Genomic DNA, 112,931 nt, shown 5'->3' on the forward strand with positions numbered 1-112,931 from the left:
AATCGCGCCTCGAGGCGCTGGGCTACCGGTGACGGGCGTGCTTCGTGACGCGATCTACGCCGTTCGAAAGGCGCAACTGCGATTCGAGCGCCGCCGCCTCGATTACGGCCGGGAAACGCGAGACCGGGCCGACCGGCTGGCGGCGGTGCTTCCGGCGTCGGCCGCCGAACTGCGGGCGTACGAACGCGAGTACGACGACCTCGAGTGGTTCCACGAACGCTATGCCGATCGCGTCGACGCGATTCACGAGGCCGGCGTCGCGACCGACACGACCCACTGGCGCGACGGGGTGACGCTGTACGTCGTCTGTCGCGCCCTCGAGGTCGAAACCGCCGTCGAGACCGGCATTCTGTTCGGCTCGTTCGACGCGCACATCCTCGCTGCGATGGCCGAGAACGGTGGCGGCACGCTCCACTCGCTGGATCTGCCCGGTGGTCCGCCGGGGCCGTTCGAATACGGTCACCTGATCCCGGATCGCTGTCGCGACCGGTGGGAACTCCATCTGGGTGACGCACGCGAGGTCCTGCCGGAACTGCTCGCGACCGTCGGCCCCGTCGACCTGTTCCTCCACGACTCGGATCACCGACTCCCACATATGCGATTCGAGTACGAGACGGCGCTGCCACGGATCTCGCCCGGCGGGGTTCTGGCGAGTCACGATGTGCGACTCTCCGAATTGTTCGACCAGTTCACGGCGGAACACGGCCTCCCCGCCCGCACCGTCTGTGATACGGGCATCGCCGGCGTTCCGCCGTGGGAAAGCCCGGACTGAGCACGGGAGAGCAGCACTTCACATCGGGATCTACCCACGGGCGGGATACCCGGCACCAGGCGGTGGGAAAATCGCCGCGCCGAACCCGTCCCACCGGACACCGATCGCGTGCACTGCTCGAGGAAACGGGTGAGGCGAAAGACGGCACGATTTCGGAAGTTTCCTATATATTAACATAGGTATTTGACATAGTAGTTCTTAATATACGCAATACTAACGCCACAATGCACCACCTGTGAGCCGTGCACTCTGACAGCAGTTTCCCTCATTTCTCGAAGTACAGGGGCCTGAAACGGACTTCGAAACCGTTCCCACGGAAAGAGGAGAAGAATATCACCTGAACAACCGATATTACTGGTTAAAAGAATCCATATATACATAAATGGGCGCATATTTAGGTCGAAATAGTTGAAATCCTTCGAAATAGATGCTATTGAAAACGTGAGCCGACTCCATAATATTGCCACTTATACCCAAAACTACTGCTGATGAATGTAGTACAGAATTTTATCAATTCCGTGGGGTGGTGTATATACAACGCTCTCGTCGTTGTCGGCAGCAGTCAACTCCCCACCGCTGGGGTGGTGGGCTTGGCAGTGGACTCCTGTTCTGTCGACACTGGCACGTCGGACGCCGCGTCAGTAGCGGTCACGATCAGCGCGAATCGAACTCGATGACGGTCTTGATCCGATCCGGAGCCGCCGAGAACGCGTCGTCGACCGCAGCCGGTTCGAAGGTGTCCGTAATCAGCTCGTCACCGAACCAGTCGGGGAGCGCTGAGAGCGTCTCACAGGCGGCTTCGAAGTGTTCGATGTGGGAGTTGACGCTGCCGACGAGCGCTCTGTTCCCCAGCACGAGTTTGCGGTGGAGCCGACCGCCCGCAACGTCGAACTCGTCGTCTCCCGGGAGCCCGAGCAACACGCCAACGCCGTTTTGATCGAGCGCATCGATCGTCTCGAAGGCGTGTCTCGCGTATCCGGTTGCCTCGTAGATGAGGTCCATGGGCTCGTACACCGCCGGAACGTCGGCCACGGGAGTCTCACGCGAGTCCACGTAGGTCGCACCCAATCGTTCGATGAGGTCGATCGTCGGATCGGGTCGGTCGCGTCGGCCAAGACAGTACGTCCGATCGAACTCCGATTGCAATCTTGACAGCGTTAACAGGCCGAGCGGCCCGTTCCCCAGCACGAGTGCCGCGTCGCGCTGCCACTCGAACGCCGAGCGCGATGCGTAGGCGTGCTCGAGTGCCTTTTCGGTATTGCTCATCGGTTCGATCAGGACCCCGGTCGTTGCGAACGCGTCGGGAACCGGAACCAGGAACCCCGCCGGACTCGTGAAGTACTCGGCCATGTACCCGTGCGCGCCGTCGATCCCCCGCTCGAGGCACTCGTCGGGCGGTGCCATATCGGGCTCCCCGCGCCGGAAGTACTCGGTCGCGTCGCCCGGGGGACGGCGAACGGTTGGGACGACGAGTTGCCCCGCCTCGAGATCGGTCCCGTTCGGGTCTTCGACGACGCCGACGGCTTCGTGACCGAGGACCTGGTGGTCGCTCCCGGCGGGGAACCCGCCGTGTGTCCCCTCGACGACCTCGAAATCGGTTCCGTCGATCCCGACCCTGAGCGTTCGGACCAGTGCGTCGCCGGGGTCGGGATCGGGTCGTGGTTTGTCTATCAGACGCGGCCGGGAATCGCCGCGTTCGACGGCGATCGCTTTCATGAGTCGACCCGTGCGATCACTTCGATTTCGACGCCGATATCGATCGGCAACTCCGAAACCTCGACGGCGCTCCGGGCGGGGTAGGGTTCGGTTACGTACTGTTCGTACACCGCGTTGACGGCCTCGTAGTCGTCCATGTCGGTGACGAACACCGTCGACTTGACGATGTTCTCGAGGGAGCTGTGTCCGGCCTCGAGAACGGTCTCGAGGTTCTCCATGACGGCGTGCGTCTGTGACTCGATGTCGTTGGCGACGATCTCCCCCGACTCGGGATCGACCGGCCCCTGTCCGGAGACGTACAGCCGGTCACCGTCGCGGATCGCCTGGGAAAACGGGCCGATACTTGCGGGTGCGTCGTCGGTTGCAATTTCGTTCATCGTCCACTCCGATAACGTCTGACGGCCATTATATGCGTTTCGGTCACGAGGAACACGGTTACTGGGTCGCGGTCAGGGACGACCGGATGCGAGCGATCACGTGGTCCAGTTCGGCCTCCGTGAGACACATCGGGTTGATCGTGACGACGTCTTCGTCGAGGCGGTCCGCCCCGACGAACACTCGCGGCGATTCCGTCCGAAGCGTTCGAACGAGTTGCGTCGCGGAGCACGCCGCCGCGGTAGTATCGACGTGGACCACGACTTCCGGGGCGACCGAAACGTCGTCGTCGTCGAGCGTCAAGTCGATCCCTTCGACGGACTCGAGCGCGGCCGTAACGCGCTCCGCCTCACGCCGCCATCGGCCCCGCGCGGCGTCGTGATCGGCTTCGAGGAACGACTCGAGGGCGACGAGAAGACCGACGAGTTCCTCCTTGCCGACTTTCAGCGGCCGGCCGATCCCCTGTCGTGGGACGCCGTCGAGACGCTCGCCGTCGACGAGCGATGTCGGCGGTTGCCAGACCTCCTCGGCAGCGTGCATGTCGAGCTGTTGGAGCGCGATCGATTCGATGAGATCGCTCCGGCCGGCGACGATACCGGTCGTCTGTGGGCCGCGAATCGCCTTCCCACCGCTGAAGACCACGAGGTCCGCTCCCTCCTCGATGAACCGCGAGAGGTTCTCCGTCGGCGGCAGTTCCGCGGCTGCGTCGACGATAACCGGAACGTCGTGTGCGGACGCGATTTCCGTGACCGTCGAGAGGGCGGGTTCGGTGTACGGTTTCTGGACGTAGCCGATCGCCGCCGTCCGCTCGGAGATGGCGGCTTCGATCTCCCAGGGCTCGACCGCGGTCGACCCGGTCCCGAGGACGCGGTCGTTCGTGCCGACGTCGACGATCGTCGCCCCAGCCGTCCGGAACGCGTGATCGTAGCCGGTTCTGTGCGTCCGTGGCATGATGATCTCGTCCGGAATGCCGTCGGTGTCCGGTAACTGGTCCATCCTTCCGGGATCGTCACCCGCCAGGGCCGCAGCCGCGGCGAGAAGCAGTCCAGCATCCGCACCGCACGTAACGTAGCCGGCCTCCGCACCCGTCGCGTCGGCGATCACCTCGCTCGCTTTCGCCTGGAGATCGGAGAGCCTGACGAACTCGGTCGCCGCTCGTCCCATCGCCTCGACGGCTTCCGGCCGGATCCGGCTGCCACCGATCCGTGTTTTCGTTCCGGCGGCGTTGACTACACGTGGCACTCCTAACTCGTCGTATACGGTCTGATCACTCATCTATCGCGTTCGATTAGTTCAATTACTTCATATAAGTAATTTACGTTGAACGTTCGTTTCGGTCGTTTCGGACACGGAAACGACTATATAGAGCCGAGACGAACCGATACCTATGCGGACTGATACCACGATCGACGCCACCGTTCGGTCGATAACGATCCTCGAGATCGTTGCCGACTCGCCGGAGCCGATCGGTGTGACGGCTATCGCCGATCGGACGGAGCTCACCAAGAGCACCGTCTCCAAGCACCTGTCGACGCTACACGAACTCGGGTACGTCGACCGCTCGGACGGGCGCTATCTGCCGTCCGTTCAGTTCCTCGACTACGGGGTTCGCGCCGGCTCCCTGACGGCGTTGCGCCACGCAGCCGCCGATCCGGTCGACGAACTCGCCGAGATGACGAACGAGGTGGCCGGGCTCGCTATCGAGCACGACGGACGGGTCGTCGACGTCTATCTCTCCACGACCCACGCCGAGCCCGGGTTCCCGGCGTACAACACGCGATTCCGTCACTGTAGCGCCGCCGGAAAGGCGATCCTCGCCGAGCAGTCGGCTGACGAGTTCGAGGCGCTGCTCGAGGATCGGCGGCCGGCGCGGACCGAGTACACGATTACGGGCGACGCCGAGTTACGCGCCGAACTGGAGCGGATTCGCGATCGCGGGGTCGCGTTCGATCGACAGGAACAGTTCTCGCGCGTAAACAGCGTTGCCGTCGGTCTCTCGACCGACTCGCTGACCGGCGCGATCTTCGTCTCGGGCTGGGCCGACGAACTCTCGGGCAAGCGATTCGAGGAAAACGTCCCCGGGATTCTCTTCAGTGCGAGTCGATTACTGCGGTCGAACCTCGCCGCCGAGACGACCGCCGAGCAGTAGCGGCGGTCAACCTCGGTTTAACCCGAGTCCGACCGAGCGGAATTATTATGGCGCTCCCATTCGTCAGTCGACACGTCCATGGAGCTATTAGCCATCGTTGCGCATCCGGACGATGCCGACATCTTCTGTGGTGGGACGCTCGCGAAACACGCCGACCGGGGCGACACGGTTACCATCGCCCACCTGACCAGCGGCGAGTACGGCGGACTCGAGTCGGCGACCGATATCGCCTCCGTCCGCGAGGAAGAAGCGCGGCGGTCGGGCGAGACGCTCGGTGTCGCCGCGGTCGAGTTCCTCGGGTTCGAAGACGGTCGCATCGAATACACCCTCGAGAACCGACTCTCGATCGTCGAGACGATTCGAACGTTCGCGCCGGATGTCATCCTCACGCACTATCGGGACGACATGCACCCGGATCACCGAGTCACGTCGCGACTCGTCACCGACGCCTACTACATGGCGTCGTTGCCCCTCGTCGAGACGCCGTCCGATCCCTGTGATCCGGAGAACGTCTACTACTTCGGGAAACCGACGTCCGAATTCGAGCCGTCGGTCTACGTCGACATCACCGGCTACGAGGACGTCAAGGCCGATGCGATCAGACAACACGAGTCACAGGTAGAGTTCCTCCAGTCCCACGGCGGTATCGATGCGGAGTTCGACAACCTCGTGGACGGCGTAGCCGCCGAAAACACCGTTCTGGGGAAACAAACCGGCGTCGACAGCGCCGAGGGATTCCGTCCGTTCCACGAAACCACGCGCGCCTATCTCGAGTGAGCGGCGACTCGAGTGACCGACGGCGGACCGGATCCGTGCTCGATCCGTTGCGCTGTGCGAAACGAGTGCTGCTGACCGTCGGGACGAGTCTCACACGGCGGCGGCTCACCGTGTTGATTACATTCATATGTGTGTAAACAGAGGCGGGCGCTACTGAGGTGAGCAACCCAACGGTTCCGGCGCAGTCACCGTTTGTTTCCGACAGCGAAACGAAACCGGTCGGTTCGGGTCACCACTCGGTGATGCTCCCGTCGGCCTGCCGCCACACCTGATTGTGCCAGTGTAAGTTCTGCTGGGACCGCTCACGGACGGCGTCCTCGTCGATCTCGATACCCAACCCGGGGCCGTCGAGCAGATCGAGATAGCCGTCGGTGAACTCGAAGACGGAGGCATCGTCGAGGTAGTCGTCGGCCGCGCTCTTCGGGGCAGGATAGATGTCGAATCCGTGGTCCTGAAATAAAAGGTTCGGAACGGTCGCGCTCACTTGCAACGAGGCCGCGAGCGCGATCGGTCCGAGCGGACAGTTCGGGGCCACCGCCACGTCGTGTGCCTCGGCCATGTTCGCGATCCGGACCATCTCGGAGATGCCGCCGGCATGGGAGACGTCCGGTTGCACGACATCGATCCCTCCCCGTTCGAACAGCGGCTTGAAATCCCACCGCGAGTAGAGCCGCTCGCCCGTCGCCAGCGGAACCGTGGTCTGGGATGCGAGCGTGGGTAACCACTCGAGGTTTTCCGGCAACACCGGTTCCTCGATGAACGTGACGCCGAACGGTTCGAGTTTCGGCGCGATACGTTTCGCGAGCGACTTGGAGATTCGCCCCCGGAAATCGACGACGATATCGACGCCGTGACCGACGGTCTCACGAACGTGTTCGACACGCGAAACGACCTCGTCCACCGCGGCCGGTGGCTCGAGGTGTCGCATCTGGTTCGCCGCGTCCATCTTCAACGCGGTGTAGCCGACGTCGCACAGCTGCTCGGCTTCGGCACCGATTTCCTCGACTCGATCGCCGCCGATCCACTGATAGACCCGAATTTTATCGCGTGACCGCCCGCCCAGGAGTTCGTATACCGGGGCTCCGAACGCTCGCCCCTTGAGGTCCCACAGCGCCTGATCGATGCCCGCGATGGCGCTCATCAACACGGGCCCACCGCGGTAGAAACTGCCCCGATACATCGCTTGCCAGTGGTCCTCGATCCGGTGTGGGTCCGTTCCGAGGAGGTAGCTGTCCATGATCTCGTCGACGGCGGTTCGGACGGTCTTCGCTCGCCCTTCCACGATCGGTTCGCCCCACCCGATCGACCCGTCCGCCGTCTCGAGTTTCAGGAAGAGCCATCGGGGCGGCACGTGGAACAGTTCGTAGTCGACCAGTTTCATACGTTCCGTTCGGAACGGTCAGTAATAAACGTTCGACTCGTCCGCCGACCGTGACGGGCATCGAATCGGATGAAGGCGCGCCGACTGGTCGCCGTCGAGAGGCGGGGGACCTGCGCGGCGTTTCGCACGACGAGATGACGCTCCGTCCGGCGATCGGACCGTGATCGATCGTTTCGGCACCGCGTGCGGTCGGTACGAGGTTCCATTACAATCACTGACAACAGTAAGCTATATATACAATTGGCATGAATATTAGTTCGGGTACGAATGAGATGAACGACCGCTCCCGACGCAAGCTACTGCTGTCTGCTGGCGCAACGACGACACTCGGGCTCGCGGGGTGTCTGGACGGGCTAACCGGCTCCGGCGGTGCCGGAGATGCGGTCCGGGCACGGTATATCGGCCAGGAACCCCAGTCGGACTGGCTCGAGGAGCAGTCCGATGCCTTCGAAGCGGAGACCGGAATCGAAGTCGAACACGAGTTCCTGACGTGGGCCGACGTGCCGGATTCACAGGTGACCGATATTCAGTCCGGCGTCGGGCCGGACGTCGACCACATCGCGTCGACGTTCCTGCCACAACAGGCAAACGCCGGCGGCTGGGTCGATCTCTCGGAGTTGGACGCGTCGCTTCCCGATCAGAACGCGTTTTTCGATCAGGTCACCGACATCATGGACTATCAGGGGCAGATTCACGGCATCCCGTGGTTCTGGGGACCGCGTGGCTATCTCGAGTACGACCCGCTCATCGAGCAAGCGGGGATCGACGGCCAGCCCGACGACTGGGACGCCCTCGTCGACCAGGGGCAGGCGTTCCGCGAGGAGTTTCCGGACAAACACCTCTATGCGATGATGGGCGTCAGTTGGGAACTCCCGCGCGCGTTCATCACGTTCCTCTGGCAAAACGGCGGTCGGGTAGCGGACGAGGACACGAACGAGATCCTGTTCGATTCGGACGCCGGCGTCGAGGCGTTGAACTTCTGGAAGGATCTCATCCTCGAGGAAGACGTCATGCCGAGCCAGATCGCCGAGTGGGGAGTCGACGAGTTCGACGGGGCGTTGATCAACGAGGACGTCGGTGCGATCATGCAGGATTTGAGTCCCGTCGATCAGTTCGTCGAACAGGCTGGGGCGGATCGGAGCGACTTTACGATCGGCCGACTCCCGGCCGGGCCGTCCGGCGACCGGTCGACGTTCTTCGGCATGGAGGGGCTCGGTATCCGGCCGTGGTCGGACAAACAGGAGGAGGCCGCCGAGTGGATCTCGTGGCTCTCACGGCCGGACGCCAACGCGACGTTCGCCGATCGGATCGGACTCTTGCCGACGGTCGAGGAGGCGTTCAACCACGCCGCGTTCGACGACGAACTCAGTCAGACGCTCCACGACGACGTGCTCCCCGACGCGCGGCATTATCCGATGATCCCCGGACTGAGCGAAGTCGAGGTCGAACTCAGCGGCACGATCGGAACGTGGCTCGAGGAGGTCGTCACGGGCGAGTGGGAGGACGGACGCTCCGCGGAACTCCTCGACGAGGCTGCCGGCGTCGCACAGGATCTCGTCGACCAGGCACAACAGGGTTGATTGCCCAAGGTCGGGAGAAGGAATGATCACGATTCACGAACGTAAGACACTATGGCAAGCGCTTTCACCCGGTTACACGAGCGAGTGACCGACGGGGGGCTCGGACAGTATCTCCCGTTGTACGGTCGACTCGACGAGAAGCACCAATACGCGTACAAACTCCTGTTTCCCGCGCTGGCGATGATGTTCGTCGTCCACTTCATCCCCGTCGTATGGGGAGCGACGATCAGCGTCATGGGAGTCAACTCGAACTACATCGCCGATTGGACGAGTGCACCGTTCGTCGGCCTCGAGCACTACGCCTTCGTGATGGACCCCACGACGACCATCGGGAGTCGGTACTGGTACTCGATCTCGCGGACCGTGCTCTGGTCGGTCGGCGTGCTCGTCGGGACCTACGTGTTGGGGCTGACGGCGGCGCTCCTCCTCAATCAGGAGTTCAAGGGGTCGTTTTTCGTTCGGACGCTATTGTTGCTGCCGTGGATCGCACCGGCGATCGTGACGTTGAACGTCTGGCGAATGATGTTCCTCTCGGAATCCGGCATCATTAATCACGCACTCATGTCCATCGGACTCATCGACGAGCCCATGTTCTGGTTACTCGGCGATCAGGCGCTGTGGTCGATGACCATCGCACACGTCTGGCTGCAGTTCCCCTGGGTGATGATCATGCTCTATGCCGGCCTCCAGTCCATACCCCAGCAACTCTACGAGGCCGCTGCGATCGACGGGGCCGGCCGCTGGGGGAAGTTTCGGTACGTCACGTTGCCACAGCTCAAACCCGTCTCCGGGGTGGTCGTCCTGCTCATGTTGCTCTGGACGATGATCGACTTTACAACGCCGTACGTGATGTTCGGCGGGAGTCCACCGTCGTCGGTCGAGGTGACGATGGTGTACATCTATAACTTCTCGTTCAGGGCGTTCGCGTTCGGCCGCGGGGCCGCGATGAGCGTTGGACTGTTCGTCGTCGCGATGGTGCTCGCGACGATCTACTACCGGCGATTCATTCGGAGCGATTTCGAGGAGGAAACCCAATGACACCCGACGAGTGGGCGCTCTCCGAAGCGACCAAGGACCGACTGTTCGCACTCGCCTCCAAGGGGCTCTTACTGACGATCCTGATCTGGGCGCTGTTCCCCATCTACTGGATGGTGTTCAACAGCTTCCGGACCCGGTTCGAGATCGTCGGTGGCGATCCGAGCTTCACCGAGACGTCGTTTCACTACCAGAACTACATCGACATGTGGTCCCGCGTCGATCTGATCGAGTACTTCATGAACAGCCTCATCATCGCGAGCGTGACGACTGCCATCGCGCTCTGTATCGCCTGTCTCGGCGGGTACGCGTTCTCGCGATACCGGTTCCCGGGCCGGCGGTACGTCGGCGCATCGCTCATCGGGACGCAGCTGATCCCCGGAATCTTGATCCTGTTGCCGATGTTCATGCTGTTCCGGACGTTCCACGACACCGTCGGAGTCCAGCTTATCAACACCTATCAGGGGATCATCTTCGTCTACACCACGTTCGCCGTCCCGTTCGCGATCTGGATGCTCCGAGGCTTCTTCGATACGATCCCCGCGTCGCTCGAGGAAGCGGCTCGCGTCGACGGCTGCACCCGGTTCCAGGCGTTGGTCCGGATCGTCTTACCCCTTGCAGCGCCGGGTATCGCCGCGACGGGGATGTTCGTGTTCCTGGTCGCGTTCAACGAGGTGTTGTTCGCGTCGGTCATGGCGAGGGGCGACGTGACGCCGCTCTCGATCGGGATCCAGCAGTTCATGGAACGCGACCAGAACTACTGGGGCGAGATGATGGCCGCATCGACGGTCGCGACGGTCCCGATTCTGCTGCTGTTCGTGCTGTTCCAGAAGCCGATCGTGAAGGGGCTGACGGAAGGCGGCGTGAAACAGTAGGCGGCCCCAGCATAGTCCACGTTCGGGAGGACCGACGGCCCGCCCACGCCGTCGCCGGCCCCGATCCCCGTCAGTCCGCGAATTCGGGGACGGTGACCGGCAGCCGACCGGTCGCCGTCGCCTCGCCGCGCAGGACTGCGCCGAGCGCGGTGCGCGTCGCCCGCGTGTAATCGTACGTCGAGACCGCGGTCGAGACGTCGGGAACCACCGACAGGTCGTAGGGGTTGCGAACGACGACCGCCACGAACCGGCGTCTGCGGTCGTCGAGCGTCCGGATCACGGCCGCCCACGAGTCGTTGGCCATCGCGCCGTCGACAGTGGCGATTACCTGTGTCCCAGCGTCGAACGACGGCAGCTCGAGCCGGTCAGCGATCTCGTGGCAGGTGACATCGAATCCGGCGGCCCCGAGCGAGTCGGCGAGCAGCGTCGGCTCGAAGTCGTCGTCCTCCGCCGGCGATGTCCGGCCGCCCGACGACCCGACCAGATGCAGCGGCCGCTCGGTCGTCAACGGGAGCGTGTCGTTTCGGTCCCGGACGAGCGTGATCCCGCGGGCGGCGATCGCACGGCCGACCTCGCGGGACCGGTCGGCCGTCTCCGCCCAGCGGCCGGCTGACGGCGGACTCGAGGCACTCAGCCGGCGGCGTTTGAAACGGAGAACCCGCTCGACGGCTGCGTCGATCGTCGCCTCGTCGAGCCGACCCGATTCGACGGCGTCGATCACGGCGTCGATCGCGTCCGCCTGCGTTTCGGGCGTGTGACAGACGAGCAGCAGATCACAGCCCGCCTCGAGCGCCCGGACGCAGCCCTCCGGCGTTCCGACCGTCTCCGCGATGGCACGCATTTCCATCCCGTCGGTCACGACGAGTCCGTCGAAGCCGAGTTCGTCGCGGAGCAGTCGACGCTGAACGGCAGGCGACACCGTCGCCGGGGTCGATGGGGAGTCCGTGATCGCCGGGAACGACACGTGCGTCGTCATGATCGCGTCGATACCGGCATCGATCGCGCGCCGGAACGGCGCGAACTCCACGGCCTCGAGTCGCTCGCGGTCGTGCTCGACGACCGGCAGTTCGTGATGGGAGTCGGTACTCGTGTCGCCGTGCCCCGGGAAGTGTTTCCCGCAGGCGACGACCCCGTTGGATTGCATCCCCATCGCCAGTTCGGTCCCGAGGTCGCCCACCAGGTCGGGGCCCTCGCCGAACGAGCGGACGCCGATCACCGGATTCCGCGGGTTGTTGTTGACGTCGAGTACCGGAGCCAGGTTGACGTTGATACCGAGGGCCGCCAGTTCGGCGGCGACGGCTTCGCCGCCGGCACGCGCGAGGTCGGGGTCGGCGCTTGCACCGAGACACATCTGACTCGGCAGCGTCGTCCCCCAGCCGAGGCGAGCGACTACGCCACCTTCCTGGTCGGCCATCACGAACGGCGGGACCCCAGTCTCCTCGAGTACCAGTCCCCGTAGGCGGTCGGTTAGCGTCGCGACCTGGGCGGGGGTCTCGATATTCCGACTGAAGTAGACGACGTTGCCACACTGTCGGTCGGTGATCAACGTTCGAAGGTCGTCGGTCGGCTCCGTCCCGTCGAACCCGACGACGAACAGTTGGCCGACTTTCGTCGCGAGATCCATCTCGCGTCCGTCTGCTGTCAGCATCGTGAGTCTGTTGATCGTTCTCGTATGTAGTTCTACTGTCGCGATCGGCGTTGGTTCTAGCGGTTCGCGAGTAGAACTATCGACTGCAGGTAAGTATATATGCCTCGCCGATAGCATTCGTAACGAATGGGCCGGATTGACATAGATGGTCTGACCAAGGAGTACCGTACGCCGAACGGACCGATCCAAGCCGTCGAGTCGCTCGATCTCCAACTCGAGGACGGCGAGTTCGTCGTCTTCGTGGGGCCGTCCGGCTGTGGCAAGTCGACGACGCTCCGCTGTATCGCCGGCCTCGAGACCGTCACGAGCGGCTCGATACGGTTCGACGGGACCGCCGTGACGGACGAAAAACCCAAAGACAGGGATATCGCGATGGTGTTCCAGAACTACGCGCTCTACCCGCATATGACCGCCCGGGAGAACATCGCGTTCGGGCTGAAGATGTCGACGGATCTCTCGGCCGCCGAGATCGACGACCAGGTCGAAACCGCCGCTGAAATGATGGATATCGTCGACCTCCTCGACGACAAACCCGGCGAACTCTCCGGCGGACAACAACAGCGGGTCGCGCTCGGGCGGGCGATCGTCCGCGATCCGGAACTCTTCTTGATGGACGAACCGCTCTCGAACCTCGACGCGAAACTGCGTGCACAGATGCGGACGGAACTCCAGCAACTGCAAACCGAGTTGGGCGTGACGACGGTGTACGTCACGCACGACCAGACGGAGGCGATGACGATGGGCGACCGGATCGTCATCCTCAACGACGGCCGGTTACAACAGGTCGGCACGCCGCTCGAGTGCTATCACCGGCCGGCGAACCAGTTCGTCGCGGGATTCATCGGCTCCCCGCCGATGAATTTCCTCGACGTCGACGCCGATCTCGAGGACGGGACGCTCGACCATCCGGACTTTACCCTGCCGCTGTCGGACTCGCTGGTCGACGAACTCGACAGTACCGACCTCGTGCTCGGTATCAGACCGGAGCACGTGTCGCTTACCGACTCCCCAGGGACCCACCCGGAACCGAACCGGCTGATCGAGACGGACGTGACCGTCACCGAACCGATGGGGGACGTCACGAACGTCTATCTGGACGTCGGTGGCGAGACGATGACGGTTACCGTCGACGGCCACGTCGGCGTCGATCCCGGCGGCCACCTCCACATGCACGTGCCAGCGTCGAAGATGCACCTCTTCGACGCGGCGTCCGGGCGGTCGATCAAGCACAGCGACGAACCGATCGACTCGAGTTCGCTCGCTGAAGCCGACAGCCACGTCGAGACGGCGTAATCGTCGCCGCTACGAGCGGGGTGACGTGTGGCCCCGAGCCGTGCCGACCGACCCGAACGCGACCGTGCGAGTCGTCCGCCGATCCGGGTTCCACCCCTCCGATGGACTTTTACTACAGTAAGTAAATAATGGGTTTGTTGAATGAGAACAGAAACCATGGTAGCTCACGGGGAGTAACGGTCGAAATGATACGGCGCGTGCGCCGATGGTCGACCGACGGCGGTCACCGGTACGATAATCGCCCCTTCGATTCGACCGGTCGTAGCCCCGATAGTGGGACCTGTAATCAATCCGCTCCTGTAAAATATATAGGACTATAAAGTGTGAATTGATAAATATTATCTCCAGTATTAAGATATTATTTTATATGCTGAGTAAAGAATACTAGTCGGGTCGCGATCCGTCGCGACCGACTGCAACGTTCGACGACCACATCGAGATCCAAACCAATGAAACGATCACGACGAACCGTACTCAAGAACGCGACGAAACTGTCCGCGCTGCTGGCGAGCATCGGTGCGAGCACGGCAGCGGCGGCACAAGACCATCCCGAATGGGACCCCGAGACCGTCTACACGAGCGGCGATCGGGTCGTTTACGACGGCTACGTCTGGGAGGCCCAGTGGTGGACCCGCGGCGACGAACCCGGGGCCGACGAGTGGGGTCCGTGGGACCAGATCGAAGAAAACGACGGGGACAACGGCGACGGCGGCGAGAGCGGACCGACCGCGCGGTTCTCCGTCAGCACGCAGTTCCCCGATCCCGGCGCCGAAGTCACGTTCGACGCCAGCGATTCGGAGGGGGAAATCGAGTCCTACGAGTGGGCCTTTGGCGACGGTACGACCGCGTCAGGCGAAACCGTTACCCGTGCGTTCGAAACGGGACAGTACGACGTGACGCTGACGGTCGAGACCGCCGACGGCCGGACCGACACGCATTCGATCACGATCACCGCCGGCCGTCCGTCCTCGGACGAGAACCGTGTCATCGCGTACTACCGGCAGTGGGCCCAGTACGACCGGGACTACGTCCCGGGCGACATCCCCTTCGACAAGGTTACTCACGTCCAGTACGCGTTCGCCCGGCCCGAAACGGACGGCTCCATCAACCTCGTGGGCGACAGCTACGGGCAACAGATGTTCTATGCCGAGAAGGACTGGCAAGGGCCGGACCGCGGCAAGACGTTCGCGGGATACGCCGCCGAACGGGAGGACACCAAGTTCGTCCTCTCGATCGGCGGCTGGGGCGATTCGGAGAACTTCTCCGACGCTGCGCTCACCCAGGAGAACCGAGAGCGCTTCGCCAGCAATTGCGTCGATCTCGTGGAGAAAGCGAACCTCGACGGGATCGACATCGATTGGGAGTTCCCCGGCGGTGGCGGCTGTACCGCGGCCGATCCCGTCTGCGACGTCGACAACGCCGTCCGCGAGGGCGACCAGGAACGCTTTACGCTCCTGTGTCGGGAAGTCCGCGAGCAACTCGACGCGGCCGCGGAAGCCGACCCCGACCGCGACGAGCCCTACGAACTCTCCGCCGCCGTCAGCCCCAACCCCGAAATCGTCGAGGGGAAGACCGCGGGCAACGACGGACTCGAGCACGACAAACTCTCCGACATCCTCGATTTCGCCCAGGTGATGACTTTCGATTATCGGGGTATCTGGAGCGAGACGACCGGTCATCACGCGCCGCTGAAGGCGAACCCCGACGACCCGTACGCCGACTCCGACGTCTGGAACGCCCAGTTCGCCCTCGAGTACTGGGCCGACCAGGGCTGGGACCCCGGCCAGCTCAACATGGCGGTCCCGTTCTACGGGCGGAGCTGGACCGACGTCCAGCCGCCCGAGGGTGACTTCGGGACCGGGACGGACGACGGTCTCTTCCAGAAGTACGAGGGCGACGGTCGAGACGCCAGCGGCGAGGGATCGTACCCGAGTTGGGACCCGTCGATGGGGACCAGCTACGCGGGCGTGTGGGAGTGGTTCGACCTCGGCTCCGACGGCCGGGGCGGGAGCAACCCCGTCGATCTCGAGAGCGGGGCCTGGGAGACGTACTTCGACGAGGACGCAGTCACCGCGTGGAGCTGGAACCCCGAGGAACGGCTGATGATCTCCCACGAGACCGAGCAGTCGATGGAAGCGAAGATGGACTGGCTCAGGGACTCACCCTACGGCGGGACGATGCTATGGGCCATTAGCGGCGACACCTACGAGGGCGATCTCATCACGACGCTCTGGACCACGCTCAACGGCTAACCGACGGTCACGGGGCGCACCCGCGACGGTCGGGGAGCCGCTCGAGCAGCAGCAGCACCGACGATCGAACGACACGCATACCACAACCGATGAAACGATCACGACGAAACGTACTGAGCACAGCATCGAAAATATCCGCCCTGCTGGCCGGTCTCGGAGCGAGTTCGGTGGCAACGGCCCAGGAGTATCCGGAGTGGGACCCGGACACCGCCTACACGGGCGGTGACCGCGTCGTCCACGACGGCTCCGTCTGGGAGGCAAACTGGTGGACCCGCGGTGACGAGCCGGGCGAAGGCGGCGAATGGGGGCCGTGGGACGAGGTCGACTCGTCCGAGCCCGAGCCGCCGGCCCTGTCCGCACGCATCGCCGCGAGCGCGTCCCGCATCGAGATCGGCGAGACCGTCGAGTTCGACGGGAGCGAGTCGACGGGTGCGATCGACTCCTACGCGTGGGCGTTCGGGGACGGGACCGAAGCCACCGGCGAGGTCGTCACGCACACGTACGACGAGACGGGCGACTACACCGTCGAGCTGACCGTCACCGACGCCGACGGCGAAACCGATACCGCCCGTCTGGACGTCACCGTCCAGGAGCAGATCGAGGGGCCGGACGACGAGTTCAAAGTCGTCGGCTACTACCCGGGCTGGAAGGCAAACGCCGAGCAGGACTACTACCCGAGCGACATCCCCTTCGACAAGGTGACCGACGTGCTGTACGCGTTCATCGCGGTCGACGAGAACGGGAACGTCTTCCCGCCGGAAAACGACGAGACGGAGTTCGACGTGCCACGCCAGACACACGAGGAAAACCTCGAGCAGTTCGCCGACCTGACGGACGAGGCCGACTGTCGGTTCCACCTCTCGATCGGGGGCTGGACGCTCTCGGAGAACTTCCACATCGTTGCGGCCGATCCCGACCTGCGGACGACCTTCGCCGAGAACTGCGTCGAGTTGATGCGGCAGTACAACTTCGACGGGATCGACATCGACTGGGAACATCCCGGCCCGCAGCAGGGACAGTGTCAGTGTGGTAACGACGACGACTACGAGAACCACGTCCTGTTGCTCGAGGAACTGCGCGACCACCTCGATCAGGCGGGGACGGAGGACGGCCAGCACTACTACCTGTCGGTCGCCAACGGCGGCTCCGACTGGAACGCCGGCGGGCTTCGCCACGATCGGATCGGCGAGGTCTGTGACTCGGTGTACGTCATGGCCTACGACTTCACCGGCAAGTGGATGGACACGATCGGGCTGAACGCGCCGCTGTACGGACCCGATACGCATCCGACGAACGACCGCGATGTCTACCCCGACGGCGAACAGTATTGGGCGGAGTACTCCGTCGACAAGCTGTGGGCCGGCGATCACGGCGAGGAGGGCTACTGGCCCAACCAGTGGCAGTATCCGCCCGCCGACCCCGCCGAGTACGGCGAACTCGTGCTCGGGATGCCGTTCTACGGCCGCGGCTTCACCGTCGGCGAGTGGCAGTCGCCCGAACTCGGCTCGCGGTACTCGGGACTGCCCGAGGGAACCTGGCACCACCTCCTCGAGGACGGTGCGGACCCGACCGGCTCGTTCGACTTCGGCGACATCGAGGAGAACATGCGCGACGAGGCGGGCTGGGAAGTCACCCGTCACGACATGGGTGAGGTCCCCGCGCTCGTCAACGAGGACGAGGGGATCTTCATCAGTTACGACGACGAGCAGGCCATCGAGGCGAAAGTCGAGTTCGCCAAGGAACGCGGCATGGGTGGCGTGATGTTCTGGGAACTTTCCCAGGACTGGAACGAGACGCTCCTGAAGACCATCCTCCGGACGATCTAACCGACGACAATGAAACGATCACGACGAAACGTACTGCGTACTGCATCGACACTGTCCGCCATCGTCGCGGGCGTCGGGGTCGGCACCGCTGCGGCCGCACAGGAGTACCCCGAGTGGGAGCCCGACGCGGTGTACACGAGCGGCGACCGCGTCGTCCACGACGGTACCGTCTGGGAAGCCCAGTGGTGGACGCGCGGCAACGAACCGGGCGAGGGCGGCGAGTGGGGACCGTGGGACGAGATCGAACCGTACGATCCCGGCCCGACCGCGTCGATCGCCGTCAGCGACGCCAGCCCCGATCCGGGGACAGACGTTCAGTTCGACGGCACCGACTCGGACGGCGAGATCGCCGCCTACGCCTGGGATTTCGGCGACGGAACGACCGCCGAGGGCGGCGTCGTAACACATGCCTACGACGACGACGGCGAGTACGAGGTGACGCTGACCGTCGAGACCGCCGACGGCGACTCGGATTCGACCGCAACAACGATCCACGTCGGTGGCCGGGACGGGATCACCGTCGACGGCGCGTTCGCGCCGTACCAGGGCACCTGGGGTGATCTCGTCGACGGCACGCTCGCAGCCGATACCGATCGCGTCGTCGTCTCGTTCCTCGGCGATGCGACCGCCGACGGCGACATCAATCCCGGATGGCTGACGGGCTGCAATCAGGGCTCGTGCGATCAACAGCCCCTCTCGACGTACGAATCCGAAATTCGGACGTTACAGGACGAGGGGATCGAGGTGTGGCTCTCGATCGGCGGCTGGGAAGGCCGCACCGTCGCCCGCGATGCGGACTCCGCGACGGAGCTGAAAGACGCCTACGCGGAACTCCTCGACACGTTCGGGAGCACGCACATCGACATCGACGACGAGAACGCCCACCGGCGCGACCAGCCCATCTACGAACTGCGCAACGAGGCCCTCGCGCTGTTACAGGACGAGCGCCCCGAGGTCACGGTCGGCTACACCGTGCCGGCGGACGAGAACGGGATCGCGAACTCGAGCCACGCACAGGCGAGAACGTGGGTCCGCGACGCCGTCGAGAAGGGTGTCGACCTCGCGTACGTCAACATCATGACGATGGTGATGGGGCCGACGACGTACGACAAGATCGTGTCGGCGTGTGAGGGAACCGTCGCGTTCCTCGACGAGACGTATCCCGACAAGTCGACGGCGGAGTGCTGGGCGATGCTTGGGAACACCCCGGACGTCAGCGAGGAGTCGATCACGCCCGACGTCGCCCGTGACATCGTCGATTTCGCGGCGGACCGCGGAATGGGACTGGTGTCCTACTGGGCGCTGTACAACGACCCCGACGGAACGTTCTCGGAGATCTACAGTGACTTCGAGAGCGGATCGACCGACCGCCCCACCTAACCGATTCACACACCGATCGCACAGCAGCCGGCGGTCGGGCGTGCAGTGACGGGTCGCGGTTCCCGTCGTCCGACTCGAGTCGCGACCGGCGGCCAACGTGGCCGTCAGCGTCGCGACCGAACAGCCGAGAGACCGGAGCGCTGTCCTCAAGCGGTCGCCGTTCGTTGACCGGGACCGTCGCTCACAATTTCTTCAAATTATGTAAATTAGTACTAGTATTTCAAGCATTAATAAAATATAAGTACAGCAGGTAAATATATCCAGTTGCAGAATGGCAAATAACAACGACCGGAACAGTCCCGGCAGACGGGACGTCCTTCGGAGTCTCGGAGCGATCGGCGGTATCACAGCGCTCGGCGGCCTGACGGCCGCACAGCCCGGACGCGATCCGGGACCGAAACCGAACGAGTTGCTGGTCAGTACGGCACCGACGACGAGTACGGTCTCCGTACAGCGCACCGTCGCGAATCGACTCCCCGCAGACGCAAGCGTCGTCCACCGAAACGAGACGCTCGGCTACTTCGCCGTCGAGGTGCCCGAGGAGGCAAGCGCCCAGTCGGGATCGACCGTCGCTCGAAGCCTCGAGCGAACCGACGGCGTGGCGTTCGTCGAGGAGAACGGGACCTACTATGCGTTCGACGAGGTGGACACGGACCAGCGTACCCCCGACGATCCCGACTTCTCCCAGCAGTACGCCCCCCAGCAGGTGAACGCACCGGAGGCGTGGGAAACGACGCTCGGCTCGGACGACGTGACGATCGCCGTCGTCGACACGGGGGCCGATTACACCCATCCCGATCTTCGGGACCGGTACGGCTCGAATCCGGGGACCGACCCCGCCGGCGACACCGACGATCCGGCCGCACGAGGGGCGAAACACGGGACCCACGTCTCCGGCATCGCGTCGGCGACCACGGACAACGGCGACGGGGTCGCCGGGATCTCGAACTCGCACCTCTATTCGGTGCGTGTCCTCGGCGACGGCGGCGGCTCCTGGAGCGACATCGCCGACGGCATTCAGTGGGCCGTAGACAACGGTGCCGATATCATCAACCTGAGCCTCGGCGCGCCACAGCAAAGTGGCGTGGTCGAAAGCGCGATCAACTACGCGTACAACAACGGGACGTTGCCGATCGCTGCAGCGGGGAACGGCGGTCCGTGTCGGGATTGCGTTTCCTACCCGGCGGCGTACTCCAACTGCGTCGCGGTGTCCGCACTCGACTCCTCGGAGAACCTCGCGCGCTTCAGCAACACCGGACCGGAAATCGACGTGGCTGGGCCGGGCGTGGACGTCCTCTCGGCGGTTCCAAACGGCGGCTACGAGCGGCTGTCCGGCACGTCGATGGCGTCGCCCGCCGTTGCGGGCGTCGCCGCGCTCGGACTGGCAGCCAACCCCGACTGGGGGCCGAGCGAACTGCGCTCCGCGCTCGAGGAGTCGGCCGTCGACGTCGGACTGCCCGCCACCGACCAGGGTGCCGGCCGGGTCGACGCCGCGGCGCTCGTCGACGGGGGCGGCGACCCACCGGAGGACGTCACGGCCGTCGCCGACGCGTCGCCGACGACCGTCGAACCCGACGCGACCGTCACGTTCGACGGGGGCGACTCGTCCGGACCGATCGACTCCTACGAGTGGACGTTCGGCGACGGCACCGAGGCCACCGGCCAGTCGGTGACTCACAGCTACGACGCCGAGGGAGAGTACACTGCGACGTTGACCGTGACCGGCGACGGAGCGAGCGACAGCGACTCGGTTACCGTCACCGTCGAGGAAGACGGCTCCGGCGAGCAACCGGGCGACTGCGGCGACTACCCGACCTACGACAACGCGACGGTCTACGAGACCGGCGACCGCGTCGCCTACGACGGGGCCGTCTGGGAGGCCACGATAGACGTGATGACGGTCCCGCCGAGCCGCGATAGCTGGCGGTGGGAACACGTCACGGACTGCTGACCGCGTTCGCCCATCCCGCTCGAGGAGCCCGCCTCGAGCGGACTACGCGATATTCGTCCCGTTCGACAGATAACACCCGACGATTCCGAGATCAATGAAACGAACACGCAGAACAGTCATCCGCAATGCATCGTTAGTCACTGCTGCACTCGCAGGCGTCCCCGCCGTTTCGGCCGCCGACGCCCCACCCGAGTGGGACCCCGAAACCGTCTACACGAGCGGCGATCGCGTCGTCTACGACGGGGCCGTCTGGGAAGCCCAGTGGTGGACCCGCGGCGACGAGCCCGGAGCCAGCGAGTGGGGGCCGTGGGAGCAGACCGACGCCGACCCCGATCCGGAGCCACCCGAACAACCGACGGCGGCGTTCACCGCCGCGCCGGACGCCCCCGCGCCGGGCGACGCCGTGACGTTCGACGCGAGCGGTTCCACGGGCGCGCTCGAGACGTACGCGTGGGCGTTCGGCGACGGCACCGAGGCTACCGGGAAGGTCGTCTCACACGCCTACGACAATCCGGGCGACTACGAGGTCGAACTGACCGTCACCGACGCCGACGGCGAGACGGACACCGCGACCGACGCGATCGCCGTCGAGGAGCGAGACACCGAGCCCGGCGAGGTGACGGCGGAGACGACCCTCGCCGAGTTCTACCCGAACTACGCCGAGCGCTACGTTCCCGACCTGTTCGACCTCTGGCTGCCGGACGACGCGGCCGACTACGGGGCGGACACCGACGCGATCCGCGCCAACGCCGCCGACGGTACCCTCGAGTTCGGATCGCTGGGCACGCAGGCGCTCCCCTGGGTGCAGCAGTTCGACGAGAACGGACTGCCCCGTCACGCCAGTTCGCAGTTGCTCCCCTGGCTGTTGGTCCTGCCCGAGGAACCGGACCCGCCGACGTTCCAGGGCAGCGGCCGCGGCGTCGCCTGGGACCAGACGGCCGGCCCGACCGCAGCCAGCAACGATCCGGCACCGTTCGTCCAGCCGCAGTGGCCCACGGACGCCGTCGGCGAGGCGGACGACGAGGTCGCCGAGCGCGACGCCGTCCACAACCAGCCGATGCACCGCGACGACTGGGATTCGCACTTCTCCCTTCCCGACGAGATCCTGTACAACCACGACAACCAGCTGCTCGACACCATCAAGAACGACGTCCACCCCCTGACGGGCGCGTCGCTCGGCGGCGACAGCTTCACCGCGAACGCGCCGATGTCGGTCACCGCGGAGGTCCACTCCGACGGCTGGAGCGGACACCAGGTGCTCCTGTTCAAAAACACCGGACGGGTCCCGTACCATCTCGACGGCGCGGTCATCTGGTGGGTCGGCCCGTCGAAGTACGGCAAGACGATGTCCGCGGGCCACTACAACAACGAACAGCGCCCGGAGCCCGGCGTCGGGCACCCACAGCGTGACATCATCGAGGTCGTGCTCGACGACGAGCACATGCCCGACCGCTACGAGGGCATGGACGTCGACCTCTCGGCGTTCGCCATCCGGCTGGCGTTCCACGATTCGCCGTACATGTTCCGGACCGCCTACCCCGGCCAGTACTGGTCGCTCGAGATCCGTACCGGCGATAACCTGAACGGCCGCCATCAAAGCGATGCGGAACGACAGCGCCTCGTGGACACGATGGTCGACACGTGTCACGTCGAACTCAGACACGATCTCGATATCGAGCGCAACACCGACCTCGTCGAAGAGATCGAACTCACGAACCGGGTCGCGAACTGAGCGCCGGCCGATTCGGCGCTCGCGAGCGACCGTGCCATCACACCGTCACCCGGCGACGCCGTCCGATCGACACGCGACGGCGACCGGGATACCAGCATTCTTTTAGGAAGTGATTGTATAGTGATTTGTCGACAGTTTGGGTTCCTTTGTAGTGGTCTATAGTCGAAATACTATTCGGCGTTCCCTCTTCGCGTTCCTCGAGCCGTATCCTCCGGTCCCCCTCTCGAGGCGGAGGCGTCACAGCTCGCTCGAGGTGGGCGACTGACTCGTTCTACCCGTTCGAACTGGCATTTCAGGAGTTTTGGCGGCGGTATGATCGGACCGCTCGAGAATGTTCCACACGATCCGCCGGCGGTCGGCATGGGTGTTCACCGTCGATGGCTGGACCGGAGCGGTGGCGACCCAACAGAGAATATTGGCGTAATATTGCAATAGCTTCGCGGTGTGTAAATGAAGTATATAGCACCTATCGCAGTTCGTGACGGGGTACTGGGCTCTCGAGTCGGGCGGGCGCAGTCACCGAGTCCGGATCACGGCTGGCTCCGGGGCGCGCGGACGCAGGGTCGTGGCGAGAGCCGACGGCAGGCACCCGCCTCCCCCTGGCCTCGAGTCACGGATGCTCAGTCGGTGGGTGCCGCTCACGCGGTGGGCTCGCGGCCGAGGTCGCAGAGGGTGGCGAGGCGTTCGGCGCGCTGGATGAGCAGCGCGCGGCCGGTGTCGGTGAGGCGGTAGGCGGGGACGTGGCCGGCGAAGCCATCGCGCGAGGTGATGAAGCCGCGGTCGGCGAGGATGCGCAGGCTCGGTTTGACGCGGGCGCGGCTGACCGTCGGATACCGTCGCTCGAGGGTGCGGGCGATGCCCGAGGCGTAGCAGGGGTAGCCGTTGCGTGCGCGGCGGGCGACGGCCTCGAGACAGTCACGCTGGAAGCCGCTGAGTTCGACCCACGCGCGCCGGCCGTCGGGGGTGTCGTCCGGGAGTGATGCAACTGCTCGAGCGGGACGTTCATGGTCCCGCGAATCGTTGTCTGACATGGCTTGCTGAGGTGCGGAAGCCACGCGGGCCGGTGTTCAGGCACCGGGTCCGCGTTTTCGATGCTGACCAAACGGACAGTCGAATCTCCGTGAGGCTCGCATCACAACGGACTACTTTGTCTACCAACATAAATATACTCACTAAACGTTGAGAGAGAACTCAATAAAAATTGTGCCGATTCTGGCGCATCGACAGGCGTATTCCTTCGTTTTTAGACTGCACGAGCATGCGCCGACCCGGCGACTGGATGCAGATGCCCACCGACGAGCGAATTCTCGAGGCGCTGCAATCGTCGGGGATGATTCTCTCGCCGGCCGTGATCGCGAAGAACATCGATCGCAGTCGAGAAGAAGTCACTCGCCGGCTCACTGTGCTTGTTGAGTACGGGTTCGTCACTCGAGTGGAGCGGGGCTATTACGAGATTGATGAGGCTGGAGAGCAGTATCTTGCTGGCGAGTTGGATGCACGCGATCTCGAGCCAAACGAGAACTGATCACTGAATGCGCCCGCTGGTATCGTGGATGACGAAGTCTATCCCGCGATTCTCGAGGTTTTCGAGGAAGCGGGAATCGCGATCCCGCCAGCGGTTGCAGAATACAATTTGGTGGGCGTCTCAAAATCCACAGTAAAAAGACGCCTCCCGGTGTTAGTGGACCACGGCTTACTGGAGAAAGTTGACGAAGACCGAGGCTATTACCGAATTACGGATCGGGGTCGTGCCTACCACAATGGGGAATTAGAGAGCGACGATCTCGAATCATCATAACAGACTCGCACCTGCGACACTCGAAATCTGACTTTCCGGCTTCCTAAACAGTCTACTTCAGATCCCAACCTGCAGGATGTGCTGGATATCCAAGATGAGTGTTTGGGAAACTGATTGATTGATGCATACTGTTTATACAAGATCTATTCGTCCCTGCAGTGAGTATCCAAGTACAGAACATAGATCAGTATATACACCGTTCTATTTCGTGACAATAATAGTTCTAGAAGGAGTATTCGCGCCCAAGCGTGTCGATTCGAGAACGACCAAGTTGGATATCGCGTGAAGATTTCCGTATCCTCGAAGCGTTAGGCGATCCCGAGATTCTCGTAGTGCAGTCGCCTGCGATAATCGCTTACAATCTGGACATGACCCGCCCCCACGTCTCAAATCGTCTTTCTGTGTTCACGGAGCATGGTCTCGTCGAAAAGATAGAGAATGGACGATACCAGATGTCAGACCTCGGTTACGCGTATCTCGAGGGTGAGCTCGACGCTACGGACTTAGAACTGAACGAAGACTAATCAGCGCTGATCCGGTGACTGGACGCGGAATGCGACGGCCACGGGTGGACTGGATGACACGAGCCGACGCCACGATCCTCGAGTTCCTTCTCAACGAGGGAAACCGACCGCTCATCGCGAATCCGTCCACTGTCGAGGCCAACATCGATTACAAAATCTCACATGTGCGGCGCAGACTGCGGGCATTACAGGATGGCGGATTGGTAGAGTATTCTGACAAAGACCGCGGTCTGTATCGGATCAGTGAGCAGGGTCAGGCATATCTCGAGGGCCAAACTTGAGGCTGAAGACTTGGAACGGACTGACGACTAATCATGCGTTGATCCGGCAACTGGCTGTAACTGCCTACCGAGGACCGATACCCAATAAATTGCAATCTGTGCATAGTATTTTAATCATCAAGGCACTATAATGAAATAGGATAATTAATGATATTATTAGTGCAGTACTCTTATATGTGGCTGTTAAGAAATATTGATGAGATAAAATGTCCGGCAAAACGCCATTACAGAAAGACATAATATCAATACTTGAAAATGATCTCACAAGAGACGCTGCGGAGATAGCAGAGGAAGCCGAGTGCAGTACGTCCTATGTTCGAAAAGTAAAAAATGATTATCTGCCAGAGATATACGGAGAAAATGATATTAAGGAATATAATATAGGGTTGTCGTTTTCGGCACCCCATTCGATCCAGGTGAAGGAAGGCGTAATTGAGGAACTAAATATGGCTGACTCAGAAATAGCTGAAATCACAATAGAAACTTTTGACCAAACTCAGGAGGATATCGCGTGTTGTATCAATGATTTCAATCAGATTGATGTAGATACAGAGGTGAAATCACTCACCTATGCTCTTGAACGCTTAGGCGAAGACCTTCCTAACCCAATTTCTGGATTTCTTGATGACTTTTCAACCCCAGATAAAGAATATTTAGATATCTATAATTCGGAACGTTTTGGGGAATTCTTGGAGAGAATAAAAACCTGGGTCAAGGGACAGATAGCAAGTTCAGATATTTTGATTGGTGCTCAGATATTAGCATCTGAATTCAATTCACCTCGTTCTACAGATAACGTCATTTCTACACCCGAACTCATTGCATCTAAGAAACAACTACAAAGACTATTATCCGGTGATGAGAAACCACGATTGATTGATCTAAGAAATTATCAATCAACCGTGCATGAGCCGGATGAAGTTTTCTTCACTCATACAACAAGAGATGATGTTGAAGAGATTACCTCAGAAATTGATGATTTGGCATATCTCGACCCATCAGTATCATTTAGGTTTGGTGACAATAAATCTGTGGTGGGTCCTGAGGTTCTGGAATCATACAGTGGCAACATAATAGAGGTCAATTCTGATTCTATAACATTCGTTGAAACCTGTTTGGACATCTGTTTTGTAGAAGAAAACGAAAAAATCGATATTAATCGAATAGAAGAGATTGCTGAAGGGTTACAGATATCTATTCCTGATTCTGATGAAACATACACAATAGAAAAAAGAGGACCTATAACGAATGACAGTGTAACTATAATTGAGTTGTTGGTTAATTCTGTTCACATTACTTTATCCGTTGGACCCGGGTATCTAGCATGGAGTCGTCCGGATATCGAGTTTGTGAACGATATTGTAGAAAGACTGAATGATGTTATTTCTGATCATCTATCTTTTAATAATGACAATCTAACAAATATTGACACGTCCCATCCTGGGGAAGAAATTAATACCCTCATATTCGATACAAATGCAATATATCATGAAATTGTTGACAAAGAACCATCTAGTATATTGAAGTCTATTTTTCCGTTAAAAAGTAACACCTTCCATAATTCAAAAACGATAATACCATGGTCTACAAGATATGAAATAAATAAGCATAAAGATGTTGGTGGACCCCCACCAGCCGTTCAAGAAAAGGGGATCGATAACCTCCGAATTCTAAAGGTTCTTGATGAGTATGGATTTCTATCTTTGGAAGTGGAAGAAGTTCCAAACAATCTCTCTGGTTCAATTACAGAATCACATGTTGCAGATATGAGTCTATTGCAATGCGCGGAACGTGAGTCAGATGCTGCACTCATAACAGGTGACCAGAGGCTACGTGAGTTAGCATCATTATCTAACACCCGTGTAATGAACATCTATGATTTGGCCCAAGTTGATGACCGGAAGGAACTTGATGAAGAATTAGATGAGAACGTTGTTTCGGAAATCGGCGATAGTCTTACTGACAGGGATGAGATATTATCTGAAGTAGAGTCAATTCCGGAAAATCGACCCACGGAAATTCGTGGGGCCGTTGAATCCATTGAAGATCCGGAAAGCTATTTAAATAGATGGTTAGACGAAGAAGAAATAATGAGATACTACGATAAGGATTCAGAGGCGATAAAATACAATGTCGCCACTACTACAGATGCAGTTCTTTCCCCAACAGCGGCTACGAAGTTGACAGAATATATCAAAGATACTGATAGTGGAAAATATATAACAAATGAGGGTATTGAAAAATTAAGCAACGTCATTAAGATCCCAGATAGGTCATATCCAAAGGTCACCTTTCATGTGCCAATCTCTAACGTTATAGCTCCACAGTCAACATCATTAGGTGGAATTAGTACAGATGCCCGAAACTTCTATAAAATAAGCCAACTCATAAATGCCAACTATTCAACTGATGAGTTACAAGAAGCTACTACAAGAGGAGAATACGTTCATGATTCCGTACTACTAGCTAGGGAACGATCATATCCGATACTGTGCACTGAGAACGAAGATTTCCTGCTAAAAATAGCGGGCCTTCTAGGTGTGCAGGTTGTGGAATTCTAATAGAGGAAGCAAACGTCTATAATTCTATCTTTTGTGTTTCATCACCGATAGTTATTATTAGCTTGGCATTCTCTACTTCTGACGGATCTGGTCCGGTTTTTGTATCGGATCGGTCGAGGTCAGGGTTTTCGTTCATGCTTCTAAGTGATGACCGCGATACAAATAATACCCTCGGTATTAGAGATTTCTTGTTATTCTTTTTGTCCAACTTTCCCACTATCTGGATCACATCTATCCGAGAGAAAGAACAATATGGTATAGATGAGTGAAATGTTCGGTCTAAACACTCAATCGGTAAGTAAGATGGTGTAGATCGCCTCACTTTCACTAGCAGTTCTGTGCCATACACGCTACACACTGTTCGTTATCGCTGTTCAAAGCGTAAGATTAAATTATTTATTGAAACACTATATGTCAGTAATTTCTTCCATGAATAGATCCGCAGCCCCCGATAGCCCCGATAACGCATCAGCAGCCAGCACCGCCGCCCCGCCGGTCCACGTCGGCCGGTCGCCCGGCCAGTACTCCTCGTCCGCGAACTGATACCCCGTCCAGAACACCCCCTCGTCGTCGGTCCACTGGAAACACCACTCGTAAATCTCGCGCGCCCGCTCCGTCTCGCCGACCGCCGCCAGCGACAGCACCAGTTCGCACGACTCCGCGACGGTCACCCACGGCTCGTCCGCCACGCACCGACAGCCCAGGCCACCCTCGAGAAACCGATCCAGCCCCGCCTCGAGCCGCTGGCGCGCCGCATCGCCGGTCACCACGCCACAGAGGACGGGATAAAACCAGTCCATCGCGTACCGGGACTTGCTCTCCCACGTCCGATCGAAGCGGTCCGGCCGCGACCGGATCGCCTCGCCGAGTCGGGTGCGGGCCTCGAGCCAGCGCTCGCGCGCGTCGGGATAGCCGAGGACGCCCGCGATCGCCGCGCCACAGGCCAGACTCTTGTACAGCGAGGCACAGCCGGCGACCAGCGCGTCCTCGTAGGCCTCGCCGTCCGGGCCGACGGTCCAGTAAATCTCGCCGGTCGCCGCCTGCTGGCGGCAGGCGAAGGCGAGGGCGTCGCGGACGGTCGGCCAAAGCGCCGCGAGAAAGTCCCGATCACCGGTACAGCGATAGTGGTGCCACGCGCCGACGGCGACGTACGCGCTGCGGTGGGTCTCCTTGCGCGGCTCGTCGCCGGCGTGGGCCCCCTCGTCCGCGTCGGCCTCGCCGTAGGTCGCCCACAGCGCCCCGTCGTCGTGCTGGGCGTCGGCCACCCAGCGATACGCGCGACGGGCCGCCTCGGAGCGCCCGGCGACGGACAACCCCATCGCGCTCTCGACGTGATCCCAGGGGTCGGCCGGCCCGTCGGGATACCAGGGGATGAGCCCGTCCGCGCGCTGGACGCGCTCGATGTAGTCGACCGCGGGCTCGAGCCCCCACTCGGACAGCGTCCGCCCCGACGACACGTTGCTCACGCTCCCGCCTCCAACTCGAAGTAGTAGACGACGCTCTTGCCAACGATGGGGTCGAGCGCGCGCTCGAGCAGCCGCACGGGCCGGGGCGATTCCAGCACGTCCCACTCCAAAAAGCGCTCGTATGCCCGCAGGGGCAACGGCGGAGCACCCCGCTCGTCGCGGTCCCACCAGAGACACTTCAGCCACCAGTAGGGCGCGTGCAAGGCGTGGGCGAAGTGGCCGTCGATCCGCCGGAAGCCGCGGCGCTCGACGGCGGCCCGCAACGCCTCGCGATCGAAGATCCGGACGTGTCCTCCCTCGACCTCGTGGTACTCGTCGGACAGCGCCCAGCAAACCCGCTCCGGGCCCGCCCGCGGCACGCTCACCGCGAGGGTCCCGCCCGGCGCACAGACCCGACGGAGTTCGTCCAGCGCCGCCTCGTAGTCGGGGATGTGCTCGAGCACCTCGGTACAGCAGACGACGTCGAACGCGCCGTCCTCGAACGGGAGTCTGAGCGCGTCCCCCGACAGGAACGTCACCGGCACGTCCGTCTCGTCGGCGATGTACGTCTCGTAGTCCTCGCGGGCCGCCGTCAGGGACGCCCGCTCGAGGTCCAGCCCGACGACTTCCGCGACGTTCTCGAGGGCGGCGGCGTGGACGTGTCGACCCTCGCCGCAGCCGACGTCGAGAACGCGTTTGCCCGGCGTCAGCGGCAGCCGGTCGAAATCGATCGTCTCCATGTCAGGACCCCTGTGATTGCGTTTCGATGGCGTCGCGATACGTCCGGACCGTCTCGTGGGCGGCCCGCTCCCAGTCGAATTCCGAGACGATGCGCGCTCGCCCCCGCTCGCCGAGTCGCCGCCGGCGATCGCCGTCCGTGAGCAGACCCTGGATCGCGTCGGCCATCGCGTCGGCGTCGCCCGGATCGACGAGGACGCCGGCGTCGCCGACCACCTCGGGAAGCCCCCCGCCGGTGGTCGCGACGACCGGGACGCCACAGGCCAGTGCCTCGCCCGCCGGCAGCCCGAACCCCTCGTAGATCGAGGGGACGACCGCGATATCTGCGGTTCCGTAGAGCTCGACCATCCGCTCGTAACTGATCTCGCTGTGGGTCTCGATCGCGTCCGCGATCCCCAGGTCCGAGACCAGCCGGTCGCAGTCGCCGCCCTCGTCGAACTCGCCGACGACGACGAGTTCGGCGTCGATCTCCTCGCGGACGGCCGCGAACGCCTCGAGCAGGTACCGGGCGCCCTTCAGCGGCACGTCGGCGCTGACGGTCGTCATCACGCGCGGGCGATCGCGGCTGCGATCGACGGGTTCGAACAGGTCGGTATCGATGCCGTTGTGGACGACGCGGATCGACTCCGGATCGGCCCCGAAGTCGGTGACGGTGCGATGCTTGGCGGATTCGGAAACGGTCAGTACGTGTGGCAGGTCCTGGACGACCTCGCGTTGCATCCGGAGGAATCGATACCAGCGCCGGATCAACAGCCGCTCCCCCCAGCTGTCGGCCGCCTCGAGCGCGGCGTCGCGGTCGACGGTGATCGGGTGGTGGACGGTCGCCACGACGGGGTGGCCCCGTTCGCGGAGGGTAGACAGCCCGTGACAGAGCGACTGGTTGTCGTGGACGATGTCGTATCCGGGCTGGTGGGTCTCGAAGTAGTCGATCACGCGGCGTCCGAACGCGTACGGGTCCGGAAAGCCGCCGGTGAGCGCACTCAGCCACTCGTACAGGGCCAGCGGATCGCGCAGATAGGACGGCTCGAACTGGCCTACCCGGTCGAGTTCGTCGACGATGTTCTCGCCGGGCAGCTTCACCAGCCCGACGTCGTCGTCGAGGTCGGGGTACGGTTTCCCCGAGATGACATCGACGGAGTGGCCGAGGTCGGTCAGCGCCCGACTCAGGTACTTGACGTAGACGCCCTGGCCGCCCGAATACGGGTTCGATCGATAGCTCAACAGACAGATCTCGAGCGGCCCGTCGGCGAGCCGCCCCCCACCAGGCGACGGCTCCGACTCCGTCGTCGCTCCCGCGGCAGTCGATCCCGCCGACGCCGACGACGCGATCGTACTCCCCCGGAGCAGCCGTCTCAGCGTACCCATGACCATCGCAGTCTATCCTGCATGTGTGGGCACTCCCTCATAAACCTCCCGTTCGTGTACTGTTTTCGGACAGTGTGCAGTCGCGAAAGGCGGCCGCGCTCGAGGGCGGCGGACGGCTCGAAACCGACGGGTCCGTGTCCGAACGGCCCGGTTCGATCGGCGTCGTCTCCGACGGAAGCGGTACTCGCGACGAGGCGTTCGGGGACGTGCCACGCGGATTACTGGTTCGGTCGCCGCCCTACCGCACGTCCCGACGCATCGCGATCTCGAACCACGGGCAGAGTCGCAGTTGGCGGTACCACTCCGGATTCGAGTGGAGTCGCTCGTAGGGGACCCACAGCAGGCCGGCGACCTCCTCCTCGTTGGGATCGAGGCTGCGGTCGGTCAGCGTTAGCTGCAGGACGGCACAGACCTCGTGTTCGACGCCCGCGTTCTCGAAGTAGCGCTTGTACTCGAACCGGTCGGTCAGTTCCAGGTCGTCGTACTGATCGGGGGTGATCCCCAGCTCCTCCTCGAGTCGCTGGCGGGTCGCCTCCTTCTGGCTCTGGCCCTCGACGGGGTGGGAGGCGACGGTGCCGTCCCAGTAGGTGCCCCACAGGCGCTTGTCCGGCGCGCGCTGGGCGAGCAGGACGTTCCCCTCGCCGTCGAAGACGAGCGAGGTGAACGCTCGGTGCCGAATGCCATCGCCCGTGTGGGCGTCGAGTCGGTTGACCAGTTCGAGTTCGGTGTCGTCGGCGTCGACGGCGATGACGTCTTGCCCCGCGTTCTCGTGTTCGAGGTCCTCCTCCGGCGTGCTCATACCAGCACAATTACCGTGACTCTTGAAACCAGTATCGTCTCGTCGCGGCCGTTTCGAATCGATAGGGAGGGTGAGCTACTGATTCGCGGGCGTTCCGATGGGCCATCGCTCCTCGTCATCGGGATCGGGCCGGTAATCGTCGCCGACGGGGAGCGTGAGCGCGCCAGGGTCCGTCTCGAGTCGGATGGCCTCGGTCTCGAGGATCTCGCCGTCGAGGCTGTACTCGATCGAGTCCGCGCGACTGTCGATCGCCAGCGAGGGCGTGCGCCGGCGGACGATGTGGGTGCTGTCCTGTCCGAACAGCCTTTCGAGGGCCGCACCCCCGATCAGATCGGTCGTCGCGGCGTCCTCGACGATCGTGACCTCGAGCAGGCCGTCCTCGACGTTCGCCTGTGCCGTTCGCGCGCCGGTGAACCGTCGGCAGTTCCCGATGAGGACGAACAGGGCCTCGCCCTCCCAGGCCTGGGCCGTCTCGCCGTTCGGACCCGCGGCCGTCTCCACCCGCAGGGGAAGCGAGTCGAACTCGCCGACCGTCTCGATGGTGTTTTTCACGTACGCGAGCACGCCGAGGGCCGCCTTGCTCTCCGCGGTCGTTTCGCTGCTCGCCTCGGCGGTGATCCCGCCGACACAGGAGTTGACGAAGCGCCGCTCGTTCGCCGTCGCGACGTCGATCGCTCGCCGCCGGCCGTCCTCGATCACGGTAAACGCGTGCTCGAGGCCTCGGATGCCGACGTTGGTCGCGAAGTTGTTGCCCGTTCCAGCGGGGACGACGGCGACGGTCGTCGTCTCGAGGGCGTCCGCGGCGGCGACGCCGTTGACGACGGCGTTGAGCGTGCCGTCACCGCCGGCTGCGGCGACGAGGGTGGCCTCGGGTGCGGCTTCGCGGGCGAACCGCTTCGCGTCGCCGCCCTGCTCGGTCCGTCGAATCTCGAACCCGTGGTCGGCCGCGAGTTCGACGACGTCGTCGACGTGGTCGCCGCTCCCGCTGACGGGGTTGAGAACGAGCACGCGGTCGCTCGGCTCGCCGGGTGTCATACTGCCGTCCATGCCGGCCGCACGCAAAAGGGTCTGCCCGGCGTTTGCTCTCCCATGTACGCGATCGATCTCCACGCACACACGCGGTTCTTCCACGGTCGGCGATCGCTCGGCGATCGGTACGACCCGGTCGGCGTCCGCTTGCTGACCGAGGTGGCCCGGCGGCGCGGCCTCGACGGCGTCGCGACGACCAACCACGACTACTACACGGCGTTCGACCCCTCGCCCGCCGTCGCGACGCTGCCGGGCATCGAGATCACGACCGACCGCGGTCACGTCCTCGTCGTCGGCCCCGATCCGCCGGCGGCGACGAAACCCGGCTCGCTCTCCCCTGCGGAGGCGGTCGCGCTGGCACACGACCGGGACTGCGCCGCGATCGTCGCCCACCCGTTCCGAAACAGCACGGTGCGGGAACTCGAGGAGGTCCCCTTCGACGCGATCGAAGTCAACGGCAAACACCCGCGTTCGCAGCCGCTGGTCGAGCAGTTGGCCGACGAACGGGACCTCCCGCTGGTCGGCGGCAGCGACGCGCACTACCCCTTCGAGGTGGGGCGGGCGTACACGGTCGTCGAGGCCGACCGGCTCACGCCCGCGTCCGTCGTCGACGCGATCCGCGACGGCCGAGTGAGCGCGACCGTGTCGCGGACCGGGTTCGATAGCCTGCTCCGGCGGGCGTACCGCACGATCCACGATCGCAAGGGAGTGATCGACGCGATCGACCGGTCGACGCCCGGCGTGGGAACCCCGCCTGGCGAGGAAGAGACCGCCGACCGGTAGGGTAGGAGGAACTGCCGTCGCAGCCGACCGTCCAGCCGTCGGAGATGGGCCGCGAGAGCAGTTCGATGACGGTCACTCGGACGGAACGTGCGACTACACCACCGACACCGTGGCGAGGCGGACTATCGGTGTCGGTCGTTAGCCGAGTTCCTCGTCCAGAATCAGCCGCGTTTTCGTACTCACGACTTCCTCCTGATCGCGGGCCTTGGTGATGAGATCGTTGACGCCGCGCGTGTCCGCGGCGTCGACCACGAGCACGACGTCTTGCTCGCCGGAGACCATCCAGACGAAGTCGACCTCGTCCCACTCGGCCATCCGCTCGGAGACCCCTTTGGTGTCGACGTCGACCGCGACGCTGATCTCGAGCATCGCCTGGACGTTGCCGGTCCGGGTCGAAATCGTGAAGCGTTCGATCACGTCGTCGTCCATCATGCGCTCGACGCGGTTGCGGACGGTGCCCTCGCTCGTGCCGACCTCGTCGGCGATTTCGGTGTACGGCGTGCGACTGTCCCGCCGGAGTATATCGAGGATCTGTCGGTCCAGGTCGTCCATGGAGATGCGTACCTACGTGTGACCTGCACTTACCGATTACGAAAATCGTAACTGAGCTTCGAAGACAACACTTATGATGGTCCATCCGATACGTAGATCGTAATGACGGAAGCCTACGTCGCACTGGAAGGCGGCCACGTACTCGAGGGGCGTGGTCGTGCCGACGGGACGGCCCGCGGCGAAATCGTGTTCACGACAGCGTACACCGGCTACGAGGAGAGCCTGACCGATCCCTCCTACGAGGAACAGATTCTCACGTTCTCCTACCCGCTGATCGGCAACTACGGCGTCCGCGAGGAACGGTTCGAGGACGACCGCATCCACCCGCGTGCCGCGATCGCCAAGGAGTTCACCGACGAGGTCGTCGACTGGTTCGAACGCGAGGGTATCCCGGCGGTCGACCACCTCGACACCCGCGATGTCGTCACGGACATCCGCGATGGCGGCGCGATGAAGTGCGGGATCGCCGTCGGCGACGACGTCACCGAGGAGGACGCCCTCGAGCAACTCGAGGCCTGCACGGCCATGAGCGACCACACCGACATCGGCGCGCAGGTCAGTGTCGACGAGCCGGTCGTCCATGGCGCGGACAACGACGGCGAGACGGTGGCCCTGGTCGACTGCGGCGCGAAGGGTTCGATCGTCGACTCGCTGCTCGCACGCGATGCGACCGTCCACGTGTTCCCCTACGACGCGGCCGTCGAGACCGTCGAGACCGTCGACCCCGACCTCCTCTTCATCTCGAACGGCCCCGGCGATCCGGTCAATTTCGAGGGGGCGATCACCCTCGTCGAGGCGTTCGTCGAGGACACGCCCGTCGCCGGCATCTGCCTCGGGCAGCAGATCGTCGCCGAGGCCCTCGGCGGCTCGACCGAGAAGATGACCTTCGGCCACCGCGGCGTCAACCAGCCCGTCCTCGACCTCGAGTCCGGGCAGGTCGTCATGACGACCCAGAATCACGGCTACACCGTCGCCGACCCGGGCGAACACCTCGAGATCACCCAGATCAACGTCAACGACGACACGCCCGAGGGAATCGACGGCATCGAGTACGACGTGCTCACCCGCCAATACCACCCCGAGGCCAACCCCGGCCCGGAGGACACCCTCGACTTCTTCGACGACGTGCTCGCCATGGCTTCCGGCCGAGCGGACACGCGAGCGGTTCCGGCCGACGACTAACCGTCGGACACCGCCGTTTTCGTCTCTTTCGCTGAGAGTTGATCGACGCCGATAGCACCGCTTCTCTCGAGCCGAGATCGTCAAACGCTCGTTCCATCGCTGTGAGCGGCTGGGACACACGCAACCTGCCGTCCGCTCGAGTCGGTTATTGACCCGACGGGACCGATCGAGCCGGTGGATCGTCCCTCGAATTCGCAGTCCGCAGTCGCTCAGATGTCCCCGGTAATGATATCGGCGACGCGCTCGCGGTCGAACAGCGTCGCGTCCGCGAACGCGTCGGGATAGATGTCCTTCGCGGCGCGTTCGGTATGGTAGAAGTTAATGATCGGCCCCTGATCGAGGTAGCCGGCATTGTAGACGGCATCATTCCGGACGGCCTGCACCTCACTGGCGACCGGATCGTCCCGCAACGGATCGACGACCGCTTCTCGGAACTCCGATTCGGACGCGCCTCCGTGGTTGCGTACCAGCAGAACCTCGGGATCGATGTCGAGGAGCGTCTCCAGATCGAGCGTCCCCCTATCGGTGTAGCTGTAGTGGCCCACGTCGGTCGCGGCGAGGGCATCCGTTAGTCCGAGGTCCCGCCACTGTTTGGTGCTGATCCCACCGTCATCGAACCGGAAGGGGAAGAACTCGGTGCCCGAACCGCTGGCCGGGTAGACGAGCATGGCGTTCGGTCGCTCCTCGGTCGGCGGCAGCCGCTCATCGATCGTCGTGAGCATTTCCTCGTGGAGCGTAACGTACGCTTCGTAGCGCTCCCGTGCCTGAAAGACCTCGGCCATCAGTTCGAGGGCGCCGTAGAGATCGTAGTAGCGGTAATCGTGCCACTCGTCACTGTGTCGGCGAATGAAGTTGCCGAAGAAGGGGCCGATCTCGTCTCTTACTCTGTCGACATCGGACTGTTCCCAGCCGTACCAGTGTGTCAATATGTGTGGGTCGATGAAATGGGCGTCGGCGTTCATCTCGTAGAACAGTTCCGTGTCGACGCCGCCTTCGGTCAGTTCCACGACGTCATCCTCCTCGAACTCGATGCCGGGAAGTTCCTCGTACGCGTCAGTCCCAAATCGATCGTGGTTCTGAATCCCGAGCGTCTGGCCCCCACCAAGGGCAAACCCCATATCCGCGTAACTCGGCAGCAGCGCGGTCCACTTCTCGGGTGGGCCTTCGAATTCGACCTCGCCCATCGGTGCTATCGAGACCGTGTACGTCTCGCCGCTCGAGGTGTCCGTTCCGCCGCCGCTGATACATCCTGCAAGGAACATCCCGCCGGTGGCAACCCCTGAGCTGATGAATTCACGTCGCGTCGTTTCGCTCGGTCTCATCGCCCCAAATTTTTAGGCTGGCCTAAAAAACATGCTGATTGCTCGGTCGTCGAACCGACCGGCGTCGAACCCTGCGTCGCTGCTGTCGGCGTCGCCAGTCAGCTACGCTCCGTCGGTGACGATTTCGGCAACCTCTCCGCGATCAAACAGCTGTTCGTCCTCGGGAATCTCGGGATAGGACTCGCCGATCTCGTAGCCGGGCCACTCGCCGAACCGCTCGGGATAGAGCTGTTTGGCCGTCATCTCGAGCTGGAAGAGGTTCATGATCGGCCCCTGGTATCGCATGCCGCTGGCGAGGACCCGCTCGTTCTTCACCGCGGTCAGTTCGCTGCCTGCGGCGTCGGTTTCCAGCCGCTGCCGGACGTCCTCGATGGCGTACCGCGGCGTGATTCCCCAGAGGTGGAGGATGACGTCCGGGTCGGCCTCGAGCATGGTTTCGTAGCTGACCTCGCCCCAGTCGCCCGGCCACTCGACGTCGGCGAGCGCGTCACGGGCACCGAGCGGTCGCGTGTCGGCCTGCCAGAAGCCGGGTGTATTGAGGTGGTAGGCGTAGAACACGCCGTCTCCCAGCGTGACCCTGGCGACGGTCGGTCGATCGCTCTCGGGGGGCAGGTTCGACTCGATGCGGGCCCGCGTCTCCGCGTAGAGGTCGGCGAGCGCCTCGTACCGGTCCCGTTCCCGAAAGACGGCCGCGACCGTCTCGAACAGTTCCCAGAGGGTGTAGTACTCGTAGCTGTCGGCGTAGGCCGGTGCCGGGTCGCTGTGGACGCCGCTGTGGAAGCTCCCGATCCACGGCCCGATCGTCTCGGCGATATCCGCAATGTCCGAAGCGGTCCAGTCGTCGTCGGTCGTGACCACGTACGAGGGGTCGAGGAAGTGGACGTCGCTGTCGAGGGCGTACAACTGCTCCTCGCTGAGGCCGTTCTCGAGGGGGTTCTGGAGGCCCGCCCACTCGAAGGAGACGCCCTCGAGTCGCTCGTAAAAGGCGTCCATCGTCGGACCCGACATGTCGGGGGCGAACAGCGTGGTCACCGCGTCGCCGTGACCGAGCGCGACCGCCATGTCCGCGTACTGGGGGAAGGCGACGAAGGCGTCCTCGGGGACGCCGTCGAACTCGACCTCGCCCATCGGTGCCATCGAGACGGTATACGAGCCGATTTCGGTCTCCGAACTGTCGCTGCCACTGAGACAGCCCGCGAGCGCTGCGCTCCCGGCTGCGATCCCCGTTGCGACGAACGAGCGGCGATTCCGACCGGATTGCCGTGTCGGTTCCATGCGTTTTAGGCCAGCCTAATAATCCAAAAGCGGTTCGGTTCGAGGCCGGCCGAAACGCCCGCCCGGTAACGCGGACTCAGGGATATACCGGTCGGGAGCGTGCGATGCGGTTCGCGGTATTGCTCGTCCTGCCGCCTCACTTGGCGAACTCGTAAGTTACCGTTGCGCTGGCGCTGACGGTGACGGGGTCCGCGTTGATCTCCGTCGGCGGCGCTGCGCTGTCCGCCGAGTCTTCGGCGGACATATTATCGTATCGAACAGTATCGACCCGCACGTCACCGGTCGTAACGGACGTCGTTCCCGCGAGTTCGACTTCGCGGTTGTCCGCGATATGGCTCGCCTCCTCGTCGGCGTTTGCCAACGCGGCGTCGATCGCGTCCTTTCGGAGTTCGGACTTGGACTCTTCCTGGAGCGTGAAGTTCACTCGACCGATATTGTTGGCGCCGGCCTCGACCGACGCGTCGATGACTTCGCCGACACGGCTGGTATCGGTGAGCGTCACCTCGAACGAGTGAGCCCCCTCGAACCCGTCGGTCTCGCCGTCACGGGTGTGGTTGGGATGGACCCGGTACCGGCCCTCTTCGATGTTTTCCTCGGGAACGCCGAGGTCGTCGAACGCGGTGCGAAGCTGCTCGGCACCGCTCGAGAGTTCGCTGGTCACTTCGTCGGCGGTGTCGCCGGAGGCTTCGACGCCGATGTCGATGATCGCCTTATCCGGTTCCGCCTCGACTTCGCCGCTGGCGCTGACCGTGATTTTGCCGTCGTCGCCGTCCCCATCCGCTGCCGACCCGGAGTCCGTCGAATCGGTCTCGGTACTACTGAGCGGGCTTCCCATACAGCCCGCGACCGTCGCTGCGACTCCGACGCTCGATGCCGTCAGGAACTGTCTTCGATCCATAGGTGACCGATACGAAAGGGGATGAAAAAAACCCACCCCAAGCTCAAACGGGTCTTTGACCCTCGAGTGCTCGAGCGGCGAAGCCGGTCGGAAAAACCGGTAGTGTTCGTCGTTGCGCATGCTCGACCCGATGGCCGGCCCCCTCGAATCGACCGCCGAACCGTCGGTGCCGTATTCGACCGGTAAGAGCGGCGAGCGAGCGGGCCGGTCCGCGCGGCGACGGCGAACCGTTCCGTCCCCCTGACTCTCTTCGGTTCGGAACTCAAGGAATATCCAAGTGGCTCGAGGACGTACCGCACAGTGATGGAGCTCTGGGGCTGGCTCATCGGCTACGTCGTATTATTCGCCCTCTTACACCTGTTACTGTACTACCTGTACGTCCGCCGCGACGACGGGGACGGCGAGCGCACGCCATCGCTCGCCGATCCGAACCGCGCGAGCATGCGATCCTCGGCCGGTCCGGATCGGTTCCCTCGCGCGTCCGACGATATCGGCGACGCCGACCAGGCTGACGAGGACCGCGAACCCGATTTCGACGGGGAGACGATCCGCTGTCCCCACTGCGGCGCGCGAAACGAGGCCGATCAGACGTTTACCTACTGCTGGAACTGCATTTCCGGACTGCGGCAGTGACCTCGCTCGAGCGGCCGGCGATCGGGGTCTATCCGGTTTTGAGTGAGCCGACGTGATGAACCCTCCCGTTCCGTCCTCGTTCATGTCATAGCGAATTTCTCCATAGATGATCGGTATGTGGCCGCGAGCTGGCTAATTCTGACAGTAATGAATGGTTAGGCTTTTGGTCTTCAAATAGCGAGTGGAGGGTGACGAATAGGTATGAACGGATACGCTTCCTCCCTCTCGCAGTCCCGCTCTCCATCCCTGTATCGCGCCACGCACGACCCGAACGGGTCGGCGACGCTCAGTACGACCGTCGTCCACGCGCTGGCCGACTGTCTGGGCGTCGATGCGACCGACAGCCGTCTCTCGCTGTACGATGCTGTCGATCCGGACGCTCTGAACCAGCTCTTCCGACCGCGCCACGACGGTACGTCGCGAACCGGCGGCGTGCTCACCGTCGTCGTCGAGGGCCACCACGTCACGATCAGGGGCACGGGCGAGATCCTGATCGAACCGCCCGCGCGGCGCTAACTACCGCTCGGGGTCCGCTATCGCGAGAACGCGTTCGTCACCGGCCGGAACGCGCCGGCCGGATGCCGACAGCGCCGTCGCGAGTCGCTCGAGGTGATCGACGCCGACGACGGCGACGACGTCGCCCGGCTCCGATCGGAGCTCCGCGAGCCGCTCGATCATGCAGTGTTCGCGCGTGTCGTCCCGGTAGGCTAACGCGGAGCCGTCGGTCTCGACGCTGCCGAGCAGCGCCTGCACGCCGGCGACGTGGGAGCGTTCGTGGGCGGCCTGTCGCTCCGGCGAGTCGTCCGGCTCGCAGTCGTACTCGACCCGGTCGCCGGGGACGATGGTCATCGATGTCGCATGGGTCAACGTCGCGGCAACTCGACAAGTCAGCGCCTCGCGGGTCGCGCCGCCGACGCTCGAGAGGACGCGCCGGACCGTCGCGGGAGAGACGCGGTCGGCGATCAGTCGGCCCACGAGTCGCCGGAGGAAAGAGAGGTTCGGCGCGTCGATGCCGACCGGATCGGCGTGGGGCGCGGCGCTGATCGCCGCGCTCATCTCGCCGCCGAACCGCGGCGGTGCCGACTCCTCGGCGTTGCGATCGCGAGCGTACGCGCGATACAGCGGCACCGCGATAGGCGGCAATTCCAGCGCGACCGTCTCCGGTTCGACGCGCTCGAGGACACGTTCGACGCGTCCGATACTCGCGGGATGGTCGTGAACGACGCCGATGAGAAGCAGGTCACCGGCAGTGCCCGAGAGGCGGCGACAGAACTGGGCGGTGATCCGCGGGTCGTCGAACGATTCGGGAACGGACGGGGACTCGTCCATTGCTCGAGTGGTAATACGTGACTACCCGGATAACACTTCCGTTGTGTTGACTCGGGTCCGAGTTAGACTTTAGACGGGCGGTCGACATGCGATTGAGAACCGTTACACTCGGGCAAACCGCTCGTTGTTCCCCGTCGGAGGCGGTTCTGTCGTCGCCGAGCGAAGCGACGGGGACCATCGGAAACCGACACATCGTCATCATATATAAAAGCACCGTCCCGGCGTGCGAATGGGAACGATTGACGGACGAACTCGAACGGTGGAAACTGTGGCGACGGTCGTTCGCTACGGTTGTTTTCGCCCCCGAACGGGATCTCGTCTCCGTCCTCCGCCTCGACAAGATTAGAAAGCTTTATGTAGAATCACAATCAATCATCCGCTCGACTATGAGTCAGCGAATGCAGCAGGGGCAGCCGATGATCGTAATGAGCGAGGACTCCCAGCGCGTCAAGGACAAGGACGCGCAGGATTACAACATCAGCGCCGCCCGTGCGGTCGCTGAAGCCGTCCAGTCCACGCTCGGTCCGAAGGGGATGGACAAGATGCTCGTCGACTCCATGGGATCGGTGACGATCACCAACGACGGCGTCACCATCCTCAAGGAGATGGACATCGACAACCCGACGGCCGAGATGATCATCGAGGTCGCCGAAACCCAGGAGGACGAGGCTGGCGACGGCACCACGACGGCCGTCGCGATCGCCGGCGAACTCCTCAAAAACGCCGAGGACCTCCTCGAGCAGGACATCCACCCGACGGCGATCATCAAGGGCTTCCACCTCGCCAGCGAGCAGGCTCGCGAGGAGATCGACGACATCGCGACCGATATCGACACGAGCGACGAGGAACTCCTCCGAAAGACCGCCGAGACCTCGATGACCGGCAAGGGGACCGAGGTCAACAAGGAGCACCTCGCCCAGCTGATCGTCGAGGCCATCCGTCAGGTCACCGTCGAGGACGAGAACGGCGACAACGTCGTCGACCTCGAGTTCCTCAACATCGAGACCCAGACCGGCCGGAGCGCCGGCGAATCCGACCTGCTCGAGGGCGGCATCGTGGACAAGGATCCCGTCCACGACAACATGCCCCGCTCGGCGGACGATGCCGACATCCTGCTGCTCGACGAGGCCATCGAGGTCGAGGAGACCGACGTCGACACCGAGGTCTCTGTCACCGACCCCGATCAGCTCCAGAAGTTCCTCGACCGCGAGGAGAAACAGCTCCGCGAGAAGGTCGACACGATCGCCGACCTCGGCGCTGACGTCGTCTTCTGCCAGAAGGGCATCGACGACCTCGCCCAGCACTACCTCGCCAAGGAGGGCATCCTCGCCGTCCGCCGCGCCAAGAAGTCCGACCTCGAGTTCCTCCAGGAAGTCGTCGGCGCGTCGATCGTCTCCGACCTCGAGAGCGCAACCGAGGAGGACCTCGGCTTCGGCGACGTCACCCGCGACGAGGAGGACGAACTGTTCTACGTCGAGGGCGAGGACGCCCACGGCGTCACCCTCCTGCTCCGTGGCTCGACCGACCACGTCGTCGACGAACTCGAGCGCGGCGTCAACGACGCGCTCGACGTCGTCGCACAGACCGTCTCCGACGGCCGCGTCCTCGCGGGCGGCGGTGCGATCGAAGTCGAACTCGCCGGTCGCCTCCGCGACTACGCCGACTCCGTCTCCGGTCGCGAGCAGCTGGCCGTCGAAGCCTTCGCCGACTCGCTCGAGCTCGTCCCGCGCGTCCTCGCCGGAAACGCGGGGCTGGACTCCATCGACACGCTGGTCGACCTGCGTGCGGCCCACGACGACGGCGACATCACGGCCGGCCTGAACGTCTTCTCGGGCGATGTCGAGGACACCTTCGAGGCCGGCGTCGTCGAACCGGCCCACGCCAAGGAACAGGCCGTCACCTCCGCCGCCGAAGCGGCCAACCTCGTGCTCAAAATCGACGACATCATCTCCGCCGGTGACCTGTCGACCGACAAGGGCGACGACGAGGAAGGCGGCCCCGGCGGTGCGCCCGGCGGCATGGGCGGCATGGGCGGTGGCATGGGCGGCATGATGTGAACCTAAATTTTGCTCTGCGGGCCAGCTTTGCTGGCCCTCGGCAAAATTTAGTATAAAAGCACTCCTCGCTCCCTACCGTCGCTCGTCGGCCCGAGCGCTACGCGCTCGGTGAACGGCGTCGCTCGGGTTCTTCGAACCGCTCGCTCGCCGACATTTAACTCGAGTGACCGGGTAGCGTTTTTCAGCCTGAACCCAGAGACGCCACTACTCGAGGGCACGTTCCGCAAAAAGGCTCGTCCGATTACTCCTCGTCCTCGACCTCGAGTTCGAACTGCTCGTTCTCGCTCACGGCGTTGAGAACGACGCTCGTGTTCGAGGCTTTGATATCGGGGTCGGTCAACAGCTGTTTGATCTGGTCGTTCATGCCGTCGGTGTCTTCGAACTTGCCGATGGCGATGACGTCGTAGTCGCCGGTGACCTCATAGACGCTTGTCATCTGCTGGTGATCGCGCAGCGTGTCGGTAACGTCGGGCAGCGCGTTGCCCTCGACCTGGAGTTGGATCACGGCGGTGACGTCGTAGCCGACGGCATCGTAGTCGACTTTCGGCGTGTAGCCCTCGATCACGCCCTCGTCCTCGAGATCGGAGAGGTGGTTCGAGACGGTCGTCACGGAAACGTCGAGTTCCTCGGCGAGACTCCGCAGACTCGCACGGCCGTCGCCCAGAAGTGCATTCACTAGTTTCGCGTCGAGATTTTCGTACGTCATCACATCTAGCCTCGCACTGTGCCCTTTAGAAATTTACGAATATGCAGTTTGCAGGGGAAGAGAGAAGATTTGCACGGAACAGTAGGGTTTTAGTAGCAGAGTTACGAGAATAGAGCGACGAGAAAAATGACAAGCGGCAACCTTACTGACACCGAACAGGCGGTATTAGACGAGATCGAGGAGCAGGATGTCGATTTCCTCCGGCTGCAGTTTACCGATATTCTGGGAACGGTCAAGAACGTCTCCGTGCCGGCCAGACAGGCCGAGAAGGCCTTCACTGAGGGAATCTATTTCGACGGGTCGTCGATCGAAGGCTTCGTTCGCATTCAGGAGTCGGACATGCGCCTCAAGCCCGACCCCGACACCTTCGCCGTGCTCCCGTGGCGCCAGAAGGAGGAAAGCGCTGCCGCCCGGATGATCTGTGACGTCTACGACACCTCGACCGGCGAACCCTTCGAGGGCGATCCGCGCCGCGTCCTCAAGAACGCGCTCGATCGCGCCGAAGAGATGGGATACAAGGTCAACGCCGCCCCGGAGCCGGAGTTCTTCCTGTTCGAAGAGGACGAGGACGGCCGCGCCACGACTAAGACGAACGACGCCGGCGGCTACTTCGACCTCGCGCCGAAAGACCTCGCGAGCGACGTTCGCCGGGACATCATTTACGGACTCGAGGAGATGGGCTTCGAGGTCGAGGCCAGTCACCACGAGGTCGCCGAGGGCCAACACGAGATCAACTTCACCTACGACGACGCGCTCGCGACGGCCGACAACGTCGGCACCTTCCGCACGGTCGTCCGCGCTATCGCCGCCCAACACGACCTGCACGCGACGTTCATGCCCAAGCCGATCCCGCGTATCAACGGCTCGGGAATGCACACCCACCTCTCGCTGTTTACCGAGGACGGCGAGAACGCCTTCCACGACGAGGACGACGAGTTCAACCTGAGCGAGGAGGCCCACGCCTTCACCGCCGGCATCCTCGAGCACGCGCCGGCGATCACGGCGATCGCGAACCCGACGGTCAACAGCTACAAGCGGCTGGTGCCCGGCTACGAGGCACCCGTCTACGTCGCCTGGTCCGATCGCAACCGCTCGGCACTGATCCGCAAGCCCGCGGCGCGCACGCCGGCGGCGTCGCGCGTCGAGTTGCGCTCGCCGGACCCGTCGTGTAACCCCTACCTCGCCCTGGCGGTCATGATCCACGCCGGACTCGAGGGGATCGAGAACGACCTCGAGTGTCCGGACCCGGTCCGGGAGAACATCTACGAGTTCGACGAGCAAAAGCGCGAGGAGTACGGCATCGACACGCTGCCGTCGAACCTCGGCGAGGCCGTCGCAGCCCTCGAGTCGGACGAGGTCATCTACGATGCGCTGGGCGACCACGTCGCGCCGAAGTTCGTCGAAGCCAAACAACAGGAATTCCAGGACTACCTCGTCGACGTCTCCCAGTGGGAACTCGACCGCTACCTCGAAACCTTCTGAGACGGCCGTACTCTCGGTCTTGAGTCTCTTATTTTCCGGTTCAGTCAGCGGCCGACAGGTCGTGCTCGAGACCCTCGAGTGCGAACGGTGCCGACTCGAGCGAGTCGTTCCGGTCCCATACAGGTGCGAGACTGATGGGTCACCATTGTGTCGACCGGACCACAACCAGGGCACATTCAGGGTCGTGGTTTAGTGGTCCCGGCGTCGAGGATCCGCTTATGACAGACACGCCGGATATCAACGCAGTCGAAACGGAGGACAACTACACCCACGTTCGATTCCGCGATCCCGATCGGTACGACGAGATCCGGACCCCGGAGTGGGCGACGCAGCCGGCGGAGTCGGTCTCCGAGGGCAGCGAGGTTCGCACCGGCAAGATCGAAGGGGAAGACGACTGGGAAGTCACCAGCGTTCTGATCGAGAAACACGTCGGCGAGGACAAAGCGAAAGCGCAGGCCCGCGAGATCGTCGACAAGATCGAGTCCTGAGTGTCGTCGACGTTGCCTTCGACGTGTACCGAATTAATGCGGTCTCGTGACACTTCGGTGGCCTGTGGCAGCTCGCTCGAGCGATGAGCAAACGAGACGGACGCGGCGCTGCGATCCGACTTAGGCTTTGGCCTGCTCGATCCAGTCCTCGGCCCGGGACTCCGGGATATCGGCGGCCTCGGCGACGGCTTCGGGACCGGCACGCGTGAGGTCGTCGATCGTCGCGATACCGGCCGCCGAGAGCTTGTCGCGGGTCTCGGCGTCGATTCCCTCGACGGACTCGAGGGTGTGCTCCGGGTCGGTTTCGATCGCCGTGTGTGGCTCATCGGTCCCCTGTATCGGGATCTCCCGAGTGACCGCCTCGGCCTGTTCCGCGAGTTGCTGCTGGAACTGCTCGATCCCTTCGGCCTGCCGTTCGAGGAGCACCTCGACGTCGCCGGTCTGGCGCTCCAGTTGCTCCTCGAGTCGGTCCTGTAGCTCCTGGGTCCGCTCGAGTTGGTCGCGGAGGTGGCCGGCGAACTCGTCGACGGTTTCGACCGTCCGGTCCTCGACGGTCTCCGTCATCTCGAGGAGTTGGTCGGTCTGGTCGTCGAGCGCATCGACGAACTCCGCGGAGCGTTCGTCGGCGGAGTCGACGCCCTGCTCGAGTTCGCGCTCGAGCGCGTCGTACACCGCGGCGTGAGTCCGTTTCAGCTGCTCGAAGCTCTCGTCGACCGACCGGTGGGCCTCGGTGGCGTCGTCGGCCGGGAGCGTCGTCGCCATCGCGCTGAGAGAGCCGTGGGTCGCCGCCTGCGCGATCTCGAGGTAGTGGCGCTGGAGGGATTCCTGCCACTTGAGTCCGGTAAGGACCATGGTATCGACGGTTCGCTGGGTAGCCATGCCTTGCTCGAGCAACTGCTGACTCTGTTCGACCGCGGTCCGCTGTGCGTCGAACATCGTTCGAATGGGGGAGTCCGATCGGGCCATCTGTTCGGCTACTGGTCCGACTCGATACGGCATAAGCGACGGGCTTGCAAGCCACTGAAACCCATTAGATGGTACATAATGGATTCAAGAGTGGCAGATCGCGGCGGTTCGATCCGGGTTCCTCCCGCTCGAGCGTGACTGTCACGGTCATCGTGATCCGGTATTATGCCCGCAGCGGTGGTGTGTCAGGCTATGGTCGACAGCAGACGCTACGAGTTCGAAGGGGATCAACCGACGGTCGACGACGCGGCGCGAGTGAGCCGGGAGGCGACCCTCGTCGGCGACGTGGCGGTCGAGGCCGACGCGAGCGTCTGGCCCGGCGTCGTCTGCCGTGGTGACATCGGCCCAGTCCGTATCGGTCGGGAGACACACGTCGGGGACAACGCGACGATTCACGCGTCACGACTCGGCGACGAAGTGATGGTCGGCCACGGGGCCGTGCTCAACGAAACGACCGTCGAAGAACGGTCGCTGGTCGGGTTCAACGCGACGATCAACACCGACGTGACGATCGGCAGCGGAAGCATCGTCGCCGCTGGGACCGTCGTCCCCGACGACTACGCCATCCCGCCGGAGTCGTTCGTCCGCGGCGTTCCCGCTCGAGTCACGCCACTCGAGGAAACGGGGATCGACGCGGGAGCGATCCTCGAGGAGTTCTCCGCCGGCGAATACACGAACCTGGCACAGCGCCACGAGGAGTTGTTCGAGTGAAGGCGGGTCGGCCCTCGGGAGACGATCGCCGACCGGTCGGGAGGGCGAGAGCGGAACCGACGGCGCAGTTACGCCGCGGGTCTCGCCGTCGAATACCCGTGCGTTCCGGGACGGCGGCTTACGAATTCGACCCGAACTCGAAGATTTCCCGGTAGAGCGTTTCGGCGAGTCGGTCGATGTTCGCCGCCGCCTCGCCGGCGGCCATCGTATCGCTGATTCCCTGCCACTCGACGGACAACCGGGTGATCGGAACCAGTGCGACGCCGCCGACGACGATCTCACCGTCGGGCGTGTGGACGCGCCACTCGGTCCGCATGCCGTTCGACGATCGGGTGACGGCCTCGATCTCCCCACCGGCCGCGCTCCACCAGGCGACGAGGTCGTCGGTGAGCTGCCGGAGCTTCCGTTCGCCGAGCAGGTGACAGGCGACGCCGCCACCCGTCAGCAGCGCGAACGCCGCGACCGCCATCGGCAGGCCGCCGTAGGGGACGTTTATCGAGGCGGCGAGCCCGGCCGTCACCACGACCATCCCGAGTACGCGCGCGTCGATCGCGTTCGGCACCGTGCCGTTCCAGACTGCCGCCGTGTCCCGGGACGGCTGCTCGAATTGCATATCGACTCCACCTCGCGGTGACGATCGGGTAGCCGTTGGCCTGTCCCACTGGCGGCTTTATACACTCTCCGGCGGTGCTCGACTCGAGTACTGCGTCGGCACCGTGGCGCTCACACACCTCGGCGCGGAACTCGCGCCGCTTCTCGAGGCGCGCAGTCGGTTCTGTGTCGGTGTTCGCGAACAGGAATCCAGCCAACGAGCACCGAGTTCGATCGCACCGACTCGTGTGTTACTGAACCGTGTCTCGCCGAATCAGCAGCGTTATCCGGACCTCACGCCGTAAATGCGCCCGCCACCAGAAGCGGGAACACGAGCGTCGCTTCCGCTTCGACCTGCGTATAATTCGTCCGCTTTTCTTTGATTTTTCCCCACGAGACGGCCTCGTTCGGCGGCGCACCCGACAGCGAGCCATCTCCCTCCATTCCGGTTGAAATATAGACGACGTAGTCGGCCCCGCCACGGAAGAGATTCGTCATGATCGCGTGATGCTTTGGGACTCCACCACCAACGGCGATGAGGCCGGTCGTCTCCGCCAACAGACCGTCTTCGATCAGGGAATCGTAGTCGTCGAGGATCTCGATTCCGACGTCGGAATCGTACCCCTGACGGTAGTAGTAGAGGAAGTTCCCGACTTCGGCGTCGGTCAACGCCGGACAGTACACCGGCACGTCGTTGTCCGCCGCTTGCTTCAACACCGAATCCTCGTCGTCGAGCGTTTCCCCTAATTCGCGCGCGAACGCTGTCGGCGTCCGGACTTTCTGCTCCGCGAAGAAGTCGTCGAAGAAATCGTACAGATACTCCTCGAGCCACACGTATCGATCGGAGGGGACGAAGATGTTCCCGAGTCGGTTGATCCCACGCTCCCGAAGGGCCGCTTCGTCCGCGTCCCACTCGCCCATCTTGAACGGTTTCGCCGTCTTGATGACGTCCTCAGTGAGCGAGCCGGACGTCGTGATGAGAACGTCTACGTACCCTTCCCGCACGAGATACGCGACGGTCTCGCGGAGCCCGGACGAGATGATGTTCGAGGTACACGTGAGATAGACCGTGGCGTCTGCCTCCTGCATGCGTTCGGCGATATCGATGGCCTCCGCGAGCTGTGTCGCCTGGAAGCCCGTCGTGGCGTAGGACTCGAGCAGTTCCCCGAAGTCGAACTCCCCTCGAAAGTCGTAGCCGCGAACGTCCGGGGTACTCAGTTCCTCGTCGCTCCCAGGAACGACGTGATCGTACGAATCGTCGTTGTCCATATCGCTGGATAACACGACGAAGGGTTTGAACAACTCGGAATCGATCGTGCGACCCTCGATCCGCCCCGGACCGTGACCGGCAGCGGCTACTATGGCTCAACGATTCGGTTTCGTCCGGCGGCGATCCCACTCGTCGGTCTCGAAACGGACGAGCCCCGTCGTGGTTGGGCCAAACAGGGCTCGCCACTCACTCATATCCAACCGATGCCCAAGTAGCTTGTGTGATGATCTGAGTGAACACAATTCGGCTGAGCGAGCGTTTCAAGCGCCCGCTCGTGACAGGAAAGTAAGACACGAATGCTTTTCCATCCGCATACCCTACTCTGCGTGTTCGGATATCCGAATTCGTGGTTGGGCCATGACAGAGGATACTACTACCAGAGAGGCGATTAGCCTGTTACAGGACCTCGGGCTACAGGAGTACGAAGCACGCTGCTTTATGGCGTTGAACAAACTTCCGAGCGGGACTGCAAAGGAGATACACGAAATCTCCGACGTTCCGCGAACCAGGGTGTACGACGCCATTCGCGTCCTCGAGTCCCAGGGGCTGGTCGAAGTCCAGCACACGAGCCCCCAGGTGTATCGCGCCGTCAGCATCGACGAGGCGACACAGACGCTTCGGCAGAAGTACGACAACCGGATCGAGACGCTCGAGACGCATCTCAGGAACACGGACGTCCGGGAAGCCGACGAGGACGAGCAGGTCCAGGAGGTCTGGTCGCTCACCGGTCACGAGGCGATCGAGTCGCGGACGATCGAACTCATCGACGAAGCCGAATCCGAGATCGCACTCATCGTCGTCGACGAGGATATCCTGTCCGAGCCGCTGTTCGACGGCTTGCAGGCGGCGGCGGACCGGGACATCTCGCTCGTTTTGGGTGGCCGGACGGACGCGGTCACGGAGACGCTCGGGGACCGACTCTCCACGACGCACGTGTTCGAGACCGGCCTCGACTGGCTCACTGGGATCGAACGCGACGACGAAGTCGCGATCAGCCGAATCCTACTCGTCGACCGCGAAACGCTGCTGGTCGGCTCCTACTACCCCAACACCGCCGGTAGCGACGCGAACGAGCAGGCGGTCTTCGCTCGCGGCCTCGAAAACGGGATCGTGGTGTTGCTTCGCCGGTTGGTGACGGCGGGGTTACCACAGATCAAGGACCCGGGGGCCTGACGCGACCGCTCGGACGCCGCGTGGCGTGACCGACCGCGCGGCCGATTACTGATACGTCGGCAACCGGTCCGATCGATCGGACCCCTCGACGAACGGCAGCCCCGTCCGCGTCGCAGCCACCTCCGTGCCGTCGACTCGAACCGTCACCTCGTCGCTTGCGAGATCGTAGTCGACGATCGCGAGCGCGATGACGTCGCCGAGCAGCGGGCTCTCGCCGGCGCGGGTTACGTTGCCAACCGACGCGTCGCCGTCGAAGACGGCCGCGCCGGACTCGGGCACGGCCTCGCCGTCGAGGGTGAGCCCGACGAGTCGTCGGCTGGGCTGGCCGCGGTTCTCGACGCGGGAGACCACTTCCTGACCGACGTAACAGCCTTTCTCGAAGTCCAGTGCGTTCCGGAGGCCGAGCACGTTCGGGAGCGTTCCCTCGAGTTCGGTGTGAAAGAGCGGCGATCCGGCCTCGAGCGCGAGACTGTCGACGGTCCGATAGCCGAAGGGTGCGGCGTTCAACCCCTGGTTGAGCAGCGTGTCGTGGACGGCCGCAGCGTCGGCGGCGGCACAGATCACTTCGTAGCTCTCCTCGCCGGTGAGCGCGTCGGTGCGGATGACGGAGACGCCCACGTCGCCCATCGTCCCGCGGACGAACGAGTACCGCTCGTCCGGTGAGCCGGCTCCGTTGAGGACGCTGGCGATCTTCTCGGTGGCCTGCGGGCCGTGAATGCCGAAGACCGCGTAGTCGTCGGTCGCGACGCGGATCTCCACGTCCTGAATGAACACCTTGTCCGACCACTCCTCGGCGAGGGGGGCGGCGGTTTCGGGCTGGGTGAAAAGCAGGAGTCGCTCGCCCGCGTTGTAGATGTAGAGTTCCACGTCGATCCCGCCCTGGGGATCGAGGACGAGCGCGTAACAACCCTGTCCGTCCGTCGCGGGGACCCGGTTCGAGACGACGTTATCGACGTACTCGACGCGGTCGTCGCCCTCCACGACGATCACGCCGTAGGCCTGCTCGAGCAGGCCGACGCCGTTGCGCACCGCCCGGTGGGTACGCGCCGGCCGTCCGTAGTGTTCGACGACCCGCCGATCGGCGCGCTCGCCGAACGTCGCCCCGTGGTCCTCGTGGATAGACTCGATGACGCTCATGCGTATCCCCTGGGGCCTGAGCGTATCAGGCGTTTCGATTCAAAAGGGCAGCCGCTCGCGGAGCCAGTCCCCGATCGATTGCTCCTCGTCTTCCTCGGACGGCGTCTCGGGAACCACGCGTTCGGCGGGCTTGATCACCGTCTCCGACCCCGAGTCGACGACGATCAGGTCGTCCTCCTTGAGCGTCGAGAGGGCGTCCTCGAGTTCGTCGATGTCGACCTCGACGGCCGCGCGGAGCTCGAAGACGGACATCCCGTCGTCGGCGCGATCGACCAGCGCGTCGAGTACCGCCACCTCCGTCCGTTCCCGGTTCCGGTACTCCCGCTTTGCTCTCATCTACGTGTGTATTCGACCACCTGGGATTTGACGTTTGTCGTTCCGCCGGTTCGAGACCACCGGCGTCGCGAGCACCGACGGAGGCCCGCGGAGAACACTCGCCCGATCCGACCCGGTGACACAGCCGACGGGACGCGTCATCACCGTTCGGTCGTCGTGACAGTCCATCAGGCAACACGTTTTTTATGGTATGACTGGGTACGGTGGGACAATGGCCCTTCGATGTTCGTTGCTCGGACACGACTACGGGGACTCCGAAGTCGAACGCGAGCGCGAAGAACGGGGCAGCGAGGTCGTCGTAACCGTCCAGGAGTACGAGGAGTGTGCCCGCTGTGGCGACCGTAACGTCATCAGCGAAAACACCGAAGTGACCAGCCTCTTCGCCGGAACGGACGCCGACTCGGTCCCCGACGAGCCCGATACCGAACCGCCCGAACCACCACTCGAGTCCGACGCGACGGATGCGCCCGATGCGGCGTCGGCCTCGGGTCCCGAAGTCGCCGACCCGGCGGACACGGTCGCGTCGCCCGACGGTGACGACGCCGAACTCATCGACGCCGACGACGCCGGGTCGGATGCGTCCGAGACGGGGGTGCCGGGGACGGAACCGTCCGCGAGCCCGACAGCCGATCCGTCCGATCCGAACCCGGGAACAGCGACTGCCGGGACGGCCGGCGGTCTCGAGGCCGACGACGACACGGCCGAGATCGACCTGCCCACCGACGAGCACGGCGAGCCGGTCACTGACGACGGCGAGATTCTCGAGGACGAACCCGCGACGGATCGGGACCGGGACCGCGACCACGGCGAGTGGCCCGATTCGGACGACGTCGGCCCGCCGGTCGATGGCGAATCCGATCCGACCAACTGGCCGGACGACCCGGCCGACGGTGAGACGGTGTCCGACACTGACACCCCCGAGCCGGACGAGATCGACGATGATGCCGTCCTCCTCGACACCGACGACCCCGTTGGGGGTGTCCAGGCAGGCGGCGAGACCGGGCCCGACGGGGCGACTGCGGCTGCGGCCGACGCCCGGTCGGTGACTGCGGACCCGCCGACGGACGTCCGAGGCGACGCCGAGCCCGCGCCCGATCCCGACCCGGGAACCGGAATCGAGCGCGCCGCGTCCGCGCCGACGCCCGCCGAAAGCGACGGCGCGTCCGACGACATCCCGACCGAACTCTACTGCCCGCGGTGTGACTACGTCTCCGCCGGCGATCGGGAATCGCTTCGCACCGGCGACATCTGCCCCGACTGTCGGAAGGGGTACCTCAGCGAGCGCGAACGACGATAGAAGCGCCGGTCGGCACGTTGTCGACCGATTCCTCGCGTTCCCGCGTCGGCTTCCGGGCCCCTCGAGCGCTCACCGATAGCCCCGCTCCGTGCCGATCGGTTCCCGACCGACAACGACCGGTATCGGCGGTCTCCGGGTTCGAGAACGCGTCAGACGCGCGAAACGTCGGCTATGAAAAGAGGTAAACACTCCGCCGTGTTTCTTCGAGCCATGAAGGAGTACAAGATGCGTCGCGGTGAATATCTCGAGGAACGAATTCCGGATATGGAGGCCACGATCGAGGACTACTTCGGCTCGATCACGGATACCGAGGAGTACAAGGGAAGCAACCTGTACGTCATCGGCGAGCCGACCAATCCGGTCTTCGAGAAGATCATCGCCGGGACCGTCGAATACTCCGGCAAGAAGGACAAACTCGGCGTCGAGTTCCACGAGCGCGACCCCACCGAACTCGGCCCCGACGAACTCGAGGCCGCCGGCGATGCCGTCGACGCGAAAAACGATTTCCTGCTCGAAGCGACCGGCCGCGACGCCAAGTCCCGTCGCGAGTCGATGAAGCGTAAAGTCGAGGACGATCCGGATCACGACTTCTAGGCGCCGACTCTTTGCTCTGCGTGCGGTCGCTCCGCGACTGCACTCGGTATCCAGTCCATGAGCGCTGCCGCTCCCCGGGTCGGTCGTCGGCCCGCTCGCTCGGCCCGTCTCACGGCATTCGGCCGACGCTTCTCGTGCGCGTCCGGTGGGGCGGGCGACTCGCCGCGAGTGCGGTGTCCCGTCTTCTCGGCCGCGGCTCCGATGTGCGTCGTCGACGGTCGATCACCTTCGTAACGGCTTTGATCGCCGCGTCGAATCCCTCGAGTCATGGAGCCACAGGCGTTTGTCGCCGCCACGCTCGCCGCCCACGTCGGGTTTACGATCGTCGTGACCGCACACGCGTCGCTGACCGATCGCGACGCCGGACCGTGGCCGGTCGTGACGCTCGCGTTCGGGCTAGCTGGGATCGCCGCCTACTTCTTCTACGACGAGACGAGCGGCTCGGACGCGCACTGAGACGGCCGGACGACACGATCGCAGACCGCAAAGCGGCCGGCGACCCGCGTTCAGTCGCCGGCCGTGGCCCGGTCCCCGCCCTCGCTGCTCGACCGGGAGCCGTCGGCCCAGACGCCCTCCGTGAGGTCGATCCCGTCGGTCCACTTGCCGACGACGGAAGCGACGGCGAGGTCGCCGGTCACGTTGTTCGTCGTCGCGATCCGGCCGAGGATCGGGTCGACGCCCGCGACGAAGCCGACGATCTCGAGGGGCAAGCCCACGGCGTTCAGGATGACGGTGAGCATGATCAATCCCGCACCGGGGACACCGGCGGTGCCGATACTGATCAGGATCACGGTCGCGAGAACGAGCACCTGATCGCCGAGACTGAGGGAGACCCCGACCATGTTAGCGGCAAATACCACCGTCACGGCCTGTCTGATCGCCGCCCCGTCCATGTTGATCGTCGCCCCGAGCGGGAGGCCGAAGCCGTAGACCGATTCGTCGATCCGCAGGTTCGTTTCGGCGTCAGTGATCGTCACCGGCAGCGTCCCGCTCGAGGAGCGGATCGTGAACGCGGTCACCATTGCGTCTTTCGCGCCGCTGAGGAAGGCCACCGGCGACTGTCCGAGGATGCCGACGGTCATCACGCCGAGGTAGGTCACGGTCATGTGGATCGCGATTCCGATCGCGATGACCCCGACGAGTGCGCCCAACTGAACGATCGCGCCGAGTCCCTCGGTGCCGATCGCGGCGGCCATCAGCGCGAAGACGCCGACGACGCCGTACTCCATGACGCCCCAGACGATCTTGAACAGGGCTTCGGTGCCCGCATCGACGAACGCGAAGAAGCCGTCGATCGCGTCTTCGATCGGCTCCTCGGTCGTCGACTCGCGGACGATCGTCAACGCCAACCCGAAGACGACGACGACGAAGATGGTCGCGAGAATCTCGCCGTCGACCATCGCGGCCAGCGGGTTCTCGGGAACGATTCCCAGGACGACCTCGGAGACGGTCGGCGGTTCGGCCTGCTGGGCCTCGCCACCGGTGAACTCCACGGCCGTTCCGGGATCGAACAGGTTCGCGACCGCGAGGCCGATCAGGGCCGCGATCGTCGTCGTCGCGGCGTAGAGTGCGACGGTCAAGCCGCCGACTTTCCCGAGTTTCGACGGCGTCAACTTGCGCATCCCGCCGAGCAGCGTAAAGACGATCAACGGGATGATCAGCATCTCGAGCAACCGCAAGAAGAGATCACCCAGCGGGCTGAGAACGCCGGCGCGTTCGCCGGCAATGGCCCCGAGTGCGGTCCCGAGGACGAACGCGACCGCGATACGGTAGATGATCGGAATCGAGCGATACTGGCTCCAGGTTCGTCGCGGTAACGACTCCTGCGTCGTACTCATCGACCCGCCCTATGAACGGGACCGATCAACCCGTGTCGGTACCGGTGAGACTGGCCCACTCCTATGACGGCCGCGTGTAGCGGAAAAGACTGCGACCGGTCTTCAAGCCAGGAAGACGTGTCGCGGCCGGTCCGCGAGGACGTCCCGCCCGAACTCGACGGTCTCCGAGAAGGCGTCGCTCCGGAAAAAGGCCATGGCGTCCTCCCGGGAGTCCCAGCGGCTGGCGATGAACATGTCGTTTTCGTCCTCGCGGTTGACCAATAGGTCGGTCTTGCGGTGGCCGTCCATGTCGGCGAGGACGCCGCCGACGTCGTCGAAGGTCCCGACGAAGTCGCCGCGATGCTCCGGCTTGACCGTGTAGAACATCCCCATCGTCCCCCACGAATCGTCCTCGTCGTCACCGGCCTGTCGGACGACATCGGGCAACTCGGCGAGGAACCCGGCAGCCGTATTCGCGGCCCGTTCGGTGTCCCAGAGGCTGACGACGGCGGTTTCGCTGTCCGCGTCTTGGGCCTCGTAGACCGCCGTCTTCACGTGAGTATCGTAGTGATCGAAGTTCTCCCGGTAGCCGTCGACCTCTTCGAACAGGTCGTCGGCGTCGGCCGCCGAGTAGAGGACGACCGCGTGGACGTCCTCGCCGTGGGGCTGGCCCGCGTAGATGCCCTCGTCCTCGAGTTCGTCGCGGATGCCCGCGCTCTCGTCGCCGTGGCCCGATCCCGAGTCGTCGCCGTGGTGATGACCGCCGGACCCGCCGTGGTGTCCCTCAGTGTCGCCGCCGCCGTGGTGATGGGCCTCGTCACCCTCGGCCGGAACGCGTTCGCCGGCGAGGAAGGTCGCGAGATCCGCGGGCGGGAACCGGCGAGCCGAGAGGAACCGACCGAACTCGGCGAAGCGGGAACTCGAGGGGTCAAAGCGCATCTCGTAAAGCAGTTCCTTCACGTCCGTCGGATCGTCGCCGAACAGCGTCACGCCCCACTCGAAGTCGTCGAGGCCGACGCTGCCGGAGATGATCTGCGTGACGCGGCCGGCGTAGTCCTTGCCGATCTCGCCGTGGTTCGCGAGGTAGTCGGCCCGCTCGTCGAAGGGGAGTTCGTACCAGTTGTGGTCGGGGCCGCGGCGCTTGCTCATCGGATAGAAACTCAGGAAGTCGCTGTCGGGAATCTCGGGTTTGAGCCGCGACTCGATGTAGCGCTCGAGGGCGGCGTCTTCGACCTCGCTGTCCTCGTCGAAGTAGTCCTCGGACATATACCCGGAAACCTCCGTCACCGAGAGGTAGGAGTCGGCCCGCTCGGTGAACTCGGCGAGCGCGGTGTGCTCGAACCGGCGCTCGAGCGTATCGATATCGGCGAGCGTCGGCCGCAAGTGAAGGACGAGCAGGTCGGCCTTGTGACCGAGCACCGAGAACGTAGCCGAGTCACCGGCCTCCGCGTCGTCGACGGCCTCACAGGCGGTCAGATAGTCGATGCCGTCGTCGATCGCCTGCGAACGGCGCCGTTCGGGCGCGTTTCGCCAGGCGTCCCAGTCGATCGACCGGAAGTCGTGTAGGACGTACCAACCCTCTTCGGTCTGTGGCGGTCGTCGTCGTTCCATGGGTGCGGGTTGGGACGGAGACGCCAAGAAGGGCCGGGTTTCGCCCCGCTCCCGTCCATCGACGGACTCGGCTCCGTGCCCGGAGCGCCCGGCCCAGACTCATCGCGTGCGGACGTGACCGAAACCCTTTAGCGCTATCCGTATAACTGACCAGCCATATGCGGAAGAGTGGGCCGCCGAAAGGACTCATCGCCTATATCGTCCTCGAACTCCTCGAGGAGAAGCCGCGATACGGCTACGAGATCCTCAAGGAGATCCGGGATCTCAGCGGCGGTCACTGGGAACCGTCCTACGGCTCGGTGTATCCGATCCTCTATAAATTCGAGGAGAAGGGGTGGGCCGAGCGCATCGAACGCAAAGACGAACCGGACCGAAAATACTTCGAACTCACCGACGACGGGATTGCGGAACTCGAGGACCGCCGCGAGAGCGGGCCGGAGAAGGCTCGGGACTTCGCCGACGTCATCCTCGGTTTTTTCCACGTCTACGCGGCTTTCTCGACGGACGACCGGTTCGACATTCCGGAGAAAGAGTGTGAGTGGTGCTTCGACGAGGAGTTCAGCCGCTGGGTCGTCGAACAGGTCGCCCGCCACTACGAACACTACTTCGATACCGAGTTCGAGCGCATCGAGGAGACTCACGAGGAGTTCTCCGATCGCCACGGGCTCGATTCTGACGACTCGTAGCTCGCCGCCGCGGTCGTTTCTCACCCCAGCAGTTGTGGTCCGAACAATAGGAGGACGAAGCTCACGAGCATCGTCACTCCGATCGCCGTCGTCACCGTCCGGACCATCCCGCGGGTCGCGTCGATCGGGAGCCGGGAGACGATCGCTTCGGTGCTCGTCCGGAGGATGTGCCCGCCGTCGAGCGGGAACGCCGGAATACAGTTGAAAAAGCCCAGTTGGACGTTGATCCAGCCGGTCCAGAACAGCAGGTTCGCGAGGAGGAAGACGGTGCCGTCGCCGAACGCACCGAGCATCCCCTGGGCCTGATAGAAGTTCTGCACCCCGCCGGTGAAGCCGGCGAAATTGAACGGCATCGCGCCGCTGACGCCGATGACCGGCAGCATAAGCGCGACCCCGATCTTCCCGAGGAAGCTCTCGGTAATCGGGCCGAACCGCGTCTCGCCGTCGCCCCCGAGCAGCCCCAGATACTCATCCGCGGGGTAGAGTTGGACGCCGATATCGTTCACCGCGACGCCGGACATGCCCGGCACGGGCTGAATGCCGAGGAACCCGCTGTTCTCCCGCGGGTGCTCGTCGAGCGTGACGGTGTACGTCCGGCGTTCGTCGCCGACGTAGCCCGCGACCGAGACTCGTTGGTCGGGCTCGCTGTCCTCGAGCAGGGCGGCGAGATCACCGTAGTTCTGGATCCGCTCGCCGTCGAAGCGGGTGATCACCATGGTCTCGTCGGTCGGGCCGGCCTCGTGCTCGAGGGGGCCGTCAGCGGCGACCGAGACCGCCGCACCGACGGGTACCTCGCGCTCGACCCGGTCGTCGGCCGTATCGTCCGCGGGTTCGATCGTCAGCGTGACCCGCTCGCTGTCGCCGACGGCGTCGTAGAAGCCGCGTTCGGTCGCGACGGTTTGGCCGTCGACCGCGCGGATCTTGTCACCGACGGAGAGTCCCGTCGGGCCGTTTTCCATCGCGGTGGACACGAGCAGGGATCGATCGACGGGGACCGTCCGCTCGCCGTTGAGTTCGACGGTGACCTGCTCGCTGTCGACGGCCTCGAGTCGGGTCGCGAGGTCGTCGTTGCCCTCGACTGCGGTGCCGTTGATCGCGGTAATGCGGTCGTTCGGCTCGATCCCGGCATCGGCCGCGGGCGAGTCGGGGGCGACGCCGCCGACGGCGGCTCCGGGTGCGACCCCGATCGCGCCGACGATGGGGCCGAACAGGAGGGCGAACGCCAGCAGCGTGATCGCGAAGTTGTTTGTGACGCCGGCGGCGAACATTCTGGTCTGGCCGCCCCGGGAGGCGGACTTGCTGCTCTCCTGATCGGGTTCGACAAACGCGCCGATGGGGAGGAACGCGAGCATCGCGACGCCCATCGAGTCGATATCGATGTCCTCGACGCGACAGAGCAGTCCGTGGCCCCCTTCGTGGACGACGAGGCCGACGAGCAGCCCGAAGACGATGCCGGGCGTTGCCGACAACGGCAGAAAGTCGTTGACACCGGGAATGACGAGCACGTTGTGGGGCTGTCTAGCGGGGGAGCTCGCCGACTGTGGCGACGAGAGCGCGATCACCGCTACGCGAATCAGAACGGCGAACATGCTGATCATCACGACGAGCGCGATTCCGACGCCGAAGTTCGACCACGCCCGCCAGAAGCGCTTCGGTCGCGCGAGCCGGTCCAGAAGCACCCGCCCGCGTTTCGTGTGGAACGTGAGGATCGGCCCCTGAGTCCCGATGTACTCCGGGAGATATCCACCGTTTCGGAGCCCGATTACCGCGATCCAGTAGAGGAGGAGACCGATCAGAACCCACGTCAGGAGTTCCGACCCGTAGATTGCGGGCGGCGAGACGACAGCGAGAGAGCCGTGGTCCATCGATACTATCTCCGGGCGGCGTTCTCAAATGACTTTTGTCTATCCGGCCGGCCGTTCGAGTCCGCTCACCGCTCCCGGCGCAGTCGTCCGACGACGAACGCCCGATCGACCTTCGCGAGGAACGGACCGAGCTTCGGCCCCTGCTCCTCGTCGAAGAACAGCCGGTAGCCCGCCGCGAAGAAGTCGCCGGTGTCGACGTCGTGGCGCTTCGCGGCCTCGTAGATCTCGCCCTGGATCTCCTCGGGGTCGTGACCCGCCTCGATGAAGTCGGCTAGGTCCGCGAGCGCGGCTTCGGTCTCCGCGTCGAAGTCGTGCGCCGGAATCTCGGTTCGCTTGAGTTCGTAATCGAACTCGTTGCCCGTCCGGCGCGCCCAGTTGCGGGCCTGCTCGACCCGCTCGAGCGCACCCGCCACGGCCCACTCGGGCGCGTCGTCGGGGATGTGGCCCTCGCGGCGCGCGATCTCCTCGCGCAGGTCGGGATCGTCGGTCATCCCGAGTACCGCGGCGAAGGTATAGGGAAGCCGAATCCGCTTTTCGCGTGGCTCCTCGACCACGAAGGGGTAGACGCGATCGGCGAAGGCCTGTTCGTCCTCGCTGGCATCGATCTCGCCGAAGTAGGTCGCCTCGAGCCGGTCGAACTCGTCGACCAGCTGGTCGAGGCGCTCGATGCTGAAGTCCCGGGCCTTCGCTGGGTCCTTCGCGAAGAAGTAGCGCAGCACGTCGGGCTCGAGCAACTCGAGCACGTCCGAGACGAGGATGACGTTCCCTTCGGAAGAGGAGAAGGGCTCGCCGTCGAGGGTGAACCACTCGTAGACCATCGGCACCGGCGGCTCGATCTCGAGGACGTTTCGCGCGACGTCCTGGCCGCTGGGCCACGAACCCTCGGCGTGGTCCTTTCCGAAGGGTTCGAAATCGACGCCCAGCAGCTGCCACTGGGCGGGCCACTCGAAGCGCCAGGGGAGTTTCCCCTCGCGCAGCGTGGCGGTGCCCTCGTGGCCACAGCCATCGATGGTCCGATCGCCGGCGTCCATGTCGGTACAGCGGTAGTCGACGGTGCCGGCTTCTCCCGCATCGAGATCGACGCTCGTCACCGTCTCGGTGAGCTTGCCACACTCCTCGCAGATCGGATTGAACGGGACGTAGTCGGCGTTCGCATCGACCTTGTCCTGGTACTGCGAGAGAACGTCGCGTGCGCGATCCCGATGCTCGAGGACGAAGCGGGTCACGGCCTCGAATTCGCCGGACTCGTACAGGTCCGTGTTCGAGACGAGCTCGATCGGCGCGCCGATCGCGTCGGCGCTGTCCTGAATGATCGTCGAGAAGTGGTCGCCGTAGGACTCACAGCAACCGAACGGGTCCGGGATGTCGGTGTAGGGCGCGCCGAGGTTGCGACCGAGCGCGCCGGCGTCGACCTCGCCGAGGTCGACCAGGTTCCCCTCGAGGTCACAGAGGGTTCGCGGGAGCTTCCGGAGGGGGTCGCGGTCGTCGGCGGTGAAGACCTGCCGGACCTCGTAGTCCCGATCCCGAAGCACTTCGGCGACGAAGTAGCCGCGCATGATCTCGTTGACGTTGCCCAGATGGGGAACGCCCGACGGCGAGATACCGCCCTTGACGACGATCGGCTCGTCCGGCTCTCGGTTTGCGATCCGGTCCGCGACGGTATCCGCCCAGAACGCGTGTCGCGTTTCGCTCGCTTCCTCGCGCTGGAGGGTGTACGGGCTGATCGCCTCCGATTCCGTGACGGGTTCCGTTTCCGCGTCGGCGTCGCCGTCGCCACTCATCGTTCGTCGCTCGCCCAGTAGGTCGGTTCCGCGCCGGCACCCTCCGGAACGATGTCCGTTCCCTCGTGATCACCGTGGCGAACGGCGCGGGCGATCCGGTCGGGATCGGTGCCGTCGAGTACGATCGTCCGCATCCCGGAGCGTTCGATGATCTTGGCCGCCAGCAGGTCGACGGGTGCCGAAGCTCCGGCGTTCATCTCGAGGCCGGCGATGGCGTCGACCAGGGCCGTCGCGGAGAGGCGGTCGTGTTTGGTCGCGTCGGCGTCCTCGTTCGGATCGGCGCTGTAGACGCCAGGAACGCTCGTCGCGTAGATCAGCAGGTCGGCGTCGATGTACTCCGCGAGGGCGGCCCCGACCGCGTCGGTCGTCTGGGCCGGCGCGACGCCGCCCATAATACAGATGTCGTCCCGCCGAAGCGCCTCGCTGGCCTCCTCGTAATCCAGCGCCGGCGCGGTCACGGACTCCTCGCTCAGTGCGGCGATGAGCAGCCGCGCGTTGAGTCGCGTGACATCGATACCCAACTGATCGAGTTCGATCTCGTTCGCCCCGAGGTCTCGAGCGGCCCCGATGTACTCGCGGGCGACGCCGCCGCCCCCGACGACGGCACCGATCCGACACCCCTCGGAAATGAGGTCTTCGATGACGGCCGCGTGCTCGGCCACCCGGTCCGCGCCGGGTTCGGGCACGAGAACGCTTCCGCCGATAGAGACGACCACTTTCATACTACCCCGGTGTAGCGGAGTTGCTATCTTAAGGGTTGTCAACTGCCCGGACGGCGTGGTGACACACCCCTCGAGCGCGACCGGCTCGGCATCCGTCCCAGCGAAACCGGGTGCCGCTCTCGGACGACCGCCGTCAGTCGGTAGCGGCGACCCGACGGGCGGCTCGTGGAGTTGCCGGTCGCTCGGCACGTAGTCCATCTCACTCCTCGAGCGGCAGGACCAGTGCATCGCCGTCCCGGTCGAACTCGGTCCCGAACGGTGCCGATAGCGTTCGCATCCGTTCGCGGACCCAGGCGGCGGCCGCCGGGCCGGCCTCGTGGACCGCACAGCCGTCGATTTCGGTCGGCTGCAATCGCAGTTCGACCGGTCGGCCGTCGTGTGTCACCGTGAGGACGAACAGGAAGCTCCGATCGTTGTGCACCTCCTTGTCGACCCGGTAGTCGTCGACGAAGTCGCCCGCGTCGTAGATGATCGGACTCCCGTCGTAATTTTCGACCCCCTGAACGACGTGGGCGCTGTGGCCGTGAATCACGTCGACGCCGTTCTCGACCAACCAGCGGCCGAAATCCCGGAACGATTCCGGCGGCTCGGTGACCATGTTCGGCCCCCAGTGTAGCGAGGCGACCAGCAGGTCCGGGTTCGTCTCTCGGGCGCGCTCGAGCGCCTCGCGAACGCGCCGTCGCGTTGCCGAGTCATCGGTATCGATTTCGATTCGGGCCGTCCCCGGCGAATCGTCGGCGGCCGCGTACTCCGGCGTGTTGTCCGTCAGCGAAACGAGCGCGATGTCGAGACCCTCGTCTCCCGTCGCCGGTGCCGCGTCCGACGCCGGGACCGAGGGATCACCGGCCGCGTCCGCTTCGCTGATCGTCCGCACCGCCGGTGCGAGCGCCTCGTCGATCGTCGCTCCCGCACCCGTGTGGGCGATCCCGGCGTCGTCGAGCGCGTCGATCGTGTCCCGTAACGCCACTTCCTCGTAGTCGAGCACGTGGTTGTTCGCCAGCGCACAGATATCGACGCCGGCGCGCTCAAGGGCGGGGATCGCCCAGTCGGGATCGGCCCGGAAGTGAAACGGCCGGTGCGTCCGTTGCCACTGCCGTCCACGGGTCGAGAGCACGCACTCGAGGTTGATCACGAGCCCGTCGAGGTCGCGAAGGCGCTCGAGGACGGTCCCCCAGACGGCGTCGACCGGCCGGTCGCGCTGGCGGTCGTCGACGAGCCGCCCGAGCATCACGTCGCCCGTGAAGCCGATGCGGAGGGGCATATGCGACGTTCGCCGTCCAGTTGCAAAACTCCGGGTCACGGTCGCCGACCGCGGTGCTTGCCCGGCGACAGCTACAAAGTCCGACCCGACCATAGCTCGCACATGCACGTACTCGGCGTTCGCGAGGCGGGAGCCGACGACGGCGCGCTCGAGTCGGTCGTCGACCGGGTCGTCGATCGGCTCGCCGAGCGGGGACGCGTCGGCGTCGTCAGATACGATGCGACGATCGCTGACGGGACACGCGCGCGCGAATCGACGACGCTCGGGGGCGACGTCACCTACGACCTCGGCGTCGACGGCGACTGGACCGCGTCGGGGACGGGGATGTCCGTCGGCGACGCGCTCGAGAGCCTGGCGACCGACTGCGAGTACGCGGTCGTCGTCGGCGTCCCGTCCCTGCAGTACCCCTCGATCGCAGTGGGATCGGCCGCCGCTGCCGAACGCGAGGCGGGGGAGACGGTCATCGCTGCCGTCGACGGCCCCGGCGACCTCGACCTCGACGCCCTCGTCCCGGCCCTCGAGTCGGCCGAGCCCTACCAGAGCCTCGCGTCGCTGGTCGCTCGCGTCAAACGATCGCCGCGGGCGGACCGGGCGGGCGCGATCGCGACGTTCACGGGCCGGGTCCGCGCGAAGGACAGCGCGGACGACGCTCCGACCCAGTACCTCGAGTTCGAGAAGTACGAGGGCGTCGCCGACGAGCGAATGGCGGCCCTCGAGACCGATCTCGAGACTCGGGACGGGGTATTCGAGGTCGAACTCTACCACCGGACGGGGATCGTCGAGGACGGCGAGGACATCGTCTTCGTCGTCGTGCTCGCGGGCCACCGGGAGGAGGCGTTTCGGACCGTCGAGGACGGGATCAACCGGCTGAAAGACGAGGTCCCACTGTTCAAAAAGGAGGTAACGGTCGAGGACGAGTTCTGGGTCCACGACCGACCTTGATCGTTACGTTCTGCCAGCAGTGGCGTGCGATCATCGAAACGGTTGGGAAACACGATCGTAATCGAATCGAGTCGATTATGCGGATTATAATGTATTAGATCCGGTTTTAAAATGTCTCCGCCCCTCTCGTAGATCGATAAACAATCTCTTAATCGAGAATAAAACGTCTTTTACCCCCCAGATCGCTGAAGACAATCGAAACGCCGCTAATCATCCACCCTTTATAACATATATCCCCACCAAGGGATGGCTGTCGATGAGCACGACAGCCCACTCCTCCACGGAAAGCAAGGAACGCCGCCTGAAACGCTACCTGCGCGATCGTGCCGAAGACGGTGAGATGTACTTCAAAGGCAAGTTCATCGCGGACGATGTCGGGATGTCCCCCAAGGAGATCGGCGCGATGATGGTCAAACTCTCGGACTCGGTCAACGACCTCGAGATCGAGAAGTGGTCGTACACGAGCGCGACCACGTGGCGTGTCGCACCCGCCTGATCGGCGCGTTCGGCCCTCCCTGCGTGCGAACGTCTCCCGAACCGCTCGGACGACGGTCCCCGCCTCCCGTGCCGGCACACCGACGTCGTCGGCACGACGCCCGCAGATATCTCCATACTACCGCGTCCCCTTTTCCGTTCGGTCCAGCCGGACAGATGAGAAACGGCCGGGCCTGCCGACGGCAGTCGATTTATACCTGCCGACGATGAACCTCGGATGATGGAGGACATCGATCGGTCCGGATTCGGCACGGCGGGCCGCGACGGGCCCTCGCTCGAGGACGGGCCGCCGATCGATCGTATCGAGTCGGTGTTTGCGGTCTACGAGGTACAGCGGGAAGACGGGCGGCTGGTGTACTACGGCGACCCGTTGACCCACCCGGAACGAGTGATGCGAGAGCTCTGGGCGGCGTTCCGCGAGCACGGCTACGACGCCGAACTCGAGACGCGCCACGGCGAGTACGTGCTCGTCGCCGAACCGACCAGCGTCGGGATCGACGGGATACCGTGGACGAACCTCGTGCTCTTGCTCGCGACGGTGTGTTCGACGCTGTTCGCCGGCGCGTTCTGGTATCAGCTCGATCCGTTCGCGGACCCGGCTACAATCTGGCGGGCGTGGCCGTTTACTGCGGCGATTCTCGGTGTTCTCGGCGTTCACGAGATGGGCCACTACGTCATGAGTCGGTACCACCAGGTCGACGCCTCGTTACCCTACTTCATCCCGGTCCCAACGCTCATCGGGACGATGGGTGCCGTGATCAAGATGAAAGGCCGAATGCCGGACCGGAAGGCGCTGTTCGATATCGGCGTCGCCGGGCCACTAGCCGGCCTCGTGGCCACGGTCGTCGTAACGGTCATCGGGCTCCACCTGCCGCCCGTGGCCGTCTCCGAGACGGTCGTGCAGAATCCCGACGCCATCCGGATCGAGTTGGGCTACCCGCCGTTACTCGAGTTGCTCGCGGCAGGGTTCGATCGACCGCTGTACCGGAACGATCCGACGATGGGAGTGAACCCGGTCGTCATCGGGGCCTGGGTCGGCATGTTCGTCACTTTCCTCAACCTGATTCCGGTGGGGCAACTCGACGGCGGCCACATCCTCCGGGCGATGGTGGGCGACTATCAGGAGACCATCGCAGCGCTCGTGCCGGGCGCGCTGTTCGCCCTCGCCGGCTACCTCTACTATTTTCGGGAGTACAGCATCAACACCGTCTTCGTCTGGATCCTCTGGGGGCTGTTGGCGACCCTGTTCGCGTCGATGGGAGCGGCAACCCCGATTCGGGACGATCAGCTCGGCTCCGGTCGACTCCTCCTCGGGATCCTCACGTTCGGGGTCGGTCTGCTCTGTTTCATGCCGGTTCCGGTCATGATCGTCGACTGAGCGGTGCTCGATCCCCGACTCGAGTCGGTCCGCGGCTGGACTATCCGTGCGTGTAACCGCGATCCGCAAGCGCCTCGCCGTCCATGGTTATTCCGTCGGCGGCATCGCGAACCGACCCGACCACTGACAGCGGGACATCGGCCGCCTCCCGGACCGCCGGAAGCGCGTCTTCGGGGAGCGTCGCGACGAGTTCGAAGTCCTCGCCGAACGTCGTCGCGACCTCGAGCGCGTCCTCGTCACCGTCGGTGACGTCGTGGACGGCATCGGCGATCGGAACCCGGTCGGCGTCGATCGCGAAGCCGCAGTCGCTGGCCTCGGCGAGCTGGTGGAGCGAGCGGGCGAGTCCGTCGCTCGAGTCCATCATCGCGTTCGTGTGGGCTGCGAGCGCCCGGCCCGTCGCGATTCGGGGCGTGAACCGAAAGAGGTCGTTCGCCCGGTCGATGTGGCCCCGATCGAACAACCGGAGCGCGGCCCCGCTGCGGCCGAGCGTCCCGGTCACGCAGACGACATCGCCGGGACGGGCTCCGCTCCGGCGAACGGGGTCGGCAGTGCGGCCGATCGCGGTCGTCGACACGGTAAACTCGTCGTGGCCGTCGAGGTCGCCGCCGACGTACTCGGCACCGACGTGCTCACAGACATCCCTCGCGCCGCGAACGAAGGTGAGCAGTTCGTCCCGGTCGAAGGTCGGCGCGGCGTAGGCGGCGACTGCGGCCGTGGCCGATCCGCCCATCGCCGCGATGTCGGAGAGGGACGCGCCGACGGCGCGCCAGCCGGCCGTGTAGCGGGTCGTTCCGTCCGGGAAATCGGTCCGGTCGTGGAGCATGTCGGTCGTCACGACCAGCCCGTCGACGATCGCCGCGTCGTCGCCGGCCGCCGCGAGTTCGTCCGAAAGGAGCCGCAGGGCGGCGCGTTCGTCCATACCTCCCGTTTCGACTCGAGGGCGAAAAACGGACCGGGCTGCCGTCGGCTGCACAGATACGATGGTCTTAAATGCCGCGGACGGAAATCACACGCCAATGGCTACGATGTACGACGTTCCGGCGGACGACCTCATCGAGGCGCTCGCCGACGATCTCGCGGATCGACTCGAGGAACCGGAGTGGGGCGCGTTCGCCAAGAGCGGCGTCGACAAGGAACTTCCCCCGGAACAGGACGACTTCTGGGCGACCCGCGCCGCGAGTCTCCTGCGCAAGGTCGCCGACCGCGGTCCCGTCGGCGTCGAGCGACTCTCGACGGAGTACGGCGGCGCGAAGGGCGGCTCCAACCGCTACCGGGTCGCGCCCGACAAACGCGCGGACGGCTCGAAGAACCTGATCCGGACCATCCTCCAGCAACTCGAGGACGAGGATCTCGTCGAGACCGCCGAGGGCGAGGGTCGTCGGATCACCGCCGAGGGACAGAGCCTGCTCGACGACACCGCCGGTCAGGTGCTCGACGAACTCGACCGTCCGGAACTCGAGCGATACGCGTAATCGACGATTCCAGTTTTCGTGTCGGGTTCACCGCCCAGAGCCATCGCTCCCGTCGTCCGTAATCATTTTCCGGCATGCCGGACAAGTACGGTATAACTATGAGTGGTTCACCTGACGAGGAAAAACTCGAGGAGCTCCGACAGAAGAAAATGGAGCAGCTACAGGACCGCGCCGAGTCCCAGGGCGAGGGCGGCCAGGAAGCGGCCCAGCAGCAGGCCGAGGCCCAGAAGAAAGCCGTGTTGCGCCAGCACCTGACCGACGACGCCCGCAAGCGGCTCAACACGGTCAAGATGAGCAAGCCCCAGTTCGGCGAGCAAGTCGAGCGCCAGGTCGTCAGCCTCGCCCGGAGCGGCCGCATTCAGGGCAAGATCGACGACGCCAAGATGAAACAGCTCCTCAAGGAGCTGAAACCCGACTCGCAGAGCTTCGACATTCAGCGCCGGTAATGGAGCTCGGACTGCTCTACAGCGGCGGCAAGGACTCGACGCTGGCCGCACTCTTGCTCGAGGAGTTTTACGACGTGACGCTGCTGACGGCCCACTTCGGCGTCAGCGACGACTGGCAACACGCCCGCGAGACGGCCGCGGCCGCCGGCTTCGCGTTCGAACGGCTCGAGTGTGACCCGGAGGTCGCCCGCGACGCCGTCAACCGGATTCGCGAGGACGGCTATCCGCGCAACGGCATTCAGTTGGTTCACCAGCACGCCCTCGAGCGACTCGCGGCCCTGGAGTTCGATGCCGTCGCGGACGGAACCCGCCGCGACGACCGCGTCCCGACGGTTTCGCGGGCACAAGCACAGAGTCTCGAGGACCGACACGATGTCGACTACATCGCGCCGCTGTCGGGGTTCGGTCGGTCGGCCGTGGATCGGCTGGTCGAGGCGCGACTGGACGTGACCGTCGGCCCGAGCGAGGAGATCGAGCGGGCGGATTACGAGGCCGAACTCCGCGCGCTCATCGCCGACGAGGACGGACCGGCGGCGATCGCGGACTACTTCCCCGATCACGAACAGACGTACGTGACCAACGTCCGGTAGCGACTCGGGAACCCGTGTCCGGGTCGAGACCAGTGTCATCGACCCCGATTGCGGATTGGGGCCTACCGCGAACCCGGGGTCGGACGACCGCCCCCGAACGAAAGGATAGAAGTTCGCCGTCCCCGAACGGGTTTCCATGTACGACCGGATCAAGGGCTTTCGTGACTTCTACCCCGGCGAGATGTCCGCCAGGCGGGCGGCGATCGACGTGTTGGAGGACACGGCCCGCGAGTACGGGTTCCGCGAGATCGGGACCCCGGCGCTGGAGCGCGCCGAGATGTGGACCGACAAGAGCGGCGACGACATCGTCGACGAACTCTACGCGTTCGAGGACCAGAGCGGCCGCCACGTCACGTTGACGCCGGAACTCACCCCGACCGTCGCCCGGATGGTCGTCGCGAAACAACAGGAGCTGTCGAAGCCGATCAAGTGGGTCTCGACGCGCCCGTTCTGGCGCTACGAGCAGGTCCAGCAGGGTCGCTACCGCGAGTTCTATCAGACCAACGTCGACATCTTCGGCTCTGCCGAGCCCGAGGCCGACGCCGAAATCCTCGCGTGGGCCGCCGACGCCCTGACCGGACTGGGACTCACCGGCGACCACTTCGAGTTCCGGATCTCCCACCGGGACATCCTCGGGGGCGTCCTCGAGAGCTACGAGACCGAGGTCGACACGGAGGCGGCGATCCGCGCGGTCGACAAATCGGACAAGCTCTCGCGAGCGGAGTACCACGATCTGCTGATCGACGCCGGACTGACCGCCGAGCAGGCCGCCGAGTTCGGCGATCTCATCGCGGGCGGGGACCTCGACGAAGTCGAGGCGTTCGCGAACACCGAGCGCGTGACGGCAGCGGTCGAGAATCTACGGAACGTCCTTGATGCGGCCGCGGACTTCGGTGCTCGAGAGTACTGTACGATCTCGCTCGAGACGGCCCGTGGGCTGGACTACTACACCGGCGTCGTCTTCGAGTGTTTCGACTCGGCGGGCGAGGTCTCGCGGTCGATCTTCGGGGGCGGCCGCTACGACGACCTGATCGAGAGCTTCGGCGGGCAGCCGACGCCCGCAGTCGGCGTCGCACCGGGGCACGCGACGCTGTCGCTGCTCTGCCAGCGAGCGGGCGTCTGGCCCGCGGAGTCGGTGACGACCGATTACTACGTCCTCCAGATCGGGGACACGCGCTCGGAGGCGGCCCGGATCGTTCACGAACTCCGCGACCGGGGCCACGTCGTCGAGACCGACATCGCCGGTCGGTCGTTCGGTGCACAGCTCGATTACGCCGACTCGATCAACGCCGAGACCGTCGTCATCGTCGGCGAGCAGGACCTCGCGAACGACGAGGTAACGATCAAGGACATGGCATCGGGCGACCAGACGCAACTCCCAGTCGACGAGTTCCCGGGCGATCTCGAGCGGCCGACGTTCGAGGACTTCGACTGAGTCACTCGAGGCCGGGATTCGACTCCGACGCCGAGGGTCGTTCCGTCCGCTCGTCCGACGCCCGCTCGTCACCGCGGTCCGCGAGGCGCTCGCCCGCGTCGGACCGCTCGACCGGCGAGTGACCGGTCTCGACGAAGTGGTCGATCATCGCCGGGCTGAGTTCGCTCGTCTCGGTCCCGTCGGTCCGGCACTGCCACTCGCACTCACCGCAGTACGCGCTCGGCACGCGTCGTCCCTCGAACGGCGCTCTAATGAACGATGGGGTTCACAGTGGGGTGACTTACGAGCCGGTCCACTGAATCCCCTCCGCAGGTCCCACCATTAACTACGGCGACGATGTACCTCGCCCGATGGCCGACGCCGACACCCGTCCGAACGTCCTCCTCGTCCTCACCGATCAGGAGCGATACGACTGTAGCGCACCCGCGGGACCGCCGGTCGAGACCCCGGCGATCGACTCGCTCTCGAGCGACGGGACCCGGTTCGATCGAGCGTTCACGCCGATCAGTATCTGCTCGAGCGCCCGCGCCTCGCTGCTGACCGGGCAGTTCCCCCACGGCCACGGCATGTTGAACAATTGCCACGAGCCGGACGCCATCCAGCCGAACCTGCCCGCGGACCTCCCGACGTTCTCGGAGGAACTCGTCGCGGCGGGCTACGACCTCACCTATACGGGGAAGTGGCACGCCGGCCGCGATCAGACCCCCGCCGACTTCGGCTTCTCGTATCTGGGCGGCAGCGACGACCACCACGACGACATCGACGCGGCGTTCCGCGAGTACCGCGAAGAGTGTGGCGTCCCCGTCGACGAGGCCGAACTCGAGGCGGCGCTATACACGGGCGACGATCCGAGAGACGGCTCCGACGGGACGCTCGTCGCCGCGAAGACAGCAGTCGACGTTGAGGACACGCGAGCCTACTTTCTCACGGAGCGGACGATCGACGCTATCGAGGCCCACGCCGACGGCGACAAAGACGGCCCGTTCTTCCACCGGACGGACTTCTACGGCCCGCACCACCCCTACGTCGTCCCGGACCCGTACGCGTCGCTGTACGATCCCGATGAGATCGACCCGCCCGCGAGCTACGCGGAGACCTACGACGGGAAACCACAGGTCCACGAGAACTACCTCGCCTATCGCGGCGTGACCGACTTCGACTGGGACACGTGGGCCGAAGCGATCGCGAAGTACTGGGGGTTCGTCACGCTGATCGACCACCAACTCGAACGAATCCTCGAGACCCTCGACGAACGGGGACTCGCCGGGGAAACGGTCGTGGTCCACGCCTCCGATCACGGCGATTTCGCCGGCAGCCACCGCCAGTTCAACAAGGGGCCCCTGATGTACGACGACACCTACCGGATTCCGCTACAGATTCGCTGGCCGGGAGTCACCGACGGCGGCGCAACCTGTTCCCTCCCGGTCCACCTCCACGACCTCGCGGCGACCTTCCTCGAACTAGCGGACGTGCCGGCCCCCGACAGTTTCGACTCCCGGAGCCTCGTTCCGGTGCTCGAGAACAGCGGCGAACCGCCCGAAAGCGACGACTGGCGTGACTCGACGTTCGCCCAGTATCACGGCGACGAGTTCGGCCTCTACAGCCAGCGGATGGTCCGCACTGACCGCTACAAGTACGTCTACAACGGCCCCGATATCGACGAACTGTACGACCTCGAAGCCGACCCGGCGGAACTACAAAACCTGATCGACCACCCTGCATACGTCGACGTGCGGCGAAACATGCGGAACCGACTGGTCGAGTGGATGGACGAGACCGCCGATCCGAACCGCGTCTGGGTGACGGACGCACTCGAGACGGCCTCATAGACGCGCTGCCTCGAACAGACGGACCGACTTACCGGGGTTGAACGCGACGTGGACCCGGAGGAGACTGCTCGAGCGTTCGTTGGAGCGATACTCATTACCAGTGATGTGGGATCGATCGTGTGAGTCTGTTCAAGTTAAAAGAGACTCAGTAGCTGGCCGAAGACACCAGCGTTGAACGTGTCTTCGGCGCGATACCCCTCGATAGTAGCGTTGTAATTATGATACTCCGGAACACAATCGCGGGTCATACACCGCCCCATCATGTAATCAGTTCCGGGGCCGAGAACCCGATACTGCTCGGGTGGCTCCTCCCCACGAGCGAGATATGAATCGCGGATCTGACACCGGAGATGGTAATCGAGGAACGTCTCGAACTGATCCCGGTCGATATCAATGACCACGTGCTCGAGGCGCCCGTCGGGCTCACGGGCTGGATACGGATCGTCGCTCCGGACGAGTCGCTCGTCGTTGACGCCGGCATAGTACATTACGTGGACACCGGAAGTCACATCGATTTCACCGCGGTCTTCAGTGAGGTAGATGTCGAGTTTGTGCTCGCGGTACTCGTTCATCGCTGCCCCGGCAGGAACCGGATCCGGATGCGGTTGAGTGATATCGTCGTTGTACGCACCAGCGAGCTGGCGATAATACTCACCGAAATGCTGTTCGAAGGCATCGTCCGAACAACTCCCGACTGCGTTTCGAATTGCTTTCAGGCTCGCCGTGTCGAGATACCACGGCACCGTGTCGTGATCGGTCTCTTGGGCCACGTACCACTTGGCATAGTCTCGAGCCTGCCGAACCATCTCGTTGCCGTTGCTCGATCGCTTTTCTGCGTTATCTGGATAGCCGTCTTGTTCGTGATATACTATTTCCCAACTTCCTTTTTCAATCGTAATTTTGTGAATTACGCCAGTATTATCATTGATATCGACTCCAATCCCGTCTTCATTTTCGCCGATAATCTCACCCTTCATTATTCTCTCAATCCAGTCGGATCACTACCCGATCCAGTATCGTCTTTTATCTCGCTTTTTGCCTCGGATTTGAGCCCGAGAAGTTCGAGCACTTTTTCGCGATTGTTGTAGATCGCTTGGAGTGCAGCACCGGACAGCGATCCGAGGAATTCGCCGAAGGGAAGTCCAGACTTTTTACCGGCTTCGGTCATCCCGATCTTGAGCGCTTCGCTGGTCCCGGCGTCAGCTACCTTCTCGAAGATGGTCGCCTCGTGTTTCGTGGACAAGGAGTTGACTTTGGCCTGGAGTTGTTTCTGATTCTCCGCGAGCGCAGAGAGACGCTCCTCAATACTGGACGTGTCACTGAGGTCTGTCAGCGATAATTTAGATTCGTCGCCATCGCTGTATAACGTGTCCTTCACCGACGACAACCATCCCTGTCCTTTCTCTGATCGCTGCACGTGGACTTCCGTCTGCCCCAAGCACTGAATCCCAAGTTCACCCCCTTCCATCACCCGCTGGGCGGTCTCCTCGGCTTCCCGCTCTAACTGCGGGTCCGGGTCGATCTCGAGGCCGAGATCATCTTGGGGAAGCATCGACACCGCGCCGCCGGTCTGCTGGCGGACGTGTGCGAGTTCGTGAGCGAGCACGTGTTGGCCTTCCGTCGACGACGGGTCGTACTCGCCGGCATTGAACGCGACGTGGTTCCCGACCGTGAACGCCCGCGCGTTGATCTGGTCACACGCCTGAGCGGCTTTCGGGCCGGTGTGAATCCGTACGTCACCGAGTGAATCGCCCATCCGATCTTCGACCGCCCGCTGGATGGACGTATCCAGTGAACGCCCGCGCGAGGAGATCACGTCTCGGACGGAGTCAGGGACCTGCGTGTTCCCGGCTGGACTCGCGTCCCGGCCGGCCGTTGTACTCCGCTGGAGTGATTTCAGGGAACTTCGCCCGGCTTCCCGGCGTTCACTGAGAGGGCGATCGCCGATCATCGGACCGGAAACCGGTCCGGATCCCTCCCTCACTCGCTGGAGCAGCTCCGCCGACGAGTTCATTGTGCCCATCGATTTCGAAGTCAGTAGTAGACGTAGCCGTCGATATCAGCTTCCGTGTCGAAGTATTCTGGGTACATCTCGAAGTGCTTGTATTTGAGCGTATACTTGTGAATACCGGTACCGAGCATCCGGAATGGGACCGGCGGTTCCACTCCCATCCCGATGTAGGTGTCTCGGATTTGACAGAGTAGATGATGGACGAGGAACGCCCGGAATATCTCGAGCGAATCGATCACGGCTGTCGGGATCATCTCGATTACAGTATCGGGTTCGCGATCGAGATTCGCGACTCGTCCAACCGTTCGGTCGGGCTGGTCACCCCGATGGTACATGTAGTACGGTTCGGAGATGTGATCAGGTCCGAACTGGCGGAAGTACTCGGGAGATGAAAACTCCACCGACTGGCTATCCGCGTCGGCACTCCCGTCGCTTTCGAGGAATCCGCCAAGCCGATCACCAAGCGTTCCGAACACGCCCGCTTCCTGCAATCTGCCGACGACCGCCGTCGCGAAGGACTCAGCACCGTTGGCGAACTCCTCGTGATACCCGCGAACGTCTTCGATCGTCGCATCGAGATAGACATCCTGCTTGTAGATTACCGTCTGGTTGTGTGGAACGGCCTCCTCGAGTTCGATCGGACGATCGACCGTGTCGTCGCCGTAGCTGCTGAATTGCTGGACGAGTGTGCCGAAGTGACGCTCGAACTCCGCGTCGTCCATCTCACGGACGGTCGCTAGCGTCGCGGCGATGCGGTCGGGATTTCGCCGCGGCGGGAGCGTGTCGTACTCACGCTCGCGGTAGACGTGCCACTTGGCGTACTCTCGAGCCTGTGCGACCATCTCGTCTTCTCGATTTGTCCGTTTTGGTGGGTCGTCCGGGTAGCCGTCTTGTTGATGGTAAACTATGTCCCATCCCCCCTTTTCAATTGATATTTCGTGGGTAATACCAGTATTATCTATGACATCAACACCGATTCCATCTTCATTTTCTCCGATTATCTCAGCCTCCATTACGTCCTCACCCCAGTAGAATCGTTGTTCGATCCAGTCTTTCCTTCCGTTCTACTATTTTTCTCGCTCGAACCAAGGGCGGATTTGACCTTGGATGCAATGTCCGATCCACTCTGTTTGAGGTACTTGATGAGACCGCCACCGGTTTTCTCGACCGCATAGGCGAGGGTGACAGCAGCGGCGACCTTCGGCGCGTTCGTCCACATGAACTGAAGGGTTTCACCCCCGCCCTGCGCGAGAATCTCGCCAGCCACGCTCTGGAGTTGCTGAGGGTCGCCCATCGTTTTGACCGCATTGATTATCAGGTCCGCACTGCCGCCCGCAATGTCCGCGATGAGCGATTCGGCCTCCTGAAGAGTTGTCGGTACCGCCTCCATCGCGTCACTTGGGCTCTCCGGCATGGCCTCAGTAGCTGTTGCCGCAGCGGTGATTTTCAACGCTTCCTGGGCACCCGCCTCGGCTACCCCTGACTGACCGCCCTCGGCCATCTGTCCGCCAATGTGTTCGATGATCCGCTGTTGATTCTGAATCAGCGTCGCGATCGTCTCCCCGAGATTTCCATCATTGAACCCTCTAAAATTCAACTCAGCACCGCCGTTATCGCCGCCACTCGAAGACTGGGACCCACTACTACCGAACAACGAGCCCAGCCCCAACCGCTGGACATGAACGTCCGTTGTACTCATCCGTTGAACTCCCAACTCGCCACCCTGCATTACTTGCTGAGCAGTTTCCTCGGCCTCCCGCTCTAACTGCGGATCAGGGTCGATCTCGAGGGCGGAATTGTTCTGTGGCAGTATCACCATCTGTGTGAGAGTAGCTAGTTCAAGTTAGAAGAGACCCAAAATTTGGCCGAAGACACCAGCATTGAACGTATCCTCCGCTCGATAGCCCTTGATACTGGCATTATAGTTGTGGTAATCTGGGACGGAATCGCGGTTCATACACCGAACCATCATGTGGTCGGTTCCCGGACCGAGAACGCGATATTCTTCGGGTGGTTCTTCACCGCGAGCGAGGTAGCTATCCCGAATTTGGCATCGAAGGTGATAGATCAGAAACTCCCGGAACTGATCCCTGTTAATGTCGATGACAACGTGCTCGAGACGCGTATCGGGTTTGCGGTCCGGATAGGGGTCGTCGCTACGAATGATACGATCATCGTTAATGTCGGCGTAGTACATTACGTGGACGCCGGAGGTAGCGTCGACAGTGCTCCCATCCTCGGTAAGGTAAACGTCGAGTTTGTGCTCACGATACTCGTTCATTGCCGCACCTGCAGGAACGGGATCCGGGTTTGGTTGTTCGATGGAATCGTCATACGCCCCGGCCAGTTGCTGATAGTAGTGATGGAAGTAGCGCTTCAGGTCGTCGTCGGAGAGATTCTCGACTACGTCTTTGACCTGCTTGATCTGGTCACTCCGCAGATACCACGGGACAGTATCATATTCGGTCTTCCGAGCAACGTACCACTTGGCGTACTCCTGCGCTTGATCAACCATCTCGTTTTCCTCGCCCGTTCGCTTGTTTGGATTATCCGGATAAGCTGGAGATCCATGATAGACAACTTCACCAGATAAATTTTCAAATGTTATTTCATGTTCTTTATTTTTATTATCGTTCACAAATACAATAGTATATCCATCATTAACTTCCTCATCATCTTCAAATTTAGCCATCATTATTAGTTACCTCCCAGGGTTTTTGCCACCCATACTCTTCCCTTGATCAGCTACTGATTCAGATTTGAGCCCGAGAATGCCAAGCACCTTCTCGCGATTGTTGTAGATCGCCTGAAGCGCAGCACCGGACAGCGATCCGAGGAATTCGCCGAAGGGAAGTCCAGACTTTTTACCGGCTTCGGTCATCCCGATCTTGAGCGCTTCGCTGGTCCCGGCGTCAGCTACCTTTTCGAAGATGGTCGCCTCGTGTTTCGTGGACAAAGAGTTGACTTTGGCCTGGAGTTGTTTCTGATTCTCCGCGAGCGCAGAGAGACGCTCCTCAATACTGGACGTGTCACTGAGGTCTGTCAGCGATAATTTAGATTCGTCGCCATCACTGTATAACGTGTCCTTCACCGACGACAACCATCCCTGTCCTTTCTCTGATCGCTGCACGTGGACTTCCGTCTGCCCCAAGCACTGAATCCCAAGTTCACCCCCTTCCATCACCCGCTGGGCAGTCTCCTCGGCTTTCCGCTCTAACTGCGGATCAGGGTCGATCTCGAGGCCGAGATTCTCTTGGGGAAGCATCGACACCGCACCGCCGGTCTGCTGGCGGACGTGTGCGAGTTCGTGAGCGAGCACGTGTTGGCCTTCCGGCGACGACGGATCGTACTCGCCGGCATTAAACGCGACGTGATTCCCGACGGTGAACGCCCGTGCATTGATCTGGTCACACGCCTGGGCGGCTTTCGGGCCAGTGTGGATTCGAACGTCACCGAGTGAATCACCCATCCGATCTTCGACTGCCCGCTGAATAGACGTATCCAACGAGCGACCGGGTGAGGAGATCACGTCTCGGACGGCATCGGGAACCTGCGTCTCACCGGCTGGACCCGTATCTTGGGCAGTCGCAGTACTGCGCTGCAGTGATGTCGGCCCGCCGTGACCGGCAACCCAGCGCTCGTCGGACTTCGGACTGCTGTTTTTCGACTGGGCGGACGGGCCGGCCTGGTCGGTCACTCGCTGGAGCAGGTCCGTCGACGACCCCAGTGAGCCGATCGCCTTCGGAGTACTGGTCTCGTCCGCTGACTCGGACACTGCCTCCGCGTGTTGGACGAGTTCGGGAGACGAGCCAAGTGCTCCCATCGATCTCGGAGACCGGACCGGTTCCGAAGCTGTTGTCTCATCGCCGCTCAGTCGCTGAACCGATGCATCCGCGGGACCCAGCGATTTCGTTTCTACATCCTGACGTACGTGTGAGGACGAGTTCGACTCAGCCTCGTCGTCGGATCGTCCCACCCGCGAGGAGTACGACTGTCCCATCGCTATATTATATCCGTCATTTCAGCCCCATCGTAATAATATTTGCCATTTAAAAGGCAGGTAAATTTTATCTCCTGACGGAGCATTTGCTGTGGTACTCGATGAATGTCGTATGAAAATACACGACTCCACCTTCTGGACGAACTCGAGCGAATCGAAGCACTCCTCGAGACGTACACCGCGACTACCGAGGGGATGTCCTCGAAAATCGATTCGGCTGCCGGGACAGAGGTCGAGGAGACACACGATCCGACAACACTGACACCCCGATTGCCGGACGACACAGCCCAGCACATCGCCGACCGCGCAGCGCAAATCGACCAACGCTGCCGGGACACGCCTGCAGATGTTTCGCTTCGACTGCAAGTTCTGGCCGACCGATTCGACCTCTCGCGTGCACATCTCGATGTGTTCCTTCTCGCACTCGCGCCCGAAATCGATGCTAACTATCAGGATGTCTTCGGAAAACTGTACGGCGATGCGATAACGCATCCGACGGTCGGTATGATCGGTGATCTCTTCTCTCGCAGCGATGACCAGCAACTCGCCGCTACCGCACTCGTCGGTCCCGGCTCGCCACTGCGCCAACACGATCTGGTGAGCCTCTCTGATCCCGTCGGTTCCAGTCGCTCCCACCAGCATCGCCTCGTGACCGTCGATCAGCGACTCGTCTCGTATCTCGAGGGGCACGTCGACCTCGACCCCGCGCTCGAGCACGTGGCCACCCTCCCGACCCCCGATCGGACGCTCGAGGACCTCCAACTCGAGCCGGCCCTCCGAGACCGACTCGAGCGCGTCGACGCCGACTCGAGCGGCCGCTACTACTTCCACGGGCCGGACGACGACGAACGCGAGGCGGCGATCGGCGCGCTGGCGGACGACCGATTGCTCCGCGCCTCGCTACCGGCCGTGCTCGAGGCGGACGCCCTCGAACGACTCCACCGGGAGGCGCTTTTACAGGACTGTCCGGTCCACCTCACCGACGCCGACGTGCTCCGCGAGCGCGGGAGCGACCGCACGCTCGAGGAGGTGTTCGACCGGTTTGCCGACCTCCAGTGTGAGCTGTTCGTCACCGGAACCGAAGCGTGGCGGCCGACGGGAACGACCGTCGGTATCGACGCCATCATCGAGTTTCCCCGGCCCTCCGTCGAGACGCGCCAGGCGTTCTGGGAAGCGCGAGCGGACGCCCTCCCCGCGGATCTCGAGCCGGCGGTGCTCGCGGGGACCTTCGAACTCACGCGGGGGCAACTCGAGGCGGCGCTGTCGACGGCACGGTCGCTGGCCGGTGGCGACGACCTCACGGCCGAGGACATCTACGAAGGCTGTCGCGCCCAGTCGGCCGACGGCCTCGGTGATCTCGCCCAGCGGATCGAACCCGCAAGCGACTGGGACGACATCCAGCTCCGCGAGAAGACCGACCGCGAACTCCGATTGATCCGCGACCACATCGCGAACCGGGCCCGCGTCTACAGCGAGTGGGGGTTCGCCGAGGAGTTCGCCCGCGGGACCGGCGTCGTCGCCCTCTTCAAGGGCACGTCCGGGACGGGGAAGACGATGGCCGCGGAGGTGCTGGCCAACGACGTCGGGATGGCGCTTTACAAGATCGACCTCTCGAGCGTCGTCTCGAAGTACATCGGCGAGACCGAGGAGAATCTGGAACGGATCTTCCAGGCCGCGGCTCACTCCAACGCGATCCTGCTGTTCGACGAGGCCGACTCGATCTTCGGCGACCGGGCGGAGGTGTCCGATGCGACCGACCGCTACGCTAACGTCGAGGTCAACTACCTCCTCCAGCGTATCGAGAGCTACGACGGCGTCGTCGTATTGACCACCAATCACGCGTCGAATATCGACTCCGCGTTCGAGCGCCGGATCGACCACACGGTGACGTTTACGCGTCCGAAAGGACCCGTCCGCGAAGCGATCTGGGCGGGCGTCTTCCCCGACGACGCGCCGCTGGGCGACCTCGACTACGAGTTCCTCTCGGCGCTCGATCTCACCGGCGGCCAGATCAGGAAGATCGGCCAGACGGCCGCGATCTTGGCTGCGGGTGACAGCCGCCGCATCGAGATGCGCCACGTCGTCCGGGCGCTCGAGCAGGAGTTCGGCGTGCGGGGACAGCGCCTGCGGTCGATCGACTTCGGCGAGTACCGCCGCCACCTCCGGAGCGTCGACGACGACCGGGCGGGGACCGACGAACAGTCGACCGACGCCGACGAAGAGGCGGTCGGTCGGTCGCCGGAGGCCGTCGTCCGCCGGTTTTTCGAACTGTTAGACGCCGGTGAGGGCGACCGCGCCCACGAACTGTATCACTCCCGGACCCTCGCGCCGGAGTTCTCACAGAAGGAACTGGCGATGATCGCCCACGGCGACCTCTCGATCGCCGGCGAGATCGACCGCGTCCGCGACGATCACGACCGCGTCGTCCTCGAGTTCGAGCGCGAACTGAACGGCGATCGAACGGCGCGATCCTACGAACTGCGGCCGGAAGACGATCTCTGGCGGATCTTCAACGTCGAACGCGTCCGCGAGAGCGATGTCGTCGTGGACCGGTGAGGGCCAACCGGTCTCGGCTCGTCCTCGCCGTGGGCCGGGGGATCGGAGCCGGCGGCCGATCCCGCCGTGCATGCATTCGCGACCGGACATGTTTTCCCCCTTCCCCCCGAGGATGTGGCTATGCAGGCATCCATCGACGCCGTTCGCGTCGCGGGGACCCCCGAAGGACCGGTCCCGGTCGTCGTCCTCGCGGTCGAGGGGGAAAGCGACGTCGTGCCGATCTTCATCGGATTCAGCGAGGCGACCAGCATCGCTCGCGGTCTCGAGGCCGAGGACATCGGGCGACCACTGACACACGACCTCCTGCTCGATGTCATGGAGGAACTGGGTAGCCGGATCGACCGGATCGTCGTCACCGAGATCGAGGAGCGCGACGACGGACAGGGCGGTACCTACATCGCCGACATCCACCTCCAGACGCCCCGCGGCGAGACGGTCATCGACGCCCGACCGAGCGATTCGCTCGCGCTGGCCGCCCGGACGAACGCGGCGATCGAGATCACGGAGGACGTCTTCGAGGACAGCCGAGACGACAGCGAGAAGTTCGACGAACTCGAAGACATCCGCAACGTGTCGGGTGAGCTCTAGATGGACGACGTACTCGAGGACCTGTTCGCGGTCATCGAAGACCGGAAGGAACGGCTGCCCGAGGACTCCTACACCGCCTCGCTGTTCACCCACGAGAAAGGCGAGAACGAAGTGCTGGAGAAACTCGGCGAGGAGACGACCGAACTCGTGTTGGCCGCGAAAGACGACGATCGCGAGGAGATCGCCCACGAGAGCGCCGATATCGTCTACCACTTGCTCGTCCTGTTGGCGATGAAGGACATGGAACTGTCGGATCTCGAGGCCGAACTCGAGGCGCGGCGCTGACGGGAATCGCGGTTCGGCAGCGAGATCGAGTCCCACTATCGAGCGGCTGCTGCTTGCCGGGCCGATCGACCGCGGGTCGCGAACGTGTACCTTCATTGTGGGGTAGGTGCCATAGTCACTCGTTGCGGTATCGACAGGTCGGCCGCCGCGCCGACCGCGAACGGAGTGAGTCCACGTGTCCGACGACGCCACACCCGACGATGCAGACGATGCCGCGTCCGGCGGAGCCGATTACCGACAGGTCTCGCTCGTCGCGCTGGCGGCGCTCGCGCTCGTACTGACGGCCGCGCTCGCGCCCGGCCTCACCGGCGGCGAGAGCGACTCGAGCCCCGGGGCCGACGTCGACTGGGACGGCATCGTGCCGGACATCGATTTCAACCCGGACACCGACGTCGACGGGAGCGATGACGGCGGTAACGCCGACGGCGAGCCGGGCGACGGCCCGGGCGGCGGCTTCGATTGGCGACGACTGCTCGAGTGGCTCAATCTCGATCGGAACGACGACGTCGAGCCGCCGACGAAGACCGACGGGAAGCCACAGTGTGTCATCATGCTGGATCGGGAGCCGGTCCCCGGCAGCCGGCTCACGGCGACGATCCGGTACGAGGGCGAACCGCTCACGGAGACGCCGGTGTGGTTCGACGAGCGGCGAGTCGGTGAGACGGACGACGCCGGCCGGGTGACCGGCGAGGTGCCGTACGTCGAGGAGTTGGTCATCCGCGTCGGGACGGCGACCGACGCGACGTGCCGCGCCGGGACGGCGACATCGCTGCCCTCGTCCACGACGAGCGGGAGCGCAGGGTATCACTCCGACGACGCTCGGCAGTCCAGTGCCGACGTTCGGGGATTGGGTAGCCCGGAACCCGAGATCGGAGCAGTGCCGAGCGCGCGCCGCGATTTGCCGGCTGCGGCCGCGACGGTACCGACGGCGTCGGTGGCTCCATCGGCCTCGAGCACGCCTGCCCTCGCGTCGTCGGCCACACCCGCGGCGAGCGTACAGGAGGAGTCGGCGGGGAACGCCACCGGGTCCTACGCGGTCGACGGTGAGGTTACAATCGATGTCGACGGCGAGCCGTATCCTGGCGAGACGATCACGATCGACGCAGCGGTCGAGGACGTACCGATGCGCGAGGCGACCGTCTCCGTCGACGGCACCGCAGTCGGAGAGACGGACGGGAGCGGGCAGGCCACAGTGAGGGTGCCCGACGACGGTACGGATACGTTCGAGATCGGGGTTGCCCGCGGCGACTTCGCGGGGACGACGACGGTCGATGTTCTGTTGCTCGAGGCGGCGTTTGCTCCCGCAGGCATCGCGCCGATCCCCGGCAGTCCCGGGGCCGTCGAAGCGACGACCAACGGCGAACCAGTCGCGGGTGCCACGGTAACCGTCGACGGCGAGAGGGTGGGGGCGACGGACGCAGACGGTCGGCTGGCGACCGGATTGCCGCTCGATCCGACCGCGACGGTGACGGTCAGCACGGAACGCCAGACCGCCAGCGTCTCGCTCGTCGGTGCTTACGGCGGGTCCGCACTCGTGCTCTCGAGTATCATCCTCGGACTGATGGCGCTCTCCTATCGCCACGCCGGCCGACGCGGGCCGATGGCCGTCCTCGGCGGAACGGCGGGAGTCGCCGCGGTACTCGTCGCCGAGGCGTTCTATGGGCAGTGGGCCGGGATCGCCGTCCTCGGCGGCGTCTGTCTGCTCGCGCTCGCCGTCGGCCTGTCGCGGTCCGGGCGGGGATCGCCCAGTCTCAGTGTCCGCGACTGCTCCTCACCACGTGACTGGCTGGACCGGCTTCTGTCCCGACTCGTCGCTCTCGGGTTGGGACTCGTCGACCGACTCGAGGTCCTCCTCGAGTGGCTGCACGCGCTGGCCGGGGCCGTCCACGAGTGGGTCCGGTCGTTGCCGCGGTCCGGTCGGGGGCTGTGGGCACGTTTCGCGGCCTGGCTCGGAACGGTGCCGGGACGCGTCCGGTCCGGGCTCGAGGCGGCGCTCGGGACCGTCCGAACGCTGCCGCTGCGGGCGATCGCGGCGGGGGTCGGGTCGGTCCCGCTGATCGCGGGCGGCTACGTCGTCGACGGTGTCCGTGGGGCGGTCCTCGTCACTGCAGCGCTCGCAGCCGCCGGCGTGATGGCGGCCCGTACCGACGGGGACGACCCGCAGACGGACGCGCGAGACCGCGACGCGGAGCCGGACGCCGAGACGGCGACGACGGACACGAGCCACGCGGCGGCCGAGACGCGCTCGTTTCGCGACCTGTGGCGGGCGTTCGCACGCCAGGTCGCGCCGGGACGGTGGCGCACGCGTACCCCCGGAGAGATCGAACGCCGCGCGCTCTCGAAGGGGTATCCGCGAAGGCCGGTTCGGAAACTGACGACGCTCTTCCGGGAGGTTGAGTACGGCGGTCGCCCTCGCTCGGCGAGTCGTCGCGAACGGGCGGCCGAGGCCTACGACGCGGTCGAACGCGCTCGAACGGCCGAGACGGAGGCGACGACAGCCGAGGCCGCGGCCGAACGAGACGAGGACGGAACCCGGTCGTTGTCCCCGACGGACCGGTCCCGCGATCCGGAACCCGGGACGGAGGGAGAGCCGTGAGCCGGCGTCGGCAGCGACTCGTCACCCTGTGCGGCGTGGCGCTCGTCGTGATCGGAACGATCGTCGGCGTCGGCACCTCGAGTGGGACGGGTGACGCCGTCGGTCTCGTCGCCCTGCTCACGCTCGTCGCGCTCGGGCTCGGCCTCTGGACGGTTCGCGGGGCGCTCGATACGACGGCTGACGCGCCGGCGGTGCCCTGGGCGGCCGACGAACCGTTCGCGAATCCGGCTCCCGAGCGCACCGAGCGCGACCCCGCGCTCTCGAGCGACGCCTTCGCCGGGGTGATCGAGACGGCCTGCGGGACGGCCCGCGATTCTGGCACCGTCGACGACGGCATCGAAGTCGTGCGGTCCCCGCTCCGGACGGCGTTGCTCGACGCCCTCGAGCAGGGCGGCCGACCGCGGTCGGACGCGGAGGAAACGCTGGCGGACGGCAGCTGGACCGACGATCGGGTCGCCGCCAGCGTCCTCGCACCGGCGATCGAGCCGCCGCCGCGGCCGCTCCGCGACCGCGTTCGTGCATGGCTGTACCCGGAACGCGTCGTGCGCCGACGGGCCCGCCGGGCGACGAACGCGGTTGCCGAAGCGGCCGACGACGCCCTGCCGACAGTCCCGGGCCAGACCGCCCCGCGGACCGTCCCGGTGCTCGAGCCCAGTCTCGAGGACCTCCAGCGCGGGGCAGACGGCCGTCTCCAGCGGGCCGTCGAGCCGCGCGCGACCGCTCGCGGACCGCAGCCGGTTCGGCCTCGAGCCGGGGACGACCGCGATCGGGCGGCCGGGGAGCGAACCGACGGAGACGGGACCGATACCGACCGAACCGACGGGCCACGGGACGGGGACCCGGAGGTGACCGACGCGTGATCGACCGACGGGTGCGCTGGCGCGGGGCTCTCGCCGCGACGGTCGCGCTTACGGTCGCCGGCATCGTCGACGGAAACCCCGTCCTCCTGCTGGGCGCGGTCGTCCCGCTGGTCTTCGTCGCTTACGGCTCGCTATCCCGCGTTCGCGTGCCCGCCGACCTCGTCGCGACCAGATCGGTGACGCCGACGCCCGCACCGCCGGGCCAGCCGGTCACCGTCACGCTCGAGGTGACCAACGGCTCCGATCGGACGATTACGGACCTCCGGATCGCCGACGGCGTCCCCGCGTCGATCGCCGTCCTCGAGGGGACGCCGCGGGCCGGCGCGACGCTCGAGCCCGGCGACAGCCACACCATGGAGTACGTGGTCGTGGCTCGCCACGGCGAGTACGACTTCGACCCGCCCCAGTGTCGCGTCCGCGGGCTCGGCGTGAGCGCGACGGCCACGACGACGCTGCCGGTGTCCGGTGACCGGGCGCTCGTCTGTCGGCTCGCGGCCGATGCGCCGCCGATCGAGGAGGACGGCTCGACGCGGGTCGGGCAGTTGACGGCCGACGAACCCGGCACGGGGATCTCGTTTCACTCGATCCGGGAGTACCATCGCGACGACCCCGCCGACCGCATCGACTGGCGACACTACGCGAAACGCGGGACGCTCGCGACGGTCAACTACGACCGACACGTGTCGGCGACCGTCGTCTTGGTCGTCGACGCGCGACCGGCGAACCGCGTCGTCGCCGGCCGGGGCCGGCCGACGGCCGTCGAATACGGAGCGTACGCCGCGACCCGCGCGCTGTCTGACCTGCTCGACCACGGCCACGATGTCGGCATCGCCGTCATCGGGACGGACGGTCCCGGCCCCGCCGGCTGCCGCTGGCTCGAGCCGGCGAGCGGACCGGCACAGCGACGGCGTGCGCTCGAGTTCCTCCGGCGGGTCGCGGACGAAGCCGCAGCCGACCGCGACTCGAGTACGCCACGGACGGCCGGCGGCGGACGGACAAGGCGGCAGGTCCGGAAGGTGCTCGAACTCGCACCGACGACCGCTCAGGTTGCGCTGTTCTCGCCCGTTCTCGACGACCCGCCCGTAGCCGCGGTCGAAACGTGGCGGGGCGCAGGGCTGCCGGTCGTCCTCGTCTCGCCGGACATCGTTCCGTCGAACACCGTCAGCGGCCAGTTCGAACAGACGCGGCGGCGGACCCGGCTCGCCCGCTGTCAGGCCACCGGTGCGCGCACGGTCGACTGGCGGCGGGGCACGCCGCTGCCGGTGGTCATCGAGCAGGCCTTCGCCGTCGACGCGCGCCGCTCGAGCCGTCGATCGACCGGGGGCAGCGCCAGCAGCTCGAACACTGGGGCCGGAGGGAAGAGGGACAGCAGTTGGAACGGCGGCCCTGACGAGAGGGCCGGATCGAACCCGGCCGCCGACTCGCGGCGATGGGGAGGTGGCGAGTAGATGTCCCTCGCCGGACCGCGCCTCGATCGGCCGTCCGCAATCGGCGACGAGGGGCGAGCACGGACGGCGAGCCTCTGGCTCGCCAGCCTGATCGTCGTCGCGATCGTCGGCGTCGTCGGTTTCGAGATCGGCGAGCCGTCGCTGTTGCCGACGCTCGGTCCGGTCGTCGGGCTGGCCGTCGCGGGCGTGGGCCTGCTCGAGCGCGACGGGTTCGTCAGCCTGGTCGTGGCCCACGCGTTCCTGCTGACGTTCGGGACGGCGTTCGCGCTGATCGTGCTCGCGGCCCCGTTCGTCGCTCGAGCCGGGATCGCTGCGAGCGGCTGTGCGCTCGCGCTCGCCGGGATCGGGGCTTCCTGGGCCAATATCGGCGGTGACGGGCTGGGCACCGCCGCGGCGGGCAGCGTGATCAGCTACGCCTCGATGCTGTGTTCGCTCGTGCTGATGGGGATCCTGACGGCCGTCGTCTACTTCGGCTGGACGGTCCTGACCAGTATAATCGGGTTTTCGACGCCGGTCGCGTCCCTGACCGGCTTCCTCCTGATCGTCGCGGGGACGGCCGGCGTCGTTCGGCTGTCGTTACGGTGGCTCCCGATTCGGCAGGTGACGCCGCGGGACCGTCGTCCGACGATCGAGCGGCGGCTCACCGCCGTCAGGCAACGCCTCCTGTACACGGCCGTCGGCTCGATCGGTGCTCTCGTGGGGTTCGGTGCCCTCGGACTGGCGGGCGTCGACACCGCGGTGACGAGCGTCCCGGTGCTCGCGTGGCTACTCACGTCGCTGTCCTCGCCGCTGGTCGTCTGGCCGATCGTCGCCGTCGGCGCGGTGAGTCTCCTCGCCGGCGCGGTCGCCGTCCTGCTCCGACGGCTGACCCGCGACGACTCCGCCGGGACGACGCGGCGGACCGCCGCGGCCGTCGTCGGCGTCGGACTCTCCCTGCCGTTGCTGCTCGGGCTGGTACTCATCGTCGCGGGGGCCGGCCTCGCAATCGGCCCCATCCTGCTCGGACTGGGCCTCGTCGTCGCGCTGGTACTGGGACCGATCGCGTTCCTGATCGTCGTCGGGAGCGGTGCCGTCGGCGTCGGACTCGGCCTGCTCCCCGCACGGGCCACCGGACCGGCTGTCGCTGCGACGGGACTCGTCGTGGCCGCCATCGGCGTGGGTCGTGCCAATCCGCTCGTCGTCTTCGCCTGTATCGCCGGTGCCATCCTCGTCTGGGATAGCGCGACGTTCGGGCTCGGACTGACGGCCGAGCTCGGTCACCTTCCCGATACCCGCCGACTCGAGTTGTTCCACGGTGCCGTCGCCGTCGCCGTCGCGATCGGTGCCGTCGTCGTCGTCACCGGTCTCGAGGTGCTCCGTGCCGGCTTCTTCGCGGGCGGGGGCGCGGCCGGCGGTGCGGTCGTCGTCGCGCTCGGTGCGTTGCTCCTGTTGCTCCCGGTGCGCGGCTAGGGACGCCGGCGGTCCCGATCGCGGACGGCTCCGGAGGTCTCGATGGGGAGGGTTCTTGAGTATCTAGCTGCATTGTCGTGTATGGACGCGACGAACGCGACAGCCGACGACGCCGCACGCACCGTCCGGCGCGTCGTCGACCGCATCGAAGAGGCCGCGGTCGTCGATCGCGAGGTCCTCCACGCCATGCTGTCGGCGACGCTGGCCCGCGGACACGTCCTGCTCGAGGACGTGCCGGGGACGGGCAAGACGGTCACCGCGCGCGTGATCGCCGAGGCGATGGGGCTGGAGTTCACGCGACTCCAGTTCACGCCGGATCTGTTGCCCTCGGACGTGACCGGGTCGACGATCTACGACGAACAGGCCGGCGAGTTCGAGTTCGCGCCGGGACCGGTGTTCACGAACGTCGTCCTCGCCGACGAGATCAACCGTGCGCCGCCGAAGACCCAAGCCGCGCTGCTCGAGGCCATGGAGGAACGACAGGTCAGCGTCGACGGGACGACCTACGACCTGCCGGACCCGTTCCTGGTCGTCGCGACCCAGAACCCGATCGAACAGGAGGGGACCTTCCGACTGCCGGAGGCCCAGCGCGACCGTTTCAGCGTCAAAACCTCGCTCGGCTACCCCGACTTCGAGGGCGAGATGGGGCTGCTCGAGCGCCGGGCGAACCGCCGCTCGCTCTCGCCGAGCGTGGAGCCGGTCGCCAGTCCGGACGCGGTTCGGCTCCTGCAGACCCTGACCGAGGAAGTTACCGTCGACGAGAAGGTCCGCCGCTACATCGTCGAGATCGCGCGGAAGACGCGGGCGGACCAGCGCGCCGAAATCGGCGTCTCGCCCCGCGGCGTCCAGCGCGTGTTCGAGGCGGCCCGGGCCGCGGCGCTGATCGAGGGGCGATCGTACGTGACGCCGGACGACATCAAGCGGCTCGCCGGACCGACGATGGCCCACCGGATCGTGCTCACGACCGAGGCGACCGTCGAGGGAATCGATGGGACCGCCATCGTCCGCCACGCGGTGAACGCGGTCGACGTACCGGCGGTCGCGCCGGGACCCGACGACCCCGAGCCGACGACCCCTTCCGGGACCGAATCGGCGGCCGCGAACGGCGACGGCCCCGACGCCACGTCCGGTCGGGACGCGACCGACCCGCACGGTGGCGCGACCGAGACCGACCGACGGGAAGAGTCGTGGCACGGCGAGTGAGTGAGCCGGCCGCGGTGAACTCGGCGGCCGCGTGCTGCTTGCAGCCGCCCGTACTAGGTTGATGCCTCCTGCTGGCGTCGATGCTCGTGCCATGGCGCTCCAACAACTCGAGCACGCCGACGACCACATGCAGGAGTGTATCGACAACTGCCTCGAAGCCGCACAGGTCTGCGAGTGGTGTGCGGACGCCTGTGCAGGCGAAGGCGACGAGATGGCTCGTTGCATCCGGCTCTGCCGGGACGTGGCGGACATCGCTTCGCTGCACGCCCGGTTTATGGCTCGTAACTCGGGATATCATCGGGAACTGGGCGAACTCTGTGCGGACCTCTGTGAGGAGTGTGCCGCGGAGTGCGAGCAACACGACCACGAGCACTGTCAGGCCTGCGCCGAGGTGCTGCCGGAGTGCGCCGAGAGCTGTCGGGAGATGGCGTCGGCCTGAACGCGGTCGGCGTCATCCGTTCTCGGAGCGAGACCACGACCAAGCACGGCGGGGCGGCTCTCGCGGGACCGAGCGCGAGGCCGACGTCACCGACCACCACGCCGATGAGGCGTCCGCCGATGACAACCGCCGAACGCGCCCGCAAGCGGTCCGTGCCAGAAGCCGCCGCCGGTCGAAGGTCCCGCGACGAAGCCACCGGCTGGCCCGATGCGAAGTGGCCGCTCCCGCGGACGAACCAGACGAAGACCGCATGGCAGTCCGTCATGCGAGCGCGGACGCCGCCGTTCGGTCCATAACGAACGCCCTTTATGACCGGGGGCTCTAGCCCTGGACATGATTTTCGAAGACCTTCCGACCACGCCCACGTCGGAAGAGCTGATCGACAAGGCGTTCTCGCGGGCGGCGCGGGCCGGCAAGGCCAAGGGCGGCCTCGAGGCCCAGCAGTCGATGCTCCAGACGGCGGCGAACATCATTTCGGACAACTTGGAAAACGTGGTCACGGCCTGGCCGGACTTCGAGTACGAGGACGACGTCCATCCGTTCTACTACGAACTGGCCGACGCGATCGTCGACGTCGACCGACTCCGGCAGGCGCTGTCGGAAGTGATGTGGGCCAGCCGGAAGGCCCGCGAAATCCACGAGGAGTACCAGCCGCGCCTCCGGAAGACCGACGTGGACACGGCGCGCAAGCACCGCAAGCAGGCCTTCGCCCGACTGGCTGACATCGTCGAGCAGGTCGACGACCACCTGCTGTACATCAACGAGTCGCGCAACGACCTGCGCGACTTGCCGGAGATCAACCCCGACGAGCCGACGATCGTCGTCGCCGGCTACCCCAACGTCGGCAAGTCCTCGTTCGTCAACGACGTTACCAATGCCCGCGGCGAGACCGCCTCCTATCCCTTCACGACGAAGGGGATCGGCGTCGGCCACTTCGAACGCGAGCACATCCGCTACCAGATCGTCGACACCCCCGGCCTGCTCGATCGCCCGCCACAGGAGCGCAACGAGATCGAATCCCAGGCGGTCAGCGCCATCGAGCACCTCGCCGACTGCATGCTCGTCGTGGTCGATCCCACCGGCGAGTGCGGCTATCCGATCGCCTCGCAACTCGAGCTCCGGGATGCGATCTCGGCCCGGTTCGAGGCGATCCCCGTGCTCACGATCGCGAACAAGGAAGACCGCTTCGAGGACGGTGACCTGACCGAGGCCGTCGCGGCGGACTACACCATGAGCGTCGAGACCGGTGCGAACGTCGAGACGGTACTCGACGCCGCCGTCGACGCGATCGATTACGAGCCGGAGCTGCCGTTCGACGGCTAGCCGCCGATGTGACACGGGACCGTCACACCGGACTCGGGACCCGTTGCAGCCGGAGACGAGGCCGTCGACCGAGCCGATACGGGATCCGAAGCTGCCGGCTGCTCCAGCCACCGCGGGGCTGTCGATGTCGGAGCCGTTCACGCTCGAGCACGAACGCAGCGCCCCGAAACGAGCGCAAACGACCGACGTCTCCGGCGTGTCCCGCAACCTCAGTTAGCCGGCGTCGCGCTCGACGACTTCGACGTATCTGACCTCGACGGTGACGGAGCCGTCGGCGTGGCGGTTGATCCGGTCGTGGAGGATATCGGCCAGATCTGGTGCCGACTGGCCGGGCGGGCCGCCGATCGTCACGACCACCCGCTCCGGGTTCCGGAACGGGTAGTCGTCGTCCATCACGAGCTGGAACTCGAGGAGCTGATAGTCCTCGTACCGGTCCTGTGAGAGGACCGTCTCGACATCCTCCCGGGCGTCCTGTTCGAAGTTGCCCGCCTCGTAGGAGGCGTAGGTAATTCCGGAGAGAAACACCGTAAAGACGAGAACGATGACGACGAGCCCGACGATCCGCTGTCGGAGGCGCTGTTCCGTCTCGCCGAGCGAAAACAGGTTCTCCGGCCGGTAGCCGGCGTACCACAGCGTCAACAGGCCGGCGAGGTTCACCGACAGGAGATTCACGAGGACTAACACCGTCGCGCCGATCGCGGACGTCGGCTGGCCCCATGCGAGCGCGATCCCCGCGACGCCGGCGGGCGGGATCAACGCCGCCGCGATCATCACGCCGACGAGCGCGACGGACGTTCCCGTCGCGATGCTCACGACGCCCGCGACCCCCGCGCCGAGTGCGATCGCGAGCGACAGCAAGTCCGGCGCGAGCCGCTCGGAGATCTCGCCGACGCTCGAGAGGACGAGATCCGGCGGGACGATGTTCAACGACCGCACCAGCAGTGCGAAAAGCGCCGCGGCCGCGATCGCGACGATCACGCCGATGATCTGGTAGGCGACGCTCTCGACGAACAGGTCCTCGTCGTCGATCACCGTGCCGACGCTGGCCCCCAGCGCCGGTCCGATCAGGGGCGCGATCACCATCGACCCGACGACGACCGCCGGCGAATCCAACAGGAGTCCCGCGGTCGCGACGATGGCGCTGATGACCGTCATCACCACGTAAACGGGGAACGTCGGCGTCAGATCGTCGGCTTCGGCCTGCAGCTCCTGGCGCGAAATCCGGTCGGAACCGACGTCGTTCTCCTCGTACTCCTCGCGTAGCGCCTGAAACCGACGGGAGACGACCGTCTCCGCGTCGACGACGACAGTGTAGGCGTCGTCGTCGATCCCCGCGTCTTGCAGTTCGTCGAGGACCGGTTCGACGGCCGCGTCCGGGAGCGGGAAGTAGACGACCGCTGTGTACTCCCGGCTCTTGGTTTCGTCGGTGACAACGTAGTCGACCTCCCGTCCGTCGAGGACGTCGAAGATCGCCTCGCGCTGCCCGGTCGGGATCGTCAGCTGTACGAGCCGCACGTGTCGATCTGAGACGCCCCCGGATCATAACTTCGGGGCTTCCGTCCCGGGTAAATTGCCCGCGCGGACTCGAGCGACCGTCCGCCGGCGGCCGACTCCCGTTACAATGCGTATAAACGTCGGTCGGCCGTACACCGCCTATGATCGAGTTCGATACGCGGCCCAACCGGGACGCCGAAGTGGCGCTCGTCGGCCGCTCGAACGTGGGCAAATCCACGCTCATGCGTGAGTTGACCGGCCACAGCTTCGATACCGGTGGCAAACCGGGCGTCACTCGCTCGCCCAACCACTACGACTGGGCACCGGAAGACTTCGTCATCACCGACCTCCCCGGCTTCGGCTTCATGAGCGGCGTCGACGAGGAGCTTCGCGAGGAGATCAAAACCGAGATCGTCCACTACCTCGAGGAGTACGCCGACAACGTCCTCGTCGCGATTTTGGTCGTCGACGGCAAGAGCGTCATCGACATCATCGACCGCCACTCCGGTCCCGACGAGATCCCCTACGACGTCGAGATGTTTCACTTCCTTCGGGACCTCGACGTGCCGACGGTCGTGGCCGTCAACAAGATGGACAAGGTCGACGACGAAGACGAGCGCCTCGACGCCCTCTGTGATCGCCTCGGTCTCTACCCTCCGTGGAAGCAGTGGCAGGACACGATCGCACCGATCAGTGCCAAACGGGGACAACTCGAGCCCCTGCACGAGGCCGTTCGGAACCACCTCCACGAGCAGGAGCGCGACGATCTGTTCAAATTCTTCTAACCAAACTTTTGCGCTGCGGGCGCGCCCTCGGCAAAACTTTGATGAAAAGCACTCCTCCCTCCCCTTCGGGTCGGTCGTCGGCCCGCTCGCTCACCCTTCGGGTTCGCTCGCGGTGCGTGTTGGGTAAGCGCCTGCCCTCCCCCGAGTTGCACGACTCTCGTGGTACTCGAGTCGTGCGCCCGGCCGACGTACGTTCTGTCCGATATCTGTACTCACTCGAGGGCCGCACCACCTCGAGTCGACCCCACGATCAGACCACGCGATTGTGGAATTCCCCGCCGTCCGCGAGTCGGTCGACGTTCTCCAGGACGAGATCCCCGACGTCACGGACGTAGTCCCGCGTGTACGCGGCGCAATGGGGCGAGATGATCACCTCGTCGAGCCCCCACAGCGGCGAGTCCTCGGGGAGGGGTTCCGTCTCGAAAACGTCCAGCGCGGCTCCCGCGAGGGTGTCCGCCTCGAGCGCGTCGATCAGGGCCGGTTCGTCCACGACCGAGCCACGGGCGACGTTCACGAAGTAGGCGTCGTCACGCATGGCGTCGAACGCCGCGGCGTCGAAGAGGTGGCGCGTCGCGTCGGTCAGCGGCACGGTGACGATCACGAACTCGGCGTCGGCGATCGCCTCGAGCAGCCGATCGGTCGTGTAGATCTCGTCGAATCCGGGGACCGGCTCGTCGGAGCGACGGACGCCCCGCACCCCGAGACCGAGGCCGCCGAGTGTCTCCGCGACGCCGCGTCCGAGGGTACCGGTGCCGACGACGCAGGCCGTCGAGTCGGACAGCGTGAAGGCGGCGTCCCAGTCGGGGCGTTCCCACCGGCGTTCCTGCTGGTTCGCGACGTGGTCGTGCAGCCGACGGGCGAACATGAGGAGATACCCCGCGACCGTCTCGCCGACCGTCCGGTCGTGAATGCCCGTGCTGTTCGTGAGAATCACGTCGTTCGTCTCGAACTCGTCGAACGGGAACCGATCGACGCCCGCCTGGATCGAATGTACCCAGTCCACCTCGAGAAAGGCCTCGCGGTGTTCGAGGGTGACGATTGCGTCACAGGAAGGAATGCCGTCATCATCGACGACCGATATCTCGGCCGGCAGGGCGGCGAGATCGTCCGCAAGTTCCGCCGGCGGAAAGACCGCTTCGACTGACTCGTGGATTCCGAGTCGCTCGAGTTCGATTCCCATGGACGTCGGTACGCACGAACCGGGGTTGAAATTTGCCGTTCGAACCGAACTCGGAGTCCGTGGTCCGGGGCCGATCGAGAACGGCGACTCCGCGTCGGTGATCGCGGCCGCGACGGTCCCACCGTACCGAGCGACGGAGCAACGCGGCGGCTACAGGGTGGCGCGGCTCCGGATGGAAAACGACGGTGGCTCGGTGAAAGAGTTCATCACACGGGGCTAAGCGGGGGTAACTCTCGTCATCGCCACCGTGATACAGTATGCGCGACTCACGCAAAAACCCCACGAACCGGCCGCCGATCTCACCGTTCACGGGTGAACGCGTGGCGAATAGGCATACTTTTTATCCCATTGACACGCATGAATTCATGTGAATGGATTCAGTACGTAACCACGAGACCTGCTCGAACGGCGGCCCGGGCGGACGATGACGGACGCCAGCGCCGACGGCCCATCGGACGGTTCCGACCGCACCGAGACCGCCGCTCGAGCGGATGCGGACGACGAGACCGGGTTCGCTCGCCGGCTATTGGACAGTGACGACGAGACCGTCGTCCTCGTCAGGGACATCGCGACCGTGGTCGCGGTCGTCGCGATCATCTGTCTGGGTCTCTTCGCGGTCAGCGGCGTCTGGCCGCCGTTCGTCGCCGTCGAAAGCGGGAGCATGGAGCCGAACATGCACAAAGGAGACATGATCGGTCTCGTCCAGGCGGACCGGTTCGCCGGCGACGACGCGGTCGCGGGGACGGGACTCGTAACCGCCGAACGCGGCCGAGCGACCGGTCACGAGCAGTTCGGGCACGCCGGCGACGTGATCGTGTACACGCCGAACGGCGATCCGGCGACGACGCCGATCATCCATCGCGTCCGCTTCTGGGTCGAGGCGGGCGACAACTGGGTCGCGGACGCCGATCCAGCCTACACGGACGATCGCTCCTGTGCGGAGATCCGCTCCTGTCCGGCACCCCACGACGGGTTCATCACGAAAGGGGACGCGAACGCCGACTACGATCAACTCGACGGAAAGCCGAAGACGACCGTCGTACGGCCCGACTGGATCGTGGGCAAAGCGGTGGTCAGGATTCCCTGGCTCGGCACGCTCCGTCTCCTGTTCGAGTCGATCGTCGGCGTCGGCACCGTCGGCGTCGGCCTCCTCGCGACCACGGCGTCGGAGTGAGCGGCCGATGAGGACGGCGCGACGCGGGGCCTCACGGCGACCGCCACGTCTCGAGTTCGCGGACCTCCTCGGCGACGGCCGCGATATCGTCGGGGGCGAGCGCCCCTCGCTCGGTCACGATTTCGTCGATGCAGTCGGCGGGCGTCACGTCGAAGGTCGGGTTCAGCACGTCGATCGGCGCGTCACCGTCGTACACCGCGGACCGTGCGCCGGACTCGAGGTTCACGTCCTCCCGGGTCGAGACCTTGTCCGTCGCCGCGACGACGGATACCGGAATCCCCTCGTGGTCGGCGGCGATGGCGAGCGCTCGTGTCCCTGCCTTGTTCACGACTGAGCCATCGGGACGGACGGTATCCGCGCCGACCACCACTCGACTGATAGCGTCGCGTGCGAGCACGTGCGCGGCCGCCGCGTCGGTGTGGACCGTTACGGTGCTGGCGGTCGTCTCGGCCAGGCGTTCCGCGACGGCGACGCCCTCGCAAGCGGGTCGCGACTCGGCGACGAATACCCGCGACGGCTCGGCCGTCTCGAGCGCCTCAAGCACGGTACCCGAGCGCGAGAGGGTCGCGACGGTGCCGTCGAGGCGGTCACTCGCGGTCGCCGCGGCGTCGGCGTCGGCGGACAGCGCGCGGTCGATGTTCGACAGCGCCGACTCGAGGACGGCCGGCGCACCGGCCCGCCCGGCCTCCCGGGCCCGATCGTCGGCGTCGGCCATCGTCCGGTTGACCCGGTTCCGGAGGACGGCCATCGACGGCCGGACCTCGAGCAGCCGATCGGCGAGGGCGGCGAGTTCGTCCCACTCCGCCGCCGGATCGGCTTCGGAGTCGGATCGGTCGGCGACGATCACCCCCGCCCGATCGCGCAACACCTCGAGCGCGCGCACGGAGAGGGACGCGGCCCCGTGGTCGTCGTCGGCCGCGATCGAGCGGACGGTCGGGGCGACGCGGTCGTAGGCGGTCCACAGTTCGGGCACCGTCTCGCGGTCGTCCCCGACCGACTCGAGGAGTTCGGTGGGGGCGACCCACTCGGCGGCGTCGTGTTCCTCGCTCAGTTCGATCTCGCGGGTCTCACAGTCGAAGAGGTACGGGTGGACGACCCACGCGCGCTCGAGGGCCGGGTCCACGAATTCGACCGGCCGTCCGGCACGGACCAGCGAGACGGCGGCGGCCTCGAGACCGGTTTCCTCGCGAATCTCGGCGCGAACCTGTTCGTCCGGTCGGCCTTCTGCGAAGCCGGAAACCCCGCCCCACTGGCCCTCGTAGGTGCCGACCGCATCGCTGCGGCGCAACAGCAATACCTCGCCGCGGGAGCGGAGGAACGCGGTGACGACGTGGCTCGCGCTCGCCTCGTCGTGTCCGTCGTGAGCCGTCGGTGAGTCGCTCATACGCGAGGCCACGACCCCTCGCAGGGAATCGCTTTCGGGACTGGCCGCCGTACGCTCGACCATGCAACGGATCGCGATCATTGCCGATACGCACGTTCCGTCCCGGGAACGCGACGTTCCCGACTGGGTCGTCGCGGAACTCCGGGCGGCCGACCGGACGATACACGCGGGGGATTTCGACTCCCGGCGAGCCCACGACCGGATCGATGCGCTGGCGAACGGGGCGCTAACTGCCGTCCGCGGCAACACGGACCCGCCGACGATCGACGTTCCACACACCGCGACGCTCGAGGCGGGCGGCGTGACGTTCGTCGTGACCCACGGCTCCGGGTCGCCGACGGGATGGCACGAGCGGGTCGCGGAGACCGCTCGCTCCGAAGCGCCCGCCGACGAGCCGATCGCCGTCGGGGGCCACATCCACGACGTCGTCGACACGACCGTCAAAGGGATTCGGGTACTCAACCCCGGGAGCGCGACCGGCGCGGCTCCGGCCGACCGCGCGACGATGTACGTCGCGACCGTCGATGACGGGACGCTGACCGTCGAACTACGTACCGGGTAAGCTCCCGATCGACGACCGGCCACGTCCCTGCCCCGAGTGCGTGAACTATACCCGTCTCGGGAACCCTCGTCAAAGCATGACACAGCGTGTAACGGTATCGCTCGACGACGACTCTGCGGCGGCCCTCGAGACGCTGGTCGCCGAGACGGACAACGGACAGAGTACGGTCGTCCGCCACGCACTCACCTTCTACGCGGCGAACTTCGAAGCGGCAAACGAGCGGCCGAGCGGGAATCTCGAGCGATACTATCGGATGCTCTCCTCGGGGGAGCACGTCCTGCTCGACGTCGACTTCCTACACGCCTTCCTCGAGTACTGTTATGCCGGCGGCGATCCCGATCCGGAGTTCGTCGAGGCGACCGACTGCGTCGCCGACTACCATGCCCGGGAGTACGGGGCCCGGTTCGACGAGGTCGGCGACCTCCTCGAGTGGCTCGCCTTCTGTGGGTTCCTCGACGTCCGCGAGGAAGGCGAGGGGGTCTATCACCTCGTCTTCCCCTCGGAAGCCGTTCGCTGGTTTATGACCCGGTTCATCGAACGGAGCACCGTCGAGTTGCCGACGGAGATCGACCTCGACGGCGGCGTCTCGAAAGTGATCGTCACCGAACGGCCGGCCGAGTAACGGACGCTCGAACCGACCGCCGCTCGAGGACCGACGAGACGGACTGGCCGCGGGCGGCGGAGAGGAGCCGAACCGTGGTGTTCATACTGATTCATACGATTTCATATGATGATCGTCGCCTTTCGAGTCGTGGAATCTGCCGTATGTCCGGATCTTAACAACGCTTTTGGGGCCATCGGAGAGTGGGGTATGTGAGTATACATCATGGGAGTGATTGACCGACTGAAGGCGATCGGACCGGGCGCGCTCGTCGCAGCGGCGTTCATCGGTCCGGGAACGGTAACGACCGCGAGCGTGATCGGTGCCGAGTACGCGTACCTGCTCGTGTGGACCATCGCGTTCTCGATCCTGGCGACGATCGTCCTCCAGGAGATGAGCGCGCGGCTCGGACTGATCACACAGGAGGGTCTGGGCGAGGCGTTTCGCGACGAGTTCGACAATCCGGTGCCGCAGGCGATTACCGTCACGCTCGTCGTGAGCGCGATCGGTATCGGGACGGCGGCGTTCCAGACGGGCAACATCGTCGGCGGCGCTGCCGGCCTGTCGACGATCACCGGCATCAGCGAGAACGTCTGGGGACCGGTCATCGGGCTCGTCGCCGCCGGACTGCTGTGGACGGGGAACTACAAACTGATCGAGCGGGTCTTCGTCGGCCTCGTCGGCATCATGGGGACGGCGTTCCTGCTCAACGCGCTCATGGTCCGACCCGATCTCGGCTCGCTGACCGGCGGGCTCGTCCCGACCGTTCCCGAGGGGTCGGCGTACCTCATCGCCGGCCTCGTCGGGACGACCGTCGTCGGCTACAACCTGTTCCTCCACGCGAGCACGGTCCAGGAGCGATGGGACGGCCCCGAGGACCTCGCCGAGTGTCGCGCGGATACGATCGGGATGATCGTCGTCGGCGGGATCATCACGACGGCGATCGTCGTCACGGCCGCCGCAGTGTTCCCCGCGGGGACCGAGATCGACAACGTCGGCGAGATGGCCGACCAGCTCGAGCCGGTCTTCGGCGGCTACGCGCTCACGTTCTTCGCGATCGGCCTCTTCGCGGCCGGCTTCACGAGCGCCATGAGCGCGCCGCTGGCCGGTGCCTACGCCACCGCCGGCGCGCTGGGCTGGGAACGGGACCTGACCTCAACCCGGTTCCGAGCGATCTGGATGACGATCCTCGGCGTCGGCATCGTCTTCTCGGCGCTCGACTACAATCCCGTGCAGGTGATCGTCTTCGCACAGGTCGCCAACGGCCTCCTGTTGCCGATCCTGGCGGTCTTCCTCATCTACGCGATGAACAACCGCGACCTGCTGGGCGAGTACACGAACACCACCCTCCAGAACGTGCTCGGCGGGATCGTCACGCTCGTCGTGGTCGGTATCGGCCTGCGAACGCTCTACGACGTACTCGTCCTCTGACAGTCCCCCACATGACAGATTCAAACCAACCCGATACGAATGCGGACGCGATGACCAGCGACGATCGAACGGCCGCGAACGGTGCCACGCGCATCGGCGTCGACGTCGGCGGGACCTTCACCGACGTGGCGCTCTCGATCGACGACCGCCTCGTCACCGCGAAGGTCCCCTCGACCGATCCCCAACACGTCGGCGTTCTCGAGGGCATCGACAAGGCCTGTGACCGCGCCGACATCGACCCCGGCGAGATCGACGGCTTCGCCCACGCGATGACCGTCTCGGTCAACGCCCTCCTCGAGCGCGGCGGCGCGACGACGGCGCTCGTGACGACCGCGGGGTTCCGGGACGTCCTCGAGATCGGCCGGCAGGACCGGCCCGATCTGTACGATCTCGAGGCTGCAAAACCCGAACCGCTGGTGCCTCGAGACCGGCGGCTCGAGGTCGACGAGCGGACGACGACCGAGGGCGTCGAGCGCTCGGTCGACGAGCGCGAGGTCCGCGACCTGGCGGCGACGCTGCGCGAGCGCGATGTCGAGGCGGTCGCGGTCTGTCTGCTGCACGCCTACGCCGACCCCGAAAACGAGCGCGTCGTCGCCGAGACGTTGCGCGAGGAACTCGCGGTTCCCGTCTCCGCCTCCCACGAGGTCCTCGCGGAGTTCCGCGAGTTCGAGCGGACCTCGACGACCGCCGTCGACGCCTACGTCCGTCCGGCGATCGACCGCTACGTCGGACGGCTGGTCGACGAAGCCGACGCCGCCGGGATACCGGCCCCGCGGATCATGCAGGCCAACGGCGGGATCGCCGACCCCGAGACGGTGCGGGACCACGCCGTGACGACGACGCTATCGGGACCCGCGGCGGGCGTCGTCGGTGCCGCGGCGACCGTCGACGACGCCGACGTCGAGGGCCTGGTCACCTTCGACATGGGCGGCACCTCGAGCGACGTGAGCCTCGTCCGGGACGGCCGGGCCGAGCGGACGACCGACGCGGAGATCGACGGCTTACCGATCCGGACGCCGATGGTCGACGTGAACACGGTCGGCGCGGGCGGGGGCTCGATCGCGTGGGTCGATTCGGGCGGCGCGCTCCGGGTCGGTCCGGAGTCGTCGGGCGCGGACCCCGGACCCGCCTGCTACGGTCGCGGCGGGACGCGGCCGACGGTCACCGACGCCAACGTCGTGCTTGGCTACATCGGCCCCGAGACGGCGCTGGGTGGTGAGATGACCCTCGACGTCGCGGCGGCCCGCGAGGCGCTCGAGCGACTGGCCGACGAGGCTGGACTGGACGGCGCGCTCGAGGCGGCCCGCGGGGTCTACCGCGTCGCGAACGCGACGATGACGCGGACGATCCGGTCGGTCACCGTCGAGCGCGGGCACGACCCCCGCGAGTTCGCGCTCGTGGCCTTCGGCGGCGCGGGCCCGATGCACGCCGCGGCGCTGGCCGACTCGCTGTCGGTCGACCGGGTCGTCGTCCCGCGACCGAGCGGGGTCCTCTCCGCGTACGGGCTGCTCGCGGCCGACGAGAGCTACGACGCCGTTCGAACGGTCGGCGTGGGACTCGAGGGAGCGGCTCCCGCCGACCTCGAAGCCGTCTACGACGACCTCGTGGCCGACGTACTCGCGGACGCGTCCGATCCGGACGCGGCGCGGATCGAGCGCGCGGCCGACTGCCGGTACGCGGGCCAGAGCTTCGAGTTGACCGTCGCCGTCGGCGACGAGTTCGACGCGGCGGCGGTCGCCGATCGCTTCCACGACGCCCACGAACGGACCTACGGCTACGCGATGGACGAATCGATCGAGGTCGTCAATCTCCGCGCGACGGCGACCGTCCCCGGATCGGAGCCGACCATCCGCCACGAGGGGGGCGGCGACGCACGAATCGGGACCCGCGAGGCGCACTTCCCCGGCAGCGGCGCGGGGGACGCGGCCGTCTACGACCGGGATCGGCTTCCGGCGGGCGCGTCCGTCGCGGGGCCGGCGATCCTCGAGCAGGCCGAGAGCACGACCGTCGTGCCGCCGAACTGGGCGGGGCGGATTCTGGCGGACGGCACGCTCGTCATGACGCGAACGGAGGGAGACGAACGATGACACCGAACGGAACCGCGGAGACGGCCGACGGCATCGATCCAGTGACCCTGGAAGTACTGCGCAACCAACTCGAGAGCGTCGCCGAGGAGATGGGACAGACCCTGATCCGCGGCGCGTACTCGCCGAACATCAAGGAGCGGCGGGACTGCTCGACGGCGCTGTTCGACGCCGCGGGGCGGATGGTCGCCCAGGCCGAACACATCCCGGTCCACCTCGGTGCGATGCCCGCGGCGGTCGACGCGGTCCGCGAGCACGATCCGAAGCCGGGCGACGTGTTCCTGCTCAACGATCCCTTCACCGGCGGCACGCACCTCCCGGACGTGACGATGGTCTCGCCGATCGCACCCGGTCGAGGCGGTACCGAGGACGAAACTGGCGATAGGGAGATCGTCGGCTACGCGGTGTCTCGAGCCCACCACGCCGACGTCGGCGGCATGACTCCCGGGAGTATGCCCGCCGGCGCACAGGAGATCTATCAGGAAGGGCTGCGACTCCCGCCGACCCGGCTCGTCGACGGCGGTGACCTTCAGGGGGACGTCCGCTCGCTCGTCCTCGCCAACGTTCGCAACCCCGGCGAGCGGCGGGCCGATCTCCGCGCACAGCAGGCGGCGAACGAACGCGCCGAGGAACGCCTCGCCGATCTGTTCGACGAACACGGTCGCGAGACCGTCCTCTCCGGGTTCGACGCCGTGATCGACTACTCCCGCGAGCGGATCGCCGAGGAAATCGCGGCGCTGCCTGACGGGGTCTACGAGGCGACGGACGTCCTCGAGGGCGACGGCGTCACCGACGCGGATATCGAAATCGCGGTTCGGGTGACGGTCGACGGCGAGACGATCGACGTGGACTTCGACGGCACCGCCGCGCAGGTCGCGGGGAACCTCAACGCGCCGCTTGCGGTCGCGACGAGCGCCGTCTACTTCGTCGTTCGCTGTATCACCGATCCCGAGATTCCGCCGAACCACGGCTGCTACGAGCCGGTACGCGTCCGCGCGCCCGAGGGTACGCTGTTGAATCCGAACCCCCCCGCCGCCGTGGTCGGCGGCAACGTCGAGACCAGTCAACGAGTCACCGACGTGGTCTTTACCGCGCTCGCCGGAGCCGCGCCAGACCGCGTGCCGGCGCAGGGACAGGGGACGATGAACAACCTGACCATCGGCGCACGGGACGGTTCCTTCACCTACTACGAGACCATCGGTGGCGGCTTCGGCGCGCGTGCGAACCGCGACGGCATGGACGGCGTGCAGGTCGGGATGACCAACACACTCAACACGCCCGTCGAATCCCTCGAGACTGAGTACCCGCTGCGGGTCGACCGCTACGCGCTCCGCGAGGGGAGCGGCGGTCGCGGCCGCCATCGGGGCGGCCTCGGCCTCGAGCGAACGGTGACCGTCGAGGAACCGGCGACGGTGTCGCTGCTGACCGAGCGCCGCCGCCACGCGCCGACCGGCGTGGCGGGCGGCGAGGACGGCGCGACCGGCGAAAACCTGATCGACGGCGAATCGGTGCCCGCGAAGACGACGGTCGACGTCGACGCGGGGACGACCGTCACCGTGCGGACTCCCGGCGGCGGCGGCCACGGCGATCCGGCCGACCGTGCCGAAAGCGATGACTGATCCCGACGATCAACAGGGACGAGTGGGACTGATCGTCCCCTCCTCGAACACGACGGCCGAACCGGAGTTTCGGGCGTTCCTCCCCGACGGGATCACCGTCCACGGTGCGCGGATGTCCCTCGAGTCGGTCACCGTCTCCGCCCTCGACGCGATGAGCGACGACGCGGCCCGTGCCGCCGAGTTGCTCGGTCACGCCGACATCGACGCGGTCGCCTACGTCTGTACGACCGGGAGCCTGCTGCACGGTCCCGGGTTCGACGCCGAACTCGAGGGCCGGCTACGGGAGGCAGCCGGCGTTCCCGCGGTCGCGACGGCCCGCTCGGTCGTCCGCGCGCTCGAGGCGCTCGAAGCCGACCGGATCGCGGTCGCGACGCCGTACACTGCCGACCTCGACGAGCGGGAGCGGAGCTTCCTCGAAGCCGCGGGCGTCACAGTCGCGTCGATCGATGGCCGCGGACTCGCAGCGAACACGGCCATCGGCGCGCTGACACCCACAGATGCCGCCCGGCAGGTGCTCGGGGTCGTCGCCGGCGACGATCTCGACGCCGTCTTCGTCTCCTGTACGAACTACCGATCGCTGGCCGCGGTCGACGACCTCGAGTCGCGGCTGGGGGTTCCGGTGATCACGAGCAACGGCGCGACGCTGTGGGATGTCTGCGGAGCGGTCGGGCTCGAGGACGAACTCGACGGCCCAGGAACGCTGTTTGATCACGAACGATAGCCCCTGTGCCGGGGTGTGATCGATCTCCGATCTCCGTCGACACTCGAGTCCCGATCGACCGTCACCGTCACTGGCCGAAGTCTCCGGTGACGGTGCCCTTTTGACGCCGCTGCCCCACCCACCGGTATGGAACTCAACGGCGTGGCGGACCTGCCCGAAATCCGCCCCGGCGACGACATCGCCGCCCTCGTCGCGGATCGGGCCGCCCTCGAGCCCGGCGACGTGCTCACGGTCGCGAGTACGATCGTCTCGAAGGCGGAAGGCCGGACGGCGGATCTCGAGGACTACCCCGTTAGCGGACGGGCACGAGAGATCGCCGACCGGCTCGAGTCGGTTGCAGGTGAGGAGAAGGATCCCCGGTTCGCGCAGGCGATCATCGAGGAGAGTTCGGAGCTGCTGATCGACTGTCCGTTCCTGCTGGCGGAGACGCGGTTCGGGCACATCTGCCCGAACGCGGGGATCGACCGCTCGAACGTGCCCGATCACGACCTCCTGTTGCTGCCGGAGCGGCCGACGGAGAGCGCCGAACGGATTCGATCGGGGCTCGCAGAGCGCGGTATCGAAGACGTCGCGGTGATCGTGACCGACACCTGCGGACGGCCGTTCCGGCACGGGCAGACCGGCGTCGCGATCGGGTGGGCGGGCATGCCCGCGAGCCGGGACTGGCGCGGCGAGCGGGACCGCGACGGCCACGAACTCGGCGTCACCGTCCAGTCGGTCGTCGACGAACTCGCCGCCGCCGCGAACCTCGTGACCGGCGAGGGGGCCGGCGGAACGCCCGCCGTCGTCGTCCGGGACTGGGACTTCGGCACTCACGAGGGCAGCGACGAGCTGTTCCGCTCGGTCGAAGACGATCTGGTTCGGCAAGCGTTGCGAACGTGGAGGGCCGACGGATGACGAGCAAGAATCGAGCGGCGGGAGACGCCACCCTCGGTATCGAACTCACGCCCGAGCATCCGCCCGAGCGGGTAGCCGATCTGGCCGCCCTCGCCGAAGAGGAAGGGTTCGACATCGCGTTCGCGAGTAGCCACTATTTCAATCGCGACCCGTTCGTCGTGCTGTCTCGGATGGCCGACGCCACCGACGGGATTCGGTTGGGGCCGGGCGTCGTCAACCCCTACGAAACCCATCCGGTGAAACTCGCAGCGCAGACGGCGACGATCGACGAACTCAGCGACGGCCGCGGCGTCTTCGGCGTCGGTGCCGGCGACCGCTCCTCGCTGTCGAATCTCGGGATCGAGCGCGACAGCCCGCTTCGGCGCGTCCTCGAGACGTTCGACCTCGCCCGGGAGCTCTGGGCCGGCGAGACGGTCACCCACGAGGGAACGTTCACCGCGCGGGACGCGGCGCTGAACCTCGAGCCGGTTTCGGAAATCCCGGTCTACGTCGGCGCGCAGGGGCCACACATGTTGCGAATGAGCGCGAAACACGCCGACGGCGTGCTGATAAACGCCGCCCATCCGCGGGACCTCGAGTGGGCCGCGGGTCAGATCGAGCAGGGGCTGGCCGAGCGACCCGACGCGGACGGCGCGTTCGAGTCGTTGGCCTTCGCGAGCGTCAGCGTGGCCGGCGACGAGAGCGAAGCCCGAAAGGCGGCGCGGCCGCCCGTCGCTTTCATCGTCGGCGGGGCCGCCGAGCCGGTCCTCGAGCGCCACGACATCGACCGGGAGGCGGCGAGTGCGGTAAGCGCGGCGCTCGAGCGGGGGGACCTCCCCGAGGCCTTCGGTCGCGTCACGCCCGCGATGATCGACGCCTTCTGTATCGCCGGGACGACGGAGACCGTCGCGGCTCGGTTCGAGGCAGCGCTTGCCCACGTCGATGGGATCGTCGTGGGATCGCCGCTGGGGCCGGATCTCGAGGACGCGATACCACGAGCGAGCGAGGCGTTCGCTCGCGCGACCGAAGCCTGACCGAAACGCGGATCGACCGATCAGTTCGAGGTAAAGAGGTTTCCGACGGCACCGAGGGTGAGAACGCCGAAGACGCCCATCGAGAAGGCGACGAGGAGCGCGCCGACCAGAATCAAAAGCGGCGCGGCTCCCGCGCCCATCGCGACGTCAGTGAAGATGCTAACCATTTCAGTGACATTGTCCACGACGAGGTTCAACGGTGTGATGGTGTCCATATGCGGGGGTTGTTACCGGTGCTACTTGGCCGTGCCGGTCCCGAATGAGTGGGGATTAAGCCGTCGCCGGTCGTAGCCGGACCCGTGACGGACGACGCGAGGCTCTCGGAGTTCGCTACCGAGACCGACGATGAGGACCCCACGAGGGCGGCACGGACGGACGACGACTCGTCCGCGGCCGCCGAGGTGTCGCCCGCGGACGGTGCTGCCATCGCGCGGACGGACGAAACCGACGACGAGACGGCGTCGCCGTCCGGCGAAACCGCGCGGTCGACGTACGCGTGGGGTGAGTACACCTGCAACCGGTGCGGGGAATCGACCGATCGCGTCTGGCGTGGCGATGGCTCGCTGGTCTGTCCGGAGTGTAAGGACTGGTAATCGGATCGGCGATCGATGCGGGTCCCAACGTGTTTCCGGCGGGATGCTTGCGAGCGCACTCCCGAAGCTTTATATTTTCGTCGCGGCTTTGTTGAGACGCAATGGCGAAAGGTACGGTCGACTTCTTCAACGACACTGGCGGCTATGGATTCATCGAGACTGACGACGCGGACGAGGACGTGTTCTTCCACATGGAGGACATCGGCGGTCCGGACCTAGAGGAGGGTCAGGAAGTCGAGTTCGACATCGAGGAGGCCGAGAAGGGCCCGCGAGCGACGAACCTCGAGCGAGTCTAAGCTGTTCCGAAGGTGGTATCGTTTTCTGATTACTTCGCTGGTAGCAGCGGCACTGTCGTGTCGAACGCGTGTTCTTGGTGGATACGGCGACTCGAGACGGGGGAGCGAGCGCCGAGGGTTCCAGTCCGTGCAGTGTGCGCCGACACGTCTCGTGGCACTAATGTTCCAGATGACACAAAACATATGTTCGGGACCACCTGATGACGTAGTAATGAACGGTTCGCCCGGGTCCCCACCGGCCGTTGCGAGACTATGACTGATGCCAACCCGACACCGGAACGGAGTACCGACTCGCCGGCCGACGGTGCCCTCCGGATTTCGACCGTCGAACGGCTGTGCGAAGAGATCGAGACGAACGTCTCGAGCGTGATCGTCGGTCACGACGAAGTGATCGAGCACGTCATCACCGCCGTTCTCGGGCGTGGTCACGTCCTCCTCGACGACGTGCCCGGCGTCGGGAAGACCATGCTGGCCCGCTCGATCGCGACCTCCGTCGATTGTACGTTCAGCCGCGTCCAGTTTACCCCGGATCTCCTCCCGAGCGACGTCACCGGCGTGAACGTCTTCAATCAGAAGACCCGCGAATTCGAGTTCCAGTCCGGCCCCGTCTTCGGCAATATCGTGTTGGGCGACGAGATCAACCGCGCCCCGCCGAAGACACAGGCGGCGCTGCTCGAGGCCATGGAGGAAGAGCAGGTCACCACCGACGGGACGACGCGCGACCTCCCGACACCATTTACCGTGATCGCGACCCAGAACGCCGTCGAGCCGAACCGGACCTACGACCTGCCCTTCGCCGAGGTCGATCGCTTCATGAAGAAACTCCATCTTGGCTACCCCACCCCCGACGAGGAGGCCGAACTGCTCGGCCGGACGGTCGGCGACCATCCCATCGACTCCCTCGAAGCGGTCACCGACCGCGAGACCCTCGTCGCCGCCCGGGAGACCGTCTCGACGGTGCAGGTTGCGGCTCCCGTCCGAACGTACGCGGCGCGGCTCGCAGCCTACACCCGCGAACACGCCCACATCGGCGTCAGCCCCCGTGGAACGATTTCGCTGCTCCGGGCGGCTCAGGCCCGCGCCGTCACGAACGGCCGGGACTACGCGATTCCGGACGACGTTCAGATCGAAGCGCCGGTCGTACTGAGCCATCGGATCAAGACGGACGGTCGCGACCGCGACGGCACCGCGGTCGTCGAGGACGCACTCGAGCGCGTGCCCGTCGAATGAGGCTCACCCGTCGCGGTTGGACCGTCGTCGCCGTCGTGCTCGCGGCTGTCGTGCTGAGCTGGCGGTTCGGCCCGCGAGCACTGAACGCCGTCGTCGTCCCGCTCGTCGTCGCGTTGCTGGCCGGCGTGGTCACGGTCGGTCGCACCGACCGACCGCACGTCGTCCGTCGCCCCGTCGCGGAGGGGTTCATCGGCGAACAACGAACAGTCGAGGTCACGATCGAAGCCGACGGGACCGCCGCGGCGACCGTCCGCGATGTCGTCGGCAACGGGCTCTCGGCGACCACCGCTCCGCGTGCGGACACGACCCTCGCGGGCGAGGAGACGATCAGCTACGACGTGCGACTCGAGGCACGGGGCGAACACCGGATCGGGCCGCTCTCGATCGCCGTCAGCGATATGGTCGGCCTCGTCGAGCGACGGTTCGAGTACGAGGAGACGACGCCAGTCGTCGTCTATCCACGTGTTCGGGACCTGGGCGGCGGACCCGCGGTCGATATACGGACGCTCGCCAGCGTCGCGGACCGGCACGTCGACGAGGAGTTCGACCACCTCCGGGAGTACCACCGGGGGGATCCGCTTCGCGACGTCCACTGGAAGACCGCGGCCAAGCAACCCGACGACGAGTTGGTCGTGGCGGAGTACGCGACCGACGGGGACGCCGGGACCGTCACCGTCGCCGCCGAGTGTCTGACCGGCAACGACGACGAGATGGCGTCGGCCGCCGCCACCGTCGCAACTTTCCTCCTCGAGCAGGGCGCGACGGTAGCGGTCACGGTCCCGGACGGAACGCGACCGCCGGGCTCGGGGAACGCACACCACCGTGACATACTACAGCTACTGGCCGTCGCCGAGCCCGGCGAACTCGCGGACCGAACCCGGCGGGACGCGGACGTGCTGGTCCGAACCGACGGCGACGGGACGACGGTCGTCGTCGATGACCGCGAAATTCCGTTCGCCCGGCTCCGTGGCCGCGACCGAGCGGACGGCGGGAGACGAAACAACCGGCACCGAACCGCAAACGACGGCCGACGCGATCGCGAGACCGACGGGCAGCCGGGGGTGACCGCATGAGTACGGAATCGTCCAGCCACACCGGACAGCGAACGGAATCGGTGGGACCCGATCGGCTCGTCGGGACCGACGGCGTCCGACTCCTCGCGCTCGCCTGCGTACTCGTCCTGACGGGGTCGTACGTCGCCGTGCTGTACGACATCACGCAGGTCGTCGGCGGCAGCCGCTCGCTGTTCGCACTCGTCGGGCTCATGCTGCTCGCGGCGACGGTACTCGCCCGCGTGATCCGCCCTCGAACCGCGGGGGTGCTGGCGCTGTCGGCGGCCGGAGTCGGGTTCGCCTACTATCTCACGTCGGCGGGCGTCGAACTCGGCGTCGTCTTCTCGAGCACCGACGCGCTCCTGTCCGACACCGTCGCGCTGGCGACCGGTCTGCCGCTGCTCCGGATGGTGCAGGCCGGCATCTGGACGCTCGGGTTCGCGCCCGCGCCCGTCTTCCTCTCGTGGTATCTCGCCGTCCGTGGGCGGTACGGACTCGGCGTCGTTCCCGGCGGGGCCGCGCTCGGCTTCCTCGTCCTGACCGGCGATGCGGGGACGATCGTCACGCTGACCGGCATCCTCGCCGCCATCGGTGCCATCGCCTTCGGCGACCTCGAGCGGCGGGGCGGATCGATCGGGCAAGCGGACCTGCTCGCAGTCCTGTTCGCGGTGACGATCGTACTTTCGCTGTCGGTGACGGTCGTCCCCGGCCAGCCGACCGGACCGACACATCTCGTTCAGGGCGAACCCGGCACGCTCGAGGCGACGATCGACTCCGCACCCGAGCGCTCGGGGATCTCGGGCCAGGTAGACCTCTCGCCGGAAGTGCGGTTCACCGTCGAAGCCGATCGGGGAACCTACTGGCGCACCGGGGTTTACGATCGATTTACCGGCGACGAGTGGATTCGGACCGGCCAGAGCCACCAGTACGACGGCCGGCTCTCGAACCCGCCCGGGACCTACGACACCGTCGAGCAGACGGTTACCGCCGAAACGAGACTCGGTATCATGCCCGTCACACCGCAGCCGTTGTCCGTCGACGGCGACGTGACCCGAGACACGACCGTCTCGAGACACGGCCAACCGCGGCCCGAATCGCCTCTCGAACAGGGGGACAGCTACACGGTCGAGAGCGCGATCATCGACTCGAGCCCGGCCGAACTCCGGACCGCAGGGACGGACTACCCCGACGAGATTACCGAGCGCTACCTCCAGATGCCGGAAGACTCCTCGAGCGAGTTCGCCGATCGGACCGCCGAAATCACGGCCGGCACCGATACCCCGTACGAGACGGCGACCGAGATCGAGCGCCACCTCCGCACCTCGAAGGACTACTCGCTCGAGGTCTCACAGCCCGCCGGCAACGTCGCCGAGGAGTTCCTGCTGGGGATGGACGAGGGGTACTGCGTTTACTTCGCGACGACGATGACGCAGATGCTTCGCGAGGAGGGGATTCCGGCCCGCTACGTCACTGGCTACACGACCGGCCAGCAGATCGGCGACGACGAGTACGTCGTCCGCGGACTCGACGCCCACTCCTGGGTCGAGGTCTACTTCCCCGACCACGGCTGGGTCAAGTTCGACCCGACGCCGGGTGGCGGGCGCGCCGATGTCCACACCGACCGCCTCCAAGAGGCGCGGGCGAACGGCAACGAGGCGGCGGACACCGAGGACAGCGAGGACGTCCCGATCGACGACGGGGACGGGAGCGATTCGCCCGACTCCGATCCCGCCGGTCCGGACGACCCACCGTCCGATCCGACCCCGCCGGACGAAACGGAGCCCGACAACGGATCGACCGACGACCCGGATTCTAACGGCACGGACAACGGGACCGACCCGACCGACGCCGGCGATCCCGCGGTCGGCGGGACGAGCGATACCGACGAGACGCTTTCCGAACGCCTCGTCACCGTCGTCCGGGAGACGGGTGCGATCGGGCTCGTCCTCCTCGTCGGGCTCGCCGCGGGCGCACGCCGAACCGGCGCGGCGACGCGCCTCCGTCGGGGGATCGGGCGCTACTGGCACGGGTTCCGGGCGGACCCCGACCGCGACGCCGAACGCGCCTTCGACCGACTCGAGGGGCTCCTCGCGCGCCGGTACCGGCCGCGCCGTCCATCGGAATCGGCCCGCGCGTACGTAACATCCCTCCCGACGACCGACGCGGACGGGTTCGATTCACGGGTCTGGCGCGTCCTCGAGTACTACGAACGGGCGACGTACGGCGACGGCGTCAGCCGCTCCGAGGCCGACGAGGCGATCGCGATCGTCGACGACCTCGCCCGCAATCAGTTACCGATCGTCGGTCGCCTTCGCTGACGCTGCGGTCGGCCCCGAGCGAAGCGGATCGATCACCGGCTGTTCGCATTCGTTCAGTCACACCGTTGGGACTGATCATCCCGCTGACCACTCAAAAAGAACCACGCGAGGGCATTCGGGTCCCGATAGTGTTTAATATGCCCGTTTCATAGCTACGAACGTAATGTCGGAAGTCTGCTCGACGTGCGGGCTGCCCCAAGAACTCTGCGTCTGCGAGGACGTGGCCAAGGGCCAACAGCAACTCAACATCCGCATTGACGAGCGCAGATACGGAAAAGAGGTAACGATCGTCGAAGGATTCGATCCGAAGGACGTCGATCTGGACAGTCTCTCGTCGGATCTCAAGTCCAAATTCGCCTGCGGCGGGACTGTCGAGGACGACCAGATCGAACTCCAAGGGAACCACACCGGCCGCATCGAAGAGTTCCTTCGGGACCGCGGCTTCAACGTCGCCTAATGCCCGCGATGCTCTGAGACGACTTCCGAACCCACGACCGCGTCGCGTTTTTCGATCCGTTTTTTCGACCGTCGACCCTCTAGTCGTATCGCCGTCCCCCCGAGACACCGTCTTCGAGCGATTGGGGCCGCGAGCGGGTCAGAGCGGCGACTCGCGGTCGGCCGATTCGTCCTCGCTGTCCGCCTCGCGAACGAGCCCGAACTTCATCCCGTACTTGTCGAGGCCCCCCGCCATGCTCTCGACGCGCGCGTCGGCAGTCCCCTCGTAGGAACCGATGAGCTGTGCGGCCTGGACGCTCGCCTTGCCGTGGGGACAGACGGTGACGATGTGGTCTTCCCCCTCGAGTTCGTCGACGCGGTCCGTGAGTTCGTGGAAGGGAATGTTCTCGCTGCCGGGAATGTGGCTGTGCTCGAAGTTCCGCTCGTCCCGGATGTCGACGATGCGAACGTCCGCATCGGCCTCGAGGAGTTCCTTGACCTCGTCCGTGGAGATTTCGCCGTCCATTACCGTGCGGTTGCGCGTCGACGCGAATAAGAACAGGGGTTCGGGGCCGGGAGCTGGATCAGCGGCGATTCGCTCGTAACCCGGGCTCGATCGATAGAGCAGTACTGGATGGTCAGAACGGAAAACATATACGTGGGTTGTCGTAATTTCCCGGTAATGGTCCCACTGACTGCCCGCTTCCCGATGCAAGCCGCTGGCGGCGGGATACTGCTCGTCGTCCTACTGCTATTCGTCATCCAGATCGGTGCGCTGGTGTGGGTGTACACCGATGCACAAACGAACAGCCCCCATAGCGCGGTGCTCTGGACGCTCGTCGTCTTCTTCGGCGGACTGCTGGGGCTGTTGCTCTATGTCCTCCTTGGAAGAGAAAAGCGGCGGGGACGT

107 protein-coding genes and 1 pseudogene (2 of these 108 running past the window's edge) are annotated in these 112,931 nt (G+C 65.0%); 67 read left to right on the forward strand and 41 right to left on the reverse strand.

Annotated elements, in window-relative coordinates:
• Both ALTAJ2_RS03675 and ALTAJ2_RS03680 read left to right on the forward strand, forming a co-directional pair.
• Positions 1 to 32, forward strand: partial view of an alkaline phosphatase family protein gene (locus ALTAJ2_RS03675; RefSeq protein WP_007110873.1) — the end only. Its footprint begins 1,042 nt before the window's first position; 32 of the gene's 1,074 nt are visible here — the last part of the coding sequence; the start codon falls outside the window, past its left edge; its stop codon occupies positions 30 to 32.
• Positions 29 to 772, forward strand: coding sequence for a class I SAM-dependent methyltransferase (locus ALTAJ2_RS03680; protein ID WP_007110874.1), 744 nt, complete (start codon positions 29 to 31; stop codon positions 770 to 772). Before ALTAJ2_RS03675 ends, ALTAJ2_RS03680 begins: the two co-directional genes overlap by 4 nt.
• A 654-nt stretch (positions 773 to 1,426) precedes the next feature.
• On the opposite strand, the gene ALTAJ2_RS03685 is transcribed toward ALTAJ2_RS03680, so the two are convergent.
• Genes ALTAJ2_RS03685 through ALTAJ2_RS03695 form a run of 3 tightly spaced genes read right to left on the reverse strand, consistent with a single transcriptional unit; the run spans position 1,427 to position 4,138 of the window.
• Positions 1,427 to 2,488 (reverse strand): glucose 1-dehydrogenase, encoded by a 1,062-nt coding sequence (locus tag ALTAJ2_RS03685; RefSeq protein ID WP_007110875.1) that lies wholly within the window; start codon positions 2,486 to 2,488, stop codon positions 1,427 to 1,429.
• Positions 2,485 to 2,865: a RidA family protein gene (locus ALTAJ2_RS03690; RefSeq protein ID WP_007110876.1), complete on the reverse strand. Its 381-nt coding sequence runs from the start codon at positions 2,863 to 2,865 to the stop codon at positions 2,485 to 2,487. Before ALTAJ2_RS03690 ends, ALTAJ2_RS03685 begins: the two co-directional genes overlap by 4 nt.
• Positions 2,866 to 2,923: 58 nt before the next feature.
• Positions 2,924 to 4,138, reverse strand: a complete 1,215-nt coding sequence (locus tag ALTAJ2_RS03695) for an aminotransferase class V-fold PLP-dependent enzyme (protein WP_007110877.1) — start codon at positions 4,136 to 4,138, stop codon at positions 2,924 to 2,926.
• 112 nt (positions 4,139 to 4,250) lie between these two features.
• Here ALTAJ2_RS03695 and ALTAJ2_RS03700 point away from each other — a divergent pair, with 112 nt between their 5' ends.
• Together ALTAJ2_RS03700 and ALTAJ2_RS03705 are read left to right on the forward strand one after the other, a co-directional pair.
• Complete coding sequence (locus ALTAJ2_RS03700; protein WP_007110878.1) at positions 4,251 to 5,012, forward strand: IclR family transcriptional regulator; 762 nt, start codon at positions 4,251 to 4,253, stop codon at positions 5,010 to 5,012.
• Positions 5,013 to 5,090: 78 nt separating this feature from the next.
• On the forward strand, positions 5,091 to 5,789 hold the full coding sequence (locus ALTAJ2_RS03705; RefSeq protein ID WP_007110879.1) for a PIG-L deacetylase family protein: 699 nt from the start codon (positions 5,091 to 5,093) through the stop codon (positions 5,787 to 5,789).
• A gap of 229 nt (positions 5,790 to 6,018) precedes the next feature.
• Here the strand turns inward: ALTAJ2_RS03705 and dgoD are convergent, their stop codons facing one another.
• Positions 6,019 to 7,170: a galactonate dehydratase gene (dgoD, locus tag ALTAJ2_RS03710; RefSeq protein ID WP_007110880.1), complete on the reverse strand. Its 1,152-nt coding sequence runs from the start codon at positions 7,168 to 7,170 to the stop codon at positions 6,019 to 6,021.
• Between the two features lie 272 nt (positions 7,171 to 7,442).
• Here dgoD and ALTAJ2_RS03715 point away from each other — a divergent pair, with 272 nt between their 5' ends.
• From ALTAJ2_RS03715 to ALTAJ2_RS03725, 3 genes are read left to right on the forward strand one after another with little or no spacing between them, the layout of a single operon-like run.
• A complete protein-coding gene (locus tag ALTAJ2_RS03715; protein ID WP_007110881.1) occupies positions 7,443 to 8,750 on the forward strand; it encodes an ABC transporter substrate-binding protein in 1,308 nt (435 codons plus the stop codon).
• 51 nt (positions 8,751 to 8,801) lie between these two features.
• On the forward strand, positions 8,802 to 9,788 hold the full coding sequence (locus tag ALTAJ2_RS03720; RefSeq protein ID WP_049901022.1) for a carbohydrate ABC transporter permease: 987 nt from the start codon (positions 8,802 to 8,804) through the stop codon (positions 9,786 to 9,788).
• Entirely contained in the window at positions 9,785 to 10,660 is an 876-nt protein-coding gene (locus tag ALTAJ2_RS03725) for a carbohydrate ABC transporter permease (RefSeq protein WP_007110883.1), read from the forward strand. The genes ALTAJ2_RS03720 and ALTAJ2_RS03725 overlap by 4 nt, the downstream gene beginning before the upstream one ends.
• Before the next feature lie 70 nt (positions 10,661 to 10,730).
• On the opposite strand, the gene nagZ is transcribed toward ALTAJ2_RS03725, so the two are convergent.
• Positions 10,731 to 12,308, reverse strand: a complete 1,578-nt coding sequence (gene nagZ, locus ALTAJ2_RS03730) for a beta-N-acetylhexosaminidase (protein ID WP_007110884.1) — start codon at positions 12,306 to 12,308, stop codon at positions 10,731 to 10,733.
• A gap of 126 nt (positions 12,309 to 12,434) precedes the next feature.
• Between nagZ and ALTAJ2_RS03735 the strand changes: the two genes are divergently transcribed.
• The 6 genes from ALTAJ2_RS03735 (at position 12,435) to ALTAJ2_RS03760 (ending at position 22,742) form a co-directional block, all read left to right on the forward strand.
• Positions 12,435 to 13,601, forward strand: a complete 1,167-nt coding sequence (locus ALTAJ2_RS03735; protein ID WP_007110885.1) for an ABC transporter ATP-binding protein — start codon at positions 12,435 to 12,437, stop codon at positions 13,599 to 13,601.
• 449 nt (positions 13,602 to 14,050) lie between these two features.
• On the forward strand, positions 14,051 to 15,853 hold the full coding sequence (locus ALTAJ2_RS03740) for a glycosyl hydrolase family 18 protein (protein WP_007110886.1): 1,803 nt from the start codon (positions 14,051 to 14,053) through the stop codon (positions 15,851 to 15,853).
• An 89-nt stretch (positions 15,854 to 15,942) separates the two neighbouring features.
• Positions 15,943 to 17,679 carry a glycosyl hydrolase family 18 protein gene (locus tag ALTAJ2_RS03745; protein WP_007110887.1) on the forward strand — a complete coding sequence of 579 codons (1,737 nt, stop codon included), beginning with the start codon at positions 15,943 to 15,945 and terminating at the stop codon, positions 17,677 to 17,679.
• Positions 17,680 to 17,688: 9 nt separating this feature from the next.
• Positions 17,689 to 19,059 (forward strand): PKD domain-containing protein, encoded by a 1,371-nt coding sequence (locus ALTAJ2_RS03750; RefSeq protein ID WP_007110888.1) that lies wholly within the window; start codon positions 17,689 to 17,691, stop codon positions 19,057 to 19,059.
• A 271-nt stretch (positions 19,060 to 19,330) separates the two neighbouring features.
• Complete coding sequence (locus tag ALTAJ2_RS03755) at positions 19,331 to 21,010, forward strand: S8 family serine peptidase (protein WP_007110889.1); 1,680 nt, start codon at positions 19,331 to 19,333, stop codon at positions 21,008 to 21,010.
• Positions 21,011 to 21,104: 94 nt separating this feature from the next.
• On the forward strand, positions 21,105 to 22,742 hold the full coding sequence (locus ALTAJ2_RS03760; RefSeq protein WP_007110890.1) for a PKD domain-containing protein: 1,638 nt from the start codon (positions 21,105 to 21,107) through the stop codon (positions 22,740 to 22,742).
• Between the two features lie 638 nt (positions 22,743 to 23,380).
• Here ALTAJ2_RS03760 and ALTAJ2_RS03765 read toward each other — a convergent pair.
• Positions 23,381 to 23,773: a PadR family transcriptional regulator gene (locus ALTAJ2_RS03765; protein WP_050031420.1), complete on the reverse strand. Its 393-nt coding sequence runs from the start codon at positions 23,771 to 23,773 to the stop codon at positions 23,381 to 23,383.
• A gap of 227 nt (positions 23,774 to 24,000) precedes the next feature.
• Between ALTAJ2_RS03765 and ALTAJ2_RS03770 the strand changes: the two genes are divergently transcribed.
• The 4 genes and pseudogenes from ALTAJ2_RS03770 (at position 24,001) to ALTAJ2_RS19095 (ending at position 27,906) form a co-directional block, all read left to right on the forward strand.
• A complete protein-coding gene (locus tag ALTAJ2_RS03770; protein ID WP_007110891.1) occupies positions 24,001 to 24,267 on the forward strand; it encodes a winged helix-turn-helix domain-containing protein in 267 nt (88 codons plus the stop codon).
• Positions 24,268 to 24,291: 24 nt separating this feature from the next.
• Positions 24,292 to 24,540: an IclR family transcriptional regulator gene (locus ALTAJ2_RS18470; RefSeq protein ID WP_007110892.1), complete on the forward strand. Its 249-nt coding sequence runs from the start codon at positions 24,292 to 24,294 to the stop codon at positions 24,538 to 24,540.
• Between the two features lie 553 nt (positions 24,541 to 25,093).
• Positions 25,094 to 25,376: pseudogene (locus tag ALTAJ2_RS20025) on the forward strand (ArsR family transcriptional regulator).
• 175 nt (positions 25,377 to 25,551) lie between these two features.
• Entirely contained in the window at positions 25,552 to 27,906 is a 2,355-nt protein-coding gene (locus ALTAJ2_RS19095; protein ID WP_144240206.1) for a PIN/TRAM domain-containing protein, read from the forward strand.
• 407 nt (positions 27,907 to 28,313) lie between these two features.
• Here ALTAJ2_RS19095 and ALTAJ2_RS03785 read toward each other — a convergent pair whose 3' ends face one another.
• The 5 genes from ALTAJ2_RS03785 to ALTAJ2_RS03805 all read right to left on the reverse strand — a co-directional run bounded on the left by ALTAJ2_RS03785 (position 28,314) and on the right by ALTAJ2_RS03805 (position 33,300).
• The gene (locus ALTAJ2_RS03785) at positions 28,314 to 29,372 is read right to left on the reverse strand and encodes a glucosidase family protein (RefSeq protein ID WP_007110895.1); all 1,059 of its coding nucleotides are present in this window, start codon (positions 29,370 to 29,372) and stop codon (positions 28,314 to 28,316) included.
• Positions 29,369 to 30,091, reverse strand: coding sequence for a class I SAM-dependent methyltransferase (locus ALTAJ2_RS03790; protein ID WP_007110896.1), 723 nt, complete (start codon positions 30,089 to 30,091; stop codon positions 29,369 to 29,371). The genes ALTAJ2_RS03785 and ALTAJ2_RS03790 overlap by 4 nt, the downstream gene beginning before the upstream one ends.
• A gap of 1 nt (position 30,092) precedes the next feature.
• Entirely contained in the window at positions 30,093 to 31,460 is a 1,368-nt protein-coding gene (locus ALTAJ2_RS03795) for a glycosyltransferase family 4 protein (protein ID WP_007110897.1), read from the reverse strand.
• Between the two features lie 232 nt (positions 31,461 to 31,692).
• Positions 31,693 to 32,253: an NUDIX hydrolase gene (locus tag ALTAJ2_RS03800; protein WP_006183750.1), complete on the reverse strand. Its 561-nt coding sequence runs from the start codon at positions 32,251 to 32,253 to the stop codon at positions 31,693 to 31,695.
• Positions 32,254 to 32,328: 75 nt separating this feature from the next.
• Positions 32,329 to 33,300: a diacylglycerol/lipid kinase family protein gene (locus ALTAJ2_RS03805; protein WP_007110898.1), complete on the reverse strand. Its 972-nt coding sequence runs from the start codon at positions 33,298 to 33,300 to the stop codon at positions 32,329 to 32,331.
• Between the two features lie 42 nt (positions 33,301 to 33,342).
• Between ALTAJ2_RS03805 and ALTAJ2_RS03810 the strand changes: the two genes are divergently transcribed.
• Positions 33,343 to 34,065: a PHP domain-containing protein gene (locus ALTAJ2_RS03810; protein ID WP_007110899.1), complete on the forward strand. Its 723-nt coding sequence runs from the start codon at positions 33,343 to 33,345 to the stop codon at positions 34,063 to 34,065.
• Positions 34,066 to 34,203: 138 nt separating this feature from the next.
• Here ALTAJ2_RS03810 and ALTAJ2_RS03815 read toward each other — a convergent pair whose 3' ends face one another.
• On the reverse strand, positions 34,204 to 34,617 hold the full coding sequence (locus tag ALTAJ2_RS03815; RefSeq protein ID WP_006430489.1) for an Lrp/AsnC family transcriptional regulator: 414 nt from the start codon (positions 34,615 to 34,617) through the stop codon (positions 34,204 to 34,206).
• 102 nt (positions 34,618 to 34,719) lie between these two features.
• On the opposite strand from ALTAJ2_RS03815, the gene carA reads away from it, so the two are divergent.
• Positions 34,720 to 35,799: a glutamine-hydrolyzing carbamoyl-phosphate synthase small subunit gene (carA, locus tag ALTAJ2_RS03820; protein ID WP_007110900.1), complete on the forward strand. Its 1,080-nt coding sequence runs from the start codon at positions 34,720 to 34,722 to the stop codon at positions 35,797 to 35,799.
• 209 nt (positions 35,800 to 36,008) lie between these two features.
• On the opposite strand, the gene ALTAJ2_RS03825 is transcribed toward carA, so the two are convergent.
• The 3 genes from ALTAJ2_RS03825 to ALTAJ2_RS03835 form a co-directional block, all read right to left on the reverse strand.
• Complete coding sequence (locus ALTAJ2_RS03825; RefSeq protein WP_049901066.1) at positions 36,009 to 36,983, reverse strand: ABC transporter substrate-binding protein; 975 nt, start codon at positions 36,981 to 36,983, stop codon at positions 36,009 to 36,011.
• Between the two features lie 240 nt (positions 36,984 to 37,223).
• Positions 37,224 to 38,396 carry an ABC transporter substrate-binding protein gene (locus ALTAJ2_RS03830; RefSeq protein ID WP_007110902.1) on the reverse strand — a complete coding sequence of 391 codons (1,173 nt, stop codon included), beginning with the start codon at positions 38,394 to 38,396 and terminating at the stop codon, positions 37,224 to 37,226.
• A gap of 136 nt (positions 38,397 to 38,532) precedes the next feature.
• Positions 38,533 to 39,294 carry an SIMPL domain-containing protein gene (locus tag ALTAJ2_RS03835; protein WP_007110903.1) on the reverse strand — a complete coding sequence of 254 codons (762 nt, stop codon included), beginning with the start codon at positions 39,292 to 39,294 and terminating at the stop codon, positions 38,533 to 38,535.
• A 303-nt stretch (positions 39,295 to 39,597) separates the two neighbouring features.
• Between ALTAJ2_RS03835 and ALTAJ2_RS03840 the strand changes: the two genes are divergently transcribed.
• The gene (locus ALTAJ2_RS03840) at positions 39,598 to 39,927 is read left to right on the forward strand and encodes a DUF7577 domain-containing protein (RefSeq protein ID WP_007110905.1); all 330 of its coding nucleotides are present in this window, start codon (positions 39,598 to 39,600) and stop codon (positions 39,925 to 39,927) included.
• Between the two features lie 201 nt (positions 39,928 to 40,128).
• Positions 40,129 to 40,443, forward strand: a complete 315-nt coding sequence (locus ALTAJ2_RS03845; RefSeq protein WP_007110906.1) for a HalOD1 output domain-containing protein — start codon at positions 40,129 to 40,131, stop codon at positions 40,441 to 40,443.
• On the opposite strand, the gene ALTAJ2_RS03850 is transcribed toward ALTAJ2_RS03845, so the two are convergent.
• Positions 40,444 to 41,256, reverse strand: coding sequence for a hypothetical protein (locus ALTAJ2_RS03850; protein ID WP_007110907.1), 813 nt, complete (start codon positions 41,254 to 41,256; stop codon positions 40,444 to 40,446).
• A 386-nt stretch (positions 41,257 to 41,642) separates the two neighbouring features.
• On the opposite strand from ALTAJ2_RS03850, the gene thsB reads away from it, so the two are divergent.
• Positions 41,643 to 43,313, forward strand: coding sequence for a thermosome subunit beta (gene thsB / locus ALTAJ2_RS03855; RefSeq protein ID WP_049901035.1), 1,671 nt, complete (start codon positions 41,643 to 41,645; stop codon positions 43,311 to 43,313).
• Between the two features lie 241 nt (positions 43,314 to 43,554).
• On the opposite strand, the gene lrp is transcribed toward thsB, so the two are convergent.
• Positions 43,555 to 44,019 (reverse strand): HTH-type transcriptional regulator Lrp, encoded by a 465-nt coding sequence (gene lrp / locus ALTAJ2_RS03860; RefSeq protein ID WP_050031421.1) that lies wholly within the window; start codon positions 44,017 to 44,019, stop codon positions 43,555 to 43,557.
• A 126-nt stretch (positions 44,020 to 44,145) separates the two neighbouring features.
• Between lrp and glnA the strand changes: the two genes are divergently transcribed.
• On the forward strand, positions 44,146 to 45,501 hold the full coding sequence (gene glnA, locus ALTAJ2_RS03865; protein ID WP_007110910.1) for a type I glutamate--ammonia ligase: 1,356 nt from the start codon (positions 44,146 to 44,148) through the stop codon (positions 45,499 to 45,501).
• 218 nt (positions 45,502 to 45,719) lie between these two features.
• A complete protein-coding gene (locus tag ALTAJ2_RS03870) occupies positions 45,720 to 45,989 on the forward strand; it encodes a hypothetical protein (RefSeq protein WP_007110911.1) in 270 nt (89 codons plus the stop codon).
• Between the two features lie 120 nt (positions 45,990 to 46,109).
• Here ALTAJ2_RS03870 and ALTAJ2_RS03875 read toward each other — a convergent pair whose 3' ends face one another.
• Positions 46,110 to 46,955 (reverse strand): helix-hairpin-helix domain-containing protein, encoded by an 846-nt coding sequence (locus tag ALTAJ2_RS03875; RefSeq protein ID WP_007110912.1) that lies wholly within the window; start codon positions 46,953 to 46,955, stop codon positions 46,110 to 46,112.
• 192 nt (positions 46,956 to 47,147) lie between these two features.
• Between ALTAJ2_RS03875 and ALTAJ2_RS03880 the strand changes: the two genes are divergently transcribed.
• The gene (locus ALTAJ2_RS03880; protein WP_007110913.1) at positions 47,148 to 47,666 is read left to right on the forward strand and encodes a gamma carbonic anhydrase family protein; all 519 of its coding nucleotides are present in this window, start codon (positions 47,148 to 47,150) and stop codon (positions 47,664 to 47,666) included.
• Positions 47,667 to 47,784: 118 nt separating this feature from the next.
• On the opposite strand, the gene ALTAJ2_RS03885 is transcribed toward ALTAJ2_RS03880, so the two are convergent.
• Both ALTAJ2_RS03885 and ALTAJ2_RS03895 read right to left on the reverse strand, forming a co-directional pair.
• Positions 47,785 to 48,279, reverse strand: a complete 495-nt coding sequence (locus ALTAJ2_RS03885) for a hypothetical protein (protein ID WP_007110914.1) — start codon at positions 48,277 to 48,279, stop codon at positions 47,785 to 47,787.
• Positions 48,280 to 48,551: 272 nt separating this feature from the next.
• The gene (locus ALTAJ2_RS03895) at positions 48,552 to 49,526 is read right to left on the reverse strand and encodes a deoxyhypusine synthase (protein ID WP_007110915.1); all 975 of its coding nucleotides are present in this window, start codon (positions 49,524 to 49,526) and stop codon (positions 48,552 to 48,554) included.
• 358 nt (positions 49,527 to 49,884) lie between these two features.
• On the opposite strand from ALTAJ2_RS03895, the gene ALTAJ2_RS03900 reads away from it, so the two are divergent.
• Positions 49,885 to 50,700, forward strand: a complete 816-nt coding sequence (locus tag ALTAJ2_RS03900) for a TrmB family transcriptional regulator (protein WP_049901040.1) — start codon at positions 49,885 to 49,887, stop codon at positions 50,698 to 50,700.
• 45 nt (positions 50,701 to 50,745) lie between these two features.
• On the opposite strand, the gene ygfZ is transcribed toward ALTAJ2_RS03900, so the two are convergent.
• Positions 50,746 to 51,837, reverse strand: coding sequence for a CAF17-like 4Fe-4S cluster assembly/insertion protein YgfZ (ygfZ, locus tag ALTAJ2_RS03905; RefSeq protein ID WP_007110917.1), 1,092 nt, complete (start codon positions 51,835 to 51,837; stop codon positions 50,746 to 50,748).
• 39 nt (positions 51,838 to 51,876) lie between these two features.
• Entirely contained in the window at positions 51,877 to 52,173 is a 297-nt protein-coding gene (locus ALTAJ2_RS03910; RefSeq protein WP_007110918.1) for a DUF6432 family protein, read from the reverse strand.
• A gap of 211 nt (positions 52,174 to 52,384) precedes the next feature.
• Here ALTAJ2_RS03910 and ALTAJ2_RS03915 point away from each other — a divergent pair, with 211 nt between their 5' ends.
• From ALTAJ2_RS03915 to ALTAJ2_RS03925, 3 genes are all read left to right on the forward strand, one after another.
• On the forward strand, positions 52,385 to 53,470 hold the full coding sequence (locus ALTAJ2_RS03915) for a DUF7093 family protein (protein ID WP_049901042.1): 1,086 nt from the start codon (positions 52,385 to 52,387) through the stop codon (positions 53,468 to 53,470).
• Between the two features lie 210 nt (positions 53,471 to 53,680).
• Positions 53,681 to 54,064: a DUF5611 family protein gene (locus ALTAJ2_RS03920; RefSeq protein WP_007110920.1), complete on the forward strand. Its 384-nt coding sequence runs from the start codon at positions 53,681 to 53,683 to the stop codon at positions 54,062 to 54,064.
• A gap of 267 nt (positions 54,065 to 54,331) precedes the next feature.
• Positions 54,332 to 54,520 (forward strand): hypothetical protein, encoded by a 189-nt coding sequence (locus ALTAJ2_RS03925; RefSeq protein ID WP_007110921.1) that lies wholly within the window; start codon positions 54,332 to 54,334, stop codon positions 54,518 to 54,520.
• Between the two features lie 50 nt (positions 54,521 to 54,570).
• Here ALTAJ2_RS03925 and ALTAJ2_RS03930 read toward each other — a convergent pair whose 3' ends face one another.
• Both ALTAJ2_RS03930 and ALTAJ2_RS03935 read right to left on the reverse strand, forming a co-directional pair.
• On the reverse strand, positions 54,571 to 55,902 hold the full coding sequence (locus tag ALTAJ2_RS03930) for a dicarboxylate/amino acid:cation symporter (protein ID WP_007110922.1): 1,332 nt from the start codon (positions 55,900 to 55,902) through the stop codon (positions 54,571 to 54,573).
• Between the two features lie 102 nt (positions 55,903 to 56,004).
• Positions 56,005 to 57,492 carry a heme-binding protein gene (locus tag ALTAJ2_RS03935; protein ID WP_007110923.1) on the reverse strand — a complete coding sequence of 496 codons (1,488 nt, stop codon included), beginning with the start codon at positions 57,490 to 57,492 and terminating at the stop codon, positions 56,005 to 56,007.
• Between the two features lie 158 nt (positions 57,493 to 57,650).
• On the opposite strand from ALTAJ2_RS03935, the gene ALTAJ2_RS03940 reads away from it, so the two are divergent.
• Positions 57,651 to 58,178 (forward strand): PadR family transcriptional regulator, encoded by a 528-nt coding sequence (locus ALTAJ2_RS03940; RefSeq protein ID WP_007110924.1) that lies wholly within the window; start codon positions 57,651 to 57,653, stop codon positions 58,176 to 58,178.
• Positions 58,179 to 58,198: 20 nt separating this feature from the next.
• Here ALTAJ2_RS03940 and ALTAJ2_RS03945 read toward each other — a convergent pair whose 3' ends face one another.
• From ALTAJ2_RS03945 to ALTAJ2_RS03960, 4 genes are all read right to left on the reverse strand, one after another.
• Complete coding sequence (locus ALTAJ2_RS03945) at positions 58,199 to 60,043, reverse strand: site-2 protease family protein (protein ID WP_007110925.1); 1,845 nt, start codon at positions 60,041 to 60,043, stop codon at positions 58,199 to 58,201.
• A gap of 65 nt (positions 60,044 to 60,108) precedes the next feature.
• A complete protein-coding gene (gene lysS / locus ALTAJ2_RS03950; protein WP_007110926.1) occupies positions 60,109 to 61,824 on the reverse strand; it encodes a lysine--tRNA ligase in 1,716 nt (571 codons plus the stop codon).
• Positions 61,821 to 62,546, reverse strand: coding sequence for a UMP kinase (gene pyrH / locus ALTAJ2_RS03955; RefSeq protein WP_007110927.1), 726 nt, complete (start codon positions 62,544 to 62,546; stop codon positions 61,821 to 61,823). The genes lysS and pyrH overlap by 4 nt, the downstream gene beginning before the upstream one ends.
• 199 nt (positions 62,547 to 62,745) lie before the next feature.
• Positions 62,746 to 63,807 carry a CapA family protein gene (locus ALTAJ2_RS03960; protein ID WP_007110928.1) on the reverse strand — a complete coding sequence of 354 codons (1,062 nt, stop codon included), beginning with the start codon at positions 63,805 to 63,807 and terminating at the stop codon, positions 62,746 to 62,748.
• Positions 63,808 to 63,909: 102 nt separating this feature from the next.
• On the opposite strand from ALTAJ2_RS03960, the gene ALTAJ2_RS03965 reads away from it, so the two are divergent.
• The 3 genes from ALTAJ2_RS03965 to ALTAJ2_RS03975 all read left to right on the forward strand — a co-directional run bounded on the left by ALTAJ2_RS03965 (position 63,910) and on the right by ALTAJ2_RS03975 (position 66,622).
• Positions 63,910 to 64,749 carry a molybdopterin synthase gene (locus ALTAJ2_RS03965; RefSeq protein WP_007110929.1) on the forward strand — a complete coding sequence of 280 codons (840 nt, stop codon included), beginning with the start codon at positions 63,910 to 63,912 and terminating at the stop codon, positions 64,747 to 64,749.
• 256 nt (positions 64,750 to 65,005) lie between these two features.
• Positions 65,006 to 65,245, forward strand: coding sequence for a DUF7123 family protein (locus tag ALTAJ2_RS03970; RefSeq protein WP_006183716.1), 240 nt, complete (start codon positions 65,006 to 65,008; stop codon positions 65,243 to 65,245).
• Between the two features lie 219 nt (positions 65,246 to 65,464).
• On the forward strand, positions 65,465 to 66,622 hold the full coding sequence (locus tag ALTAJ2_RS03975; RefSeq protein WP_049901071.1) for a site-2 protease family protein: 1,158 nt from the start codon (positions 65,465 to 65,467) through the stop codon (positions 66,620 to 66,622).
• Between the two features lie 40 nt (positions 66,623 to 66,662).
• Here the strand turns inward: ALTAJ2_RS03975 and thiL are convergent, their stop codons facing one another.
• Positions 66,663 to 67,541 (reverse strand): thiamine-phosphate kinase, encoded by an 879-nt coding sequence (thiL, locus tag ALTAJ2_RS03980; protein ID WP_007110931.1) that lies wholly within the window; start codon positions 67,539 to 67,541, stop codon positions 66,663 to 66,665.
• A 97-nt stretch (positions 67,542 to 67,638) separates the two neighbouring features.
• Between thiL and ALTAJ2_RS03985 the strand changes: the two genes are divergently transcribed.
• The 4 genes from ALTAJ2_RS03985 to hisS all read left to right on the forward strand — a co-directional run bounded on the left by ALTAJ2_RS03985 (position 67,639) and on the right by hisS (position 70,565).
• Positions 67,639 to 68,094, forward strand: a complete 456-nt coding sequence (locus tag ALTAJ2_RS03985) for a 30S ribosomal protein S19e (protein ID WP_007110932.1) — start codon at positions 67,639 to 67,641, stop codon at positions 68,092 to 68,094.
• A gap of 98 nt (positions 68,095 to 68,192) precedes the next feature.
• Entirely contained in the window at positions 68,193 to 68,540 is a 348-nt protein-coding gene (locus tag ALTAJ2_RS03990; protein WP_006183712.1) for a DNA-binding protein, read from the forward strand.
• The gene (locus ALTAJ2_RS03995) at positions 68,540 to 69,130 is read left to right on the forward strand and encodes a DUF7411 family protein (RefSeq protein WP_007110933.1); all 591 of its coding nucleotides are present in this window, start codon (positions 68,540 to 68,542) and stop codon (positions 69,128 to 69,130) included. Before ALTAJ2_RS03990 ends, ALTAJ2_RS03995 begins: the two co-directional genes overlap by 1 nt.
• 136 nt (positions 69,131 to 69,266) lie before the next feature.
• Entirely contained in the window at positions 69,267 to 70,565 is a 1,299-nt protein-coding gene (hisS, locus tag ALTAJ2_RS04000; RefSeq protein WP_007110934.1) for a histidine--tRNA ligase, read from the forward strand.
• 1 nt (position 70,566) lies between these two features.
• Here the strand turns inward: hisS and ALTAJ2_RS04005 are convergent, their stop codons facing one another.
• Positions 70,567 to 70,791 (reverse strand): hypothetical protein, encoded by a 225-nt coding sequence (locus ALTAJ2_RS04005; protein ID WP_007110935.1) that lies wholly within the window; start codon positions 70,789 to 70,791, stop codon positions 70,567 to 70,569.
• A gap of 124 nt (positions 70,792 to 70,915) precedes the next feature.
• Between ALTAJ2_RS04005 and ALTAJ2_RS04010 the strand changes: the two genes are divergently transcribed.
• Positions 70,916 to 72,394 (forward strand): sulfatase-like hydrolase/transferase, encoded by a 1,479-nt coding sequence (locus ALTAJ2_RS04010; RefSeq protein WP_007110936.1) that lies wholly within the window; start codon positions 70,916 to 70,918, stop codon positions 72,392 to 72,394.
• Positions 72,395 to 72,528: 134 nt separating this feature from the next.
• Here ALTAJ2_RS04010 and ALTAJ2_RS04015 read toward each other — a convergent pair whose 3' ends face one another.
• The 6 genes from ALTAJ2_RS04015 to ALTAJ2_RS04040 form a co-directional block, all read right to left on the reverse strand.
• Positions 72,529 to 73,200 carry a hypothetical protein gene (locus ALTAJ2_RS04015; protein WP_007110937.1) on the reverse strand — a complete coding sequence of 224 codons (672 nt, stop codon included), beginning with the start codon at positions 73,198 to 73,200 and terminating at the stop codon, positions 72,529 to 72,531.
• A gap of 170 nt (positions 73,201 to 73,370) precedes the next feature.
• Entirely contained in the window at positions 73,371 to 74,345 is a 975-nt protein-coding gene (locus ALTAJ2_RS18475) for an eCIS core domain-containing protein (RefSeq protein WP_081904728.1), read from the reverse strand.
• Positions 74,346 to 74,428: 83 nt separating this feature from the next.
• Positions 74,429 to 75,247 (reverse strand): hypothetical protein, encoded by an 819-nt coding sequence (locus ALTAJ2_RS04025; protein WP_007110940.1) that lies wholly within the window; start codon positions 75,245 to 75,247, stop codon positions 74,429 to 74,431.
• 170 nt (positions 75,248 to 75,417) lie between these two features.
• Complete coding sequence (locus ALTAJ2_RS04030) at positions 75,418 to 76,224, reverse strand: hypothetical protein (protein ID WP_007110941.1); 807 nt, start codon at positions 76,222 to 76,224, stop codon at positions 75,418 to 75,420.
• Between the two features lie 24 nt (positions 76,225 to 76,248).
• Positions 76,249 to 77,100: a hypothetical protein gene (locus ALTAJ2_RS04035; protein ID WP_239647691.1), complete on the reverse strand. Its 852-nt coding sequence runs from the start codon at positions 77,098 to 77,100 to the stop codon at positions 76,249 to 76,251.
• 6 nt (positions 77,101 to 77,106) lie between these two features.
• On the reverse strand, positions 77,107 to 78,228 hold the full coding sequence (locus ALTAJ2_RS04040) for an eCIS core domain-containing protein (RefSeq protein ID WP_239647692.1): 1,122 nt from the start codon (positions 78,226 to 78,228) through the stop codon (positions 77,107 to 77,109).
• Positions 78,229 to 78,510: 282 nt separating this feature from the next.
• Between ALTAJ2_RS04040 and ALTAJ2_RS04045 the strand changes: the two genes are divergently transcribed.
• The 11 genes from ALTAJ2_RS04045 to ALTAJ2_RS04090 all read left to right on the forward strand — a co-directional run bounded on the left by ALTAJ2_RS04045 (position 78,511) and on the right by ALTAJ2_RS04090 (position 91,152).
• A complete protein-coding gene (locus tag ALTAJ2_RS04045) occupies positions 78,511 to 80,961 on the forward strand; it encodes an ATP-binding protein (RefSeq protein ID WP_007110945.1) in 2,451 nt (816 codons plus the stop codon).
• A 120-nt stretch (positions 80,962 to 81,081) separates the two neighbouring features.
• Positions 81,082 to 81,549 (forward strand): bifunctional nuclease family protein, encoded by a 468-nt coding sequence (locus tag ALTAJ2_RS04050; protein ID WP_007110946.1) that lies wholly within the window; start codon positions 81,082 to 81,084, stop codon positions 81,547 to 81,549.
• On the forward strand, positions 81,550 to 81,834 hold the full coding sequence (gene hisE / locus ALTAJ2_RS04055; protein ID WP_007110947.1) for a phosphoribosyl-ATP diphosphatase: 285 nt from the start codon (positions 81,550 to 81,552) through the stop codon (positions 81,832 to 81,834). It begins immediately after the preceding gene.
• A 175-nt stretch (positions 81,835 to 82,009) separates the two neighbouring features.
• Positions 82,010 to 84,430: a DUF4129 domain-containing protein gene (locus ALTAJ2_RS04060; RefSeq protein WP_007110948.1), complete on the forward strand. Its 2,421-nt coding sequence runs from the start codon at positions 82,010 to 82,012 to the stop codon at positions 84,428 to 84,430.
• On the forward strand, positions 84,427 to 85,290 hold the full coding sequence (locus ALTAJ2_RS04065) for a DUF7269 family protein (RefSeq protein ID WP_049901074.1): 864 nt from the start codon (positions 84,427 to 84,429) through the stop codon (positions 85,288 to 85,290). Before ALTAJ2_RS04060 ends, ALTAJ2_RS04065 begins: the two co-directional genes overlap by 4 nt.
• A complete protein-coding gene (locus ALTAJ2_RS04070) occupies positions 85,287 to 86,738 on the forward strand; it encodes a DUF58 domain-containing protein (protein ID WP_007110950.1) in 1,452 nt (483 codons plus the stop codon). The genes ALTAJ2_RS04065 and ALTAJ2_RS04070 overlap by 4 nt, the downstream gene beginning before the upstream one ends.
• Positions 86,739 to 88,187: a hypothetical protein gene (locus ALTAJ2_RS04075; protein ID WP_007110951.1), complete on the forward strand. Its 1,449-nt coding sequence runs from the start codon at positions 86,739 to 86,741 to the stop codon at positions 88,185 to 88,187.
• A gap of 81 nt (positions 88,188 to 88,268) precedes the next feature.
• Positions 88,269 to 89,390, forward strand: a complete 1,122-nt coding sequence (locus ALTAJ2_RS04080) for an AAA family ATPase (protein ID WP_007110952.1) — start codon at positions 88,269 to 88,271, stop codon at positions 89,388 to 89,390.
• Positions 89,391 to 89,481: 91 nt separating this feature from the next.
• Entirely contained in the window at positions 89,482 to 89,829 is a 348-nt protein-coding gene (locus tag ALTAJ2_RS04085; RefSeq protein WP_007110953.1) for a four-helix bundle copper-binding protein, read from the forward strand.
• Positions 89,830 to 89,948: 119 nt separating this feature from the next.
• Positions 89,949 to 90,125 carry a hypothetical protein gene (locus tag ALTAJ2_RS19410; RefSeq protein ID WP_160163711.1) on the forward strand — a complete coding sequence of 59 codons (177 nt, stop codon included), beginning with the start codon at positions 89,949 to 89,951 and terminating at the stop codon, positions 90,123 to 90,125.
• Between the two features lie 37 nt (positions 90,126 to 90,162).
• Positions 90,163 to 91,152 (forward strand): NOG1 family protein, encoded by a 990-nt coding sequence (locus ALTAJ2_RS04090; RefSeq protein ID WP_007110954.1) that lies wholly within the window; start codon positions 90,163 to 90,165, stop codon positions 91,150 to 91,152.
• Positions 91,153 to 91,365: 213 nt separating this feature from the next.
• On the opposite strand, the gene ALTAJ2_RS04095 is transcribed toward ALTAJ2_RS04090, so the two are convergent.
• Positions 91,366 to 92,667 (reverse strand): TIGR00341 family protein, encoded by a 1,302-nt coding sequence (locus tag ALTAJ2_RS04095; protein ID WP_007110955.1) that lies wholly within the window; start codon positions 92,665 to 92,667, stop codon positions 91,366 to 91,368.
• Between the two features lie 140 nt (positions 92,668 to 92,807).
• On the opposite strand from ALTAJ2_RS04095, the gene engB reads away from it, so the two are divergent.
• Positions 92,808 to 93,431, forward strand: a complete 624-nt coding sequence (gene engB / locus ALTAJ2_RS04100; RefSeq protein ID WP_007110956.1) for a GTP-binding protein EngB — start codon at positions 92,808 to 92,810, stop codon at positions 93,429 to 93,431.
• A gap of 250 nt (positions 93,432 to 93,681) precedes the next feature.
• Here the strand turns inward: engB and ddh are convergent, their stop codons facing one another.
• Positions 93,682 to 94,611, reverse strand: coding sequence for a D-2-hydroxyacid dehydrogenase (gene ddh / locus ALTAJ2_RS04105; RefSeq protein WP_007110957.1), 930 nt, complete (start codon positions 94,609 to 94,611; stop codon positions 93,682 to 93,684).
• Between ddh and ALTAJ2_RS04110 the strand changes: the two genes are divergently transcribed.
• Positions 94,610 to 94,831, forward strand: a complete 222-nt coding sequence (locus ALTAJ2_RS04110) for a hypothetical protein (protein ID WP_007110958.1) — start codon at positions 94,610 to 94,612, stop codon at positions 94,829 to 94,831. The two genes, ddh and ALTAJ2_RS04110, sit on opposite strands and share 2 nt — an antisense overlap.
• Before the next feature lie 204 nt (positions 94,832 to 95,035).
• Positions 95,036 to 95,785, forward strand: a complete 750-nt coding sequence (locus ALTAJ2_RS04115) for a S24/S26 family peptidase (protein ID WP_007110959.1) — start codon at positions 95,036 to 95,038, stop codon at positions 95,783 to 95,785.
• Between the two features lie 31 nt (positions 95,786 to 95,816).
• On the opposite strand, the gene ALTAJ2_RS04120 is transcribed toward ALTAJ2_RS04115, so the two are convergent.
• On the reverse strand, positions 95,817 to 97,232 hold the full coding sequence (locus ALTAJ2_RS04120; RefSeq protein ID WP_007110960.1) for an NUDIX domain-containing protein: 1,416 nt from the start codon (positions 97,230 to 97,232) through the stop codon (positions 95,817 to 95,819).
• On the opposite strand from ALTAJ2_RS04120, the gene ALTAJ2_RS04125 reads away from it, so the two are divergent.
• The 8 genes from ALTAJ2_RS04125 to ALTAJ2_RS04160 all read left to right on the forward strand — a co-directional run bounded on the left by ALTAJ2_RS04125 (position 97,231) and on the right by ALTAJ2_RS04160 (position 106,097).
• Positions 97,231 to 97,731, forward strand: a complete 501-nt coding sequence (locus tag ALTAJ2_RS04125; RefSeq protein WP_007110961.1) for a metallophosphoesterase family protein — start codon at positions 97,231 to 97,233, stop codon at positions 97,729 to 97,731. The genes ALTAJ2_RS04120 and ALTAJ2_RS04125 overlap by 2 nt on opposite strands.
• A gap of 76 nt (positions 97,732 to 97,807) precedes the next feature.
• Complete coding sequence (locus ALTAJ2_RS04130; protein WP_007110962.1) at positions 97,808 to 98,353, forward strand: ribbon-helix-helix protein, CopG family; 546 nt, start codon at positions 97,808 to 97,810, stop codon at positions 98,351 to 98,353.
• Positions 98,354 to 98,557: 204 nt separating this feature from the next.
• On the forward strand, positions 98,558 to 99,763 hold the full coding sequence (locus ALTAJ2_RS04135) for an Nramp family divalent metal transporter (protein WP_007110963.1): 1,206 nt from the start codon (positions 98,558 to 98,560) through the stop codon (positions 99,761 to 99,763).
• A 50-nt stretch (positions 99,764 to 99,813) separates the two neighbouring features.
• The gene (locus ALTAJ2_RS04140) at positions 99,814 to 101,850 is read left to right on the forward strand and encodes a hydantoinase/oxoprolinase family protein (protein ID WP_007110964.1); all 2,037 of its coding nucleotides are present in this window, start codon (positions 99,814 to 99,816) and stop codon (positions 101,848 to 101,850) included.
• Complete coding sequence (locus ALTAJ2_RS04145) at positions 101,847 to 103,466, forward strand: hydantoinase B/oxoprolinase family protein (RefSeq protein WP_007110965.1); 1,620 nt, start codon at positions 101,847 to 101,849, stop codon at positions 103,464 to 103,466. Before ALTAJ2_RS04140 ends, ALTAJ2_RS04145 begins: the two co-directional genes overlap by 4 nt.
• Complete coding sequence (locus ALTAJ2_RS04150) at positions 103,459 to 104,187, forward strand: maleate cis-trans isomerase family protein (RefSeq protein ID WP_007110966.1); 729 nt, start codon at positions 103,459 to 103,461, stop codon at positions 104,185 to 104,187. Before ALTAJ2_RS04145 ends, ALTAJ2_RS04150 begins: the two co-directional genes overlap by 8 nt.
• A 126-nt stretch (positions 104,188 to 104,313) precedes the next feature.
• Positions 104,314 to 105,084 carry a coenzyme F420-0:L-glutamate ligase gene (locus ALTAJ2_RS04155; protein WP_007110967.1) on the forward strand — a complete coding sequence of 257 codons (771 nt, stop codon included), beginning with the start codon at positions 104,314 to 104,316 and terminating at the stop codon, positions 105,082 to 105,084.
• Positions 105,081 to 106,097: a 5,10-methylenetetrahydromethanopterin reductase gene (locus ALTAJ2_RS04160; protein WP_007110968.1), complete on the forward strand. Its 1,017-nt coding sequence runs from the start codon at positions 105,081 to 105,083 to the stop codon at positions 106,095 to 106,097. Before ALTAJ2_RS04155 ends, ALTAJ2_RS04160 begins: the two co-directional genes overlap by 4 nt.
• A gap of 20 nt (positions 106,098 to 106,117) precedes the next feature.
• Here the strand turns inward: ALTAJ2_RS04160 and ALTAJ2_RS04165 are convergent, their stop codons facing one another.
• Positions 106,118 to 106,312 carry a hypothetical protein gene (locus ALTAJ2_RS04165; protein WP_007110969.1) on the reverse strand — a complete coding sequence of 65 codons (195 nt, stop codon included), beginning with the start codon at positions 106,310 to 106,312 and terminating at the stop codon, positions 106,118 to 106,120.
• Positions 106,313 to 106,396: 84 nt separating this feature from the next.
• On the opposite strand from ALTAJ2_RS04165, the gene ALTAJ2_RS04170 reads away from it, so the two are divergent.
• From ALTAJ2_RS04170 to yciH, 6 genes are all read left to right on the forward strand, one after another.
• On the forward strand, positions 106,397 to 106,690 hold the full coding sequence (locus ALTAJ2_RS04170; protein WP_007110970.1) for a DUF7573 domain-containing protein: 294 nt from the start codon (positions 106,397 to 106,399) through the stop codon (positions 106,688 to 106,690).
• Between the two features lie 101 nt (positions 106,691 to 106,791).
• Positions 106,792 to 106,986, forward strand: a complete 195-nt coding sequence (locus tag ALTAJ2_RS04175; RefSeq protein ID WP_006183681.1) for a cold-shock protein — start codon at positions 106,792 to 106,794, stop codon at positions 106,984 to 106,986.
• Between the two features lie 252 nt (positions 106,987 to 107,238).
• Positions 107,239 to 108,216, forward strand: coding sequence for an AAA family ATPase (locus ALTAJ2_RS04180; protein ID WP_007110971.1), 978 nt, complete (start codon positions 107,239 to 107,241; stop codon positions 108,214 to 108,216).
• Positions 108,213 to 109,289 carry a DUF58 domain-containing protein gene (locus tag ALTAJ2_RS04185; protein ID WP_007110972.1) on the forward strand — a complete coding sequence of 359 codons (1,077 nt, stop codon included), beginning with the start codon at positions 108,213 to 108,215 and terminating at the stop codon, positions 109,287 to 109,289. Before ALTAJ2_RS04180 ends, ALTAJ2_RS04185 begins: the two co-directional genes overlap by 4 nt.
• A complete protein-coding gene (locus ALTAJ2_RS04190; protein ID WP_007110973.1) occupies positions 109,286 to 111,586 on the forward strand; it encodes a transglutaminase TgpA family protein in 2,301 nt (766 codons plus the stop codon). Before ALTAJ2_RS04185 ends, ALTAJ2_RS04190 begins: the two co-directional genes overlap by 4 nt.
• 163 nt (positions 111,587 to 111,749) lie before the next feature.
• Complete coding sequence (yciH, locus tag ALTAJ2_RS04195; RefSeq protein WP_006183677.1) at positions 111,750 to 112,043, forward strand: stress response translation initiation inhibitor YciH; 294 nt, start codon at positions 111,750 to 111,752, stop codon at positions 112,041 to 112,043.
• Between the two features lie 138 nt (positions 112,044 to 112,181).
• On the opposite strand, the gene ALTAJ2_RS04200 is transcribed toward yciH, so the two are convergent.
• Positions 112,182 to 112,547, reverse strand: a complete 366-nt coding sequence (locus ALTAJ2_RS04200) for a rhodanese-like domain-containing protein (protein ID WP_007110974.1) — start codon at positions 112,545 to 112,547, stop codon at positions 112,182 to 112,184.
• 156 nt (positions 112,548 to 112,703) lie between these two features.
• Here ALTAJ2_RS04200 and ALTAJ2_RS04205 point away from each other — a divergent pair, with 156 nt between their 5' ends.
• On the forward strand, positions 112,704 to 112,931 hold the 5' portion of the coding sequence (locus tag ALTAJ2_RS04205) for a PLDc N-terminal domain-containing protein (protein WP_049901078.1). The gene runs 24 nt beyond the window's last position; 228 of the gene's 252 nt are visible here — the first part of the coding sequence; it begins with the start codon at positions 112,704 to 112,706; its stop codon lies off the right edge, out of view.

Origin of the sequence: Natrinema altunense (assembly GCF_000731985.1) — an archaeon.
GTDB classification, from domain to species: Archaea; Halobacteriota; Halobacteria; order Halobacteriales; family Natrialbaceae; genus Natrinema; species Natrinema altunense.

Coding starts and splice junctions, on each gene's coding strand:
- ALTAJ2_RS03685 (WP_007110875.1), bottom strand. CDS start 2,488: ATGAAAGCGATCGCCGTCGAACGCGGCGATTCCCGGCCGCGTCTGATA.
- ALTAJ2_RS03690 (WP_007110876.1), bottom strand. CDS start 2,865: ATGAACGAAATTGCAACCGACGACGCACCCGCAAGTATCGGCCCGTTT.
- ALTAJ2_RS03695 (WP_007110877.1), bottom strand. CDS start 4,138: ATGAGTGATCAGACCGTATACGACGAGTTAGGAGTGCCACGTGTAGTC.
- ALTAJ2_RS03700 (WP_007110878.1), top strand. CDS start 4,251: ATGCGGACTGATACCACGATCGACGCCACCGTTCGGTCGATAACGATC.
- ALTAJ2_RS03705 (WP_007110879.1), top strand. CDS start 5,091: ATGGAGCTATTAGCCATCGTTGCGCATCCGGACGATGCCGACATCTTC.
- dgoD (WP_007110880.1), bottom strand. CDS start 7,170: ATGAAACTGGTCGACTACGAACTGTTCCACGTGCCGCCCCGATGGCTC.
- ALTAJ2_RS03715 (WP_007110881.1), top strand. CDS start 7,443: ATGAACGACCGCTCCCGACGCAAGCTACTGCTGTCTGCTGGCGCAACG.
- ALTAJ2_RS03720 (WP_049901022.1), top strand. CDS start 8,802: ATGGCAAGCGCTTTCACCCGGTTACACGAGCGAGTGACCGACGGGGGG.
- ALTAJ2_RS03725 (WP_007110883.1), top strand. CDS start 9,785: ATGACACCCGACGAGTGGGCGCTCTCCGAAGCGACCAAGGACCGACTG.
- nagZ (WP_007110884.1), bottom strand. CDS start 12,308: ATGCTGACAGCAGACGGACGCGAGATGGATCTCGCGACGAAAGTCGGC.
- ALTAJ2_RS03735 (WP_007110885.1), top strand. CDS start 12,435: ATGGGCCGGATTGACATAGATGGTCTGACCAAGGAGTACCGTACGCCG.
- ALTAJ2_RS03740 (WP_007110886.1), top strand. CDS start 14,051: ATGAAACGATCACGACGAACCGTACTCAAGAACGCGACGAAACTGTCC.
- ALTAJ2_RS03745 (WP_007110887.1), top strand. CDS start 15,943: ATGAAACGATCACGACGAAACGTACTGAGCACAGCATCGAAAATATCC.
- ALTAJ2_RS03750 (WP_007110888.1), top strand. CDS start 17,689: ATGAAACGATCACGACGAAACGTACTGCGTACTGCATCGACACTGTCC.
- ALTAJ2_RS03755 (WP_007110889.1), top strand. CDS start 19,331: ATGGCAAATAACAACGACCGGAACAGTCCCGGCAGACGGGACGTCCTT.
- ALTAJ2_RS03760 (WP_007110890.1), top strand. CDS start 21,105: ATGAAACGAACACGCAGAACAGTCATCCGCAATGCATCGTTAGTCACT.
- ALTAJ2_RS03765 (WP_050031420.1), bottom strand. CDS start 23,773: ATGTCAGACAACGATTCGCGGGACCATGAACGTCCCGCTCGAGCAGTT.
- ALTAJ2_RS03770 (WP_007110891.1), top strand. CDS start 24,001: ATGCGCCGACCCGGCGACTGGATGCAGATGCCCACCGACGAGCGAATT.
- ALTAJ2_RS19095 (WP_144240206.1), top strand. CDS start 25,552: ATGTCCGGCAAAACGCCATTACAGAAAGACATAATATCAATACTTGAA.
- ALTAJ2_RS03790 (WP_007110896.1), bottom strand. CDS start 30,091: ATGGAGACGATCGATTTCGACCGGCTGCCGCTGACGCCGGGCAAACGC.
- ALTAJ2_RS03795 (WP_007110897.1), bottom strand. CDS start 31,460: ATGGTCATGGGTACGCTGAGACGGCTGCTCCGGGGGAGTACGATCGCG.
- ALTAJ2_RS03800 (WP_006183750.1), bottom strand. CDS start 32,253: ATGAGCACGCCGGAGGAGGACCTCGAACACGAGAACGCGGGGCAAGAC.
- ALTAJ2_RS03805 (WP_007110898.1), bottom strand. CDS start 33,300: ATGGACGGCAGTATGACACCCGGCGAGCCGAGCGACCGCGTGCTCGTT.
- ALTAJ2_RS03810 (WP_007110899.1), top strand. CDS start 33,343: ATGTACGCGATCGATCTCCACGCACACACGCGGTTCTTCCACGGTCGG.
- ALTAJ2_RS03815 (WP_006430489.1), bottom strand. CDS start 34,617: ATGGACGACCTGGACCGACAGATCCTCGATATACTCCGGCGGGACAGT.
- carA (WP_007110900.1), top strand. CDS start 34,720: ATGACGGAAGCCTACGTCGCACTGGAAGGCGGCCACGTACTCGAGGGG.
- ALTAJ2_RS03825 (WP_049901066.1), bottom strand. CDS start 36,983: ATGGGCGAGGTCGAATTCGAAGGCCCACCCGAGAAGTGGACCGCGCTG.
- ALTAJ2_RS03830 (WP_007110902.1), bottom strand. CDS start 38,396: ATGGAACCGACACGGCAATCCGGTCGGAATCGCCGCTCGTTCGTCGCA.
- ALTAJ2_RS03835 (WP_007110903.1), bottom strand. CDS start 39,294: ATGGATCGAAGACAGTTCCTGACGGCATCGAGCGTCGGAGTCGCAGCG.
- ALTAJ2_RS03840 (WP_007110905.1), top strand. CDS start 39,598: ATGGAGCTCTGGGGCTGGCTCATCGGCTACGTCGTATTATTCGCCCTC.
- ALTAJ2_RS03845 (WP_007110906.1), top strand. CDS start 40,129: ATGAACGGATACGCTTCCTCCCTCTCGCAGTCCCGCTCTCCATCCCTG.
- ALTAJ2_RS03850 (WP_007110907.1), bottom strand. CDS start 41,256: ATGGACGAGTCCCCGTCCGTTCCCGAATCGTTCGACGACCCGCGGATC.
- thsB (WP_049901035.1), top strand. CDS start 41,643: ATGAGTCAGCGAATGCAGCAGGGGCAGCCGATGATCGTAATGAGCGAG.
- lrp (WP_050031421.1), bottom strand. CDS start 44,019: ATGACGTACGAAAATCTCGACGCGAAACTAGTGAATGCACTTCTGGGC.
- glnA (WP_007110910.1), top strand. CDS start 44,146: ATGACAAGCGGCAACCTTACTGACACCGAACAGGCGGTATTAGACGAG.
- ALTAJ2_RS03870 (WP_007110911.1), top strand. CDS start 45,720: ATGACAGACACGCCGGATATCAACGCAGTCGAAACGGAGGACAACTAC.
- ALTAJ2_RS03875 (WP_007110912.1), bottom strand. CDS start 46,955: ATGGCCCGATCGGACTCCCCCATTCGAACGATGTTCGACGCACAGCGG.
- ALTAJ2_RS03880 (WP_007110913.1), top strand. CDS start 47,148: ATGGTCGACAGCAGACGCTACGAGTTCGAAGGGGATCAACCGACGGTC.
- ALTAJ2_RS03885 (WP_007110914.1), bottom strand. CDS start 48,279: ATGCAATTCGAGCAGCCGTCCCGGGACACGGCGGCAGTCTGGAACGGC.
- ALTAJ2_RS03895 (WP_007110915.1), bottom strand. CDS start 49,526: ATGGACAACGACGATTCGTACGATCACGTCGTTCCTGGGAGCGACGAG.
- ALTAJ2_RS03900 (WP_049901040.1), top strand. CDS start 49,885: ATGACAGAGGATACTACTACCAGAGAGGCGATTAGCCTGTTACAGGAC.
- ygfZ (WP_007110917.1), bottom strand. CDS start 51,837: ATGAGCGTCATCGAGTCTATCCACGAGGACCACGGGGCGACGTTCGGC.
- ALTAJ2_RS03910 (WP_007110918.1), bottom strand. CDS start 52,173: ATGAGAGCAAAGCGGGAGTACCGGAACCGGGAACGGACGGAGGTGGCG.
- ALTAJ2_RS03915 (WP_049901042.1), top strand. CDS start 52,385: ATGGCCCTTCGATGTTCGTTGCTCGGACACGACTACGGGGACTCCGAA.
- ALTAJ2_RS03920 (WP_007110920.1), top strand. CDS start 53,681: ATGAAGGAGTACAAGATGCGTCGCGGTGAATATCTCGAGGAACGAATT.
- ALTAJ2_RS03925 (WP_007110921.1), top strand. CDS start 54,332: ATGGAGCCACAGGCGTTTGTCGCCGCCACGCTCGCCGCCCACGTCGGG.
- ALTAJ2_RS03930 (WP_007110922.1), bottom strand. CDS start 55,902: ATGAGTACGACGCAGGAGTCGTTACCGCGACGAACCTGGAGCCAGTAT.
- ALTAJ2_RS03935 (WP_007110923.1), bottom strand. CDS start 57,492: ATGGAACGACGACGACCGCCACAGACCGAAGAGGGTTGGTACGTCCTA.
- ALTAJ2_RS03940 (WP_007110924.1), top strand. CDS start 57,651: ATGCGGAAGAGTGGGCCGCCGAAAGGACTCATCGCCTATATCGTCCTC.
- ALTAJ2_RS03945 (WP_007110925.1), bottom strand. CDS start 60,043: ATGGACCACGGCTCTCTCGCTGTCGTCTCGCCGCCCGCAATCTACGGG.
- lysS (WP_007110926.1), bottom strand. CDS start 61,824: ATGAGTGGCGACGGCGACGCCGACGCGGAAACGGAACCCGTCACGGAA.
- pyrH (WP_007110927.1), bottom strand. CDS start 62,546: ATGAAAGTGGTCGTCTCTATCGGCGGAAGCGTTCTCGTGCCCGAACCC.
- ALTAJ2_RS03960 (WP_007110928.1), bottom strand. CDS start 63,807: ATGCCCCTCCGCATCGGCTTCACGGGCGACGTGATGCTCGGGCGGCTC.
- ALTAJ2_RS03965 (WP_007110929.1), top strand. CDS start 63,910: ATGCACGTACTCGGCGTTCGCGAGGCGGGAGCCGACGACGGCGCGCTC.
- ALTAJ2_RS03970 (WP_006183716.1), top strand. CDS start 65,006: ATGAGCACGACAGCCCACTCCTCCACGGAAAGCAAGGAACGCCGCCTG.
- ALTAJ2_RS03975 (WP_049901071.1), top strand. CDS start 65,465: ATGGAGGACATCGATCGGTCCGGATTCGGCACGGCGGGCCGCGACGGG.
- thiL (WP_007110931.1), bottom strand. CDS start 67,541: ATGGACGAACGCGCCGCCCTGCGGCTCCTTTCGGACGAACTCGCGGCG.
- ALTAJ2_RS03985 (WP_007110932.1), top strand. CDS start 67,639: ATGGCTACGATGTACGACGTTCCGGCGGACGACCTCATCGAGGCGCTC.
- ALTAJ2_RS03990 (WP_006183712.1), top strand. CDS start 68,193: ATGAGTGGTTCACCTGACGAGGAAAAACTCGAGGAGCTCCGACAGAAG.
- ALTAJ2_RS03995 (WP_007110933.1), top strand. CDS start 68,540: ATGGAGCTCGGACTGCTCTACAGCGGCGGCAAGGACTCGACGCTGGCC.
- hisS (WP_007110934.1), top strand. CDS start 69,267: ATGTACGACCGGATCAAGGGCTTTCGTGACTTCTACCCCGGCGAGATG.
- ALTAJ2_RS04010 (WP_007110936.1), top strand. CDS start 70,916: ATGGCCGACGCCGACACCCGTCCGAACGTCCTCCTCGTCCTCACCGAT.
- ALTAJ2_RS04015 (WP_007110937.1), bottom strand. CDS start 73,200: ATGGTTCGGCAGGCTCGAGACTATGCCAAGTGGTACGTGGCCCAAGAG.
- ALTAJ2_RS18475 (WP_081904728.1), bottom strand. CDS start 74,345: ATGATCGGCGATCGCCCTCTCAGTGAACGCCGGGAAGCCGGGCGAAGT.
- ALTAJ2_RS04025 (WP_007110940.1), bottom strand. CDS start 75,247: ATGGTCGCACAGGCTCGAGAGTACGCCAAGTGGCACGTCTACCGCGAG.
- ALTAJ2_RS04030 (WP_007110941.1), bottom strand. CDS start 76,224: ATGGTGATACTGCCACAGAACAATTCCGCCCTCGAGATCGACCCTGAT.
- ALTAJ2_RS04035 (WP_239647691.1), bottom strand. CDS start 77,100: ATGATGGCTAAATTTGAAGATGATGAGGAAGTTAATGATGGATATACT.
- ALTAJ2_RS04040 (WP_239647692.1), bottom strand. CDS start 78,228: ATGGGAGCACTTGGCTCGTCTCCCGAACTCGTCCAACACGCGGAGGCA.
- ALTAJ2_RS04045 (WP_007110945.1), top strand. CDS start 78,511: ATGTCGTATGAAAATACACGACTCCACCTTCTGGACGAACTCGAGCGA.
- ALTAJ2_RS04050 (WP_007110946.1), top strand. CDS start 81,082: ATGCAGGCATCCATCGACGCCGTTCGCGTCGCGGGGACCCCCGAAGGA.
- hisE (WP_007110947.1), top strand. CDS start 81,550: ATGGACGACGTACTCGAGGACCTGTTCGCGGTCATCGAAGACCGGAAG.
- ALTAJ2_RS04075 (WP_007110951.1), top strand. CDS start 86,739: ATGTCCCTCGCCGGACCGCGCCTCGATCGGCCGTCCGCAATCGGCGAC.
- ALTAJ2_RS04080 (WP_007110952.1), top strand. CDS start 88,269: ATGGACGCGACGAACGCGACAGCCGACGACGCCGCACGCACCGTCCGG.
- ALTAJ2_RS04085 (WP_007110953.1), top strand. CDS start 89,482: ATGGCGCTCCAACAACTCGAGCACGCCGACGACCACATGCAGGAGTGT.
- ALTAJ2_RS19410 (WP_160163711.1), top strand. CDS start 89,949: ATGACAACCGCCGAACGCGCCCGCAAGCGGTCCGTGCCAGAAGCCGCC.
- ALTAJ2_RS04090 (WP_007110954.1), top strand. CDS start 90,163: ATGATTTTCGAAGACCTTCCGACCACGCCCACGTCGGAAGAGCTGATC.
- engB (WP_007110956.1), top strand. CDS start 92,808: ATGATCGAGTTCGATACGCGGCCCAACCGGGACGCCGAAGTGGCGCTC.
- ALTAJ2_RS04110 (WP_007110958.1), top strand. CDS start 94,610: ATGGACGTCGGTACGCACGAACCGGGGTTGAAATTTGCCGTTCGAACC.
- ddh (WP_007110957.1), bottom strand. CDS start 94,611: ATGGGAATCGAACTCGAGCGACTCGGAATCCACGAGTCAGTCGAAGCG.
- ALTAJ2_RS04115 (WP_007110959.1), top strand. CDS start 95,036: ATGACGGACGCCAGCGCCGACGGCCCATCGGACGGTTCCGACCGCACC.
- ALTAJ2_RS04125 (WP_007110961.1), top strand. CDS start 97,231: ATGCAACGGATCGCGATCATTGCCGATACGCACGTTCCGTCCCGGGAA.
- ALTAJ2_RS04120 (WP_007110960.1), bottom strand. CDS start 97,232: ATGGTCGAGCGTACGGCGGCCAGTCCCGAAAGCGATTCCCTGCGAGGG.
- ALTAJ2_RS04130 (WP_007110962.1), top strand. CDS start 97,808: ATGACACAGCGTGTAACGGTATCGCTCGACGACGACTCTGCGGCGGCC.
- ALTAJ2_RS04135 (WP_007110963.1), top strand. CDS start 98,558: ATGGGAGTGATTGACCGACTGAAGGCGATCGGACCGGGCGCGCTCGTC.
- ALTAJ2_RS04140 (WP_007110964.1), top strand. CDS start 99,814: ATGACCAGCGACGATCGAACGGCCGCGAACGGTGCCACGCGCATCGGC.
- ALTAJ2_RS04145 (WP_007110965.1), top strand. CDS start 101,847: ATGACACCGAACGGAACCGCGGAGACGGCCGACGGCATCGATCCAGTG.
- ALTAJ2_RS04150 (WP_007110966.1), top strand. CDS start 103,459: ATGACTGATCCCGACGATCAACAGGGACGAGTGGGACTGATCGTCCCC.
- ALTAJ2_RS04155 (WP_007110967.1), top strand. CDS start 104,314: ATGGAACTCAACGGCGTGGCGGACCTGCCCGAAATCCGCCCCGGCGAC.
- ALTAJ2_RS04160 (WP_007110968.1), top strand. CDS start 105,081: ATGACGAGCAAGAATCGAGCGGCGGGAGACGCCACCCTCGGTATCGAA.
- ALTAJ2_RS04165 (WP_007110969.1), bottom strand. CDS start 106,312: ATGGACACCATCACACCGTTGAACCTCGTCGTGGACAATGTCACTGAA.
- ALTAJ2_RS04175 (WP_006183681.1), top strand. CDS start 106,792: ATGGCGAAAGGTACGGTCGACTTCTTCAACGACACTGGCGGCTATGGA.
- ALTAJ2_RS04180 (WP_007110971.1), top strand. CDS start 107,239: ATGACTGATGCCAACCCGACACCGGAACGGAGTACCGACTCGCCGGCC.
- ALTAJ2_RS04185 (WP_007110972.1), top strand. CDS start 108,213: ATGAGGCTCACCCGTCGCGGTTGGACCGTCGTCGCCGTCGTGCTCGCG.
- ALTAJ2_RS04190 (WP_007110973.1), top strand. CDS start 109,286: ATGAGTACGGAATCGTCCAGCCACACCGGACAGCGAACGGAATCGGTG.
- yciH (WP_006183677.1), top strand. CDS start 111,750: ATGTCGGAAGTCTGCTCGACGTGCGGGCTGCCCCAAGAACTCTGCGTC.
- ALTAJ2_RS04200 (WP_007110974.1), bottom strand. CDS start 112,547: ATGGACGGCGAAATCTCCACGGACGAGGTCAAGGAACTCCTCGAGGCC.